Genomic DNA, 99,615 nt, shown 5'->3' with positions numbered 1-99,615 from the left:
CCAATGAACGCTAAAAACGTTACTGTAACTCTTAAAATGCCTAAAGGATTCAAATACATATCCAAAGACAAGAACATTCAGTATAACTCTAAAACAGGAGTATGGACCATCGGTAACCTCAAAAACGGAGGAAAATTAGTGTTACATATCGTAGCACAAGCTGTCGTTTCAAATGTTCGGTTAACAAGTACTGCCAGTATAAAAGGGACTGCAATCATGAAGTAGGTAAAATGAAAAAGGAGTAACTAACTGGTTTAATTTAAAGAGAATAAGGATTTATGATTAAATTCATATCCTTTTATTTTTCCTTTTTAAGCCAAATATTACACCATAAATATTAAAAGTTTATTTAAAAGTTTAATAAGTCACTGAGAATCGTGACTTAAATGATAAAATTGTTTAAAACACAAAAACATTTTTATACCTATTATTTATAGTAGGTAATAAAAGAATAAAATGGAGGTTTAAAATGAAGACATATGCAGGAATATTAGCTATCCTTTTAATCTTAGGTCTTTTAGTCATCCCAGGCGTGTCTGCAGCAGACGATGATTTAGGTACTGACCCAAATCTGGACAATAATCAGGCAAACGTAACAGTTGATCCTTATTCAGAAACACCTGAGGTAACTAATACAACAGAAAAAACCATTCCAATGCAAAAAACAGGAGTTCCTATTGCAGGAGCGCTAACAGCAACTTTAATGATCCTTGCTGGAATGGGATTATCTAAAAGGAAATAATTTAAATTTTTAATTTATTCAAATCCCCAAACGCCTTGTGTTTGTGGGTTTTTTCTATTTTTCTTATATTTTACAAAACATCTTAAATCTTCACAAATTATTATTTTAAGGCTTAATGTGTTATAAAATCCGGCCCAACATTAATAAGCAAACCTTTTTATAATTATTAATCATATCAGATAATACCAATTAGAGGGGATTTAAAATGAAGATATTAACATATATAATAACAATATTTTTGATATTTGGGCTTATTGGAGCCCCAAGTGGGGTTTTTGCTCAAGAAACAAGTTCCACCGGACCTAGCATACAAACTAGTAATCCAGTTGTTTTAGACAACACAGCTCCTTTACTTAAAGGTGGAGGAAGCAGCCGTGGAGGAAGCTCAAGCAGTTCTAAATCCAGCAGCAAAAAAATTCACGATGGCGACGACGATGATACAGATGACGGTTCAACTGACGATGGATCTGGATGGTGGATTGCAATTATCATCATAATTATCATAATTGCAATTATAGTTCTCGCAGTATGGTTCTTCTTCCTCAGGAAGTAACTTATAAATCCATAGTTTTAAGGTAATTTAAATGGTAGTGATAATAGAAATATTAAGGAAACACCTCCCTAATTTAATCAAACTACGTATGACCCGTATTCTAATATGGATATTTATAGTGATTGCCTACGGAGTAATTGGATTCCACCTGATAGAAAATCAAACATGGACTGTATCATTATACTGGACTTTTGTTACCATAGGAACTGTAGGATACGGTGATTACAGTCCTAAAACTCCTTTAGGCATGTATTTCGCTATCTCACTTATAGTACTGGGTATTGGAAGTTTTGCAATTGCAGTTGGAGAGATTTTGGAATTCCTGTTTGAAAGACAGCAGATGAAGTTAATGGGGCTGATTAAAGTGAAAAAATCACAGCATGTTGTAATATGCGGGTGGACTGAAAGTACAGCAGAATGTATCAAAGAAATTGGAAAAGATAATGCAGTTTTTGTAGTTGACGAAAATGAAGAGGTGAAGAAAAAAGCACTGAAAAATGGAGCTTCATTTGTACATGGAGACCCTACACGCGTCAAAGACCTTGAAAAAGCCAACGTAGTCGGAGCTAAGGCCATAATTGTAGATATGGAATCTGATTCTCAAACGATACACTGTATACTAAGCATTCGTAAATTAGATCAAGATGTTAGAATAATTGCAGAAGTTCAGCGTTATGAAAACATAGAGCAAATACAGCTTGCAGGGGCAAATCAAGTTATATCCCCATTTGTAATTTCAGGAAGGCTTATGCAAAAGAGTATCGACGATGGATATGAAGCCATGTTTGTCCAGGAAGTCCTGGCAGAACACAAAAACAGGGAAATGAAAGAGGTAGAAGTGGCTGAAAAAAGTTATTTCAACGGTAAAACAGTACGTGAAGCAGATATACACGAAAAAACAGGGGTTGTACTGGTTGGTGTTGGGAAAAAAGGTGATTTAACCATAGATCCACCAAGAGACTATGTAATACATGCTGGAGACGTAATACTTGGAATTGGAAAACCAGAAGAGTTTGAAAAATTGAAAAATCAGTGATAATTTTTAAAACTTATTTTAACTCTCTTCAAAGGAGTTATTTCCAAACTTTCTTTTTTTAAATTATTTTTAAATGAATAAGCAACTGCATTAACTCCATTTTTATAAGCCATTTCTAATGATGCTGAAAACTCAGGATCCATCTTAAAGTTTGGCGAAAATTCTACCGCATCTTCACACAATATAAGGAAAAGAATTGATGCATTCAAACCTTCACTCTTAGCAGATATGAGTTCTTCAACATGTTTTTTACCCCTTAAAGTCGGTGCATCAGGAAATAACGCCAGACCATCTTCAACTAGAGTACAGCCTTTAACTTCAACAAGCATTTTTTCTTCATTATTATCAGTTAAAAGAAAATCAATTCTGCTTTTACCGTAAGTATATTCCCTTTTCAAAACAGAATAGCCCTTAAATTCATCTATTATCTGAGAATCTATTAAATCAACTGCAATGTCACTGTGAAAACCAGAATTTATCAATATCCACAGATCACCTTTTAAAACTCCTATCACATCGTACTTTGTCTTTCTATTCCCCAATTTCAATGCGCGTCTTAAAAGCAAATCAGCATCAGGAGTTAAAAGTTCTTTAAGTCTTCCAGGATCCCTCAAATGAGCATTTTCTAATTTGTTTCCGAGTTGAAATGTCACAGTGAACCTATTTGGCCTTTCTACGAATTTTCCCGTGATTATGTTTTGGATTATCATTCTGTTAACCATAGATCTAATGTTTAATTATTTAACTAATTCATATCATAGATGTATTTTAAAGTTAAAAAAAGCTTTATATAAATCCACTTTGAACATGTTACTTTAATTTTATACTATCTACAGTCTTAATAAATTCATTTGCATGTGCCAGCGTAGTTCCATATGGTTCATACATATATGTTTCATATACAATTGAAGGTATTTTAGAATTAATTAAAGGAACTGTTACATATTTAGGACTTTTAGGATCTTTTCCATTTGGAGGTATATAATAAACAAGCCATGATATCTCTTTTATAATCTTAGACGCGATTGATTTAGACTTATTAGATTTTGCCGGTACTGATAAAAACCTATTTTCTTTATAACCAGTATCTTTACCCCTATTGGAATGCACATCTATTACCAGTTCAAAATGATTTTTCTTTATATCTGAAACCACATATTTATTGGCCAGCTGCTGGCCATTTATCCGTCCATTCTTATAATCATCAGTATTTTCAGTAACATCAATACTGTAAATATAATATGAGTTCTTAAGAGATTTAGAATTGTTTAAAATAGATTCTATTATAGCTCTATGTGCATTTGCTTCAAGAGGGTGTACCCCCACTATAATAGCAATTTTTCGAGTTGAATTTGGATTTCCATAGGGACCAGTTTTAGTTACCGTCCCTTTACCAGTACTGCCTAAGACTTGAGTTTCTAAAGTTTGAGGAGTTTTGATCTCTATATTCTGCTTATTATCCATAGCATATTGCTGGTTAACTATTACCGAGCATAATAGTACCGCCATCGTAACCAGCACTAATAATTTAGAGCTTATACTGACCATGCCCCCACAGCATTACATCCATCTAAATCTCAATTCAAGACTTCAATTTATTAAAATATTAATTAAACATATATAATTATTATACAGCTCCTCACCTTAAATCTTATATTTACCAGAGTTAATATAGGCTTAAAAGAAAAAACATTGTGTGAAAAATATTAGCTGATTTAATATTTTAACATAAAATAAAACAAGATTAAGCTTATTTAAATTGATAAAACTACTAAAATACATATTCAACGAAATCAGTTACTTTAGAGGTGAAAAATTGCATCCAAGACCAAGTCCAATTGCTGCATCATTATACACATTAAGAGACATGAATGCTGATGTTATTATACTTCACGGCCCTCACGGCTGCTGTTTTAGAACAGGAAGGCTCCTTGAAAATGACGGAGTGAGAGTTGTAACTACTGCAATGTCTGAAAATGACTTTATTTTTGGAGCTTCAGATAAACTGGAAGAAACGTTAAAAGAAGTGGAGTCAATGTTTTCTCCAAAACTTGTGGGGATCGTTGGAACCTGTGCAAGTATGATAATCGGAGAAGACTTGAAAGAAGCAATCCAAAGTGCAAATATAAATGCAACAGTAATTGCTGTAGAATCCCATGGTGGATTAAGTGAAGGAGACAATACCGAAGGGGCCATAGCAGTACTGGAAGCTGCAAGTAAAGACGGCATCATACCAGTTGCAGAATGTGAAAGACAGTCAAAAATGCTTAAATTAGCAACAGAAATCGAAAAAACCCGTGGAATGGCACAGGGAGGTTATATAGCTCCATCTTATGGTGATGACAAGGGTGAAATAGCAAATATACTCATAGAAAAGCTTAAAAATGGTGAAAAAACCGCTATTATCCTCAATGCCAAAAAAGAGACCTCTTACCTTTTTGCCGATATCCTGAAAATTCCATTTGATAATATAAATCCCGAAAACAAACCGATTATAATTGCAAATCTTGATGAAAATATCGGACTTCCACGGATAAGACATCATGCAGCCAATATTAAAAAAGAACTTCAAAAAATTGGATTAAGTATAGACATAATAACAGGCGGGCTCGATGAATATCCTGTAACAGGCGAAGAAGCTGCAAAAGCCCTAAAAGATAAAAATATCGATTTCGTAATTGTTGCAGGAGTGCCTCATGCAGTACCAATAGAAACCATAGATGCAGATACCCTTGCAATAACAGACGGTCCCAGATTAGTAGAGCCCTTAAAAAAGATAGGATACAAATACGTTGTTACAGAACTTGATGCACACGCCAAAACATTAGGTACTGATAAAATAGTACAATCTGACTTCGGTGAAGTTTTAAGGGAGATTTTAAGTTAAGTTTAAAGTTATAATTGATATAATCAAATTGATAAAATTTAGATAGTCAAAATTAAATTAATTTACTCTTAATAAGTGAAGATAAAGTATTAATATCTTATAAAAACAAAATATTATACTAATAAGTAAATGGTGATAAAATGAGCAAAACAGCAGGTATGATACTTTGCGGGGGCTTTGGTAAAAGATTAAGACCGCTTACAGAGAAAGTTCCAAAGCCATTAGTTGAAATTAAATACGATTATTCCATTTTAGAAGGTCACGATACCTACACAATTCTTGATAAGCAGATGTTCGACTTTAAAAACGCGGGTGTGGATCGTGTGCTCCTGTTAACTGGATTTTTAAGTGAAAAAATCGAAGAACGATATGGTAATGATTTCAACGGGATGAAAATTGAGTATGTAATTGAAGATGAACCACTCGGAACTTTAAATGCTATACGATTAGGTATGGAACATATCAATAACAAAGAGCAATGCGTAATACGGAACGGAGACGTAGTTGCTGATTTAAATCTTAAAAAAATGATTCATCAAGGTGCAAAATCTGATTATCCTCTTTCCATGTTTATAACTAAAATGGTTTCCCCATACGGAATTGTTGAAGTTAGTGGAGATAAACTGGTATCATTCAAGGAAAAACCTGTTCTCGATTATTATATCAATGGAGGAATTTATTTCTCAAATGGAGAAATTAACTTTGGGGATTTCGAAATTGGAGACATTGAAAAAACTGTATTCCCAATGATGGCCAGTGAAAACCAGCTTGGTTACTACAAGGAAGATGGTCTTTTCTGGATGGCAATTGATACCTCCAAAGAACTGGAACAAATCAGAAAAGAATATAAAAACAGGGAAGATAAACCATGGGGCTATGAAAAGGTCCTTATTTACACAGAAAAATACCTGACAAAAGAATTATTCATAAGAGAAGGGTATCAAACCTCTTTCCATTACCACGCTGAAAAAGATGAAACCATGTACATAGTAAGCGGTTCTGGTTACATAGAATTTGAAGACAGGAAAGAATACTTTGGAAAGAACGACACAGTAAGGATAGAACCAGGAAAACCTCATTCCATAGTTGCAATGGAAAACACAGTTTTACACGAGGTTTCAACACCACATCTAAACGATACTATACGTGTAAACGACTTCTATGTCAGAGCAGCGCAAGATAAATCAATATCCCCTTAAACACTTTTTAAATGATTAAAAATGGGTAAATATGATAGTCATAATTAATTATGGATCCGGAAACCTCAAAAGCATTAAAAATGGATTCACAAAGATAGGTGAAGAAACAGTAATATCTCAGGACATCCGTGAAATGGAAAAAGCTGATGCACTGGTCCTACCCGGAGTGGGTGCATTTGGAACAGCTATGGAACACCTTGAAAGCTACAAAGACATAATTCATGAACACATAAATAATGGAAAACCATTTTTGGGGGTTTGTTTGGGACTACAGGTACTATTTACAAAAAGCCAGGAAAATAAAGGAGTAAAAGGTCTCGATATATTCAAAGGCGAAGTAATGAAAATTCCGGAAGAAGGTCTCAAAATACCACATATGGGATGGAATAACCTGAAAATTGTAAATGAATGTTCAATACTCGATGGAATTGAAAATGATTATATGTACTTTGTCCATTCATATTATGCAAAACCAGATGACGAAGACATAATAGCTGCAACCACCAACTATGGAATTGACTTAACTGCAGCAGTGTGCAGAGATAATGTCTTTGCTACTCAATTTCACCCAGAAAAAAGCGGCGAAGTGGGTCTAAACATCTTAAAGAATTTTGTAAAGAGTATTCCATCAAAATAAGGAAATTTTTTTTAAATTAAAAAATTAAAGGACAATAAAACCTTTAATTACATTTTTATTTTGCCTGTATTAGTTCACCAGATATAGAAATAGTGTAATCTTTAAGAGGTATATCCTTTTGAGCTTTCTCTAATGCTCTCCTGACTATAACTTCAATTCCTGAGCAGCATGGAACTTCCATATGTACTATTGAAATCGAGTTTATGTCCTGTTTTTGGAAAATTTCAGTCAATTTATCTACATACCTATCTATTGTCTTATCCAGCTTCGGGCAAAGAATTATTAAAACTTTGTCCTTTAAGAATTCCTGATGAAAGTTAGCATATGCAAAAGGTGCACAGTCCGCTGAGATCAAAAGGTCTGCATTTTTAAAATAAGGTGCATTTGGATTTAAAAGCTGTAATTGCACCGGCCAGTTTCTAAGTTCCGGGCTAACCCTTATCTGAGGTTCATTTTCAGTTTCAGGCTTTTGACTCAAATCCACTGCCATTGAACCAGGACACGCGCATTCAAATGATGCTCCTTTTTCATAGTCAGGGATATCAATGTTCCTTTCTTTTAAAAAATCAACCGCCTGATTAAGAAGGTCTTTCTGGCCGTGATCAGAGAGATGCTTTAAATGGGCCAATATAACACTAGGTCCTCCCATTATTATATTTTTCATAACTTTATTTTCATCATAAGGCTCTGCTTCTCTCTGTTCAATTTCTATAGCTCCCTGAGGGCAGTTTCCAATACATGCCCCTAAACCATCACAGAATAAATCGCTTATCAGTCTTGCCTTCCCTTCAATTACCTGCAAAGCTCCTTCAGGACATCCAGGAATACATTCACCGCATCCTGTACATTTTTCTTCATTAATCTTGATAACATCTCTTTTCATAATTACCTCACCACCCAGTTAAATTATAAATTCAAATGTTATTCACTTCAAAGCCAGATTAAGTTATTTTGAACCGCTTCTTATCCCAAACAATAATGGTCCAAACATAATCCGCCAGTATAATCCTTAAATTAAATATGATCTTTTTGAATATTATAATTATATATTTAAATGTAATAGAGTCACAATAAAGATCAATTGAATATGGAGATCAGTTTATATAAATCATAAAATTTCATTTAAAACATTCAAGGAGATATCACGTGGACATAGAAGGCTTTGTAAGACAGTCAATAAATCATAATGATGAAAAATCCGTTGAAAATAGCTTAAGGGACAAAATATTAGAATATAAAAATATAAATCCAGAACAAGCTTCTAAAATGGCATCTGCTGTGATTGAAGAGGTTAAAAACACATTAACAATTGAATCTCATCCAGATGATTTCCTGAGGGATTTAATAAATTACAATAAAGCAGACGTTAAAATGGGAGAAATCGGTGTTGGTTCCAGGGGAGAAGGAGATTTCTTCGTTCACAGAAGAATCGCAGATATCGTGTCAAGCACCCATACAAATGCATTTATAACTCCAGAAGCCCAGGACGATGGAGGAGTAGTTAAAAAAAGCGTTGGATCTAACGATATTTATGTAACAACAGCAGTTGATGGAATACACTCCCGTTTAAGCGAATATCCTTTCTTAGGAGGATTTCACGTTGCCAGGGCATCACTTCGAGACGTGTGCGTTATGGGAGCTGACCCTGTTGCGATACTAAGCGATCTTCACCTTGCAGATGATGGAGATGTTGGAAAACTCTTTGACTTTACTGCAGGGGTTTGTGCAGTTTCAGAACTTGTAAACGTGCCGCTTGTAGCAGGAAGTACCCTCAGAGTTGGAGGGGACATGGTTTTAGGTGATAGATTAGTAAGTGCAGTGGGTGCGGTGGGAGTATCTGAATATCCTCCAACTGCAAGGAAACGTGCCAAAAAAGGAGACGTTATTTTAATGACTGAAGGTTCTGGAGGAGGAACCATAACCACAACTGCAATATACCACGGTATGTTCGACGTGGTGGACGAGACAATGGATGTAAGTTTTATAAAAGCATCTGAAGCCATTTCAAATGCAGGGTTACTTCCCGAAGTCCATGCCATGACCGATGTTACAAACGGAGGGCTTAGAGGGGACGCACATGAGATTGCAAGCACTACAGGAGTTGGACTTACAGTCTTCGATGATAAGATAAGGGAACTGATAAACCCAAAGGTACTTGAAATGCTCGAAAAGCTGGATATAGACCCACTTGGAGTTTCAGTGGATTCACTTATGATAATAGCACCAGAAGATGTTGCTGAAGAAGTTAAAAAAGCAGTTTCTGGAGCTAACGTAGATATAGCTGAAATTGGTTATGTCGACGACACTGGAAAAGCTAAACTCATAAGAGACGGCGCTGAAGAAGCATTAACACCTCTGTTTAGAGAAGCAGCTTATACCAAAATTAAAAAGGTGGTTGGAGATACCACTCCTGAAGACTTTGAAATCATGAAAGAAAAGGTCCAAAATGCTGCCTTAGCTGCCATAAAGAAAAAAGATGATGTTGTAAAAGCTGTAAGGGAAAAATAAATTCTTTACAGTTCTCTTATTTTATAATTCAATAATTGGAGAATAGAACCACATAAATAATCCATTGACAGATTAGGACATGTAACTGACTGAAAATGGATGATTTTATGGACGATAATGGATTCGTGTTTACTCTAGACGCAGTACTTGCTCTAGTAATTGTTTTTATTGCACTAGCTGCAGTGGCCAGTATAAATGAAACTCCACTATCTTCACAGATTCGCCTCTCTCATAACGCTCAAGATATCTTAGAAACCATGTCAGCTTACAAAAAATGGTCTGAAGAGCCTTCAGTCCTTCAAAATATTGCCAATATACTGTCTACCCATAATAATGACCAAAGCGGGATCAAAGAAGCAGGACAGGTAGCAGGCATCTATTTAAACCAGACACTTAACAGCACTAAATACAACCTCACAGAAGCTCAGCTTAATATTACAATTGCGGCCAATGCAGACATGGAAGAAGCAGGTGATGTTGCAGTTGGTGTTAAAAGCTGTGATGGTTATATTTTCAGGCTTTGTGTTTGGGATTGAACTTTATTATTTATCTTTTTAAATATAAACCGCTACTTTTGTTTAATCCTTTATTTTTTGAAATTTTTGATTGTTGGATTTAATTACTAAATTTTACCAGTATTAAGTCTTCAATGTCGCTAAACAATGGTAAAATATTTTTACAAGGGAAAATGTTAATTAATACCTACTTTCCATTTTATGTAAGTAACTAATTACATTAATAAGAGGTGAAGTATGAATAATTTAACAAAAATTTTAGTTTTTATAAGCCTATTTACCATGGCAATTATGTTTACAGGGGCAGTATCTGCTGCCAACTGTACAGGAAGCTCTGTAAACAACATTCAAGCAAGTATAAACGATACACCTAATGATACAATTGTAGTTAATAATACCAATAAATCATTCCATACATCCACAAAAAATTTGAATGATAACATATCTCAGAAAAACACCACTGGAATCATAATGGCAAATACAGATCATAATTGTGGGCCTGCAGCACTTGCTACAGTTGTGCAAAATTACTTTGATATTAACATTACACAAGATCAACTTGCAACTCTTGCTGGAACAGATGGAACTGGAACAACAATGTATGGACTTGCTCAAGCAGCACAAAGTGAAGGTTTATTTGCATATGGAATGAGTTTATCGGTTGATAAGCTTCAATCAGGTAATATAGTGTATTTAACCATCGGAGAAGGACACTACAGTGTTATAACAAATATAACCAATGAAACAGTTTATCTTGCAGATCCGAGCATTGGAAACATTAACATGACTATGGCCAATTTTAAAGCAGCCTACAGTGGAGACGCATTAGTTATAACAAATAATTCAAACGATAAACAACTTGCTAGTGGTACAATATTGAGTAATGAAGAAATGCAAAAAATCAAAGGGATGAGATATACTATTGACTGGCCTCGTACGGGTTTGAAAATACTTGGATGTGCAGGTATAGGTGCAGGTATAGCTACTGGTAATCCCGGCCTTATATTTGCTGGTGTTGTTACTGTCTATGAAGCACAATGGGGGTGATCATTATAGATATTGTACATTTAGGCCTATGGTTAATTATTGGCCTTTTATTATGTTGTTTAGCATATGGATTATGGACGGCTTACAGGAATAATAAGCCTTGGAATTCCATAGGAAATGTTGCTATGGCAGGTATAATCCTTTTGTCCATAGGATATGATCTCAAAATGGAAATATTTGCTATACTGGGTCTTGGAGTGTTCCTTGGTTTAGTAGCTATTTTCCTTTCCAACTTATACCACAAAAATTTAAGGATTGATGATGCATTCTTCTTCCTAATAACTGCAGCTCTGCTAATCGCCAACTCATCACAAATCCATCTAATAGTTACATATTGACCTAATTTCAAGCTTATAAAAATCAAAAGACAATTCTCATATTTTTTTAATTTTTTAGAATAATATTTTCATCTTAAAGTTTACTTATAACAAATAAAGGAAGTTTAATCATGGAAAAGAAAAATTTACTAATTGTCGGCATTTTAACAGGTATTATAATTGTTTTAATAGGTATAGGACCAATTATATTCCCTAATTCAACCAGTGCCGATGATTCAATATCTGCTGGAAATTTACATGATTTAAATTCATCGGCTAAAAATATAACAGATGGATTGAATTCAGTAAATGAATCTTCAACAAATGAAACTTTTCCAGAGGACTTTTCCAAAGATTACACCACATTTGATAATTCAACTTCCAAATTAATTGCTATATCTATAGCAAGGTTATATCAAGGATTAAGTGGTTTTTATACATCCCATACATTTAATACTTCTTTAACTCCTGATAAAAAGTACTGGATAGTTAAAATGGATGATTTAATGGTTGTTACTGTTGATGCAAAAACATTGATGAGCAAACAAAATGGAGATTTAAACCCGCCTGTGAATACATGGCAGTCATTGGATGCACTGAAAGCACAATATACTGCAGATATTCAAAGTACTGGTGACGAAACAGTTGGGGAATCTCATAAAATAACTTTAAATGGTAAAAACATCTGGAAAGTACCAATATATACTATCGTTAGTAGCTGGCAAGGAGGCTATGATGATCAATTAGTTGGATATGTTTATGTTGATCTTGCAACAGGAAAAAGTAAAAAATTATACAGCGACATTTTTTATGACATTTATTGTTACATTTTTAACGATGACCCTGGAACAGACGGCTGGTTAACACTTAAAGAGGTAGATGAGAAGAGTGGTTGGTGGCCATCACCTTTTAGAGATGCTTTAAGAGATTTATACCTGGAATAAAGAGTTATATCATGATTAGAAAAAATTTACTGATTGCATGTGGTTTAATAAGTGTTACCCTTGTTTTAGCTATTGCAGCATTTATAATCTTTTCAACTATTACAGACACTTCAATAGATGCCTCAAATTCAATCACAGGCAATAATAATTCAGATAGTGATGAATACCTTTCTTTTGACAACTCAACTCCTGAAGCAACCGCCATATCAATAGCAAGATTATGCTGCGGAGTAGGCGGTTTTTACACTTGCCATACATTTAATACTTCTCTAACCATCGATGGAAAGTACTGGATAGTTAAAATGGATGATTCAATGATTGTTACTGTTAATGCAAAAACATTGATGAGCAAACAAAATGGAGACCTGAACCAACCTGCAAATACATGGAGGTCACTGAATGAACTGAAAGCACAGTATATTGCTGATATTCATTCCGAATGCCTGTCAGAGAATGCTAGAGTTGGGAAACCTAGTAAAGTAACTATAGATGGCAAAAAAATCTGGAAAGTACCTGTATATTACTATAACGATGTAGACCATAAAATAACTGAATATGTTTATGTTGATCTTGTAACAGGAAAAAGTAAGAATACATGGAATGATTTTAATGAGCTTACATGGACAAAAGAATGGCTAACACTTAAAGAAATGGACGATAGAAGTGGTCTATGGCCATCGCCATTTAAAGATGCCCTAAGAAATTTATACCCAGAATAACACATTAAAACACTTATTTTACAAAAATTATTTTTTCTTCCACCTACCTGTTTTAAATATCAATTTATAACCAAAAATTAAAAAAAATCTATTTTTATACAATATAAATAAAAAATACTGCCTAATAAATCCCATAAAATAAAAATAACTCATTTAAAGCACGGCAAATTATAAGTATGCCAAAATTGATAAATAGGTATGATAAAATTTTGGTGAAAAATATGCAAAAAACGGATCTTGATTCAGTTAAAGAAATTATGCTTGATTTTGCAAGTTCAACTGGCCTTGAACCAGTTAGGCCAAATCCTAGACGTTATTTATGGACAGATGCATTTGCAGTCTGTAATTTCCTTGAACTTTTCCGCCAGACGGATGATAAAACTTATTTAAATCTCGCATTTCAGTTAGTTAACCAGGTGCACCATACATTAGGCAAACATCGTGCGGACGATCCCCGCTCAGGATGGATCAGCGGCTTTGACGAGGGTGAAGGGGAACTACATCCCACAAAAGGAGGCCTCAGGATTGGAAAGCCGCTGCCTGAGCGCAAACATAATGAACGGTTCGATGAGAGCATAGAATGGGACCAAGATGGACAGTACTACCATTACCTGACAAAGTGGATGCACGCTTTAAACCGAGTTAGTCAAGTTTCTGGAAACCCAAGCTATTTGCGATGGGCAATTGAGCTAGCACAAGCTGCTCATGCCAGTTTTACCTATGCCCCATCTTCAAACCACCAAAAGCAAATGCACTGGAAAATGAGCATTGACCTTACCTATCCTCTTGTTTTTGCCATGGGACAGCATGACCCACTCGACGGTTTCATAACCTACAGTGAGCTGCAGGCGGCGGCCAGAAATTTCAAACAGCTGTCTGAATTCGATCTCAGTGCCGAGATAAATGATATGGCCCATATTTGCAGGGGCCAAAGTATGGTTACAAATGATTCTTTAGGCATCGGCGGCCTATTATCCGATGCAGCAAGAACTGCACAATTGATAACAAACGGTTTTTCTTACATCGATCTGCTTAAAACAATTATAGACTCCTCATTACCTTGTCTTGGATCTTTTGTGGCGGGTAACTCCTTAGATCTTCCTGCAGGATACCGCCTTGCTTTCCGCGAACTTGGACTATCAATTGGTTTAAAAGGTGTTGAAAAGATGCACGGATTAATCAAAGAGAATCCAGACGTGTTTAATAATTCCCTGCAGCAGGGGGTTGAATCTCTCTTAAGATATAAACCCGCTGGTGAAAGTATAGATCAATTCTGGATAATTAATGAAAACAGAAAATACAGCAGCTGGACCGATCATAAAGATATAAACATGGTAATGTTAGCTACTAGTCTTGCTCCAGATGAGTTTTTGAGAATCTAACTCTTTGACACATACCTCCGATTCATGACATATTACCTAACTGTAGTAAGTAGAAACAGTTAATAATCTAAAAACTAAATATATCTAAATCTTATTATCACAAAAATTTAAATATTCACTACATTCAATGTTTGTATCATTAGGTAATTTTATGACCGGCCATTTTATCAAAGATGACTTTAAAAAACAGTTTGCAGTGTTTATTTCATATGTTGCATATGCCCCCATAATTTCAATTCCTGCATTTGCAATAATAAACTACTATTTTCTGAATTTCCATGATTTTATAGTTATAACAATCCTATGTGCCATTTTTACATGCATATTACCCGTATTATTTGTACTTAGATGGATCGAAGGTAAACGGCATCGTGGTCAGAAAATGGACATGGATATACCTGAAAGGAAAGACCGAAATTATCCCCTTATCATAGTGATTTTATCTTATTTTATAGGAACTGCAGTTTTATATACTCTAAACGCACCAGTTATGACCACTATTTTAATGTTCAGCTACTTTTTAAACACACTCATCGTGTTTTTTATAAATCTTTACTGGAAAATCAGCATCCATGCAATGGGAGTTGCAGGACCCACAGTCGTGTTAATTTATACGTTTGGTCCTGTTGGAGCCATATTTGCCGCTGTACTTCCCATAGTAATGTGGAGTAGAGTTTATCTCAAAAGACACACTGTAGGGCAGGTCATAACAGGAGCACTGCTTGGTTTTATACTCACAATTTTACAGATACATTTTTTAATTAATTAAATGACGCAAAAAAAGTATCAAAGTATTTTGCGGCATACAAAAGGTTTTGCAGCCACAAATCCGAAGTTCATTTAACATGTTTCAACAAACTTTAAATTAATACATTCTACATTTCTACAGCATCTAAACTATATCCATCTAAAAGCGAATATGTTATAAGTTTCTACTTTTATAGGAGGAACAGTTTCCCATGATCTCTGATATTCAAATGTAATTCGTGAAAATCCTTTTTTAATTGCTTTGAAAGTAAATATCTGAACTCCCCCAGATCCAACGACATTGTTTGAAGTTTTATAAGGCACATATTTTGAATTTACAAGCTGTATATACTTTGGATCGAATTTAGGAGTCCATGAATATCCAGTAGTGGGGTTACTTTTCAAAATTACCCTAAATTCTTTGTTTACCTTAACTAATTCTGTTTTTATTATAGGATGTGTTGCAGTGTTCTGATTTTGTGCTGCAGATGCTCCTGAAACCAGAAGACTTAATGTTAAGAGAGATATCAGCAATGCTAAATATTTTTTCATTTAAATTACCTCCATTTAGCTGTATATTTTAAAAATATTTCATTGGGCCAGCAAATATTATTAATATATTTATAATTAGTAATATATAGTTTTAACCATTCATAATATAAAAACAACTCATTAAATTAGATTGTTGAAACAAATAATAACTTAATCAGCCGAAAAATAAAAATGAAAATATTAATTTCAAATAAATCATTTTTAACTACATGAATATCCTGAATTTTACATTTAGAATGTTTCAACAGATGTTTTTCCAGCTTTTATGTAAAATTGACACCAAAAATTTAAACAATTTAAATAACATATTAAGTACAGTGAGTTTTATGAATCTAAAAGAAAATGTACTTGCAGTACTTAGAGATGAAGAAACCGATGTTACACCAGTAGTCAGTGTTACCCAACTTGGCATAACTGAAGCTATGGAAAAAACAGACGCATTTTGGCCAGAAGCGCACAGTGACGCGGAAAAAATGGCAGCACTCGGAAGTTCTCTCTACGAACTTGCAGGATTGGAATGCGCAAGAATTCCGTTCTGTCTTACAATTGAAGCTGAAGCCATGGGCTGTAAAGTGGACCTTGGTAACAAAGATAGAACTCCCCAGGTTGTGGAAAGCCCATTTGAAAGCAGCAGCGATATAAGTATGCCTGATGATTTTCTCAGTAAAGGGCGGATTCCAGTTGTACTAGACGCAATTAAGAAATTAAAGGACAAATATGGAGATACACTTCCAATTATCGTTGGAATTACCGGTCCTTTCACCCTCACAGGACATCTGCTAGGTGTCGAAAAACTTGTAAGGTACATGAGAACCCGGCAAAATGAAGTTGAATCAGCTTTAGATGAAGCACTTGATATATCTATTGAGTATGCAAACGCTATTGCTGATGCAGGCCCAGATATAATCTGTGTAGCTGATCCAACGTCCGCCCCCGAACTTATTGACCCTTTACAGTTTAAAACTATCGTTAAACCAAGATTAGAAGACTTATCCATGCAGATAAACACAAGTAAAGTCCTTCACATATGTGGATCCACAGAACCAATTATAAAAGACATGGCAGCCACAGGCTTTGATGGGCTAAGCATTGAAGAAAAAGTAGACATAGCAAGGGCAAAAGAAGCAATTAAAGGTGGAGGAAAAACCATACGGGTCGGCGGAAGAACTATGAGCATGGGAGGAGGAGATAAAGTCCCAAAAATCATAGGCAATATTTCTTCAAGCGAGACACTCTTTAGAGGTTCACCTGATCAGGTTAAAGAAGAAGTTAAAAAAGTTTTAGAATCAGGAGTAGATATAATAGCCCCAAGTTGTGGTTTAGCTCCAAGCACTCCTCTTGAAAACATCAAAGCCATGATTGAAGCACGTAACGAATTTACAGTATCCAATATCTAACTTAAAAAAGATTATTTTTCCTTTTTCTTAGTTTTTCTTATCTTTTACTAGAAAATCCAACCAGTATAGTGGCGATGTGGGGATCTTGAGGATATCCATATTTATCCTTGAGGTATGAATCACCCTCAGTTGAAGGGCTGCATGATACCACATCAAATATTCCTGCAATATCTTCTAATTCTGGAAAAGGTACTGGTGGTAGAAGAAAAAACTCTTTTTCTTTTTGCATGCCTCTTGTTGATTCATCGGGTTTGAAAATAACAAATTCAGGGCTTAGAAAATATGCATCTTTTCTATTTTGATATTTTTCCTTTTCATGCGGCAAAATTAACTCCTTTCCCAATATTCGGCCTTTATCAGTTACAAGAAGTACAGTAGGTATGGGAGGACTCCTAAATTCCATATTTTTGAGCACAGCTAAATAAAAATCTTTTTTCATACATTCTTCCAGTCCTGTGTTGACTACAGGTATCATATCTCCTTTCCTGTTGGATTCAATTTCAAGCAGAGCTTTTTTATCTTCCTCTGAAAGCTCTTGTACGTCAAGGACTCCTTTTAGCTTTTTTATTATTTTCATTGCATTTTCGACTACCATTTTTTCCATATCCCCATAATAAATTGACTATTCAATTAATTCTATAAATTTTAATTTTTTTATCCAATTGCAAAAATATAAACAATTTGAACGTTATATAATTATGATGATTTTATATGAATAACTAGTGGTGAAAAATGTGAAAAGATTTACTAAAATGGTGTATAAAAAACCTGAAGAAATGGTTTTCGGCCGTGCCAAATTTCCAGTGAGTCAACGTTGGAACATGCAGTTCGGTGCCGGTTACGTAGTACCCGAAGTAAAAGTCGCTCCAGTAGAAGGTTCTGAAGGGTCTAAAGAAAAAATGATAGCAGAATGCCGTAATATAGCACAAAGTGCCTGTGAAAGGGCTGTCGGTATAGGGCTGCCTGCATTCATGTTAGAGCAAGAACACGTTTCCCAACAAACCAACAATCCAGAATGGGCTGCAGAAACTACACGAGTCCAGGCTGAGATTCTAGAAAAATACTACGATGAATACGGCATCAGAGTATCTCTTAGACAGACACCAGCTGATATAAGGATAGAAGAAAGAGGTCCAGGACTTAGAGGATCTGATTACGATAACCGGATTGAAGAATCCATGGAAGCCTGTGCTGCAAACGGGGCTTCTGATCTTTGTATAGAAACTATGGGAGGAAAAGCATTATCTGATTATGGAATTGCGAGGGGAGATATAAGAGCAATACTCTTCGGGATAGGTGTTCTCGGAAGCATAGATATGGAATATATGTGGAAAAGAATCGTAAATATCTGTAAAAAATACGACTGCAGGCCGGGTGGAGATACAGATTGTTCTCAAGCCAATACCGCCATGTTTATTGCAGGAGGGCTGCTGGATAAAGATGTTTCACACACTGTTGCTGCACTTGCAAGGGGAATGGGTGGTGCAAGGAGCCTTGTAGCAGTTGAATGCGGTGCTGTTGGTCCGTTAAAAGACTGCGGCTATGAAAACCCGATCATAAAAGCGATAAGCGGAGTTCCAATAGCAATGGAAGGTAAAAATGCAGTCTGTGCACACTCTGATTTAATGGGTAACCTGGTTTGTGGAGTTACAGACGTGTGGAGTAATGAATCTGTTTACCACAGACAGGAGATGGGAGGAACAACTCCAGAAGTATGGTTACAGGCTACAGGGTATGAAGCATCTCTCATGAACACAGCTCTCCAAACAGGGCAGGAAGAAGTTTTAAGAGATCTTTACACTCTCACAGATAAATACAGAGACCCTCAGGCACTGGTACTTGCATACGATAATGCCCACAGGATAGGTGAAGCCATAGTTAAATATGGTAAGGATACTTACCTGAGGTCAAGGGCAGCTGCCATTGAAGCAGGAAAAATAATAAATGAAGCGGTTGATGCAAATAAAATGTATCTTACCAGATTTGAAAGAGATTCACTCGATAATGCTCTTAAAATACTTGAAGATTTACCTGCCGACAGGGACCAATTTATTGATGAATGTATAAGAGCATATTCAAGGAAAGTACCGGACTTTAATCCTAAAAATTATGACCTCTGAGGTGTTGAGATGAGTTATATGGAAGAATTAGAATCAAAACTAGATCAAGACTTTATAGCAGTCAGATATAATGTGGAACTTGAAGGGCCGGCCATAACACCTGAAAATGACCCTGACGTGCAGGCCATTTTGCCTAAAGATGAACCTTACAGATCAATTGCGAGGGCTGTGCTCCGTGGAGACACAGAAGAAGCAGTTAGTAAAGTTAAGGAAGGGCTAAAAAGCGGCGAATCGCCAATGGATGTAATTAACAACGGTTTAATGAAGGGAATGGATGCAGTTAACGAACTTTACACTAAAGGTTTTTATTTCCTTCCAGACCTGATGCTTTCTGGAGATTCCATGATGGAAGGTTTAAAAGAAAGTGAAGAAGCTCTGGGCCATAAAAGTGAAACTAAAGGAACCGTAGTTTCTTTTGTTGCTGAAGGAGACCCTCACGATATAGGCAAAAATCTAGTAGTAATGTTTTTAAGGGCTAATGGGTACAATGCAATAGATTTAGGTAGAGATGTGCCTAATGAAGATGTCATAAAAGCTGTAAAAGAATACAAACCAATATTTATGACTGGAACAGCTCTGATGACAACTACCATGACTGCTTTCCCAAAAGTGGTTGAAGAACTGGAAAAAAATGGTCTTGAAGTTCCTGCCATTGGATGCGGCGGAGGTTCTGTAAGAAAGGACTTTGTAGAATCTTTCCCTATGAGCGTATATGGTGTTGAAGCATATCACGCCCCAAAACTTGCCGACAGTATATTAAAAGACAAAAAAACATGGAAAGATATCAGAAAAGAGTACTCACAGATAGTCGGAGAATTTGTTCCTGAATACGACTAAAAAAAATACTTAAATTTTTATTTTTCTTTTTAGAATATTTAAAACTAATTTTTAAGGGACTTAAACATTTGAGGTACTATCAAATGAAAACCAGATATGGAATAGCATTGGATATTGGAACCAGCGGTATTAGAGCACAAGCTCTAAATATTGAAGATGGAAAAGTAGTTTCTACTGCAATTACCCTCAGGCACCCCCTACCCGGAGCCAATGTTGTAGACCACCTTCACTTCGCCATAAAGGTCGGCAGAGATACTGCCCATGAGATCCTAATTGATGCGGTAAACAAAGTACTAAACAGCTTAAATATAGATCTTGAGAATGTAGAGAGATTAGCAGTATGCGGTAATCCTATACAACTCTCCCTTTTCCATAATATAGAAATCAGAGATTTAGCTTACTGGGGCCCCCATGCACTTGAAAGGTTACATGTAACTCCCCCTTCAAGAGACGCCATTACTGTAAATGCAGCTGAAATAGGCCTTGAAATCAATCAAGAAGCCGAAGTATATATTCCTCCCGCTATAAAACATGAAATTGGGGCAGATGCTCTTGCAATGCTTTTTAAATCTCAAGTTTTAGAAAAAAAAGGGATTTATCTGGTATCTGACTTTGGAACAAATGCGGAAATAGCCTTAGTCATAGATGGTGAAGTTTATTCATGCTCTGCCGCTGCAGGCCCTGCAGTAGAGGGGCAGATGATAGAAAAAGGCAGGTTAGCTTCTCCAGGAACTATATGCGATCTGGAACTCACTGATTATGGGTGGAAAACCCGTATTCTAGATGATGATCTTATAGCCCAGGACGGGAATACAGTTGATCCTTCAGGTGGAAATGTTATTTTAAGTGAGGAAAGTGACATAAAACCAATAGGCATAACTGGAACCGGAGTAATCGCTGCTTACAGTCTTGGACTGAGCACAGGTATTATAAAACTACCTAAAATAAAGAGCAGTGATGGTAAAATCAACCTGCATGAGGACATATACCTTACAGAAAAGGACATTGAAAACATTGGTAAAGCTTTAGGGGCATTTAGAGCTGCCCATTTAACCTTAGCAGAAGAATCAGGAGTATTCCTTGATGAAATTGATGAAACCTACATGGCGGGAGCTTCAGGATTTTACGTAGACCCCCATAAATCCCTGAACGTTGGACAAATTCCCCCTTCCTCCCGTGAAATCTATCAGATGGGAAATACTTCTCTCGCAATGGCAAAAGATATAGTTCTAGATCCTGGACTCCTTGAAAAGCTGCAGAAAATAGCAGATGGAATGCGCAGTAATCATATAACACTTGCCACATCCCCAACTTTCGAAAAAATATATTCTCTAGAGCTGGCTATGTGCGAACAAGGCATGCCTTTCTGGATGTACAATGATTGGTTGACCAAATACGGTTTTCAAAAGATTCCACCAAAGGTTTCCAATCCAGAGATACATAGAATTTTTGAAAGGGATATACCTGAACTGGGTGAAAAAGGCCTGAAAATAACTAAAATAGGCGGTTTATTAAAGGCAGAATTTGAAGGGTGCACCAGCTGCATGACATGTGCCCAAAATTGCCCTGAAGATGCGCTGACCATCGAAAATGGAGTAGTTACAATAAGAACAGACCTCTGCTCAGGTATGGCATGCTTAAGGTGTGAATTAGGCTGTCCTCAAAAGGTATTTAAGTATGAGGAACTGCTTACTCCAAAAGAGAAACCAGAAACATCATAGTGAATAACCAAATGTCGGAGATTAGTAGATTTATAAAAAAATTCGTGCATATTATTCACCATAAATCATCTGATTAATTCTAATCCAATTCTTGGCACCATCCGAATTGCCTCTACAGGGCAAAAATTCCTGCATACGCCGCATCCATAGCAGCTATTGTTAATTTTTGCTTTTTTTTCAGTTATTGTAACTGCTTTAAACTGACATGCCCTTTGACAATTCCCACACCCATTACAAATTTCCTTATTTACCATGGCAACTTCATGACCTTCTCTTATGACATTTAAATCTTTGTAGCGCCGATTTAAATGCATTAAAACACAGTCTCTATTATTACAGTTGCAGATAACGCCTATATACGGTGTTTTAAACGTCCATATTGTATGAATCGTGCCCTGTTCATCGAGACCCTTAAGGAACTCCGCAGCATCTTCAGCTCCTATATCCTGTACCGGTGAAAGTTCAGGAATATTATCCACAATTTCTGCAGTGAATCCAAAAAGTATGCACTTTTTCACATCCTTACCAAAAAGATACTTACTGCAGGGACAGTCAACAAGGCTGACCCTCCCAGGAATACCACATATGGAAACTGCATCTTCAAGGGAAACTACATGGCCGGAATGGTCACTTGTAAAAAATGCATTGAACTTCATCAATGCATATTTTTTAACAAGCGGTATTTTGAGTGCAACATCCGCTATACGTACCTGTCTCCCGTACATCTTTCTATAGTCTTTAAAAACACTTTTTATAAATAATCTTCTTTCTTGTGATTGCTCCAGTTTATCCGCATGATTTTGAGCAGCCAGATACCATTTTTTACCAGCCCCATGCTGAACGCAGAATTCACACATAATTTTCACCATAAAATAATAATATAATTATATAGATATAATACAGTATAAATAAAATTAAATGAAATTTCATTTAACCCGCAGTTAAAATCATATATAAACATATGTTATATACTTACAATATATAAAAATCTTAAAAATACACTATTAATACTTAATACCTCTAATTAAAGACCGTAAATTTAATATACATGATATTTAAAATAATTAACATCAATTATGAAAGGTAAAGGATGAAATCAGTTGCTTCTAATTTTAAATTTAAACATGGGTTCGCCCAGGTAGTTTCAAACATTGTACAACCTGTAATAGTAACCATACCAGTTTTCGTTATTATAAATTATTTTGCAGCTGGTGGAAATAATTTTTTAATATCAACATTTATCTGCCTGCTTTTCGGGACTTTTTTACCACTAATAGCAGCTTTAATGTGGATAAAAAGTAAAAATTTAGATTTAGATGTAAGTGACAAAGATGAACGTACGTTCCCTCTGCTTTTCGGGGCATTATCTTATATTATTGGAATAATCATGTTTTTTATTGCTGGGGCCCCCGCTGTAGCCGCCATATTGATGCTGTGCTACCTCACAAATATAATACTGACCATATTTGTAACCTTTTTTTGGAAAATCAGCGTGCACTCCATGGGAATTGCAGGACCCGCAGCAGCAATAACTTGTATATTTGGATATCCCTGACTTTTATTTGGATTTCCCCTTATTATGGTCATGTGGAGCCGTGTCTATCTTAACCAGCACACACCCGCCCAGGTTATTGTTGGAGCGATTACCAGTTTTACTGTTACATGGATGCAGTTCAGACTATGCATGACTTATATCCCATATTTAGGTTTACGGATACCTTGAAACTAGATTAATCACTTCTACAGGGCAAAAACTTCTGCAAACCCCGCAACCATGACATTTAGAGTTAATTTCTGCCTTTCCATCTACAATTACCACTGCATCAAACTGACAAATAGTCTGGCAGTTTCCGCAGCCATTACACATCTCTTTATTTATTACAGCTGTTTCATGACCTCTATGCACGATTTCAGCAAATTGATACTTATTTTTCATATGAAATAACAAACATCCTCTCTGATTGCAGTTACATATAGCCCCAATATAAGGAGACATAAAAGTCCATACCGTGTGGACTTTGCCTTCAATTTCTGTAGATTTCAGTAATTCTGTTGCATCCTCAAAACCCATGTCTGAAATATTCGAAAATTCAGGGATATTCTCCACGATATCTGCAGTGGTTCCAAAGAGTATGCATTTTCTTTCTTCTTTACCTGAAAGGTATTTCTGACAGGGACAATCTATAACACTGACTCTTCCAGGGATACTGCATATAGAAACTGCATCTTCTAAACAAATAACTTGTCCTGCATGCTTCTGGCTAAAATAATTATTAAGCTTTTTTTCTGCATATTCCCTCACAAATGGCACTTTTCTTGCTATATCAGTCATACGAACATTTTTTCTGTAATTTCTCTCATAAGATTTAAAAAAATCATGGATAAACTTTTTTCTCTCTTCTGAAGCTGCCAGTTTATCAGCATAATTTTGAGCAACCAGGTACCATTTTTTACCAGGCCCATGCTGAACGCAGAATTCACACATAATCTTTCACCAGTATAACTAAGACAAATACATAATATAAATCTAAGGAGTTATAATAAAATAGTTCAATGATTATTTAAGCTGATGTCCAAATTAATTAAAAATTTAAATATTAAAAAAATTAAAGATGTAAAAAGAGCGTTTTTTATTAGATAATTTTTAAATCATTAAAAGTTGCCCTGATAGTGTAGCGGATATCACGTAGGATTGCGGATCCTATTACCCGGGTTCAAGTCCCGGTCAGGGCATGCTTATTTTAATATTCTTTTTTAAATCAACATTTAATCTCGCTTTTATTTAATAAAATATACCTAACTAATATTATTATGCACTTTTATTCAAATAATACTGCTTTATATAACAGTACATTCATAATATTAATGATACAATATCTAAAACAAATTATTAATGATTTTAACAAGATATACTATCCAATTATACTTAACATACTGTTAAAATCAATTTTACACCTATAAATTTAATATTACATCATTATACCCCCATATACTTTTAATTTCATATGTAAATAATTCGCATACATTAAAACTAACTTGGCGTGGAAATATGGCTTTAAGAACTAATAAATCTATAAAAGGAGAACTGGAGAATTTAGGGATCGGTTTTGATTTTGAAAGCGTAAGAAACCTTATCTCAGATATGCAGTATCTTGTAGATAACGGAATTTATGATAATTTCTTTAACGTTTTTAAAAACTGGGAAGATCCTGTTAATGTTTCAGCAAGTATGCAGAACGAACTGCAGTCCATTAGCCCATTATTAAATCAGGCAGTATCTAATGGGTTGACTCCAGAAAAAAGCAATATTTTTTCAAGTTACGTGGACTACTATTCATTTTATCATCTTTACAGGTTCATGGAATGGGTTTATTCCATGAACTTAGGAAGGAAACTGCAGGAAGAAGATGTTAAAGCTATTTTTTCCAGTAATATTATAGAAAAGATTATTTTAGGGCAGGAAAATTTTGAGCACGTCTCATCATCAAAGCTGGATGATAACTTCTTCCATGATCTTAAAGAAGTTATATGGACAGACAAACACACTGAGAAGTTTTTTGATAAATTACACGATTTATTGATTTCAAAAAGCTTTAATGAAATGGGAGACAGAGAAATTGCATTTAAACGTGAACTTAAAAGAATAGCTAAATTTCTTACAGTATGCTGTACAGTGGGTAAAGGAAGAACATATATAACTACAATAGAAGTTATATCCTCTTATAAACTTCTTTTTAAGATTATAGAAACTGATATTCGACATTTAGTTAATACAAAAGAATATAAAGGATTACTAATCTGTCCTGTATGCAACGGCTATTACTACCTTCAAGAAGATGAAATTCCTGACGATTTCATTCAGTGCAGCTGCGGGGGTAACCTTGTATACAGCATGTCTCTGGAGAACGTAAAACATTATGTAGGCACCATTAAAGAAATGGTGATGGATGAGAAGGGATTAATTGCAGGAGCCATAACCTCACTGATGTTTGGCCTTATATTCAATAATGTCATTTTAATAGCACTACTTATAGGGATTGTAACTATTCTAATGGCTAAAAACTACACAGACGGATTTAAATATGGATTTTTAACAGGGAATATCTCTGGAGCGCTTTTCTTTATGGCCGTTTTCATATCTTCAATTATACTGTCCGGAGTTAAATTTAACCAAGTTCCTTCAATTGGAGGAAGTACAATATTCATATTTATTATGGTGGTGGGAGTTTTCGCTATTTACTGCAGGAGAATCTGGACTTTCATGTGCCAAAGGTCTAAAAAGAGCACTGCAGATTAAAAATAATTTTTTAAAGATTTAAATTATAAAAATAATCGATTTAAAGTACTGAATAATGCCCAACATATATTTTAAATTATTCCCTTTAAATTTAATTTATATACAAAATTTATTTGTGCGCTTATTTCTGATATATAAAAATATCCTTTTTCACCTTTATTCAAATAATACTTATTTATATAATGATCTGGCCAAATTTTGTACTAACAATATATTAGACTAACCGTGGCTTTTAATAACAAATTTTTACGGCCATTAATGACATTTAGAGTGTACCTACAACTTTAACTTCATGTCGCACATGTAATAAAGGTTATAAATATCAATTAAACAGTCATTACTTTTTTGAATTTTCTTGTTAAAAGCCACATAACTGCCAAAAAATATTATTTCGGTGAAAAATATGGCTCTAGTGTATAATAAAGGTCATGTTAGATCAATAAGGGGCGAATTAGAAGATTTAGGTACTGGTTTTGACTTTGAAAGTGTGAGAAATGTCATTCTGGACCTGGGATACCTGAAAAACAAAGGTATCTATGAAGAATTTTTTGATATTTATAAAAACTGGGAAGATCCCATCAATGTTTTAACCAGTGCATATAACAGGTTACCATCCACCAGTTCATTACTACAGCGAGCTATGTCCAATAATTTAACCCCTGAAAAGAGCAATATTTTTTCGGGTTCTGTTGATTATTTTTCACTTCATCAGTTTTACCGGTTCCTAGAAAGGGTTTACTCCATGAACTTAGGAAGACAGCTGCAGGAAGAAGATGTTAAAGCCATTTTTTCCAGCGATATTCTTGAAAAAATCATTTTAGGACTTGAAAACTTTGATAGGGTAAACTCCACAAATAACTTTGACGATAGTTTTTTCCATGATATCAAAGAAGTCAAATGGACAGACAAACATACTGAAAGATTTTTTGATAAACTGCACGATCTGTTGATTTCAAAAAGCTTTAATGAAATTGGAAATAGGGAAATCGCATTTAAACGCGAATTTAAAAGAATAGCCAAATTTCTTGCTGTGTGCAGCACTGTTAATAAAAATAAGACATATATAACAACTATAGATGTTATAAGTGCATATAAAACTATTTTTAAAATTATTAAAACTGATATCAGCCCTATGGTAAACAAAAAAGAATATAAAGGTTTTTTAATCTGTTCAAAGTGCAACGGCTATTACAGCCTCGAAGATGATGAAATTCCTGATGATTTCACCCACTGCAGATGCGGCGGCACCATTGCATATGCTCCTTCCTTAGAAGATGCAGCATATTATGGAAAAACCTTTAAAAGAAAGATCAACAAGAAGTTGATTGCAGGGACCTTAACTTCACTTGCAGTCGCCATAATACTCATAAACTTTTAATAAACATCCCACTATAATTCCAAAACGCTCATGCCTATGATCCTGTGCATGAGTTATATTTTACGTTAATTGTAGTTTTAATTGATTATATGGGATTTATATTAAAAAATGTAATTTATTTAACCAGTAATCACATGAAAAATGAAGCGTTATTATTTTACACAACATTCTGAGCATGAGCGTCATAAAAATTAAATTTCTATATTTTAACTGGACAATTCAAACAGTTTATTTGTTGTTTTCCAATTTCTCGTTGTTGCGGTAGTATTTAATTTCCTCTCAAACACATCATTTTTTAATTTTGTCCTTGAATACCCATTAGGACAGTAAAGATACACTTCCCTACCGATTATTTCAAATTTTTCATTTTCAGCCACATTTACATCTAGATTCAAAACAGCTTTTTGATCAGGAATATCAGCTAAAAATGTCACATGCAGTTTATCAAGCTCAATATCAGGCTCTTTAATAAATGGATTGCCCTTAACAATATTTTCCAGTTCGTCTTTTGTCCGAATAATTACATCTACATAAAAAGGGAATGTCTGACTTATTTTTCTTTCAATACTTCCTGCAATTTCCATGATATCACTGGAATCATGCTCAAAAATAACATTACCGCTTTGAAGATAAGTTTTTACATTTTTAAAACCGAGTGATTCCAAGGTTTTTACCAGATCAGCCATTTTTATTCTTTTATTGCGGCCTATGTTGATTCCTCGAAGCAAAGCTATGTATTTCATAAACAGATTTCCTTTTTTTGATATTCAGGTTACATACTAACAACTTCACCAAAATAACTTCAGTATCCAATAAAAAAAATAGTTAAATTGATTATTTAACTGCTTATATTTCAGTAAACTTCAATCTCCCTCTTTAAAAAAATAGTTAAATTAATTATTTAACTGCTTATCTTTCAATAAACTTCAACCTTCCGCTTTTATTAAAAACAATGCTCTTTTTCCAGTCATCGCTCGTTTCAGGATAGTCTTCCCTGTAGTGAGATCCCCGGCTTTCACGGCGTAAAAATGCGGCCTTTGTAACAATTTCTGCCACATCAAGCATTACAAATGCTTCAAGGGCATCTTGAAGGTCTTTATTAAAGCCCATACCTCCAGGCACTTTCATGTCTGGAAGCATTTCTTTAAGCTCTTTTATCCTCTTTAAGGCTGACATTAAGCCTTCCTGATTCCTTATTATAGCCACGTCTTTCCACATGACCTCTTCAAGCTCCTTCTTAATCTCAAAGGGATATACTGTACCATCTTTAATAAGGCCAGAAACCCTTGCATCTTCAGCATCAACAAAAGCATCGTTTGACAGCAGCTCACTATCTAAAGCATTTTTAGCAGCTGCCTCACCTGCTCTTTTACCAAATACCTGCGTATCTGCTAGTGCATTTCCACCAAGCCTGTTTGCACCATGTACACCACCAGCTGCCTCACCTGCTGCAAATAAATTACCCACAGTGGTCTCGCCGTTTTCAGTTATCCTGACGCCGCCCATGAAATGGTGTGCCGTAGGCGCTACTTCCATTGGCTCTTTCCTTATATCTACGCCAACGTCCAGGAACTGTGCAAGCATTGTCTCAAGCTTCTCTTCAATGACCTCTGCTGGAAGATGTGTCACATCAAGGTAAACTCCACCTTTTGCGGTTCCTCTTCCTTCCCTTATCTCATTGTATATAGCCCTTGCCACGACGTCACGGGTTGCAAGTTCTTTTCGAGGGTCGTATTTTTCCATAAACCTTTCGCCTTCAGAGTTTAAGAGAATTCCACCTTCTCCCCTCACAGCTTCAGTTACAAGGACTCCTTTTCTAGATTCAGGGTGTATCATTCCTGTTGGATGGAACTGCACCTGCTCCATATCCAGCAGATCGGCACCTGCATTGTATGCAATAAAGTAGCCGTCCCCAGTTTTCTGTAATGTGTTTGAAGTAACAGGGTATAGCCAGCCTGCACCTCCACTTCCAAGAATTACAGATTTAGCTTTAAATACCGTAAGTTTAGAGTCTTTAAGTGATAATCCACATGCCCCTATGACGTTTCGGCCGGATTCATCCATGATAAGAGATGTAATCATTATCTCGTCCATGGTTTCGATACCGCGCTTTGTTACTTCTTCTTTTAAACCCAGCATCATTTCATGGCCAGTCCGATCTCCCTGGAAGCATGTACGCCTATAACTTTGGCCCCCGAATGGCCGCTGGTTAATCTGCCCAGAGTCCTGCCTGTCAAAAAGAGCACCATAGCTTTCAAGCTCAATTAATCTCTGCGGTGCTTCTTCTACCAGAATTCTTACCAGGTTAGAATCGTTTAGATATCCCCCACCTTTAAGGGTGTCTTCAAAATGAGCTTCAACAGTGTCCGCACAATCAACTGCCGCAAAAGCAGCGTTGTATCCTCCTTCTGCCAGAGTAGTACAGCCTGACTTAAATGTTAATCCTTTCGATACCATTATAATGTCTAAATCATATTTAGACGCTTCTATTGCTGCCCTACAGCCTGCCCCTCCAGAGCCTATAATTAGAACGTCGCATTCATATACTTCTCTTTCCATGATTCTACTATATTGCCCATTTAATTTAAATATTATTAGAAATAATATAAAAAAGCTCTAAGATATTCTTTTTTAAAAATATAATGAATTAAATCTAAATTATTGTTAAAAATCGCCCCATTTAAATTATTTTGAGGCATTTAATCCCATATAACACTATTTAACTTTGATTATGCTCAATATACATAACTAAATATAAAAGGGATCAGCACAAAATTTCTATTTAAATATTTAATCCATGATTCAATTTGATGATACTTTTTAATTATTTTAATCAGGAGGCATTTCTCTGGATAAAAAGAAACTAGTAAAGCTTGCAAAGAAAGATTTCGAGAAAGCGTGGACAATGACCTCACAGACGTTGCATAAGCCCCATCACGATGATGAATATCCTCGAATACACCTAAAAACAGGTAAAAGCCACATGCTCTATGATACGGTTGCACAGCTAAGGCAGGCGTACATGAATTTAGGGTTCGATGAAGCTGTAAACCCTGTTTTTATTGAAGAAGAACATATATACAAACAGTTCGGACCTGAGGCTCCCGCTGTTTTAGACAGGTGTTTCTATACCGCAGGGCTTCCAAGACCAGATATTGGAATTGGAATGGATAAAATTGAAAAGATCGAAAAAATGGGAGTAGATCTTGATGATGCAAGGATAGATGGTCTGAAAGAAGTGTTTAGAGGTTATAAAAAGGGAGATGTAAGTGGAGACGACCTGGTTTTAGAAGTTTCACAGGCCCTCAATGTTAAAAATAATATGGGACTCCGTATCCTGGAAAAAATATTTCCAGAGATCCGTGAATTAACACCTATAGCTCATAAAACAACTTTAAGGTCACATATGACATCAGGATGGTTTATAACACTCCAGAATATCCATAATAAAAGACAATTACCTATAAAACTTTTCTCAATCGACAGGTGTTTCAGAAGAGAACAGAGGGAAGATGCAAGTCACCTTACAACTTACCATTCAGCTTCGTGTGTTATTGTGGATGATGAAATATCTTTAGACATGGGAAAAGCAGTGTCTGAAAGTTTACTGGAATACTTTGGGTTTGAAAAGTTCAAATTCACGCCTGATGAGAAAAAATCAAAATATTACATAGCAGGTACCCAGACAGAAGTTTATGGTTACCACCCTAAACTCAAAGAATGGGTAGAAGTCGCTACATTTGGAATGTACTCACCAATTGCACTTGCAAAGTACGGAATAGATAAGGACGTCATGAATTTAGGAGTAGGTGTTGAAAGGATTGCAATGCTCCTTTATAACCAGACAGATGTCAGGGAAATGGTTTATCCTCAAACCTATGGAAAATGGAAGCTTTCAGACCGAGACCTTGCAACCATGCTCCGGATAAATTATTACCCTGCAACCCATGAAGGGCAACACTTAATGAACGATATAGTAACTGCCTTTAAAGAACACGGTGATACACCTTCCCCATGTGAATTCACTGCATTTGAAGGTGAATTCCTGGGCAAAGATATAGAAGTTAAAGTGGTGGAACCTGAGAAAGGTACAAAGCTTTTAGGACCTGCAGCATGGAATACCGTGTATATCAATCAGGGAGACATAATTGGAGTCCCTACAAAAGATGTCACTGATGAAAATGCATTAAATGCACTTGAAAATGGGATATCAACTCAAATAACTTACATGGACGGCATATGTGCCGATGCTGCCTACAAAATTGAAGAAATGGTTGTAAGCGGAGCCGGAGAAGTCACATTAAGAGTACCTATATCAAGATCCATTTCTGACATCAATTTAAGACTAGAAGATGTGGCTTTAAACTACATAACAAGTAAAAATAAAGCCATAGATGTACGAGGGCCAGTATTCTGTACTATAACATGTACACTTAAAGAATAACCCCTTTATTTTTTTATTTAATTTTAACAGTTATGTGTTCATACAACTTCCCTCAAAAGCTTGCAGATATCCAATACAGCCTATCCAAAAATATAATAGAACAGGACAGCTTTAAAAATGTCCATACAGTGGCAGGGGCCGACATATCCTTTGAAAAAGATGATTGTGCAGTTGCAGCTGCGGTTGTAGTTGATCTGGATGATCTTACTGTTATAGATTCAAAAGCCATTGAAGTTAAACTTTTATTCCCTTATATTTCTGGATTTTTAGGGTTTAGAGAAGCTAATGCTGTAATTTCTGTTTTACGGAAGCTAAATAATGAATTTGATGTTTTAATGGTGAATGGACACGGCATAATGCACCCCCGAGGTTTTGGTCTTGCTTCCCATGTTGGACTTCTGATGGATATGCCCACAATTGGAGTTGCCAAAAGGTTAATTAAAGGAAACTACAAATATAAAAGTGATAATTCATTAAAAACCGTAGAATTCATGAATAAATCTGTGGGAGCATGCAACAGGCAAAAATGCATTAGTGTTGGGCATAAAATATCTTTAAAAACCGCAGTTGACATTGTGCGCGAGACATCAATATTTAAAATGCCGGAACCATTGAGACAGGCCCATATACTAGCTACAAATACCATGAAAGATAAAATTAAATGATTAGTTTTGAATTTTGATTATATGGCCTAAAAATAAACCATATATAATTAAAGGCTACCTAAAAGCCAGTAAATGATACAAAATATCAGTAATATCAAAATAACGTAAAAACGTGATTTAAATGGATATTAAAGGAACTGTAACTTCTGGACAAGGAAAAGGAGCATATTTTATGTCCCTACCAGTATACAAAACTCAATTTGAAAAACAGCTTAATTTCAGCCCATTTCCCGGTACTTTAAATATAAAAATAAGCGAAGAGGAAATCGATACAATCCACAGGATCGATGAAGATAAACTGAAAATCATTGAAGGTAAAGAAAACTTTGGAGATGTTCTGCTTATACACGCCACCTTAAATGATGAAATAGACGGAGCCATTGTTTTTCCAAAAAAAACCACCCATAAAGAAAATATTCTAGAATTTATAACATCTAAAAAACTCAAAGAAACTATAGGCATTAAAGACGGAGATTCTGTTAAAATCAGCCTTAAATATTAATTTTTAATTTATGTTTTAGTTCACCCAAACTATTAAGTATAAGATATATGATGTATTCTATATCGACTTATTAAATTTATAAAATAATTAAAAAAGGAGTTACCACCACATGATAGAAGACGCAATTAAAGCATTTAAAGACGGAAAAATCGTCTTAATATTTGACAATGATAACAGGGAAAGGGAAACCGATATGATCATTGCCGCTGAACACATGACCACTGAACACATGACAACCATCAGGAACGATGCAGGAGGTCTTGTTTGTGTCCCTCTTTCAGCAGAAGTTTCAGATAAACTTGGAATTCCATTTATGACAGACATAATGGATGCAGCAACTGAAGAATATCCTGTACTCGGAGAATTATCACCAAATGACATACCTTACGATGAAAAATCAGCTTTTTCCATAACAGTAAACCACAGGAAAACATTCACAGGCATAACAGACAGTGACAGGGCATGTACCATAAAAGAATTAGCCCTTTTATGTAAAAATGAAGAGTTCGACAAATTTGGAAAGAATTTCAGAGCTCCAGGACACGTTACATTACTTAGAGCTACTGAAGGGCACGTGCTTAAAAGGCAGGGCCATACTGAAATGAGTATAGCTCTTGCAGAAATGGCAGGAACTACTCCTGTAGCTGTATGCTGTGAAATGATGGACGACGAAACCGGCGGTTCCATGACTACCGATAAAGTCGCAAAATATGCTGAAGAGAAAGGACTCATCTTTTTAAGCGGGGATGAAGTCATAAAAGCATACCACGAGTTTAAAGAAAACCAAAAATAAGTTGGTTAATTTTTAAAGGCATACGCCTTTAACGATTTTTCATTTTTAAAATATTAAATTCTATTTTACTAAAATCAGATGAAAATACCACATTAATATAAATATCCCTTAATTTTTAAAATTCCATTGAAAAATGGCAGATTATTATACTGCTTTTAAGTCATTATTGCCTTTTAAATCCTATTATTCAATTTATTTTAAATTTACATTATTAATCATAGTTTATTTTTGATTTGGTTCTATTTAGGGGTTTATTTGGTAAAAATTTGGGTGTAAATCGGAAATAAATATTTATTTTTAAAACGCCTTACATTAAAATGAAGTTAAATCAAAACAAGGAGGTGATAAAGGTAAGAATATTATAAAAAAAGTTGCATTAATATGTTTATTTATTCTGGTTGGTAGTTTACCAGTATTTGCTGCTAATTCAACCAGTATAAATCATGAACAGCTTCAGACAAAACATCCACAAACATCAAACCAAAATGACAATACCATTATAACTGGATTTAAAAAAATACATTCACTATTTACTCAAAATGAAGACCTCCAGAAGAGTATAGAAAAAATATATGATGACCTGAATAAAGAACACACTCCACGAAACAGAGACCCAAAAACAGAAATAGAAAATTCAATGAGAAACGAAATCAAAACACAGTATATTAACTCAGTAAATCAGATAAATAACAACAATACCCAGATAGAATCGCTGATTAACGAGAATAACAATCTAAAAGAAGAAATAAGCAACTTAGAAACAGTACACAAAACAACAAAACAGAAAATTAATTCGACTAAAAGTGAGATAAACAGCAACAGTTCAGAGATAGAATCACTGATTAACCAGAATAAAGAGTTGATGGAAAAAATACAAAATATGGATAAAAATTCAACAGAATAACCTGAAAACCTATTTTTTTATATTTTTTTTAAAATTTGGAAACTATTTCTTCATAGGGCATATAACCTCTAAAATCAGGAATTTCGGCCATTTTGAAGATTTGATCCATATTTAAATGTTCTTCAACTGTTTTCATAGCATTTAAACAGAACTCTTCCAATTTAATTTCTACTTCAGGAGTATTGCCTCTTTCTGTCATTTTTACCTTTGGAACTTCAGCTATAACACTCTTACCTGTCATTTTAGTTATATAAGACGACGCAACCTTTGAAATAGATTTATCGTAAACCCTGTTTAAAATTACGCCGCTTGTTTTAACTCCAATTTTATCCATTATGCTTATGTGGCCCACGATATCCACCGCTGCAGTTTCAATTCCGCCTTTACTGCATGATGAGACCATAATAACTGGAATATTGGCAGCCCTTGCAATTTCGACCGACGAAAATGGAGTTTTTTCATTTAGCAGTCCTGTAAATGCACTCATAACTCCTTCAATTAAAACAAGGTCATAATTTTGATTTTTTAGGTCCTTAAGAACATTTTCTAAGTCCATCCATCCAAGTCCGCCTATTTGAATAGATGAGAATTTTTCCATATTTTCTTTATTCAGGTAAAGTGAAGGCACTAAATCCCTTATATCCGGCCCTACTTTTAATACACAAACTCGATAACCTCTTTTTCGTAAAGTCCCCACGATTCCTGTTGTCAAGAATGTTTTTCCAGAATCTGAACCAGTGCCCACCATCATCAGGACCTTCGGAAGCTCCATATTAGAGGGATTTGCTGGAGAATTCAATGATTTGACAGAGATATTCGTATCTATACCTATTTCGCTTCTAATCTTCTTTGAAAGTTCAGTATTCTTTTCTTTAATCTCCAAAATATCTTTTTCAGCTGCACCTATAAATTCAAGGATATTATCTACAAGTGCAGGATTTTCATCGAGGCACCCATGAACCATCGTACCAGTAACATTCCCTTCACCATTTCTAGCCCCAGATAATATTTTGCGAGGGTTATCCTGATAATCTGTCCTTTTAACTGTGCTTAAAAAAAGAGGAGTTGCATCTCCTTCAATTAACCCGTAAGTATGGCAGTGAAAACCTGTAACGGTCTCCCCAACTATGCCCTTAGTTAAAAATGAATCTTCAAGTATTTCAGCTTCAACTCTGTCTGTTCCGATCATAGGGCGGAACGACACATCCAGAATTCCTAGGCCTTCCCTTTCAATAGGGCACGGCGAACGTCTCCCAATGTCAGTCTTATTTGCAAGCAGCTGGAACCCAGAGCACATCCCCAAAATAAATTTTCCATCATGATTCATTTTCATGATTTCCTTTTTGAGATCTTCTCCAACACTCTGTGATTCAATTATGCTCCCACCAGGTATTATAAGCCCGTCAAGCACATCACTAGCTTTTTGACCGTTAACCAAACCATTTTCTTTTACAATATGTGTTGGTAGTTCACCGAAATTCTCAAAAAGGGGCAGCGCACCTTTTACATACAGGATACCTATTTTTTTCATTGTTTCCACGCTGAAAAATAAAAATTTGGTTAAATCTGTTCAAGTCCCGCCATTACTTGAACGATTTTAGCATCATCTAATGGTTTTCCCTGAATCTGAAGTCCAACTGGTATTCCATCAACTTCTCCAGCCTTCATACTTGCTGCGGGAATTCCTGCAAGGTTTGCTATAACTGTCAGGACATCGTAAGCATACATTTCCATTGTATCCAGTGATTCACCAAGTTTGTGAGGGAGTTTTGGAACTGTTGGGCCTACTATTACATCCACACCACCGAGAAGCTTGGTTATTTCTCTTCTAATTAATGATCTTGCCTGCAGTGCTTTTTTGTAGTATTTTCCGCTGTATTCTTTCTGGCTGATGTATGAACCTATGTGAATTCTCCTTAAAACTTCATCTCCACATACATCTTCAATTCTGTAACCATATTTTCGGCCGTCGTATTTTCTTGTTGCAGAGAAAAATTCAACATAGTTTATGAGGTAGTAGGTAGGTAGACATAAATCGATATAGTCGAAGCTTAATTCCACTACTTCAGCTCCTGCTTCTGTCATTTTATCGATCCGATCTTCAATTATATTGACTATCTTGTCATCAGAAACATCAAAGAACTCTTTTACTACACCCACCCTCATTCCTTTGAGGGCATCCTGTGACTTTTCAGTTATACCTTCAAAATCAGGAGTATCTTTCAGGCTTGTGCATTCAATTGGGTCGTATCCTGCGATGGTGTCGAGCATTAAAGCGATTCCGCCAGCTTCCTGGGCAAAAGGCCCTATCTGATCAAGACTCATTGCAAGGTCAAGTAATCCCTGCCTTGAAACTACACCATAAGTTGGTTTAAATCCCATAACTCCACAGTGGGATGCAGGGTTTCTTATGGATCCTCCAGTATCAGATCCTAATGAGAGATCACACATTTCCGCTGCAACTGCAGCTGCACTTCCTCCACTTGAACCTCCTGGAATTCTTCCAGGTGCAGCAGGGTTTTCAGTGTATCCAAAATACGATGTTTCAGTGGAACTTCCAGCTGCAAACTCATCCATGTTGGTTACACCTAAAATTATACCATCCTGTTCCTTTATTCTTTTAACAACAGTGGCGTCATAGCTTCCAAAGTAGTTTTCAAGAGTTTTTGAAGCTGCTGTGATTTTAAAGTCTTCAACATTGATGTTGCTTTTTATCCCCACAGTGAGACCTGCAAGTTTTCCTACTTTACTACCTTTTTCAATTTTAGAATCGATTTTCTCTGCTGCATGGATCGCTTCATCCTCATTTATTTCTAAAAAAGCATTTATACTGTCATTTTTCTTTTTTATTGTTTTTAAAAAGCCTTCTACATTCTCTAAAGCTGTTATTTCATGATTTTTAATTGATTTGGATTTATTTAAAAGACTCATGGCCACACCTTACTGTTCAATAATAAAATGATTATTTAAATATCAATAAATCGTGCTTGTGATTAATCATTGAGATAATTTATTTATAGTTAATTACTAAATAGTTTCTCATTACATTGTATTATCGTTTTAATTGACTTAAAGAGCATAAGAGTGAATACAAATAGGCTATTCTTATAAATCATCTAAAATTATAGTTTAGCATGTTATGTTATTCACTACGATCAATATGATATGTTAGTTATCTTGGTTATAATAAATATCAGTTGCTAATATAAAAATTTAATATTGAATTGAAATTATTTTAGTAGAACTCAAATAATCTTTGATTCAATAATCTGTTTTACTAAATAGTCCAAATAATATTGAATATAATTCTGTTTTATCCTTAATATTACAGTTCAACAGATGAGAGTACTAACAAAAAATGCACCATTATCTTCGTCTTAGACCCAATATCAGTTTTAAAAAATAAAAATTAAAAAATAAAATATTGAAACAGCACATGCATGTTTCAGCACTATTTTATGTTATAGGTATGTTTGCAGATGACCAGGGTTTTACAGCAACAGATGTTGGCAAAACACCATAATTATAATAATAAGTCAATATTCTGCTGTAAAGGTAAATTAAGGATTTATAACCTACCTTCCCAAGGTTAGTCTGACCATATGATGGAACCGCACCATTTGTATCCATATAATTAATTATCCTTGCTGCTAAGTCTATGTATTCTGCCTGACTCAATGTTCCACTGTTTAATTGTTCAGTATTAGAGGAAGGTGAAGAAAAACTTCCTATGGTTAATGCAACATTGCCGTTAGAAGCTTTTGATGCTGTGGCCTGTGTAGCTAGATACAAGTACTGATATATACTTAGAGTTGAATTTCCTACTCTTACAGTGCTTGGTAACGCTTCATTAGTTTCAATATAGTTTTTAACCCTATTTGACGCATCTGCAATTTGATCTAATGTATAAACAGTGTCAATGATAGGAATATTTGCAGATGACCATGGTTTCACAGTAATATATGCAGGGTAAACACCATACGTGTCAAAGAAGCTCAATATCCTGCTGTAAAGATATATCATGGAATTGTAACCAACTTTACTTATATCTGTTTCACCGTAACGTGGTGCCTGCTGATTTGCATCCATAAAATCAGCTACTCTCTGAGCTAAATCAAGATAATCTACTGTACACAATGTTCCTGAAGCTTCTTCATAGGTACTTGAGGGAGGGGCAAAGTTACTTACTTTAACTAATTCACCTGCATCTACTGAAAGTATTACTGTAGCTCGCGCAGCCAGATATAAGAACTGTGTTATACTTAAAGTACAACCTCCTATGGTTACAGTGCTTGGTAACGCTTTATTAGTTTCAATATAACTTTTAACACTGTTTGCTGCATTAACAATTTGATCAGTTGTAAAAGTATCAACATTTACGGTGTATGTTTGAGTATAAACTGGACTCCAGTTGTTAGCAATGTCTATTGCAGCAAATTTCAAGGTCAGTGGACTACTGATACTAATTGGACCTGAATAAATATGTCTGGTACTGCTTGTCTGAGGATTACTTCCATCAGTAGTGTAATAAACCGTAGCATTCTCACTGGCATTTAAATTTACATGCTGTTCAGTATTGTAAGTTCCACCTGCAGGATTTGCGGAAACAGTAGGAGCTACAGTATCAATTGTGTAGATTACTGTATATACAGGAGATAAATTCCCAACTAGATCTACTGCCACAAATTTCAATGTTGTAGAACTGCTAATGTTAATTGGACCTGAATAAATATGTCTGGTACTGCTTGTTAAAGGATCACTCCCATTAGTAGTATAATAAACCATACCAGCTTCACTGGCAGTTAAAATCACATTCTGAACTGTATTATATACTCCACCTGCAGGATTAAACCCTACGGTTGGTGCTACAGCATCTACCGTATATATTTGAGTATAAACAGGACTCCAGTTATTAGCAGCATCTACTGCTACAAATTTCAGTGTTATTGGGCTGTTAATGTTAATTGGACCTGAATAAATATGTCTGGTACTGCTTGTTAAAGGATCACTCCCATCAGTAGTATAATAAACCATACCAGCTTCACTGGCAGTTAAAATCACATTCTGAACTGTATTGTAAGTTCCACCTACAGGATTTACTGAAACAGTCGGTAATGTATTATCTACAGTAATTGAAGTAGTAAAAACATATCCAGTTAACGTTACAATTACATTGGCTGTTCCTGAAGTGTTTCCACCAGTTATTGTAGCTCTTGCTTTACCCCTCGAAAATGACGGGTTTGATGTACTAATTGTTCCTAAAATGTAGCTGAAATCTATTGGTGTTTCATCAGGTATATTCCCCTGATTTGATGTATCCTGACCATTTGAATTGTGTGTCAAGTCTACTGTAACTGTAGAACTATTTCCCTCTTTAATTGAACTGTTTGTTGTATCTATTGACAATATGAGCCATGGATCATAATTTAAAAGCGATTCACTATTTTCATATATAATTGTTCCATTTACAGGTATGACACTGCCATTTACATATACTGGAGTATTTGTTCCCCACCAGTTATTTGTAGCATTTATCGCCACAGTCCCGTTAGTTAAGCATAATCCAAATCGAGTATTATTTGCTATTACGTTGAAGTTTACCAGTCCGCTTCCAGATTCAAAGTTTATTCCATCTCTTCCATTACTTGTAATGATGTTGCTGAGGATTTGAGGGCTTCCAAAGGTTATATAGATACCATCGTTACTATTTCCAAGGATTTTATTTCCAGTTACAACGTTACCGCCCTGAGATTGGAAATCACTATCTCCATCTAAAATATTGCTGAAATCAATTCCATTCCAGTTACCTGCAACGTTATTTCCAGATATAGTGATATTAGATGTATCATGGTTTAGGTAAATTCCTCCACCAGTTTGTTCACCTCTGTTACCATTGTTTTTAATAGTGTTTCCAGTTATCTGAATACTATTTATTACATTTTCGTCTCCATCTGCACCGCTAATTCTTATACCATACATAGAACTATTTATAATAGTGTTTCCAGTTATTTGACAGTTTTCTGAAATAAAGTAATAGTCGTTACATTCTATATCAACACCATAATAACATCCATTTATAATGTTATTGGTCACATTACACCCGTCTGCGCCTCCAAATAGGATTCCAAATGCGGCATTGGTTATATTGTTTTCAGTAACGTTACAATTTGATGCTACGATCATGATTCCTTTGACATTATCACGGTTTCCGTTGATTTTATTCCCTTTTACCTGTACATTACTGCCTTCAACTGCTATTCCCCCATCAACCGTGTAACCACTATCAACACCATCAGAATAGTCACTTTTAGGGTTTCCTATTGTTATGTTGTTTCCTGTTATCTGACAATCATCGGCATATGTTACAATACCTGATGTTCCACCTATTAAAGTAAAACCCTGAATAGTTGAACCAGCTCCATTGTAACCTATCGTTGCAACAGGTAAATTATAGTTTGAAGCATTGATAGTAACAGACCCATTAGCAATCAAATGAAGTTTACCCTTGTTTATATACAAATTTTCGCGATAAGAGCCATCACTTTTCGGATTAACAATTATAGTATCATTTTCAAGTGTGTTATTACTATCTATAGCCGCCTGGATAGATTGATAAGTACTATTAGAACCAACAGTCCAGTTTGTAGCAGATACTGCTCCAGAAGCGCTTAACATGAATAATAAAAACAATGAGAACAACACTAACTTCTTAAACATTTATTTCACCTCCAAATATATTCCTAACAAAATAATATAAACACCTAAAGTAACAACCTACATAGATACCATCTCCTCGTTAAAATTAAAAAATATAAAATGAATGTTTAAATTTCTATTAAATGAATGTTTTATTTTTAGATTTGTCCTCTTTAGCTGCTTTTTCGATATATACTGCCTGATCTTCCATATATTGTTTGAGTTGAGGATTTTTGTTGACTATTGTCTTAAGTGAGTTTTCTTGACTTTGTATCTTAGATATCAAATCTTGAGCAGTTTGATAGTGCATCCTTGCCCCATTTGTATCCCCATTTATAGCTAAACTTATACCAGTTTCCATTTCACTGTAATAATTATATTTTAAGTTGATATATTCTCCTAAAGCTTGAGCATATTCTTTTTCGTTAGTTGACATTGTATTGTTGATCATTTGGTAATTAGACGCTTGTGCTTTTTTAGTTATAATTTTCATTTCTTGATATCTTTCTTGGGCTTCTTTCAAATTTTTTATCTTCTGTTGAGTGCTGTTGACCTTTGCATTTAAAATAGAATCTGCTTCAGGTTGCATTAAATCATCAAAAGCTAAATAATAAATTTGATCTCCCAATGAATCTTTGTATTCTGCATCCATGTCAGATTGGTTAAGAGAATATCCTATAAAAACAGCTATAACAATTAAACCCATTATAAAAGGTATTATCAATTTAATGTTTTTTTCTCTTATTACATTTACAAAAGTACCTATTATTCCTCCTAAAAATCCCCAAATTGCATAACTAGGCATGAAAAGAAGAAAAATAGATCCATTTGAATCTCCAATTGAAGTCATAAAAAGAAATACGCCTGCAAAACCTATTATCAACCCTGTTAATGTCCCATTTAAAGAAGGCAAATAATCATAAGCAGCCCTTATATTTCTATTATAAGATAAAATACTTGTAACACCGCCGCCCACAAGTGATGCAGGTAAAAGACTGTAAAAGAAAATATTTTCAGGACCTGTAATAAAATAGCCAACAAAAGCTATTATCGAAGCAATTATAACTCCAACTTCTATACTAAACCAATTAGGTCCAGATATTACCCCATAAATTGCATTTTTAAAAGATAATTCTTCATAAAAAGCTTTTTTGCACTTTTTACAGTACCTTTCTCCATCTGGATTTTCTGCTCCACAGTTTTTACATTTCATATCAATATTTCCTCTCTAAAAAATATGATTGAAAAACAATGCTTTCAATCTTTTTATTTATTTTCTATAGCGTAGAAATTTTCTAATCTTGTTTTCAGTATACTATCTCCCCAGTAATCACTTGAATGGACCATCATCTTCACAGCAAAGTACTGATGATATCCAGACCCTGAGGCCCAATGAGTTACGAAGTAACTTGTGACATTAGGTTCACATGTTACATATGGATTAGAGAAACATGCATTCCATGGTCCATCTGGAGAATCTGAATAGTATTGCCATATGGCACCATATGGATAAAACACCTGGAAACCATCTGGACTATATACAGGATTAGTAGTCTCATAGACAAATGTAGGCGTTCTAATGAATACTCCAGGATCAAGCAATAAAGGATGATCCGCTTTGAAGTAATACGTAATAGAACGAGGTTGATTTGGATCATTACTAGAAGGTTCTGAAGTTGTATTAATAAGTTGCATTCTATCTATTGCCATAACATTTACAGTGCCATATGCCCCATTATTACCCTCATCTGTTTCATTAACTTCATTGCCCTCATCAACAACAACTTTCAATGAATTAGTTCCACGTACCGTAGGAGTCCAACTAAAAGGTAATGTAATATTACTTTTTCCATTTAAACCATTCACTCTTTGAGTACTTACAAGCTGATATTGCATAGGGTTCCCACCAGTTCCATCCGTACTATTAACATACAATGAAACATCAAACGATTTATTAATGTTACCCCACTTATTGGTAAATACAGTCACATTTATTGTATTAGGCTCATTCAAAAACGCCGTAATTGGTGGATTCAATTCCCCCGAAAGATCATAATACTTAAATTTATAAAAAATGCACCATTCATGATCACAACCATCTCCTACTGCATCATTTGCTGTTTTAAATGCCCCTGCAAGTACTGCTCCTGAAATTTCACTTATAAAATCTTGATAATCCAAAATCCCAAGTCCATATTCGGCTAAGATAACAGAATCCATACATTCAATAGCTATACCCCATGTAATCACGGTACCTAAAAATATTCCAGCAAAATTTAGTTCAAACATCTTATTTCTACAATCCTGACAAACAGGGCCTTCTGTTTTTTCAAGATATTCTACTTCTGCATCAGTATCTATTGAAGCCATCGCATATGAATTTATAGTTATCATAACTCCCGCAACTGCAATTACTATAAGTGGAATAAACGCATGCGCTTTAAGTGTTCCATTTACATTAGTAGATGAATTACCTTTTAGAGTATATGTTCCATTTTCTGTCAATTGGAGATCAGATGCATCTACGATTTTTACCTCCATTGAAACTCCACCTGCTTTCAATTGAGCTGTAATGTTTTTTATTTCATCAATTTTATCCTGAATTTTTGCATAATATTGGGTTGTTTGTGTAATTTGCATATCTGGATTATTTTCTACAATCCATGCATTTCCATTTTCATGTCCCGCTTTAATTTGATTAACTTTATTGGTTAAATTATCAGCATCATTAGTACTTATTACAGTCCCATTTGCAGCGGCTATTTGAGCATTAATTTGATTTAATAAGTTATATTCATATTGGAGTTCAGATTTAGCTTGTTCTTCATTTACATCATTTATAGAGTTAATTGCTGCATTATTTGTTTGTAATGCAGTATTTATATTCAAAAGAAGCTTTTTTTTAGTTGTAGAACTCATATTAGAACTATTAACACTAGATTTAAGCTCTTGGAGTTTTTGACCAGAATATTCCGCTATCGCAGTTTCGTTAGATTCATTACACATTATATTTAATTCGCCAACACTTTGACTTAGATTAGATATCAATGCATCTCTTGTCTGATTATCCATTGTTTGATTAATCGTTTGGTTATCTGTAGTCTGATTAGTACTGTTTTCCGTCTGATTTGTATCATTTGTTAGTATATCTTCATCAGTAATATTTAAAGATCGACTTTGATTAATACTTGCACTTATAACTGCTGCACTGGATATTGTACTAATTAAAAATATCAAAATTAAAATAGAAATCTTTAACCTGCTTTTAATCAATAATATCGCCTCCATTAAAGATATTAAATTCACATCCATAAAAATATTAAAAAATGAGTTTGTGAAATTAAAGTAATAAAAAAATAAGCTTAAAAAGAATTAATACAAAAAACAGCAATTTATACGTTTTTTTTACAGTAAAAAAATAATAACAATATTTTGTACTAATTTGTGAAATTAATCACATAATAAAGTATTATAGTTAGTTAATATGGTTTTAAAATTATAAAAACATGTAAAAATAAAGTATCAAACTAAAAGGATTATAATTCTTCATTTTTAGTTATATAATCAATTATATTGGGATATTATTACAATATCTACTTTTCGATGCTCTTTAAATCTTATTATATCCAAAATAAGATTTAAAATACAATTACAGACTGTAAATATAACTAATATAAAAACACGCGTCATTGACATATATAATAATCAATTAAAAGATAAATTTGTCCCAATTAAATGGTATTGAAGAAATAACTGATATCTATGAGGCCAAGAAGATACAGCAGTATAATTATTATAGGCTGGTGAATTAAATAAATAAGCAGTGAATGTTTCCCTAAAAAGCTTGATATCTTCACAATCAAATTATTGGACAAATCAGGCAGTTTAAACTGCCTTACATATTTTTCATAAAGTGTATTTCCAAGAAATAGCCCCAAAGAAACTATTCCTAACCAGGGCAGCAGTGGGAAATAGTCCACAGAGTAAAAATTACTTGGAATAAATCCAAGCCATAAAAGGCCGTAAAAATCAAATCTAAAACCCATTAAGAAAATCCCTGCTGCAATAAATAGCATCCCCACAAACAAGTTAAGATACTTACGTTTTATAAACACGTATTCTAAAATGATAGCTATTCCTATAAAGTGAAGAATTCCAAATACAATGAATCCATCCCCAATAAATATCCATGTAGCGGCGGTAATTAAAAGCCCCTAAGAAAATATTTTAAGCCCTCTATTTAAATACTTCAAAAAAAGCTCTTTTTCAGTTAGATGATACTTTGAAAGCGTTGTTCTTGTATAACTAAGACTTAAAGATACTCCCACTACAAAAATAAACATAGATGCAGTTATACGTGCAAACCACCATAAAAATCCGGAATATATGTTGAAACTGTAAATTCCAAAATAATTCAAGTCAAATATAAAATGGAACACTACCATCATTACTATTGCAAGTCCACGCAGGGAGTCCACTTCCCAGAAGCGCTTATTTAAATTGGAATTCATTTAAATACCTTTAAACATGGAAATTTATATTATGACTTAAAATTCAGTTAAATATTGATTTATTTAAAAATAAATTTAAAGTTATTTAAAAAAAATAATTTAAGCTTTAATAACGCTCAAATTTATGAATATGATTATTCATACTACTATTTCTACATATTAACCTATTTTTAATTATTATAAATCGTTAAGTGCACTAAAGTCAAAAATGTGGACATTAGGTTCATTTAACCACATATTTACTTTTTACTTCAATGTATAAAAATTAATTAAATGAAAAACAAAAATAATAGAGATTAAACAAAATATGTTACTTAAATGCATAATTTAACTTCAATTATTTTAATTAAATCCGTGGAGGACATTCATAGTGGCGGAAAAATCAAAAAGTGAATGGTTAACCCTTATAATTGTTACCCTATCTGTCTTTACCATAGTTATAGATAAAACATTTTTAAATGTAGCAATTTATACCCTAATAAGAGATTTGAATACTACTATTCAAACTATTCAAGCCATAATCGCGATTTACTCCCTGGTTATGGCCTCATTAATGCTCTTTGGAGGGAAGCTGCAGGATGTTTTTGGGAGGAAAAAAACATTCCTTATGGGTGCCTCTATCTATGGAGCAGGTACAATAGTCGCAGCTTTAAGTATAAACAGCGCCATGCTTCTGCTCGGATGGTCCATACTTGAAGGAGTAGGGGCTGCACTTATGATGCCTGCTACTACCTCCATAATCTCCGGAACTTACGGGGGAGAAAAAAGAGCCTTCGCACTGGGAATAATAAGTTCCATGGCTTCAGGAGCAGGGACTATCGGGCCAATTATAGGCGGATTTTTAACAACTTACTACTCCTGGCGTTACGCTTTTGCACTTGAACTGGTTATAATCATTGCGATACTCCTGTTTTCAAAAGAGATCGATGTATTCCCACCCGTCATAAAATGGCGTGAAATAGATGTTTTAGGGGCAATAAATTCTTCACTGGGCATATTTCTGCTGGTTATAGGCGTGCTGCTACTTAACAACCCTTCAAGTTGGAACACTGCGATTTTATCCATTATAATTGGAATAATTCTCTTGACTATATTTTATTTCACCCAGAAAAGAAGGATTGAAGGGAATAAAATGCCTTTACTTGATATTACCCTCTTTAAAGATCATTCTTTCACCTTAGGGAACATAACCCGATTAATAATGAATTTCACAATTGGAGGGGTGACTTTCGTTATTCCGGTGTTTTTACAGGGTGTTATAGGAACCAGTCCATTAATAACCGGTTTAACCCTGATACCCATGAGCATAGGCATTTTTACAATGTCATTTACAGCAGGAAAGGTTTCAACAAGAATGCAGCCGCGTTATATACTTTCTATTGGATTTTTAGCATCTTTAGCAGGAAGCATATATTTGAGCCTTATTTTCAGTCCTTCCACAACGGTTATGGACATGATTCCAGGCGTACTATTCCTTGGAATAGGAATGGGAATTGTTTTCCCCCATTCAGCAAATATAATCTTTGCAGCTGCCAGGCAAGACCAACAGCCTGACGCTTCAGGGATTTTAAACACCGGCATTAACCTTGGCTCTTCACTTGGAACCGCCGTTCTTGGAGTAATATTAATACTTGGAAGTTTTGGTACTTTAGGAGGCGGAGCTATGTATGATTTACCTGCAGGCAATTCCTATGGAAATAATAATCATGGATGGTTTGAGAAATTAAACGCTTTGAATATACCTATTATAGAAGGGACAGGAGTAACTGAAGATCATCAAAAAGCAAATGCTATGAAAGATGCATTTAATGTGGTAACCTTAGTGCTAATCATAGGCCTAATATGCTCCCTGTTAATACCAATAAAACCGACTAAACATGAGGAACACTGCGTTACCACGCATATTTGATTTTTTTATTTATTAAATTCAAAATTATGCACATTTTATATTTAGTTCACAAAACATGATCTTTTATACACAAATCGCTAAATTTAAGAAGCTATAACAACAAAAGAGTACATAATTATAAGAGGTGTACTTATGTCAGAGACAATACTTCTAAATCAAAGCCAGGTTAAAGAACTCACAACCATGAAAGAGATTATTGAAAATGTCGAAACTGCATATGAGTTTCATGCGGAGCGTAAAGTCCAGATGCCTCCCAAAGAATACATATTCTACAAAAAATTTAGGGGAGATCTCCGAATAATGCCATGTTTTGTCAGGGGACTAAATGAATCCGGAGTTAAAAATGTAAATGTGCATCCAGACAACCCGCGAAAACACAACCTGCCAACGGTCATGGCAATGATCGAGCTTGTAGACCCCAAAACAGGTTTTCCAGTTTCAGTGATGGATGGGACATGGATTACAGATATGAGAACTGGTGCCGCAGCTGGAGTTGCCACAAAATACCTCGCAAGAGACAATTCTGAAATTTTAGGACTTGTAGGTGCCGGAGTTCAGGCAGCAACGGGACTTGAAGCTATAATGGAAGTAATGGACATTAAAGAAGTAAGGGTTTCCTGCAGAACCTGCCAAACAAGGGAATCATTTGCTCAAAAAGCCTCTGAAAAATATGGAATTCCGGTTAAAGCTGTTGATACTATAAAAGAAGCGGTACAGGGTGCTGATGTGCTGTTAACTACTACGCCCGCACGAGAACCTGTCGTTAAATCAAAATGGGTAAGTCCAGGGACCCATATTAATGCAATGGGGGCTGATGCTCCAGGTAAGCAGGAACTAGACAGCCACATACTCCAAAAATCTAAAATTATAATTGACTGCTGGGATCAGGCAAGCCACAGTGGTGAAATTAACATTCCAGTCCAGGAGGGTATTGTAAGACAAAGGGACATCCACGGTAAAATTGGGGATGTAATAATAGGTTCCATTCCAGGTAGAACCTCAGACGAAGAAATTACAGTATTTGACTCAACAGGGCTTGCAGTTCAGGATATAGTTACTGCATGGAACGTGTATGAGAAGGCTCTTCAAAAAGGTATTGGACAGAAAATGAATTTTCTGGAGTAAATTTACTCTCCCTTATTTTTTTATGTTGATCTTGATTTAAGCATCTGAACCCCTAAGATACAAAGAAACCAAGATGGCCTGTACCTGCATTAACATTAACACTACGTTTAAACATAGTTACATTTATCAGCATTGAAAACAAAGTAAAACTGGTGATGAAATGTTCGAAGAGAAAATTTATATAAACGACGTAATCAATAAAATGGGACATGTATTCGAACGTTTTAGGTATTTGACACGGACCCGGCCATTAAATGAAGACCAGATGAAGGTCATTAATTATCATTTATCCGAGATAATGAAAGTTTTAAATGAAAAATAACATGTTAAATTATATGTTTTTATCTATTTTTTGGTGTTGATCTTTTATTATACTGGAGTTTTTATGTGAGTGTAAATTCAATATTAGTTAATAGTATTTAAATTACAAATGGATTTTCATAATGATTTTCAAACATGTAAAAAATTTTCAATTCGCAACGCAAAAACCTTTTGTTTTTGCATGCCCCCAACACGATATGTGTTTGATGGTTTTACAGTTGAAAATTTATAATTTTCAAAAGAACACCCATTTTAGTGATTTAATTGATTGAAATTGCTTTATTTGCATTAACTTCATTTGGAGTCGGACTATCTGGTGCATTAGTCCCAGGACCCATGTTCACTGTAACAGTTTCTGACTCTGTTAAAAAAGGGTTTAAAACAGGCCCTATAATTATCTTAGGCCACATAATGACAGAAATACTGATGATGATCGTCATTTTGGCAGGTTTAGGCCAGATTCTAGGTTCTCAAACTGCGGCTTTTATCATTGGAATATTTGGAGGTACAATTCTCATATTTATGGGATACAGTACATCCAGATCAAATACCACTTTGTCAAATATCAAAACTGAGGAAGACAGGAACCACAAATACGGATCTTTTATTAAGGGAGTTATAACAAGTATCTCCAACCCTTATTTTTTTATATGGTGGGGAACGATTGGCCTGGCGTTCATGTTTAAAGGATTAGCACTGGCAGGGATTATTGGCATTTTAGCATTTTCAATTGGCCACTGGTCAGCTGATCTTTCATGGTTCAGCGTAGTCTCGTTCGCATCAAGCAGAGGATCAAAATTCATGAACGATGAAACCTATAAGGCAGTAATGGTAATTTGCGGAGTATTCCTTATTCTACTTGGTGTTTATTTCATTGTTTCTCAGATAAATCCATTTTAAAACATATATATAAAATTTAAAAAATGTTCAGCCTGTTAAAGTAAATAGAATTATGTAAATCATGTTTATATACAAAATATAATTATTTCATCTTTTTATATTGAAAAATAAACTCACCTTTTCCTTTATCCTCAGTTACAGATTGTAAAGCGTATTTACCCCTTAAGCCGTTATTCAGCAAATTTCGAATTGTTGATGCTTTCTCATCTCCAACTTTAACTCTAATTTCCAACTATATCCTCTCCTTTCTTTATAATATAGTTGAATTTTATGATTATTATAATTTTATGTATTAAAAATAATTATTATTGATTAAATTATTGATAAAACATTTAAATATTCCCTTAAATACTACAAATAACCAGACAGAGAATTATAAATGGAATTTTCTAATTTAATCAATCTATTTTATATATAAAAATAGTAATATGTACATTTAAGTCTTGTATTAGATTGAAGGAGGTATTAGAAAGTAAAGACGATAATACCGCTATACTTTCTAATTTTATCTGATGTTTGATCTCATACTGGTGCATCAGAGTTACATTTTAGGGATGTGAAATAGATTGTTGTTGTGTAGGTATCTGGAGTTGTTCCATACGGAATTTTTAACTGTAAATCCACGCCCATTTCTGAATTACTACTTCCCTGTTTCGGTTTTTTAAGCACACATGCTTTGGTGTATTGATCCGTTAATTCTCCAGCTGAGCCCAAACCTGGAATAATATATTTCAGATTAGACAAGCTTATCGTACTTGCTGTACTTGTACCTGTAAGGTCACCACTTGCTTTAATCCAGATTTCTGTATCTACATTTGAGGGGTTTGCAAAATATACATTTTTAATGGTGATCTTATTAGTACCAGGAGATATGGGACCAATAAATATTGTTGAACTGTTTCCATAATTTGCTGAGACTGCAGTAGTCTCAGGAATAGTTACACTTACAGTTTGTGAAGATGTTAAAGAACCCTCTGCAGATGTAGGGAAGATAAATAGCATTATAGCTGCAAATAAAATAAGAAATTTAAGAATCATTTCTAATTTCATTTCTTATCATCCTCTTCTGGATAAATAAACACTATAATCACTAATGAATGAAATTTTATTACAGATTTGTGATTACAGTCACAGTACTGACATAAATTTATAAATGTTTTTATTAAGTTTTGAGGATTTAAGTTGCCAATTTATACAAAAAATGGGATTTTTATTATTAATTGGAACCGTGCCCCTATTTTGAGTTATACTCTCCCTGTTAATAGTATTATATTATTATAGATATATATTTATTTATTATTAATTTGTGATAATAGTCACATTTTGAAAATATAATATTAAAATTACTATTAACGTTTTTAATTTGTTATTAACCAACTATAACTCAAAAAATGATTTCAAAACATTTAAAATATCCAAAAAGTCTAATTTATTCCATTAATACAAATGCCCATAAAACATATAGATGTTAAAAATTGTAAATTAGATCCAATAAACAATAATGATAAATAATTTTTTTTACAATACTTACTTAGTTGAATTAAAATTCATATTAAAAAAATGATAATCTGCAAATAACAGTTGATAATATGAAAGCAATTGTATTCGATAATTCAGGAACACTTATTGAAAGATATAGAGCTGTAAAAGACATTCAAACAGGCGAAATATTTGATACTGTAAGTTCGCTGGACATTGTAGACAGCAATAGTGCAAGAGCACTTGTAGTTATACAAACAGACCCTTCAAAATGCATAATTAATGCGAAACCAGACCAGAGAATATGTCAGTTCATTAAAAGGAACGACATCCATATTGATATAAGCTATTCAACTGTTGAAATCAAAAAAAAGGAATTAATTGAAGCCGTTACCGGCGATGAATCTAAAGTAAGTGATATCCAGGATACAATAAGGGCAGTAACAGCCAAAGGTTACAATATACAGGTATGCAGTGGATCTGGATTTATAGTGGATTTGAACAAGGGAAAGATCGAATTTACAGTCACCTCCGGAGGAAGAGTATTTCCAGAAGTGCGAGATGTGGTTAAAGAGCTGCAAAAAAGAGATATTCATATATTTGTCGCCTCAGGAGATAGAAAAGGGTCTTTAAAAGCGCTTGCAAGGTACATCGGAATCCCTGAAGAAAATGTTTTTGACACCGCAGACTCCTGGAAAAAAATGGAAATTGTAAAGGGACTTAAAAGGAACTATGACGTTATGATGGTCGGAAACAGCGTAAATGACGTCCTTGCACTTAAAGAAGCAGATATTGGGGTTCTTACCGTACAGCAAAAAGAAAAGAATCCTCAGATGGTTTACGACTCTGCAGATGTCATTGTGGAGAATATTAGAGAGGTATTGGATATTGATTTTTAGATATCAACAGTCCAATAAGTCATTAATTTTCAGGAATTATTATCCCTAATTATACTGAAACTATATATAATTAATTCAATACAACATACTCCCATGGCAAAGAAATATTATCTATTTACAGCAATTTTAATGATATTAGTTTTAGGGGCAGGAGCAGTTTATGGTGCTTCTCCACAAGTAACAAATGATAATTCTATTTTCCAGGTATCAACACTTAATTCATTATCTGCAGGCAATTTTGACGGGAACTGGACTATAGGTGCGTTAAGAACGCATGGAGATACAGGAATAGGAACGTTCAATGGCCTGGACGGAGAAATGATTGAACTAAACGATAATATATACCAGATAAAATCAAATGGAACTGTTTATCTTATGAATGATTCTGCAAACACTCCATTTGCAATGACAGTGCCGTTTAAAACTGATAAAATACTTATTTTAAATTCAAGTATGAATCTAACACAGCTTGAACAGCTTTTAAATGCCACAGTGCCTTCTAAAAATATGTTCTATTCAATTAAGGTAATTGGAACATTTAACAGCGTTAAAGCGCGCAGTCCACCAAAACAAAACAAACCTTATCCTGATCTAACTACCGCCTTGGAAAATCAAACTATTTTCAATTTCAACAATATTACTGGAACTATGGTCGGGTTCTGGTGCCCACAATATGCAAGTGACGTGAACCTGAACGATTACCATTTCCACTTCATAAGTGAAGATAAAAATTCAGGAGGGCATGTTATAGACTGCCAGCTAAAGGGAGTACTAATTGAAATTGACTATATTCCAGAAGATAGTGTTTTACTTTCAAATGGCAGCGTTTTAAATGTGAATTCAAGTGCAAATTAGCCCTGTAAATTCTTTTTACATGGCTTAAACTATCATTTAAATTTTAAATGCCGTCCTTAATAAAACTGTTTAAAACCCTTTTTTAATTTTTATATTAAAATACACGACTAAGCCCTTATTATCCTTTTAATTAGAGGAATGGCCAGATAAGTAATGGTACTGAATGCAGGAATTATGAAAGAGGCCCCAATTGCAATTAATGCCGCAATGGGCAGCATCAAATTTAATTTGTTAAGTTCAATTATTTTTTCACGGCTTAATTCTTCTATAAAATCTTTTTTTGTTGCATAATACCATATTAACCCTGAAAATATCCCAATTAAAAGTAGATTAATATTAAAAAATATATTGGCAGCCTGGGTCTCACCATACCCTCCCATAAGTGAGGTTGAAAATGGAACCAGGGCAACAAATAGAAGCCATATAACAGTTATCCACAGCAGTACATTGTTAGCACGTTTAATCCTGTAAAACTGCTGGTGGTTTATCCTCCAGAAGATGGCCAGGATGACAAAACTCAAGGCATATGTAAATAAATCCGGTATCAAACCAATTAAATAGTCTTCAACAGCAATATTAGACATAGAATTTGTTAACTGAGGAATACTAAGGTTTAAAACCAGTAAAGTCAACGCAATTGCAAAAATCCCATCTACAAGAGTCTCAATACGGCCAGTTGTTTCCCATGCATCTATATCTCCATATGCCATGCTGCACCTGCTTTAAAAATTTTTTAAAATAGTTTAAATTTTTGAATCTTTTATAAAAACATGCTGACTAATTCAGTTCTATCCAACATTCAATTACATTCTAATTAACTCGTAATCTGCACTTCCAAGTCCGGTTTCTTCCCCATATTTAAGCTGAATTCTTCCATCAATGCCTTCATAAACTCCTTTAAATTTATCTTCCCCTTTATGGAAGTTGTGGTGTAAAAGCGAGTTTTCAAATCCGCACTGTTCATTTACCAGGTCAATACTTGCAGCATCTATTGCAACTGGATCAAATGATGCAAGAATTCCTATATCTGGAACAATTGGGGCATCACTCCACGGGACACAATCACAATCTGGAGTGATATTCATAAGGAAATTAATGTAGCATACCTTGTCATGTTTATTTTTAACAGCACCGTATGCATATTCTACCATTTTTTCAATAAATTCAGGTATCTTCTCAAGATCAAGGTCTATAACTGAATCAGGGCATACTTCAATACAGAAATTACATCCAATACATCTGTCGTAGTCTATAAATGACTTCCCGTCTTCAATGTATATTGCATCTTCAGGGCAGACAGACATACATTTACCGCAAGCAGTGCATGCACCTTTTACTATTGGTTTAGCGCATCCATGCTGCTCTATTTTACCAAAAGCAGAAGCACATCCCATAGCAAGGTTTTTTATCGCTCCCCCAAATGCACTCATACCATGTCCTTTAAAATGAGACATTACAATCATGCTGTCGGATTTTTCGATGTCTCCTGCAATTTTAACTTCTTTAAAATGCTTTTTGTTAATTTCAATTCTGGTCTCATTATTTCCTAAAATTCCATCTGCAATTATAATAGGAGCATCCAGAACTGCATAATTAAAGCCATGCTGTATCGCTGTTTGGAGGTGATCAACGGAGTTGTGTCTGTGTCCAAAATAAAGTGTGTTAGTATCAGTTACAAAAGGTTTGGCCCCATTTTGTTTTACTTTATCGACAATTTGCCTTACAAATACTGGATTTATATAAGAATCATTCCCTTTCTCTCCAAAATGAAGCTTAATTGCAGTTAAATCACTTTCATCTAAAACATTAGCAAACCCTGCAGCATTAAAAATCTTTTTTATTTTACTTACCTTATTTTCCCTGCTGCTTCTCGATCTAAAATCAGAAAAATAAACTTCACTTGCCATGGTATCACCTGATAAATATTATTATTTTAAAACGTTAATTATCCATATTCAACTTCTGATATATTCTTTAAAGTTTAAATTTGTTTTGAATTTACATTGGGAGGATACTGATTTGATAAAAACAAAAATCATTATTTGAAAACCTTCAATCATGATTATATTCAACTAAACTAAACTTTAATCTTTACCTAACCCATTTAGAAACGCTCTGTGCCAAACAATCACATATTTACATTAAAAAATGTTTCATTCGATATAATCTTTCCAATTAAATATTATCTTCAAATCATATTCTATCTGCAGGAATATTCCCATTCAAGCAAACATGTCTCTACTTCTAATAAACTTAACTCAAATAACATATCCCTAACTATTTAGCATTTACATCAGAAATGCTCTGGCCCAATGAAACAAGCAGATCCCTACTTTTTAGAATATTTTCGTAGTTATTTAATTCTATAATGCCGTTATTAACCCCATTAAGCAGTGACAAGTCAAAAGTCCCCTCACCAAGTGCTAAATGCTGGTCTTTTTTGCCGTCATTATCATTTAAATGATAATAAATGATTTTTTTCATTTTAAAAAAAGATGCCGGATCATCAGATGTATTTGCATGCCCCGTATCTACAGTAGCATAAGAACCACTCTCTTTAACAAAAAATTCGTGCTCTTCAGCACTGTTACAGAAATATGCATACCTATTAGGCATATTTTCAACTGAAAACTTAATGCCCCTATCTTCTGCGTAATCATTGGCTTCTTGAAGTGTTTCGATTGAATAAACCATTCCCCATTCTCTTATTCTATCTTCAAGCCTATTAATCATGCCAGGATGTGTTGTAATAGCTTTTGCCCCAATTTTTACGGCCAAATCAACCGTTTCATTAAGCTGTTTCAATGTTTCTTCCCTGATCCCCGGATTTAGACTTGCAGGATTAAGATCTATGGTAGGAGCATGTAAAAATACAGAGACATCATAAGAATTAAATATTTCAAACTCCTTTTTGTCCATGATCAGCATGTTTCTAGGCCAATAAGGGCCTTCACACAGCATTTCCATTAATTGAAAGCCGTCATTTGTAGCTGTTTCTAAAAAATGTTCCATTGAATTCATAAAAAGTGCCAGCGTTGAAAATCCAATTTTCATTTTACTAACCCCCTCATATAAAACCATACTAACTACAATTTTTGAAATTAACTTCTTTAGATCTTTAAATGTTGTAATATTCGTAATTGCTATAATCATTCACATTATATTATTTAATATTTGTATTTACAAATTAAATAATTTAATGCTTATTTAAGGTTTAGAATCATCATATTTTGCTTGTTGTATCTCATGTAATAAATTAAAACATGGCAGTTATCCCTCTTAGATAAAATAATCTGTTAACTGGTTACCTATTTTTATAATTCGATTTTTTAGGCTTACCAAAAAATTTATATCATATATCGATGTACTGTATTTTGGAATAGTTTAGGTAAGCCTAAACATATTATTTTTTTAGATATATCCAAAACTTTTATATAGAAAATAGATATATTATTTTCTTACATATCAAATTTGGATATATCATAAAATGAGGTATAGGAGGTAAATGGATGGACGATGATGGAACACCCAATGTGGATAATTCAAATGAATCTAGCCCAGAAAATAATTTAGATGAAGAAAAAAGAATTAAATGCATGAAAGCCCATAAAGAGCTATTCAATAGCATGTCTAATTACGAAAAAAAGCTTATTAGAGGGTTAATGAGAGGTTTTGGTAATACTATGATTCTGTGGCTTATCAGCAAAAAAAGACAGCATGGATACGAAATAATGACCAAATTTCATGAATCTACCGCCCCATATAATACTAAAATGCCCAGTGCCAGCAAAATATACCCCGTACTGCATGATCTAGAGAAAAATAACTTGATAAAAGGATCATGGGAGCATCATGGAAAACGAAGGGTAAAATACTATGAAATAACCACAGAAGGTGAAGAAGCTCTTTCCAGATTCAGAAAAATGGGAAAATTTGCTAAAAAAAATAAATCAAGTCTCTGGGTGGAATTTTTTAAAGATATGATAGATGTTGAAGATAATAATGAATAATAGGAGTTATATTTATGAAATACGCTATAGAAACATTCGACCTTACAAAAAGGTATAATAATGATTTTTTAGCTGTCGATGCACTGAACATGAGAGTCCGAGATAAGACTATCTTCGGATTTCTAGGTCCAAATGGTGCTGGAAAGACTACCACAATAAAAATGCTTACATGTTTAATCCTTCCAACATCTGGAACTGCAAAAGTGTCAGGTTATGACGTTCTAAAAAATCCTAATGAAGTTAGACAGAAAATTGGAATGGTTCCTCAACTGGTAAGTCTCTACGGTGACCTTACAGTTAAAGAAAACATACATCTCTGTGCTGACTTTTATGGTCTTCCAGAAGACCTGAAAATAAGCAGAGCCGATGAACTCATGGAAATGGTGGATATTAAATACGCTGAAAATAAGCTTGTAAAACAGCTTTCAGGAGGTATGAAACAAAAGGCTTCCGTAGTAGCCAGTTTAATACACCAGCCAGAAATATTATTCTTAGACGAACCTACAATCGGTTTAGATCCTACAACTAAAAGAGTTTTATGGGATTTAGTTGAAGAACTGAACTCTAACGGACATACAATCATATTATGTTCTCACGATATGTATGAAGTAGAGCTACTCTGTGATGATGTGGGAATTGTCAGCCAAGGAAAGCTTGCTGCTTTTGATACTCCTCAAGGACTTAAGGATACTATGATTAAAGAAATTAAAGAAGAAAACTCAAGAGTTGACTCAAATGTTTCCCAAGCCCTGGAAAAAATCCTTGAAGAGACCGATCCTGATGATAAAAAGGCAGTTGAATACATAAAAGGCAATATGAGTAATAATAACATTGATTTAAAAGAATTAAGTGTTATGATCAGCAATAAGAACGAAGAAATGCTTAATACCATTAATAATTTATCCATAGTCCACGATGTAGTAGAACATGCTTCTGGAAGAATAACTATGGATATAGAAGATTCAGATGAAGCTGTAAGTAAAGTCATATCTGATATAATTGAGCAGGGTGGAAATATTACTTCCATAGCCACAAAAGATCCTTCCTTAGAAGATGTTTTCATGAGAGTTACTTCTAAAAAGAAACAAGAACAAGGTGTAGATGATGGTGGAAACTAAGAAAATTATGTGGATGTTTAAAAAAGATCTACTAGTCTTATGGAGGCATCCACCACGGTTAATTTCAATACTTTTATTCCCCATAATTATGATAACCCTTTTCGGTTACGGTATGGGCGGAACACTGGAAAATATTCCAGTTGTCGTGGTAGAACAAAGTCATGGTCAGGTAACTGATGCAACCCTTAATGCAATTAAGGGGATGAGTCTGTATGATGTTAAGGATATAATAACGGATCCAGATAAAGGAAAAGAGATGGTTCAAAACGGTCAGGTTAAAGCTGCCATAATTCTGCCTGCAAATTACGACGATATGAGCAGTACGCAGCCCAAGAGCGTGGTAGTTGATGTTGATTCATCAGACCAGATGGCGTCAAGTGCAGTTATTCCAGCTACACAAGCATTGTTTAATCAAATATCCAACAAGATGGGCGTACAAAAACTAGAAGGTATGAACTTAACCCCCTCTTCAGCAATACAGGTCCAATCTAACCAGGTTGCAGCTGCTTCACAGGGAATTAATTTCCAGAACGTAATGGATTCCATCAACCTGCAGATAAATAAAATGTACGGAGATGTCAAGTACATTGATTTCCTAGTACCTGCTGTAATTGGTATGACTGTCCTGTTTGGTTGTATGTTCGGAATGGGAGATGCTTTAGCCGGTGAAAGAGAAAGAGGAGAACTTGCAAGATTATTTATGACACCAACAAGTATTGCAACTGTTGTTGGAGGTAAAATAATCTCTAAATTATCCATAGAAATTGTAAGGGCTTTAATATTAATTGCAGCGGCTATAGTCCTGTTTGGAATTGTAATAAAGGGAAGTATGATACTTACACTTCTGGTCCTAATACTTGGAGCATTGTGCTTTGTAGGTTTTGGAGTTATGATATCTGCCAGAGTTTCGACACAGGAAGATTACATGCAGATGGTAATGCCAATTACAATGCCCATGATGTTTGTATCAGGAGTATTCTATCCAATTGAGACAATGCCATGGATATTCCAGAAACTTGCTTACATCTTCCCATTAACTTACGTAAATGACGCACTACGTGCAGTAATGTTAAAAGGAGTAGGTATTGGAGCAATATGGGTAGATATAGCAGTGCTTTTAGGATTTACAGGGCTATTCTTCGCATTAGGAGTTACCAAATTTAACAGGGATATATAAATAAAAAATTAAGGTGAATTAAAATGGTCGTGAAAAAAAATATAATCATCGGACTTACCATAATGTGCCTTTTAGTAGGTCCGCTTTCAATAGCGTCCGCAGTAGGAGCAGCCGATTGGCCAATGTTCCAGTACAACCTGGATCATACCGGTTACTTAAATGAATCATCAGATTTCACCCCGGCAGCATGGCTGTTTAAAACAGGGGGATCCATATTATCTGCTCCTTCAATTGCAGACAAATTAATGTACTTCGGTTCAACAGACGGAATCTTTTATGCTCTAAACTTGAATGATGGTACTCAAGTTTGGGATTACAGTACCCAGGGAAATATAACAGGTTCTTCAGTTGTAAGAGGAGATAATGTTTACTTTGGATCCATGGATAGTTATTTCTATGCGTTGGATAAGAAAAATGGAGATTCTGTATGGAAATACAGGACAGGAAATTCCATTGAATCATCCCCAGCAGCAGATAATGAAACCGTATACTTTGGATCAGATGACCAGAGATTATACGCATTAGACCTTGATAATGGGACACTTAAATGGCAGTTCCAAACTCAAAATGCTGTAAAATCATCGCCATCAGTTTATAACGGAACTGTATTCTTTGGGTCAGATGATGGAAAAGTATATGCAGTAAATAAGAATGGTACAAAGTTATGGTCATATGATACTGGAAATGCAGTGAGATCCTCCCCAGCCATATACAACGGTACATTATACATTGGAACAGACAATGGTAATTTTTATGCACTGAACACAAATGATGGGTCAATAAAATGGTCGTACGACTTTAATGACAGTGTAAGATCATCAGCACTCCTTGATCCAAATGACAATAGCCTGTTTGTAGGATCTGACAACGGAAACATAACTTCCCTCGATATGAGAGACGGAACATTGAAATGGTCTGTCAGTGTAGGCAACGTAAAATCTACCCCTGCACTTATGAGAGACGATGTTGTAGTTGGCTCAGACAGCGGAACTGTCTATGTATTAAATAAATACAGCGGTAAAGAAGACTGGAGTTACGCACCAGGTTACTACCTCTTTAATTCCGCATTCAGCACCCCAATAATATACGGAGATGACATATTTGTAGGTGCTGCCGATGGTTCCATGTACGCCCTTAACTACGACAAAAAATCAGGCCCAACTTCAGTTTACCTGTACTACGTTAGTGCAATCGTAATTGTAGTAATAGTAGGACTTTTAGCATTTAGGTCTGTAAGAGGACGTCGTAAAAAAGAATAAATAGTTGATGGAATTAAATTTCCATCCTACTTTTTTATTATTTTTAAGATGATTAAATTTCTTATGCTTACGGCGGGTGGGAAATACAGCCTTTTAAAATTAAGAGAATCATCAATTACCGCCTCCTTATTTGATTCTCAACGGGTAAGTATAAGGACATTTTTAACTTTTTTTATATTCAATAAATTATTATAAACGCTTAAATACAAACTAAAATTAAATACTGATTTTATTAAACCTAAAATTAAGGAATACTTTAATCTTTAAAAAAATATTATACTTTAAAATAAGTTTTGATAAACAGACCTAAAATTAAAAGGAAAAATGAAACCATCTGGTTTCTTTTTTGGAGCTAACAAGAATATTATTTAGTGAGCTGTATTTCAATAGCTGAAACGTTTGTTGCTGCGCCTTCGTTGCTCATGATTTCTTCTGTGCATATATCTATAGTTCCGAGTTCTACATCCGATATGAACCTATTTCTTACGATTTCAGCGACGTCGACCACCCTGCTTATGGCCCTTCCACGTGCTTTTAAGATAACTTCTGAAGTTCCGCCGTTCATTTGAGTTACGACAGCTAAAACATAGTTCATTACGGGTTTATTTCCAATGTATACAACATTTTCCTCTGACATCACTTTACCTCCAAAGAATAACCATGTTAATTTGGTCTAATATTACTATAATTCCTTAATTAATATATATAGTTTATGTTTTGCATACTCAACTTTAAATTCCAGGATCAATAAAATAAAATGGTTACAGCCAATAATTAAATGTGATAATCATTAATAATACAATATTGGACAAAAAATCTCTTAAATCGTTTTTAAAACTAAATTAACTATTTTTATCGGGATTAATATTGCCGACCCAAGTATTACTAATTAGGAACTATATTATTCCGCCTTTTTAGTTCATTAATTAATCATAATAGGCAATCTAAAATCTATTTTAGTTTTATCCCGAGATTTAAATCCTTTAAGATACTACTAACCCATCTAAAAAACATATTTTCCAGATTATTTACAATTATCATCTATATTTAAAATAAAGCTCATGTTCACAAAATCTTCGGTTTTTTGAGAGATTTTTACATGTCCATGAACCTGTGCATGAGTTATACTTTAGGTTAAATTGTAATTTTAATTGATTATAGGAATTAACCCTAAAAAATACAATTTAATTAACCAGACACACGAAAATGAAACGATATTATTTACACAACATTCTGGGCATGAGCGTGAGAATAAAATTAATATTTAATTTAACCTGTACTTTCTAAATACCACAGCTAAACCATCAGCATTACCTTTTTCATCTTTAATAGGAGTAGTACTGCCACTTACAAGTAATTTAGTTCCATCTTTAGCTATTATTACCGTTTTATCAAAGAAATCAGTTGAAGTATTCCCTTGTTCAATGTTTGTGGATTCTTTACTCAAAATTTTTAATATTTTATCCAAATCTTCACCTATAGCTTCTTCCTGTATCCACCCTGTAAGATCCTCAGCAACAGGATTCATATACTTAATCCTACCTTTAGAATCTGTAGCTATTACAGCGTCGCTTACACTTTTAAGTATCGCAGCAAGCCATTGTTCACGATTTCTAAGTCTTTTTTCAATTTTATGGTTGTAAAGAGCTATCTCTATGGTAGTGTTCAATTCACTCTCTTCAAAAGGCTTGGTAAGAAAGCCAAACTGTTCTTTAAGAAGATATCCTGCAGGTTCCGTCATTTTAGCTCTTTGCACAATACCCGCATTTGAATATGCAGTTAAATAAATTACTGGAATATCATAACGTTCCCTGATTTGTGTTGCAGCCTCTATACCATCCATTTCACCCTCAAGCTTAATGTCCATAAGAACAAGATCCGGCTGAAGCTCCCCTGCCTTACGAACCGCATCCTCGCCAGAAAAAACTAAATCGGCAACTCCATATCCTGCACTTTCCAGTGCATTTTGTATATCCTTTGCGGTAATCCTCTCATCCTCAACAACCATAATTTGAGCGGCTGCCATATTTTACCCCCTATAACAATTATGTTAAATTACAGAAAACTAAAGTCATCCCATTTATATTTCCCTTATTATCAGTAATATGGCTTAAATTAGCTTTAACTGGAATTCTTGCCCCATTTTTATTGTTTAACATGATTCGATCCATGGAATAGTCACTAACATCAACTCTTAATTCGTTAATGTCGAATTCATCCTTTTGAACTTTAAAAACATCAACTAAATCTCTGTTAACAGCTTCTTCCCGTATCCATCCAGTAATGTCTTCTGCAATACTGTTCATAAATCTAATTTTTCCATTTTCATCTGTGGCAATTAAAGCTTCATTTACACTTTCAAGCATTGTCTCCAACCATTGATCATGATTTTTTTCCATTTTATGCCTGTAAAGAGTTAATTCAATGATAGTATGTAATTCGCTCTCTTTAAATGGTTTATGGACAAATCCCGAAGGTTCTTTAAGAACATAACCCGATGGTTCTGTCCTTCTTGCCCGTTCTAAAGTATCTTCATCTGAATATGCAGTCAAATAAATAACCGGTATATCAAAGCGCTTTTTAATTTCTCCTGCGGCCTCTATACCATCCATTTCACCCTCAAGCTTAATGTCCATAAGAACAAGATCCGGCTGAAGCTCTGTCGCTTTACAAACAGCGTCTTCACCCGAATGAACCACTGCAGGTACTTCGTATCCCAAACTTTTAAGGCCATCCTTTATGTCCTCTGCGGTAATCCTTTCATCTTCAACAACCAGAATTCTTGCGTTACTCATTGACATGCCTCTACCTTTTACAAATTAATTTATCATTTTGCATTTACGCATATTAATACTTTGATCATTTAAACACTTTAATACACTCATAAAAATTTAAATTTGTGTTATTAAATATCCTAAAATCAATGGCATTAATATTTTAAACACGAAATAATAGTTTAAAAATAAAAAAAATGTTAAAACAGTCCCGCTTACTATTTTAAAACATATATAACCTAAATATTCTTTAAATAGCGGTACTGTCTAACCAGAGTTATCTTAAGATCAGTATTTTGTTTATTGCGTCCAGGACTGCTTCAACACTTGCCATGACAATATCTTCAGTTGTAGATCGTCCAGTTGCTTTGTTACCTTCTTTATCCCCCATTATAACAAATACCTCAGCAAGAGCATTAGTTCCTCCAGTTATAGCCTCTATGTTATATTCCTGAAGTTCTATATCTGCAGTTTCACTTACAGCACGTTGAATAGCATTTATTGCGGCATCTACAGGACCTACACCCGTTTTTGCAGCGGTTTTACTTTTTCCATTAATGCTGAGCTTAACTGTAGCTGTAGGCAGTACGCTGTTTCCAGTCATTACTGAAAATCCTTCCAGTTTTACTATTTCTTCTTTTGCCCTTCCCAGAATACTTTCAGCTATAGCCCTTAAATCAGCATCGGTGACACATTTACCCTTATCCCCAAGTGCTTTAACCTGATTAAATACTTTATCAAATTGATTCTTATCTAAATCTATTCCATATTCTTCAAGTTTTGCCTTTATAGCATTTGCACCTGTATGTTTCCCTAAAACTATTCTTCTTGTGTGACCTACCATTTCAGGCGTTATTGGCTCGTATGTTTCCGCTTTTGCAAGCACTCCATGCACATGTATTCCTGCCTCATGGGCAAATGCATTTTCTCCCACAATAGCTTTATTTGGAGGCATTTTAACCCCTGTAATTCTTGAAACAAATTCTGAAAGGTTTACAAGACCTTCAGTTTTAATATTCATTTTCAGGTTGTATTGAGTGATAAGAGCCATTACAACCTCTTCCAGAGATGCGTTTCCAGCTCGTTCGCCTAATCCATTTATAGTTGCATGAACCTGATCAGCTCCTGCCTCTACAGAGGCAAGAGAGTTTGCAACTGCAAGTCCAAAGTCGTTATGGCAGTGCACGCTAATTGGAACTTTCAGTTCCGATTTAAGTTCTCTTATAAGCCATTTCATAGAAGTTGGGACCATAACACCCACAGTATCTGGAACATTGATGCAGTCCACACCTGCATCCTCAACTGCATTATAAATTTCCTTTAAATAATCAAGTTCTGTTCTTGTAGAGTCTTCTGCTGAAAATTCAGCTACAATACCATGATCTTTTATATACTCTACTGCATCTACTGATTTACTTAAAATCTCTTCTTTACTCATTTTAAGTTTGAATTCTCTGTGAAGGGGAGATGTACCAATAAACGTATGTATGTAATCCACGTCAGCATCAATTGCTGCGTCCAGATCACCTTTTAATGGTCTTGCCAAACCACAAATCTGGGCATTTAACCCAAGTTTAAGGATTTCACCAGCTGCTTCTACTTCACCACTGGATGAAGCAGGGAATCCAGCTTCTATTACATTAACACCAAGTTCATCAAGCCTTTTTGCAATTCGTATCTTTTCATCTACGGTCATTGCAACCCCTGGTGTTTGCTCACCGTCTCTTAGCGTTGTGTCAAATATTTTCACCGTTTCCGGCAGGTTCATCTCGTTTTTTACGTTTTCTATATACATATCTTATTTCTCCTTTTGGTTTGGCAATTTGTAAATTGTTCAAGCACAATCTATAACTTCTGCTTTAACAGTCCACACAATAAGTATGACAACAACCGATATTAAAAATGATCTCCCGTCCAGATTTTATGAGCATATGAAGCGTCAGGAATCAGCAGTTCGCGAATTAGGATCATGCAAAATTTGAGCAAAATTCATTGAAAATATATGAAAATTAGTGTAAATTGAAAAAAAACTTTGCAAAAGGTTAAAAACATTTGAAATAGAATCATCATAACACAATAGTCTAACAAATAACGGGGTGAATATTACGTTTAAAGAAGATATTGACTGGTTAAAAGAAATGAATGAAAAAATTAGTGATAAAGAACTTGATATAATACATGAAGTTGATAATATTGTTCTTGAAACAAGTGAAGCTCATTCTTTAGAATTAAACCATTATATAAAAATTAATCACGAGGAATCCAACATAACAATTGAATTATCTGTTTCACCACACGCGCTAATTCCTAATGAAGCCATTGATGAAATTGGAGAACAGTTAGGATCTACTGAAACTTTTATTCAATATGTTGACACCAATAAATTAAGTTTGATTTTTAAATTTGATTAATTAATTCTTTTTATTTACTTTTGAATTTTCAATTATAAATTTTCTATAATTGATCCTGACTGTCCCAAGGCAATTATGTGCCTATACTTAAGCTCAAGAAATCTCTAAGGCCTGGTGCAAGTCCTAAAATAAATATGGCCAGCTTTAACATATTTTTGATGGTATTATCTTCAACATATTCATCTACAACATAAAGAGCTGCTAATATAACTCCTATTTTTAAAGGAAACATCACTGCTGCTGTTCCTGTAATATTCATAAGTGCAGTTGGAAGAACATGCTGCTCCCCATAGCCGTAAAAATCAATTGCAATAAAAGTTGCTGATGCATCAAATAAATGGGCTGAAAGAATTCCTAAATTAAATTTATCCTTTAAAAGAGCCCATTTTCTTCCTATAAGTGCGAATATTGAAGTCATCACTGCCCATGTTCCAACAACCTCAAAAAATGTAACCCAATTTAGATGGTTAATACTTAAAATATTAGGAATACACAAAACGGTTCCCACGATCAGTATGAAGTACCTGTAATCAAATTTAGTTTTCCTTTCTACATAAACAGATAGCAGCAGCGTGGCAATTGCTGCAAAGCCCGTTAAAATATATATTCCTGGCGTAACAAGACACAGGACAAGGGGATAAATTCCATTATCTACAAGTGCCCTTGCACTTGATCCAAAGAATATGAAGGGAACTAAAGGGATGAATAGATCTTTTGGATCCTTTTTAATGTATTTAAACATCTTTATAATCAGTATAACAGCAATTCCAAGTATAATTCCAAAAACTACCGTATTTAGAATGGTATATCCCGGATGAGTGTACAGGAAATTTTGCTGTATGAACTCTGAAATATCTGAAAGCATAGATTTAATAGAAATTTGAATAATTTAAGTTTTTTTATACAGCTACTAAAAAAGTAAATTAAATTAAAATTTATAAATTTAGATTAATGCTCGATTTTCAGCTTATTAAGAGACCACATTGACAGGGATCTTCGCTTTCCTCACTACTCTGTCAGCGGTGCTTCCAATCAAGAATTTTTCTATACCGTGTTTACCAGATTTTCCAAGTACTATCTGATCTACACCTTCCTCTTCGGCAGTTTTAATTATGATATCAGCAGGTCTGCCTTCTTTAATCATGGTGATAATATTAACATTTGGACACGTACCTGCACACTGTTCTTCTTCTATCCTTTTTTTAAACTTTTCAACAGCCTCTTTTCCCTCTTTTTTTAAGTTTTCATTAAGCTGATCCCTTAAATCCTGCTGTGGTAATGCATTCAAGTAATCTGCATCAATTACATATAAAACTATGATAGTACCGCCCAAACTCGCCATTGAAATCGCTTCTCCCCCTGCTTTTTCCGCCTGTTTGGAATTATCTGTAGCTAATAACATTTTCTCGACCATAGATTTACCTCCAAATGATTAATATTCCTACTACATATTATGTATAAAAAAGGATAAATAATATACTATGGAAATTCTCATACAGTCCATTGGAACAGTAGAAAACAAGCTTCTCAAAATGCTTGAAAAACCTCTAGAAAAAATATTTGGTATTAGCTGCCATGTATCAAATGATATCTTAGAGATACCTGAAAGATCTTATAACCCCTCTAGAGACCAGTACCATTCAACAGAAATCCTTTATTCTATGATGAATATCCTAAAAAGAGATTCTAATCATATTCTGGGAGTAACAAATGTAGACTTATATGCTTCACGGCTAAATTTTGTCCTTGGAGAAGCTGAATATCCCGGAAATTTTGCAATAATATCTGTAAATAGATTAAAAAGTCCAAATAAAAAATTATTTTTAAAAAGAGTTTTAACAGAAGCTGTACACGAGTTAGGCCATACTTTTGGACTTTCCCACTGCAAAAATCACCTTTGCGTCATGCATTTCAGCAACAGCGTTGTAGAAACAGATATAAAAGGCCCGGGATTTTGCAGTGACTGTTTAAGCAAGCTTTTTTAGTTATAAAAAATTGATTTTAGTTCTCTTAAACTGTTAACCCAGTTTATCAAGATATTTACTTTTAATTTTTTGGTATTCTTCCTCAGATACCGCGCCCATATCAAGTAATTCTTTTGCTTTTTTAATTTCATCAAGAATATTGAATTCTGCAGCCTGTTCAGGAATATCTTTCATTCCGCCATTAGATTCACTATCGATTTCTGTATCTAACGCCGCTTCTTTATCATTACCATCTTTTATAGTTAACAGAACTTCTTTTTCACTGCTCATTTCCATATCAAATGAGTTTGCGTTTTCATTTGGGGCTTCTTTTAAGTTAGCTCCACAGCCAACACAAAATTTAGAACCAGAATTATTCTTAAAGCCACATTTCTGACAAATAAGAGAATTCATATCAATTTCATCCGCTTCAGATGTGTTTACGCTGTTTTCAAGTAAGTTGGTTCCACAACCGATACAGAATTTGGAACCTATTTTATTTTCAGTTCCGCAGCCTGGGCACACAATCAAGTTAGACTTAGGTTCATTTATTTTAAGAGTGTATACGGGGGGTTTACTTAGTTCATTTCCGCAACCAATACAAAATTTCGCGTTTTCAAGATTTACAGCGTGACATTTTGAGCAAATAACTTCGTCTTCTTTATCAAATTTTTCATCTGGATTTATGCCTCTCCTCCTCAATTCCAGCCTTCTCTTTATTTCTTCGTTTGAAACCATGGTTTTCCCTCTCATTCCAATGAGTATAACACTGAATATTAAATTGTCAAAGATTATTTTAAACTTTTCTAAAGTTTTCAGTACATTATCCGCACCATATATTCTTAGGCCCCTATCTAAAGTATGCTACTCCCATAACTTTTAAATCCGCTTAATCTTCTTATTGATAACTTCCTTTATTATCAAAGGCAGGGGAGTTCTATCTCCAAACACATTGGTTTTTCCAGATAAAATTGCCTCTATTATACTATCAACAGAAAAATCAGCATCAAATTCTGTAACACAGCTTCCAATTGCACCCAGAAAATGTGCATCACTTGCACCAATTTGAGGTATTCCCCTCTCCTCAGCAAGATTTTTTGCCTTCCAGTTGGAATATCCAAAGATATACCTTGAGTTTAATGTTTCCATAGCATCTATATCTAACTTTTTGATTCTATCGCATAATCCTTCCCTGTAACGCACAAATGGGTGCGGGGCAATAGCAATTCCGCCAGCTTCCCTTATTGCCTCAACTGTTTCTTCAGGAGACAAGCCTCTTTTTATCTCTTCATTTATTCCTATTGCTACTATATGGCCTTTGCTGCTGCTTACTTCCATTGCAGGCAGTACTATAAAATCTTCCATATCTTTAGATTCTTCAATTCCAACCATTGAGCCTTTAATGCTGTTATGATCAGCTATAGCAATTGCATCTAACCCTATACTTCGAGCCTTCTTAATTATATCTCTAGGACGCGCTGTTGAGTCACTAGAGTACGTACTATGTATATGTGGATCTAATATCATTTATAAATCCCCTTATTTTTCGTATTTTTCAGACACATACATCCTTAATACATAAAAATTAACCATTTTTGGATTGAATAGCCTTTATAAGTCCTGCAGGTCCTGTCATCATCACATCTCCTGCAGGAGCTGCATAATGCACATTAAAATCTGTCTTCTCTAAAACGTTTCTGCGGGGCCCTGTTGCAACTATAGCTTCAAAATCACCTATTGGTTTTAAAGACCATGCCCCATGACCGTGATCTTCATGTACTTCTTCATGAGTTATAGTTCCATCTGCAAGTTTATTAACAAATAGATCTATCTTATCTGGTGTCATATTACGAGTATGGTGTTCAAATACGCCCACTATTTTTCCCCCGTCAAATGCTGCCGCCAGAGTATGGCCGTTTCCAATATCCATAACTATGAACTTTTCAAGGGTTTTTACATACCTGTCGCATGTTGCACCGCAGACAGACGCGAATTTAGAATCCATTACAGCAGTGTTATAATTGTTAAATGACCGCAGCACTGCATTAATCCTTGTAAAATAAGATGGAGCTTCACCAAAATATGCAAACTCTTCTGGCCCTTTTGGGACGTCCAGTTTTTCCCTTATTTTCATGAATCTGAAATCTCTATCTCCAACACCTTCCATATATCCATGATCCTGGACAGCTACTCCCAAATAATCGAAACTTGGATCTACATCGAATTCAGCCAGTGCACTCTTTATAGCATATAGATCAACATCTTTAAACTCTATTTGAGTTAAATCTGAATATTTTTCTGCTTCAGAGGAGGGTACTATCTCCACCCCTAACGACTTTACATAATCCAAATTGTCTCTTATGGTCCTTGCAGCATTTTCCGTCATGAAAACCTGGTGATCTTTTAAATGTTCCTTTACAACTTTAGTTATAAATCCTCCGCCCATAGTTTCGCCTTTTATAAATAAATCTCCCTTTGATTCGGCTATTCTATCTGCGATTATCCTTGTTGGAGAGGGCATTACCAGTTTTGGAGAATTTTCAATGGACTCCTTGCTGTCATAAAACATGATATCTTGAGTACCTAAACCTACGTCAATGGTTAAAATCTTCATATTAGTATATTTGATTTTATATTATAATAAAGCATCAAATTGGATACATACTTATATTAAGTACCTGTTCAGTATTCGGGAAATAATTCGTTGAACAATTAATACACCGAGTAATATTTAATCCGCATTTTCTTTTTGTATTTTAAACTTTTTAGACATCACACTCTTTAATATCTTCAATAAATTAATCAAACAAGTTTAATTAAGTATTAAGCAGTTTAAATTCATTTATACAAAAAATTAACATGTTTAATCTAGAATTTACATAAATGTGATTAACTATGCCTTGATCATTTATTACTAAATTTTATTATATAGCAAAATTTAAATATGAATCCAAAAATAAGATTATTCCCATAATAGATTTTCAACAAATCTATAAAAATATAATAAATTTACAGTATTATATTTAAAAAATGGGTATACATGACAACCAAGTGTTGCATGAAAATAAAAGATTATTTAACTTATAATATGTAAAGGGGGCGGGAAAAATACGTAAAAGTTATTTAATGTTAATATTGTTTATTTTAGCTTTTTTTATAACTGTCAGCACCGTTTCGGCAGCAAGCGTTACGCCTAATCAGGTTGCCAATTCGTCAACTGCTGTTAAAAATTATGTAGATACAAACCACAAGCTTCCAGGGAGCGTTAATATATCTGGAAATAGTGTGAACATGTCCAATTATTTAGGAGTCTCAACATCAGCGATATTGAACATCAATAAAAGTTCAAGCGCTGCAATTACAATAAAAAATTTTGGAAGTGCGGCTTCTCCTTCAGAAACCATCACAACGCAGACCCTCAGCAAAGCAGAATACTTAGACATGGCAAACCGCGTAAGGTCCTACCTGGACAAAAATGGACGTGCGCCTAATTATGTTACTCAAACCAGTACTGGAAAAACCATCCGTTATGAATCCATGATTTACATGTTTTCACAGGTTTTGAGCTATTACAATACCAATAAAGTTCTACCAAGCAGCGTTACAGTAAAATCATGGGCAACTGTCACCTCAAATTCAAATATAATAGGCAGTACGAGTTATGGATATGTGGAAAAGAAAATTTACGGAAATAAGAGCGCTAAGCAGACCATAGTCCTTATAATCGGCATGCACCCCCAAGAAAATGGAATACACACTGCCATTTATAATGTCATAACAAGTAAATCTTCCCAGCTCACTAAAAGATACGTTCTTTACTACATTCACGTGACTAAAGATGCCAGCGATTACAGCAAAGGAAGAATGAATGGTCAGCTATTAGGCCAGAAATTTATAGTCCCCGATGTTGCTAATGAACATCCAATGTTGGTTCTGGACAACCATGAAAATCATGGTGCAGACAGCGGATACAAATATTACAGGTTTTTATATCCAATTTCAAAAACCACGACTACTACAAAATATGCCAATGAAATAATCAGTCAAATGAAATTAATCAACTCAAAAGCATCCAAATTATTGATATATACTCCTCCAAATCCAACAAGCCCTCAATATGTCACAGTACCAATTGCAAATAAAGGAATAACTACAATAATCTACGAAACTTACCTCAGCGATTCAGCAGCACAAAAAGCAGTCGATGCAAACGCTATTATCGGTGCATTAGAAAGTTTAGATAAACCAACAGATACTAAAAGCCCAACCGTAACTGTCAATCCTGCAGGAGGCACATTTAACACTCCACAAACTATTACCTTAACCACCAAAGACCTGGACAGCAGCACAACAACAACTTACTACACCACAGACGGATCTGACCCACAAACAAGCACTACTCGAACTGCATATACTGCTCCAATAACTCTTAGCAGTAATACAACTCTTAAATTCTCCGCAGTTGACCCTGCAAACCACTGGAGTCCAGTTTACACCCAAAATTACGTAATTGATTCTACAATACCACTGATAACTGCTGATATTAATGGAGGATCCTATAAAACCTCTCAAACAGTCACTTTAACTACTACATGCCCAGGCAGTACTTATACAACTTACTACACCACAGATGGAACTATACCAACTACAGCAAGTACTCCTTACACCGGATCAATCGAAATAACCAAAACAACAACACTTATATCTGCTGCAGTCAATGAATTCGGCATTTGGGGCCCAATATTTAATCAAACTTATATAATCGACAGCAGTATTCCAACAGCAAATGCCAGCCTTGATGATGGTGCATTTAATACGTCAAAAACCGTTACTTTAACTGCTAAAGATGACGACAGCGACACAACAATTTACTACACCACAGACGGATCTGACCCACAAACAAGCAGTACACGTGTGAAATATACTTCACCGATTACTATAAACTCCACAACTACTTTAAAATTCTATGCAGTTGATGCAGCAGGAAATCCATCAGATGTTTACACCAGAAGCTACACTATTGACAAAACAGCTCCTATTGCATGGGCAGATTATAAAACTGGATCTTACAATACCAGCAAGTCTATTAATTTGATGACAAACGAAGTTGCAAGCATTTATTACACTACAGACGGAAGCACACCAACTACAGCAAGTAAACTATGCACAGGGCCAATTTCAATAACATCCACAACCACATTGAAATTCATTGCAATCGATAAATTAGGGAATAAATCCCCAGTTTACACAGAAAAATACACCATTGACAAAACAGCGCCAAAAATAACCTCAACATATCCTAAAAACGGAGCTACAAGATATTCAAGAACAGCTGCTATCACCATTAAGTTCAGCGAAAACATCAAAGCAGGCATTAACTGGTCCAAAGTTTACATTAAAAATATGAAAACAGGAAAAGTAGCCGCAATAAGTAAAAGCATAAGCGGTAACACATTGACCCTTAAAATGAACTTAAGGAGATATGGTTACACATGGTACCAGGTTTACATTCCAGCGTCAGCAATTAAAGATGCTGCAGGGAATAATTTAGCTAAAGGTTATGTTTTTAAGTTTAAAACAGGGTGATAAACCCATTCTCTATTTTTTAAAATACTAAAACTAATAAAGGAATATAAAAAAATAAACTACTCCACTATCTGGATTTCATTTTTTTAATGGTTTATTGCATTATAATTGGAGATTATTATGTTTGATGCAATTTTTTATCTTAAATTAATAATATCATGTGTGGGTTTTATACTTGCAATCTTTTTTATTATACGGGAATATAAGATAAATTCTAAAAGATACAAATACGGACTTTTACCTGCCATTGGATTTTTCTTAGCAGGAATTTTACAACTTATCAGCGCTTTAACATATTAAATGCTTTCCTTAAACATAAAACTTTAAATGAAAAGAACAGGATACTGTGATTTAATGAATATAAAGAAAGAAACTGTTTCAATTATTCTGGTTTTCATCTTTTTAACTGCATGTTCTATTACACTCCACAATTACCTATTTCTCACATTTTACGTAATTATGAGTCTTATTGTGTATGATTGGTATAATTGTGTATGATTGGTATAGAAAAAATCCTACAAAACAAAACAAAAATTTATTTTACTTATATTGTATTATCTACTTTTTAGTAGGGATTGGATTTCTTTTAATGGAATACACACTCCAATAACTCATAATAGTAATAGAGTCATTCTCCCTACTTAATGAACGGTTAAAATCAAAACATATCATCTATTAGTTAAATTAAACCAATGCTAATAATTTTGAAGGCATTCGAAAACCATAGCCTACAGAACGGAGTTCTGTGGCCCGAAAAATCTCTTAAAATTCTTTGAATTTTTGAGGGATTTTCGGTGCATGCAAAAAATTTCTAAAAGTAAAAATTTTTTAGTACCAAAAAGTATGATACCTCAAACTCTAAATATTAAAATAGAGGGGCGGATCATTTTCCACTACTATTAATTTCCACGTTAATTCCAGATTTAAATAAAAATTCGCCTCTCACACCCCACTTAATGTATTTTAAATCTTATTTTAGCTGTTTAAACTTTAAATTTACTTAAATTACTATTTTAAAATTAAAGAAGTCAAATCAAAAAAGTAGTAGCTCCACATCAAAACTAATTAAAAAGTTTTAAATCTTTAAAACACGTAAATAATAGTAACTTCTTTCTAATTTATCAGATAATATTAATTATTACTTGATGGGAGAGCTATATTTTGAATAAAAAAGACTATATATTCAAAGAAATATTTGATAAGTCCCCCATCGGCATTTTTTGTTATGATAAAAAAGGGAAAATAATCAATGCTAACCCGACCGCCTTAAAAATAGCAGGTATAGACGCCATAGATAATTTTAAAAAAGTTAATTTATTTGATAACCCTGATATAGCATCAAAAAAGTCCGAATTACTTGAAAAGGGATTAATTAAGTTCCAATCTCAATTGAATTATGATGATATAAAAAATAAAGGATTTTATGTTCCCACAAGATCAGGAACTGCTTTTATTGATTGGACTGTTTCTGTTACTGGTTCTAACTTTTTAGTTCAAATTCAAGATATTACTGAGCATGAAAAAGCTGAAAAAGAATTCAAAAAAGAACAAGAGCTTTTAAATGCCATAATTGATACCATTCCAGTAATGATTTCTATTTATGACCCTGAAATCGAAGTATTGAAAATAAATAAAGAAACTGAGAAGATCACGGGCTGGACTCAAGAAGATATGAATCATATTGATCTTATGACAGAATTATATCCTGATCCAGATTATCGTAGAGAAGTAGAAGAATACATGCAGTCCCTCACTCCAGGTTGGAAAGAACTAATTATGAATACAAAGGACGGCTCCAAAGTTGATTCATTATGGGCAAATGTCAATATTAGTGATGGGAGAAATGTAGGGATCGGATTAGATATTAGGGATCGTAAAAAATCGGAAGAAGATTTAAAAAGACACGCTGCGTTATTAGATATTTCATATGAAGCTATTTTTTCATGGAGTTTTGAAGAGGGGATATTATCCTGGAACCGGGGTGCTGAAAGGCTTTATGGATACAATAAAGAAGAATCAGTTGGTAAAATCAGCCATAACTTACTTAAAACTAAATTTCCTGTTGAATTTGGTGAATTTATTAAAAAACTCGCTGATGAAAAAATGTGGACAGGAGAACTAATCCACACAACAAAAGAAGGAAATGAAATTATTGTAGAAAGCAGACAGCAGTTAATTCAAGATGCTTCAGGTAAGAAAGTTGTTATTGAAACTAACCGTGACATTACTGGGCGTAAAAAATCTGAAAATAAAAACAAATATTTAATAAACGAATTACAAAAATTTACAGAAGAATTAGAGACTTCAAACGAAGAACTGCATGCTGCAGCAAAAGAACTTCATACCGCGAACGAAGAGCTTAAACAAAGCCAAAAACTGATGCAAGACACGATCAATGGGTATCCATCCATTATCTTTGTTAAAGACCTTGAAGGGCGGTTTATAAATATTAATAATAAATTAGAAGACTTACTTGGAGTTTCAAATGAGGAATTGATAGGTAAAACCGACTATGATCTCTTTCCTACAGAAGAAGCCGAATATTACAGGGCCCACGATAGAAAAGTGCTTGAGGAAGGCAGGGTAATAACTATTGAGGAAGAAACAGACCTAACAGACGGCCACCATATTTTCCTTGCAAATAAATTCCCAATATATGATATTGATGGCAATCCTTACGGTGTAGGCTCTATTTCCACAGATATTACAGAAATTAAAAAATATGAAATGCAAATTAACAGGCAAAATAAATTGTTAAACGGCATAAACAAAGTATTTCAGCAGTCTTTAATCTGTGAAACTGTTGAAGAAGTCGTGGAGAAGTGTCTTGAAGTTGCAGAAGAATTAACAGGCAGTGATTTCAGTTTCATAGGTGAAGTTAATGAAAATAGGCGTTTAGATGACCGTGCTGTAAGTCCTCCAGGATGGGATGCATGTACTGCAGATCCCAAAAAAGCAAGAAAATTACTAAGTAACATGGAAATTGTAAGTTACTGGGGGCGGACAGTAAAAGAAGGGAAAAGTCAAATCGTAAATGACCCCGATTCCGACCCGGATAAACGCGGCATCCCTGAAGGACATCCCCCAATTAAATCTTTTTTAGGAGTTCCACTGAAACAGGGAAATAAAACAATAGGGTTGATTGCTTTAGCGAACAAAGAAGGGGGCTACACTGAAGAAGATAAAGATAATATTGAAACTCTTTCTGTCGCTTTTGTTGAAGCTTTAAAACGAAAGCAAGCTGAAGTAGAATTAAAAGATACTTTAGAACATCTCGAAGAACAGGTTGAAGAATGTGCATTAAAATTAGAGGATGCTTATGAAACTTTAAAGGAAAAAGAGATAAAGTATCGTTCTTTATATGAAAACGCACCTGTAGGTATTTTTCATTCAACATTGGATGGAAAATATATTGATGTTAATCCTGAACTTGCAAAGCTTTTAGGCTATGATTCTCCCGAAGATTTAGTTTCAACCGCCAATAAATCGTCTATTGCAGATGTTATCTATGTCAACAAAGATTTAAGGCCAGGCTTTTTAGAATCTGCTTTGAAAGCAGATACCTGGTTTAAAACCGAAAATCTTTACAGGCGCAAAGATGGAGAAGTCATAATTGGAGACCTTTCTTTTAGAGGTTTCGGGAAAGATAAAGATGAAAATCCATTACTTGAAGGTTTCATGACTGATATTACAGATCGTAAGAGATCAGAAGAAAAATTAAAAGAAATTATATCTGAATTAGAACGTTCAAATAAAGAATTACAAAGTTTCGCTTATATTACCAGCCACGACCTGCAAGAACCGCTTAGAACCATTGCTAGTTATGCTCAACTAATTGAAAGACGTTACAAAGGTAAATTAGACTCTGATGCTGATGAATTCATTGAATTTATGGTTGACGGTTCAAGGAGAATGAAGCAGATGATTCAGGGCTTGCTTGATTATTCACGTGTCGGAACACTAGGGCATGAATTTACAGAATTCGATGCTGAAGATGCTTTAAATTATGCTTTAAGTAATTTAGGATCCGCAATCAGTGAAGTTGATGCTGAGATTACAGATGATGAACTTCCAGTAATTTTTGCAGATAAAGACCAGATAGTACGAATATTCCAGAATTTAATTGGAAACGCCATTAAATTTAGTAGTGATGGAGTGCAACCCAAAATTCATATCTCCTCTCATAAAAAAGACAATGAATATGTTTTCAGTGTCAGTGATAACGGAATCGGATTAGAAAAACAATACAGTGACCAGATTTTTGAAGTTTTCAAGAGGTTACATTCTATTGGAGAATATAAGGGCGCAGGAATAGGTTTAGCAATTGTTAAAAGAATTATAGACCGCCATGGAGGAAGGGTATGGGTTGAATCAGAGCCGTGTGTAGGTTCGACATTTTACTTTACCATACCTACAGAAAAAAATTGAATTATTCACCCTATATCTCCCCCCTCACTTAGAGATACTCACATATACTGACCTATAAAATACCAAATTCACTAATTTTAATGGATCTTATTCCTGGATCATGCCCCTTAATGGTCCCTTAATGCTAATTTAGTATACTGTTTTTATAATCAAAAACCAAAACTTATTCATAATATAAAATCCATAATTATTAAAGTACAGATGTGTACAACAAAGATTTAATAATATCACGGAGTATATGGTCTTAATAAAATTAAATGGTGATTTTTAATGTATAAGGTTACACTATCCTCAAAAGACATACCAAAAAAATGGTATAATATAGCAGCAGACCTACCTGTAGAACTTCCCGCGCCTTCACAGACAGAGGAAGGACAGCAGCTAGGAAATTTGCCGAAAGTATTTTCTAAAGGCGTTTTAGAGCAGGAAATGTCAACAGAAAGATGGATTGAGATTCCAAAAGAAGTAAGAAAAGTTTATAAAATGATCGGAAGGCCAAGCCCTTTATTTAGAGCAACTGGTCTTGAAGACTACCTGGATACCCCAGCTAAAATATACTACAAAAGAGAAGATACTTCCCCAACTGGAAGCCACAAATTAAACACTGCTATTGCACAGGCATACTACGCTAAAAAAGACGGTGTTGAACGTCTTACAACAGAAACCGGTGCCGGGCAGTGGGGTACAGCGTTATCACTTGCATGTTCCATGCTGGGCATGGAATGTACTGTTTACATGGTTAGAGTTTCATTCCAGCAAAAACCATACAGAAAAACCATCATGCAGATATACGATGGAGATGTTATACCTTCCCCAAGTGATAAAACTGAATTTGGAAGAAAAATATTAAGTGAAGACCCAAATCACCCAGGAGCACTCGGAATTGCTATATCTGAAGCTATGGAAGACGCATTACAGGATGAAAAAGCTTATTATTCCCTTGGAAGTGTTTTAAACCACGTTCTCCTCCACCAGACAGTTATTGGTCTTGAAACCAAAAAACAGATGGAAATCGTTGGAGAAGACCCTGATGTAATTGTTGCATGTGTGGGCGGTGGAAGTAACTTCGGCGGAGCTGTTTTCCCATTTGTTAAAGATAAAATTGACGAGAAAATTGACTGTAAATTCATAGCAGCAGAACCTGCATCCTGCCCAACCCTTACAAAAGGAGAGTACAAATACGACTTTGGTGACACCGCAGGTTTAACACCTCTTTTAAAAATGTACACACTAGGACACGACTTCGTACCTCCATCAGTACATGCAGGCGGATTACGTTACCACGGAATGTCCTCACTGGTATCCTTACTTGTACATGAAGGACTTGTAGAAGCCCGTTCAGTAAAACAAGGAGATATCTTCAAGAGCGGAACCACATTTGCAAAATGCGAAGGTGTAGTCCCAGCTCCAGAAACCTGTCACGCCATAAAAATAGGTATGGACGAAGCACTGGAATGTAAAAAGACTGGTGAAGAGAAAAATATTATAATTAACTTCTCAGGACACGGAATGCTGGACCTTAAAGGTTACGACGACTTTATAAACGGCAACCTTGCGGATTAATTCAATTAATCCCTTTCTTTTTCTTTTATTTAGAAATATAATCTTATTTTCAGTTTTTAAAAACGGAACTTAAATTGTTAGTGCTTCCACATCACAATTTAAATTAACAGAAAACTAGAAATATATTCACACCCCCCACAATAAAAATATTAAACCAACATTTATGATTTTAAAAAACTAAAACTATATTTACACTAATTCAATACATTATTTTAGACTAATCTAGGAGGATAACAATTATGTATCATATAGGAGAAGCTTTAATAGGAAGCGGAAATGAAGTAGCTCACGTTGATCTAGTAATTGGGGACAAAAACGGCCCTGCTGGTACAGCATTTGTAAATAATTTAACACAACTATCAATAGGACACACACCCTTACTTTCAGTTATAAGGCCTAACTTACTTACAAAGCCTGCCACATTAATTATACCTAAAGTAACTGTGAAAGATTTGTGCGATGCAGAGAAAATATTCGGCCCTGCTCAGACTGCAGTAAGTAGAGCAGTAGCAGACGCAGTTCAAGAAGGATTAATCCCTGAAGACAAAGCAGAAGATTTAGTAATACTAGCTTCAGTTTTCATACACCCTGAAGCAAGCGATTATCGTAAAATTTATCAGTACAACTACGGGGCAACAAAATTGGCAATAAGAAGAGCAATGGAAGGATACCCTTCAGTTGGAAAAGTTTTAGCTGAAAAAGACCGTGGTGCACACCCTATAATGGGCTTTAAAGTAGTAAAACTATGGAACCCACCATACTTACAGGTTGCGCTCGACTTAGACAACTTTGATGATGTTGAAAGGATAATAAACAGCCTTCCAAACCGTGAAAGAATACTGCTTGAAGCTGGAACACCACTTATTAAAAAATTCGGTGTTGGAGTTATAAGCAAAATCAGAGAACTGCGAAAAGACGCATTTATAATTGCAGACCTTAAAACCCTCGATGTCGGAAGAGTAGAAGTTAAAATAGCTGCAGATGAAACTGCTGACGCTGTTGCAATTTCTGGACTTGGAACCGTCGAATCCATCGAAAAAGCAATCCATGAAGCAATGAAACAGGGAATATATTCCATACTGGACATGATGAACGTGGAAAACTTCGTTGAAAAACTCCAGTCATTAAGATTTAAACCTGACATTGTCCTGTTACACAGAAATGTTGACCTCGAAACCGCTGCAAAAGAACGTGGTGAAGCCGAAGCAGAAGTAACAGAATGGGGTAACATCAACCAGATCAAAGAGATCCTTGGTAAAAACGGACTTGTCGCTGTTGCAGGTGGAATAACACCTGACAAAGTAGATAAGGCACTTACAAGCGGTGCAAGCATCATCATCGTCGGAAGATATATCATAGGTTCCAGAGATGTAAGACGAGCAGCTGAAGACTTCTTAGCTCACATGCCTCAAGACCCTGACACCATGAGACTTGCTCTTGATGAAGACGAAGCAATTTAACTTATTTTTTAAAGCATAGTTTAACTATGCTCAACTACTTTTTTTACTAGATAAACAGTATTTTCACTATTTTTAAGCATTTAATATCCAAGGAGGAAACGCATGACATTTGCCACCTGCCTGAACTGTATAGACGGACGGGTACAACTACCTGCCATTAACTGGATTACAGAAAAATACAATGTAAAATATGTGGACATGATAACAGAAGCGGGAATAGATGGATTTTTAGCAAATAAAAATTCAAACATCGACAGCATCCTTAAAAAAATTGAAATTTCAATTTCAGGACATGGATCTGAAAATATTTTTGTAGTAGGCCATTATGACTGTGCTGGAAATCCAGTTGATGATATAACTCATAAAAAGCAGATTAATACTGCAGTAAATCGAATTAAAAATCTATTTCCTGATTTAAACGTGATAGGCCTGTGGATTAACGAAAATTTTACAGTTGAAGAAAATAATTCAAACAAAAATTGAAAAATTTTTGTGTGCCACAAAACTGTCTAAACTGTAGATCTCAATTTTGCAAATCTTTAATTTGCAACTTTTAGTTTTTTAGCATATGAATATTACAAAAATTTATAATCTTTCAATTAAAAAGAGTCTATCTATTACAAAAGATCAATTATTTAAAATGGAAATTCCCTTCTATCTGGGCATTTCCACACACAAATTTTATTTGTCGGATTAGATACACTATACTCGGAGAGTTAATAATGATAGTAGGTATATGCGGAAGTCCAAGAAAACAAGCTACAGACTATGTTTTAAATGAAGCTTTAAGCATGCTTGAAGATAAAGGATTCGAGACAAATTTTTTCAGCATTAGGGGCAAAGATATTAGTCCTTGCAGACACTGCAACTACTGTTTAAAGAAAAAGGAATGTATAATTAAAGATGATATGTATGAAGTCTATGATTTAATCCGTGAAGCCGAGGGACTTGTATTTGCTTCTCCATGTTATAACGGAGGGATCAGCGCGCAGTTAAAAGCTGTTATGGATAGAACCAGGGCCATGGGTGCAGAAAATATCAACTTTTTAAGAGGAAAGGTCGGTATGGCCATTTCAGTCGGAGGAGATAGACACGGCGGCCAGGAACTTGTAATCCAGCAAATATTTACTTTTTATATACTTAACGGGGCAGTTCCAGTAAGCGGCGGCGCATTTGGGGCCAATTTAGGGGCCACCTTCTGGTCACAAGACACCCTTGAAGGTGTTAAAAATGACACTGAAGGATTTAGAGTCCTTAAAAAAACAGTCCGGAATTTTTCAAACTTCTTAGAGAATGTAGAGCTAGATCTCTAAAGCTAAATTTCTGAAAATAGTAAAAAAAACAGGAATTTAGTATTTCCCTGTTTTAAACTTAAATGTGTACCCTGTAGATAAATTATGATTTGTGTAGTCTTTTACTGCTGCTGCGGGGATATAAACCTGATACCAGTAATAGGCATATCTCCTTGAACTCGTCTTGATATAGAGTGTATTTCCTGAAATCCATTTGCTGATTGAAACTATTTTTCCTGTTTTGAGGTTTTTAACATATATCTTAGACCAGTATGTGCTCGCTTTAATGTTCTGGCTGAATTTAATGTAAATATTTGCAGTTCTTGAGCAGCCTAAAGCGCCGTTTTTTGGATAGGTTGAAGTTACTTTTAGCGGAATTTGCACTGTTTGACTGTCCGTTTTAGCTGCAACGTTGACAATACCTCCTGTTGATCCTGCTTTTAAAGTAGACTTTGCAACTCCATTAACTGTAGATGCTTTACTGCCTATAGTCCCAAATTTAGTGGTAAAGCTTACTGCCATCCCATCAGGGGCATGACCACTTGAATAACTATGGTAACCCCCATTTGAATCATGTAAGAAATCTGCAGTTATAGTTGAGGTCCCCCTTGCTTTAATAGTAGTAGGACTTGCACTTAAAGTTAGAACTAACCAGGGCCCAGTGGTTGCATTATAAACTCTTCCTGATGATGGGCCTGCATTTGAGCCCCACCAGTTGTATTTAACATCTGCTGAACCTTTGTAATTATCTACGTCATCAAGAACGTATCCTGTGCTGGATACATATTGTGGAACTTTGAGGTGGTTTCCAATAATTCTGCAGAAATGTACAGTCAGTTTACCCTCGTTGTAAACAGCGCCACCGTCAGAAGTTGCATTATTGCTTGTTAATGTACTGCCTAACACTGTTAAATTACCCCAATTAGAAATAGCACCGCCTAAATCTCCCACATTACCTGTAAAAGCACTGTAAGTAACAGATAAATTACCATTATTGGAGATTGCACCGCCGTCAAAAGTGTAACTTGAAATTGTACTGACTGCACGGTTTCCTGTAAAAGTGCTGCCGCTGACACTCAATTTACCTATGTTAGAAATGGCACCACCAAAATCTGCAAGATTACCGGTGAATTTACTGGTTTTAACTGTTGCTTCTTTGAAATTGAAAATTGCACCGCCGCCGTATGCCAGATTCATGGCATTTGTACTGACTGCACGGTTTCCTGTGAAAGTGCTGCCGCTGACACTCAATTTACCTTCATTATAGATGGCGCCGCCATAATTTTCCACAGTGATATCTGAGCTGGTTACTTTGTTACCAGTGAAAGTACTGTTAATTACAGTTGCATTACCATCATTGCAAATAGCACCACCGTTAGTTGCGGTGTTGCTGTTGAATTTGCTGTTATTTACAGTTAAAACACCTGAATTTGAAATAGCCCCTCCAATTGAATGTCCTTTTGCACTATTTGCAGCATTAGCTGTAAAATTACTGCTGGTTATGGTTGAATTGCCGGTATTGAATATAGCGCCGCCCATTGCAGTGTTACCTGTAAAATTACTGCCTGTGACAGTTAAATTACCCCCATTGTAGACAGCACCGCCGAAATATGCAGTATTATAATTAAATTCACTTCCATTAATGGTTAAATTTCCACTATTTAAAATAGCACCTGCAGCTGAAGCGTTATTTTTACCATTTGCCGTGTTTCCTGTTAAAGCATTTAATCCAAACTTACAGTTTGTTACAGTTAAATTACCTATATTGAATATAGCGCCGCCCATTGCAGTGTTACCTGTGCTAATAACTTTGTTACCTGTAAAAGTACTATTTTTAATGGTCAAGTTTTTTTCATTACCTATTGCACCACCACCAGATGTGCCGTTGCCTGATGCATGGTTACCTGTAAACGTACTGCCATATATATTCAAAATACCCCCATTAAGGTTCAAAGTACTGTTGTATTCATTGTATATAGCACCGCCTGATGTTACGTTGTTCCCTGCTGCAGTGTTACCTGTGAAAATACTGTTAAGGACTGTTAAGACTCCTAAATTATAAATTGCACCGCCCGCAGTTGCACTGTTGCCTGTGAAGTTACTGGTATCCACGGTCAAATTTCCAATATTAAAAATAGAACCCCCCACAGTCCCATTGTTACCGATTAAATTACCTTTTGCAGCGTTATTTATAAAATCACTGCCAGTAACAGTCAAATCTCCGACATTGTATACAGCTCCGCCGGCAACAGAGTGATTCTTGGATATATATTCACTTGTTGCTGTGTTACCTCTAAAAGTACTGTTAACGATAGTTAAATTCCCAAAATTACAAATGGCACCACCTGCAGTTATATTCTTGTCTGCAAGTGTTAAATTCTGGGTCGCAGTTCCATTTACAAAGGTTAAATTTTTGATAATTACATTTATACCCTTTTGAATGGTGAATATCTGTGCGGAACCTGTACCGTTTATAATTGTGTTCCCTCTTCTTTCCCCAACAATAGTCATATTTTTGTCAATAACGACATCAGTATTATTCTCTCCGGAGTAATGCCCATTTGCAATATTTATTGTCCCACCACTAGTTACGGTTCCTGTAGCGTTTTTAATTGACTTTTTAGGGCCAGACATAGTTAAATCATCCCATATTGATGATTCACCGTTCCAGCTATCATTACCAGTCAAATCACTTACATAAATAATTGACTGATCAGCAGAAACCGTATTAACAGTAGATAATACAGTAAAAACAATACTAAATAAAAAAACTAAAGTTATCATCTTATTTACATATCTATAAGTTATTCGCGTTTTAATCCCCTTCACCTCCAAAATTTTTGATTTTGGGGTTACAAAATTCTCTGAATTTTGATAATATAAATTTATATCCCAAATATTGCTTTGTAAATTATTACAAATCAAAATTATTGTAATTAAATTATTATTTAAAAGTTCCTATTTTATTGCCCTGTTTTTAAGGAGTTTTTTGTTGCAATATTCAAACATTTGGAATATTTAAGGATAAAAATCCAATAATATATTATAATACACTCAAAAGAGCTAAAATAATTGTATTATAAAGTTAATAAGCATTAAATAAACCATTAAATACTCTTAATTCCATATTAAATAAATGAATTTATATTAAAAAAAGGCATATTCCTATTATCTGGCAAACGATGTGACAATCTTTATAAATGATACTGGGCAATTAGAAAACCTAGATGCTAATTTTTCTAAAAAATCAACACTTTTATAGGTAATTATTTTTGGTGAGTTAATGGAAGAATCAGATGTAAGTCCACGTGAAAACCCAAGTGAGAGCTCAAATGGAAGTTCAAAGATACTCAGAGGAAGTTTTTTAATGATGGTCAGCTACCTGTTCTTTAGAGTGGGCGGTTACCTTTATAGATTCATATTGAGCAGAATGCTTGGACCTGAAGGATATGGATTAGTAAGCCTTACAACACCCTTCCAGGGCATATTCCAGGTATTATCCGCAGGAGGTTTTCCTCCAGCAATTTCTAAATTTGTAGCGCAACATAATGCTGTCGATGAAAAAGACATGGCGAGACAGGTTATTTTAACTTCCCTTAAATTTATGATGGTGGCAGGGACTCTTTTTGGTATTCTCATATTCTTTTCTGCAGACTGGATAGCAAATTTCTATTTCCAGAAACCCGCCATGGTTTATCCACTTCAAGCCGTTGCACTTATAACTCCATTCAGCGTTATAGTTGGAGCTTTAAGGGGTGCATTCCAGGGTGTTTATAAGATGGAGCTTGTTGTAGCCAGTCGTGCGGTAGAACAGGTATTTATGATAGGTATGGCTGTTACATTTGTTTCCATTGGTTTTTATGCAGCAGGAGCAGTTCTTGGAACCGCTTTTGGGTTCATAGCTTCTGCTATAGTTTCCATTATACTCCTTAAGAAATATGTATGGGTACTCTTCCCAAAACCAGTCAATAAAATTAGTTTTAAAGACGAATTAGTGCTTTTAAAAACACTTTTAGTCTTTTCAATACCTGTAGCTATAACTGCGCTTTCAGAAATGGCCATATATGATGTAGGACCTCTTGTTATAGGTAGATATTTACCTGCACAGGATGCAGGGTATTATACAACTGCAGATCCTATTGCAAGGCTTCCCCTCATAATTTCTCTTTCAGTGGCAGCTGTGATACTCCCTGCAGCTTCTGAAGCTGCGAGTTTAAAGGACAAAGTGCTTCTTGAAAATTATATAACTCAATCATATCGTTATGTGGTACTGTTAGTGCTTCCGCTTTGTGTTGGAATTGCAATATTCGCACAACCTCTTCTCAGCCTGCTATTTGGATCCAATTATATTTTTGGAGCCCCTGCACTAAGCATACTGGTTGTTGGAATGACATTCTACACCCTTTTTATGGTATCATCAAGCATAATACAGGGAATGGGACACCCAAGGCTTCCTATGATTATCCTAATTATAGGAACTGTGCTGAATATCATATTGAATTTCCTTATGGTTCCAAGGTATGGAATTATAGGAGCAGCTGTTGCAACCACCATAGTTGCATTTTCAATAATGGTTGTAATACTATGGAAAACTTGTCATATAACAGAAGTGAAACTACCATATCTTGATTTTGCTAAAATTGGATTTGCATCTGCTATTATGGGGATTCCACTATTACTCTTACCTACAACAGACTATGGACTTTTGGCAGGAATCATAATTGCGCCGATTATATATACAATCATATTTGCACTAATAGGCGGATTTACAAAAAGGGATATACGAGTAGTTAGAAGATACAGTAAAAAATTCGGCCCACTCTCTGGTGCAGTTGAAAAGGTAGTTAAATTTATAGATAGGTTTGTAAAATAATATATAGAAAAAATTAGAAAGAATATACCAAAGTTCATTTCTAACTTGAATTATTATAAAATTATAGGGGCTTTTTATGGACATAGAAGAAAAACCAGAATATAAACTGGAAATGGAAATTTCAATTGGCGGAAAACAGGTATCATTAAACTACAAAAAATTCCTTCTCCTTAAACACATCGATGAACACGGATCCATAATGAAAGCATCCAAAAAAACAGGCATTCCCTACAGGACCGCACTTAAAAACATTGAGATAATGGAAGAAAAACTTGGGTCTTCAATCGTTTCCACCCAAAGAGGTGGAAAAGGAGGAGAAGGCGCAAGCAGCGTTACTGATATAGGTAAACAAATACTATGGGAATATACCAAGCTAACAAGTATCCTTAAAAAGCATTCTGAAGTAAATGAAGTAGAAGGTAAAATTACAGGAATTTACGAAAAGAATAAGGTCATGCATGTGGATATAGAAGGAAAAACCATAGTAGTTCCATTAGACCATGATTTTAATAAGGGAGATAAAGTACTTGTTTTAATAAGTCCCGATGATATTTTTGTAACGTTAGAACCCTATGAATCAAGTGTTAGAAATGTGTTTGAAGGTAAAATAATTGGAATGGAACTTAATAATGAGATGATAAGGCTCACTGTCCAGCTGAACAATGCAAAGCTTTATGTAGACGTTACAGATTATTCCAGAGAAAAACTTGGTTTAACACTTGGAATGGACATATTTATAGGTTTTAAAGCTGCTTCAGCCACTATAGTCAAAATGTAGTCTGTAAATTAAAACTAGAGAATTTTTAAATGGGCAGGATTTAAAAAATACTATTATTAAATAATGCCTGACTGTACGGCACTTCAAAAATCAAGCCTGCAAATTATATTAACTGCAAATTACAATGTAATTAACATGAGGATCGAAGTAGATAAAGAAAAATGCATAGGCTGTGGAAAGTGCAGAGAAGCGTGCCCTAAAGGACCTAAAATATGGAGCATAGGCAAAGATAAAAAGGCAAAAGCTTCGCATTTAGAATACTGTCATGTATGCATTAACTGTGCCTCAAGGTGCCCTGTAGATGCAATACGTGTAATTAGAGATGGTAAAGAAGATGAAGAAGCATTTAAAAAAAGTGAATAAATATCTGTAATAAGAAGGTTCAAAAATGACAGATCGATGCATGAAAATGAGCAGAAAAACATCTGAAACAGACATTGAAATTTCGTTAGATATCGATGGAAATGGAAAATCAGATGTAAGCACAGGAATTGACTTTTTTGATCATATGCTGGACTCTTTTGCAAGACACGGCTTTTTCGACCTTGATATTAAAGCTAAAGGTGATGTAAAAGTAGATGATCACCATACAGTTGAAGATGTGGGAATACTGCTGGGAGAAACATTTGCAGGTGCAATAGGAGATAAAAAAGGGATAAAAAGGATGTCACATGCAATAATCCCCATGGATGATGCCCTGGCAACTGTAGCCGTTGATATAAGCGGAAGAAGTTACAGTGTCTTAAACTTTGAGTTTAAAAATGCAAAAGTTGGAGACTTGAGCACAGAAAACGTTGAACACTTCTTTGAATCCTTTGCAAATTCTGCAAGAATTAATATCAATGCCAAGGTTGAGGGTGAAAACGACCACCATAAAATAGAATCACTCTTTAAGGCATTTTCAAGGGCTTTAAAAGACGCATTACGGATTGAACACGACATAATCCCCAGTACAAAGGGTGTTCTATAATCCTTTAAAAAAATTTTTTATTTTTATTGTTCGGAAAATTAGAAATTTTCCTCAACTTTAAAAATCGAAGCATGCAAAACTTTTGAAAATCATCGATTTTCAATACATCGAAAATTTACAATTTTCGATAGTTCGTAAACATTCTGTTTTCTCAATATTCCAAAAATCAGACTTATTTTCCAAATTAGGGTATAAATAGGATTCAAAGTTTTAAATCCTTCTATCTACTATTTTTTCAGTTACAGCACCTATTTCTGATTTTAATAATTTAAACCGTTTATACTCATCTTTAACGCTTAAAAGATCCTGTTCCATTCCATTTAACTCATAGGAAGAGATTTCTATATCCATCTTGTAGTAATCGGATATCATTACATCTACCTGATGAAGCATCTCATGGATTGCACCGTACTGATACAAAATTGCATCTACTTCTTCATGTAACGAGTCAAGTCTTGATTTTAGTCCTTCTATTGAATTCAGCAGTTCATCGGGAGTTTGAGGTTCGTTCACTATTTCATGGTGTGCTTCCTGTATTGCGGCCATTTCTTCATGTATGTTTTCTATTTTGTGTTTATTGGAGTTTGCAAAAAGCATCATACGAGTGTAATTATCGTATATATGCTCAAAGTCATTTTGGACCAGTTTAAAGCCCCCTTGATTTTTGTATTGATTAAATTTCATTCATTACTTTAGAGCAGTTACTCTCTATTTTTAGAATTCGCAATACAAAAATGTTTCTTTAAGCTCAAAATAACAATATTTGCCAATTAATATAACATCCCTGATAAAATTAAGAAGATGAATTTAACCGTAATTCTTTCATAGAATAAATAAAATAAATAAGAATCATATCAATAACTGTTACTTCCATAATTAAATTATCATAAATGAATAATAATGCTTAATTTTAAAAATATATTAATATTATATGTTTTAAGTACTAAAAATCAAAATTCATGAATAATCGGAGGAATAAAAATGGAATTTTTAGAATTAATTGAAAAACGGTACAGTGTAAGGGCATATAAACCCGACGACATAGAGGATGAAAAATTAAATACAGTACTTGAAGCAGCACGCCTTGCACCTACAGCCGCCAATTATCAACCTTTCCAGATTATAATTATACATACAAAAGGCCATGAAAATGAATTGAACAGGATTTATCCTGCAGGATGGTTCGTTCAGCCGCCCATTATAATAGGCATATGTGCAGTCCGTGATAAAGCCTGGACAAGGAAAGACGGCAAAAACTTTATGGATATAGATGCAACTATCGTTATGGACCATATAATCTTAGCAGCCACTAGTGTAGGCCTTGGAACATGCTGGATTGGCGCATTTGATGCAGCTGCTGCAAAAGAAACTTTAAAACTACCTGAAGGCGTTGAACCTGTTTTATTTACCTCGCTTGGATATCCTGCAGATAAACCCGGTACCAAAGAACGTAAGAATTTATCTGAACTTGTAAGATATGAACACTGGTAACTAGTTTATTTTAAATATTTATACACAATCAAATCCAAATTTTAGACATCAAATAGTAATAGTTAATGTAATGCGTAACAAGCGTGATTTAATATATTGAAGATAATAAATACATAATCTGATTAAATAAAACACAATAAAGGTATGAATGTATGAAGTACATGGAAAAGCTGCTTTGGTGGTTAATAACTGGTAAAAGAGGAGGTATAAACCGTGCCAGAATTATTAAAGCGCTCCATGGTAGGCCTTATAACGCTCATCAGCTTGCAAAGGAACTTGATTTAGATTATAAAACTGTAAGGCACCATCTTAAAATTTTAAAGGAGAATAAAGTAATTAAATCCACTGGAGATTCCTACAGTAAATTATATTTCTTAACTGAAGAAGTAGAACAAAATTATGATATTTTCCAGGAAATCTGGGAGAAAATAACCGAAAAATCATGATACAAATTTAAGGGGTAAAAATAATGGTGGAACTGGTCTTTTTAAACCATATGATAATATATACTGCTATTGCAGTGGGAATTGCAAATGTTTGCTTACTGTCTGGATTAGTTTACTTTTACCTTGAAAGTTACAAGCAATTGAAATCTAAATTCACCACAGGTCTTCTATATTTCTCAACAATTTTACTAATTGAAAATGTTCTTGCAATTCTAGCTCTGGCCATATTCTCAATTTTAGGTGTAGAAATACATGAAATAGGTGGTACCGGAGTATATTTCGTGTTACTTCTTGTCAATATAGCCCAATTAATAGCACTTGCCATTCTATTTAAAATAACATGGGATTAATTTTATTTTAAACTTTTTAGTATTCTGCATCAAATTCATTTTTTTTAGACATTTCTAATCACTATTTTTAAAATTGGATGGTAATGGGTAAAGATTGGGGTGTAACACTGGAATAACTACTTAAATTACGGCCCCATTATGTTAATTTACTGGTTCTTAAAAGTTAAGAATGTTAATAGGGAGTGAATAAGAATTGATTGAACAACTAAACATGGCATTATTCTACATGATAAATCAATATGCAGGACTAAATCCATTTGTAGATACCTTTGCCATATTATCTGCTCAATATACGCCCCTAATATTTGTTATAGCTCTTATTTGTCTTTGGATTAAAAAGGGAACAACAACTAAAAATATTGTCTTATATAGCATATATGCTGCAATTCTGGGACTTATTATAAATTACGTCATAGGACAGTTTTATTTCCACCCAAGACCTTTTATGATACCTATTGGAACCACTTTATTCCATTATCCCGCCGAAACATCTTTCCCTTCAGATCATACTACTTTCATGATTTCCATAGCGTTAATGATGAGTTATTTTAAAGAAACCCGAAAAATAAGCATGATGTTAGTGATTTTAGGGTTAATCGGAGGCTTCTTAAGAGTTTTTGCAGGTGTACATTTCCCGCTGGATATTATAGGATCCTTAGGAGTTTCAATAATAGCATCATTAACAGTTTATTATCTAAAGGACAGTTTAACCTCCTTAAATAGAAAAATTGAAGGAGTGTATTCTAAAATAGCAGGAAGATAAGACTTTTCTGATTATTTATTAAAAAACTCAATACTTATTAAATTATAAAATAAATTAGGAAGATTAAAAATGCATAATATATTATTAAATGGAATATTAAATTATAATACTGCTTTATTTTACTCAATTAATGATGGCATGGATAATTCAATTTTTAACGTTATAATGCCCCTTCTAACTAATTTCGGGAGTTTAATTGCATGGAGTCTGGTTTGTGCACTTATATTCATATTCGGAGGACAATATGGTAAAAAAGTAGCTATACTCGGATTATTAGCACTATTTTTAAGTTCTACTGCTGTACTTGTTTTAAAATATGTCATTGCAGAACCAAGACCATTTTTAGTTTTAAATCACGTGCATCTCCTAACCACTGAAAATGATTATTCATTCCCATCTGGCCATGCTGCAGCTTCATTTGCAGCGGCTGTTGCCATCGGTAAAAAGTATAGTTTTATTATTAAGAGAAAATCATATAAGTTAATCTATCCGCTACTGGCATTTGCAGCAGCAATAGGATTCTCAAGAGTGTATATCGGGGTCCACTATCCGCTGGATGTGATTTCTGGAGCGATCATTGGAACAGTATTTGCACTGGCAGTTGTACGATTTGAAAATCAAATTTCGAATTTTATTGGTTTGGAGAGAATTCTAAATATCAATATCGCTGGAAAACTCAAAGATATAATTTAAATCATTTTCAATTCATATTCAGTATTTTTAAGTTAATTTAGGGAGAAAAATTACATGACAAGTATAATTGAATTGGTAAGTAATTTTGCAATTAATATAATAAGCAGTTTAGGTTACTGGGGTGTTTTCATTGGAATGACAGTTGAAAGCGCGTGTATTCCCCTTCCAAGTGAAGTAATAATGCCCTTTGCAGGATTTGCAGTATCAGAAGGGAAAATGACGCTTCTAGGGATAACCATTGCTGGAACTCTAGGTAACCTGTTAGGCGGTTTAATCACTTACTTTATTGGGCTAAAAGAAGGAAGACCCCTCCTTGAAAAATACGGGAAATATATACTTATAAGTCACAGCAAACTTGACCGGGCCGATCACTGGTTTGAAAAATATGGTCACGAAGCCGTTCTGATTGGCCGTATGCTGCCCGTAATAAGGACATTTATATCCCTACCTGCAGGAATTGCCCGAATGGATCTTAAAAAGTTCACAATCTATACTCTTCTTGGATCATTGCCCTGGACCTTTGCTTTAGGTTATATTGGAGTTCAATTAGGCCCTCACTGGGAACTAATTAAAGGTTATTTCCATGTACTGGATATAATTGTAGCAATAGGCATAGTAGGAGTTTTAACTTACTTAATTTACAAATATAAAAAAAACAGATAAACAGATTATCAATAATTAAAAACCTATCTAAATTAAATTTTTTTAGCGGCCCACAAGATCATACGGGCTAGCATTTCTGGTTTAGTTGGAGAAAGCTCAGGATGAGGTCCGCTGAGTACAATCCTTCCTGATCCATGTGTATCAGTGGCAATTGCAGCATAGTTTTGGTAACCTGTTTCATTAGCAACATACACAGCCAGAGAATCATTAGAACCATCTGTTTTATACATTGCAGGACCATTCCAGTGGTACATTGTTACACTATCCCCGAAATTCAAAAAACTAGAGGTTTTTTGACCCCCAAAATTTTTCAAATTTTGCGAGTTCAGAATAATTCCCCCACTCGAGGTCATTGAAATCGGTAAATTGCCCACATAATCTACAGGCTTAGAATTTATATCCTGTGCAATTCCCCATCCATCATAATCCCCATCAACATGTTTAGATGCTGCATAAGCACCTGCACATATTCCAACATAGCCTTTGCCATTTTTAACAAAATTTTTCAGGTCTTCAGCATTAATTTCAGGATTGTTAATATAAGTTATTCCAAGGCCTCCAGGCATGATTAGAATGTCATAGCCGGGCAAAGTTTGCGAATTAATTTCTTCTATTGTTGAATAATTGGAATATACATTCAAATCAATATTTTCACCATTTACATAATCTAAACAATCTTTTATCCCATCCACACTGCCAGGAATTACTCCTTCCCCATCATAAATTAAAACATTTACTGTTACTGGAGTTGAAGCATATGCTTGCTCATTTAAAGAGTTACCCGTGTGTTTTCCAATATTCAATGAATTACCGTTAATTACAGTCATGGATGTTAGTCCAATCAACGTAAATGAGATCAGTGATACAACTGTTAAAATATTTCTATCACCTAAATATCTGCCTATTTTCATTAGCTTCCAGATTATGTATCTGAGCTTATAAATGTTTTGAAAATAAGGATATTTAACATGTTATTACATATTTAAAGAAATTTAAGTAGTGATTATCCGCTAAAAAGAGAATTTAAAAAGCATTTAATGTCAAACTGAATGATAGTTTTAAAAATATATAGAAACTTGAATAGAATTAAGAACCAATCCAATTGTAGCAGCAAAGTTATATGTTCTAATTAAGACTACCATTTTTTCTTATAGAAATAATTGAATATCCTGCCAAAATCTGTTCCAGAGATTACCTTATTTTTATACACACCAAAGATATTTTCTCTACCTTCTTCAAGGTATCTTGAAGTTATCCCATATTCTATAGAGAGGTTAGTCTCAATAAATGCGGCAAGCTTGTCACATGCCCTTATTAATTCCCCATCAAGTGGAGAATATTCATTTATATTGTACTTTTTATTCATTTCCTTAAATTTAATTCCTTTTTGAGGCACGCCTTCTTTTTTTATCTTATTTTCAAATTCATCTTCAGTAAAGTATTTCATTTCGTCGTGCCATGTTTTAGGAAGTAAAGGGAGTACTTCTTCTTTCATGCGCTCATTTTCGTAATCTTTGATTATATCTTCTAAACCTGCGGCGCTTTTTATTGGGGAAATGATATCCCTGGTGGATACCTCCGGCAAATCATGGAATAAACCTGCAAAGAAATTATTATAAACTCTTCTCTCACAAGGATCACTTTCCATTTTAATAGTGCATAAATAAGCGGTTATGGCCACTATCAGCATGTGCCCCAGAACTGAAGTTTCTGGTACTCGAGGGGAATGTGCCCACCTTTTCTGGAAACGCAGCTGACCGCAGAGGTCTACAAATCCATAGGATTTTTTCCCAAGCAGAATTTTTTGAACACCGATTAAATCATAGTGATCTTCAATTTGATTTTCTATATTCTCCTTTGTCTTTTCTATTCCGTAAATAAAAGGAGCTGAGTGATATATGATCTTAAATTCCCAGTTTGTAGCCAGATAATGTGCAGCACGGAGTATTCTTCTCTCAAGGGTATTTTCATCCTGCATAAAATAACTTTCAAATTTATGTTTGAATTTTTCATCATTTAAATAGTTAAAATCTTCTTTAAGCTCAGTTAAAACATGATTATTTAATTCCTGGCGTCTTTCTGCCATCATTCTATGAAAAACTGGAGGCTTGATATCTGTTAAAACTAGCCGGTAAAGGAACTCAAAAATAAAGCTTTCTATAAGGTTTAACCAGTTAACATGGCCTTTACCTTTCCTATCTTCTTCAATTTTAGCGATAACATACGCTATCACCATCTTATGGGCCTGTTTATCAAGTTCTGTTAATTCAACTGGCCGTATATGGTCATTCCATCGCTGCATGCTTGCAGCCTCAAAAAATCTTTCAATCAGCTTTTCTATCATGAATTCACCATTTATCCTATTAAAAAATGTAGTTAGATAAGATTATACATGTATTATTTATTAATTTGTTTATTTAACTGTATTTGAAATGATTAAATAATAAAATAGGCTTGATAAAATAAAAGTTAATGCCTTTTTAATCGTTGAAAAGGATAGTAATCACTATTTAACTACAGCATTAAAGGTTTAGGATAAAAAAAGGAAATTTGAATTATTGAACACACTTAATAGAATTATTTATAAAATTCTCTATTACTTCTTCTTGATTGAATATAGTACGCCCCTTATGCTTTTCAATACAAATAATGTAGGTAAATCCTGCTATTGTAAGAGCAAATGCCTCTGGATCTATGTTGCTGTTTCCAATATTTTTTTCAATATATTCTGCAGATTCCCTGAAAAATTCAGACAGAGATTGTTCAAATTCCCCCGTGCCATCGTTAATAACTAAAAAGAATACTTCAAAATTTTCTTCAACTGATTCTACATAATTTCTGATGAAAGTTTCTAAAAATTCACCATTGCTATTGAATTTTTTGTTTATAAGTATTGATTCAAGGTCTTTTTTCATTTTTTCAAGATTTTGAGATATAATCGTGTCAAAAAGATTTTTTTTAGTTTTAAATTTTCTAAATAGTGTTAATTCACTAACACCTGCTTCTTCTGCTATAACTCTGGTAGTAGCCCCAGTATAACCCTTTTCTGCAAATAAATTTAGAGCAGCCTCTAAAATTTTTTGTTCAGTTTCACCTGTCATAAATAACCACTGTAAAATCTATTCCAATTATTTGATTAAAAAAAACCATCATATTACCTATTATATCTGTTTAAATCTTTATTTAAAGATTTTGCTTGGTTAATTTTAAAATATAAAGTTGTTACCACCAGCAAATAATATATTACAATATTTGCAAGTACTAACTAATATTTAATGTGATTTAAAAGCACTAATTAAAGTGAAATAAATAATAAAATTCAACTTATATTACAACACTTTACAGAGTGATCTATAAACTCATTAATTGCTTTATCACAATCAAAAAAGTTGCGCCGGTTTTTATCAAAAACAACGAAGTATACAAATGAGAAAATGTTTAAAGCAAACACCTGAGAGTCAGTATACTTCTCTGGAGAAACTCTTTCTATGTACTGGCTTATGTGGCTTATAATCTCCATCAATATATCCCCTGCAATTTGACGTTTACTATAAACTAGAATATGGACAAATTCAAAGTTATTTTCAGTTAAGGCAGCTAAATTTTTTATTAATGTTTCTAAAAACCATTTATTGTCTTCAAATCCCTTATCAACCAGCATTGAATCCAATTCTTCCAGTATATCTTCTCTATTTTTAATTAAAACAGAGTTAAAAAGATTTTCCTTGGTTTCAAACTTTCGAAATAAAGTTAGCTCGCTGAATCCAGATTCTTGTGCTATAACTCGAGTAGTAGCACCTTTAAATCCTTCTTCCGAGAATATTTTTAAGGCAGCATCTAAAATTTTCTGCTCAGTCTTATCAGTCATGGAGTAATACCCTCTAAGATTGTTTTATTAACTGAAAGGAAGTCCTATCTTACTTATTATATTTGCATAAGTTATTATTTAATAGTTTTGTTATTTGACTGTCAAATAGTTTGAGAAATTTATCATGGACTGAAAACTTTTCAATATAACTAAAAAATAGAATTATATTGTGCTATTTTTAAACCTAGACTATAGGAAGTATAAAATATAAAATAATATTCATCACAAGTATAGATGATTTTAATGGCTTTAAAAAGATCTAAAATTAACATTACAATTCCAAAAAACCGATTAGAAACTCTTGTAGATGGAATATTTGCAATTGCAATGACACTGCTCGTTTTAAGTATTGAAATACCTTCTGTTCGCTTCCATTCAGCAGCAGACTTCCAGATTTATATTATATCCCTACTGCCCAAACTATTAATTTATTTCCTCAGTTTCGTTCTCCTCGGCATTTTCTGGATGAATCATCACATATTCTTTGTAATTAAACGTGCCAACAGTACTATTCTATGGATTAATATAATATGGCTCATGTTTATCGCATTGGTACCCTTCAGTACGTCGCTGGTAAGCAGCTTTGGGCAATATGAATTCTCACAGATTTTCTTTGATCTGAATATATTCGTTATAGGATTACTATTCTATATCAACTGGAATTATGCTGTTAAAAGAGGTTATATAGCCGAAAAAGCCATTCCATATGATAAACCCATTAAAAAAAGCAATTTGTTCACACCGTTAATCTCATTAATGGCAATTGCACTATCGTTCATAAATCCATATTTAAGCAGCGCTGTATTTTTGCTTATACCTGCTATATATCTATTTTATCTAAAAATAATATGAGTAGCTGTACAAAATGGGTTTAATATCCAAAAATAGTTCAACAGTATCGAATTTAAAACAAGTAACCTAAAAACAGAAAAAATTAAGCAGTCCGAAGACCACTTATAGACTCATTTATTCTGGTTTTTCCATTAAGCAGCATTTAGCGAGAGTTTCGCCTTTTCCACCGTGAGGAGTTCTTACGACGGTGTCGTTAGCTTTTTCAATTTCTCTTGCTTGTGTAGCTAAGTCAGCTGCGACTTTGAGCATTTCGTGAGCAGATGCAACGATTGGTATGTAGTTTTCAGCACCTTTGGTCATGAAACAACCTTCTACGTCGATGTCAGCTACTTTGGTTGCTATTTCGTAAGCAGCCATTGCTTTTGCTTTTGCGTATGGGCTAGCAAATGCAGCAGCTTCTACAGCTTTGTCCCTTGTTATAACAACTTTTGGAAGTTCTATTTCGTTTCCAGCTTCGACTGTAGCTACTGCTTCGTCGATTGTGTTCTGGACAACTCTGTATGCTCCAGTGAGAGCTAATACTTTTATAACATCAGAGTTGAATGAAGCCATTTCGGTTGGGTCGAGGAATTCTCTTCTTGCACCGATCATTGGGTCTGCTTTAACGATAATGTAACCTAATCCCTGTTCGTTCATTTCATCTTTTGCTCTGAGTCCAGGAGCGTCCCCAATTATGATTGCAGGTACGTCTGCTGCAGATAATAATTCTCTTGCTTTAGCAGGGCCTGGTGCACCAGGGTTTGGGCTTATGAATATAACGAAGTCCCTTTCCATTTCGAGCATTAATGGTACAGCTTTTTCAATTTCGTCTGGGTTCATCTTAGCTCCAGAGCCTATTACACAAACGTCTATGTTTGGTCTGTCTGCCCTCTCATCGAGTAATAAATCAAGTACTGGAGAGGTACCTATGTTACCACATTTAATGATTCCTATTTTTACAACCATTATATCACCGGCTGTAGCTATTTAAATAATATAATAAGTACTTTTTGATTTAATTTTGATGATTAAGTTTTTATAGGTGTATTTCCTAACTTAACATTAAAAGGATAATGCAACCACTGATAAATTTTAAGCTTATATCCTTTAAAAGGTCAAACTATACTATTTTCTGCGTATAACTCATTTTAAAGCGTAATTATACTATATTCCTCACTTTATATCATCAATAGGCATTTAAATTTTACCCAGTAAATAGCTATAACTTATAATCATAATATAAATTGACAATATTTGATTTACCTGTTTTTCATAACCCTAAGATAGTCTGATTTTAACTTGATACTGG

Annotated in this window: 93 protein-coding genes, 1 tRNA gene and 1 pseudogene; 59 read left to right on the top strand and 36 right to left on the bottom strand. The window is 34.5% G+C overall.

Going from position 1 to position 99,615, the window contains the following annotated elements; all coding sequences use genetic code 11:
• The 4 genes from EJ01_RS17540 to EJ01_RS10170 form a co-directional block, all read left to right on the top strand.
• The coding region (locus tag EJ01_RS17540; RefSeq protein WP_169740460.1) for a DUF11 domain-containing protein at positions 1–225 on the top strand (225 nt) is incomplete at its 5' end.
• Between the two features lie 244 nt (positions 226–469).
• On the top strand, positions 470–742 hold the full coding sequence (locus EJ01_RS10180; RefSeq protein ID WP_048081978.1) for a hypothetical protein: 273 nt from the start codon (positions 470–472) through the stop codon (positions 740–742).
• A gap of 205 nt (positions 743–947) precedes the next feature.
• Positions 948–1,295, top strand: a complete 348-nt coding sequence (locus tag EJ01_RS16565; protein ID WP_052376059.1) for a hypothetical protein — start codon at positions 948–950, stop codon at positions 1,293–1,295.
• A 31-nt stretch (positions 1,296–1,326) separates the two neighbouring features.
• Positions 1,327–2,331, top strand: coding sequence for a potassium channel family protein (locus EJ01_RS10170; protein WP_048081977.1), 1,005 nt, complete (start codon positions 1,327–1,329; stop codon positions 2,329–2,331).
• Here EJ01_RS10170 and sfsA read toward each other — a convergent pair.
• Together sfsA and EJ01_RS10160 are read right to left on the bottom strand one after the other, a co-directional pair.
• On the bottom strand, positions 2,325–3,041 hold the full coding sequence (sfsA, locus tag EJ01_RS10165; protein ID WP_048081976.1) for a DNA/RNA nuclease SfsA: 717 nt from the start codon (positions 3,039–3,041) through the stop codon (positions 2,325–2,327). The genes EJ01_RS10170 and sfsA overlap by 7 nt on opposite strands.
• A gap of 100 nt (positions 3,042–3,141) precedes the next feature.
• Positions 3,142–3,879, bottom strand: coding sequence for a hypothetical protein (locus EJ01_RS10160; protein WP_157197615.1), 738 nt, complete (start codon positions 3,877–3,879; stop codon positions 3,142–3,144).
• A gap of 268 nt (positions 3,880–4,147) precedes the next feature.
• Here EJ01_RS10160 and cfbD point away from each other — a divergent pair, with 268 nt between their 5' ends.
• From cfbD to hisH, 3 genes are all read left to right on the top strand, one after another.
• Entirely contained in the window at positions 4,148–5,218 is a 1,071-nt protein-coding gene (cfbD, locus tag EJ01_RS10155; RefSeq protein WP_048081974.1) for a Ni-sirohydrochlorin a,c-diamide reductive cyclase catalytic subunit, read from the top strand.
• Between the two features lie 140 nt (positions 5,219–5,358).
• Positions 5,359–6,417: a sugar phosphate nucleotidyltransferase gene (locus EJ01_RS10150; RefSeq protein ID WP_048081973.1), complete on the top strand. Its 1,059-nt coding sequence runs from the start codon at positions 5,359–5,361 to the stop codon at positions 6,415–6,417.
• A 31-nt stretch (positions 6,418–6,448) separates the two neighbouring features.
• Positions 6,449–7,054 (top strand): imidazole glycerol phosphate synthase subunit HisH, encoded by a 606-nt coding sequence (gene hisH, locus EJ01_RS10145; RefSeq protein ID WP_048081972.1) that lies wholly within the window; start codon positions 6,449–6,451, stop codon positions 7,052–7,054.
• A gap of 55 nt (positions 7,055–7,109) precedes the next feature.
• Here hisH and EJ01_RS10140 read toward each other — a convergent pair whose 3' ends face one another.
• Entirely contained in the window at positions 7,110–7,937 is an 828-nt protein-coding gene (locus tag EJ01_RS10140) for an ATP-binding protein (RefSeq protein WP_048081971.1), read from the bottom strand.
• A gap of 263 nt (positions 7,938–8,200) precedes the next feature.
• On the opposite strand from EJ01_RS10140, the gene EJ01_RS10135 reads away from it, so the two are divergent.
• The 8 genes from EJ01_RS10135 to EJ01_RS10100 all read left to right on the top strand — a co-directional run bounded on the left by EJ01_RS10135 (position 8,201) and on the right by EJ01_RS10100 (position 15,255).
• On the top strand, positions 8,201–9,562 hold the full coding sequence (locus EJ01_RS10135; RefSeq protein ID WP_048081970.1) for an AIR synthase-related protein: 1,362 nt from the start codon (positions 8,201–8,203) through the stop codon (positions 9,560–9,562).
• Positions 9,563–9,669: 107 nt separating this feature from the next.
• Positions 9,670–10,098, top strand: a complete 429-nt coding sequence (locus tag EJ01_RS10130; protein WP_048081969.1) for a hypothetical protein — start codon at positions 9,670–9,672, stop codon at positions 10,096–10,098.
• 216 nt (positions 10,099–10,314) lie between these two features.
• The gene (locus EJ01_RS16560) at positions 10,315–11,124 is read left to right on the top strand and encodes a cysteine peptidase family C39 domain-containing protein (protein ID WP_052376057.1); all 810 of its coding nucleotides are present in this window, start codon (positions 10,315–10,317) and stop codon (positions 11,122–11,124) included.
• Complete coding sequence (locus tag EJ01_RS10120) at positions 11,115–11,462, top strand: hypothetical protein (protein ID WP_048081968.1); 348 nt, start codon at positions 11,115–11,117, stop codon at positions 11,460–11,462. The genes EJ01_RS16560 and EJ01_RS10120 overlap by 10 nt, the downstream gene beginning before the upstream one ends.
• A gap of 110 nt (positions 11,463–11,572) precedes the next feature.
• A complete protein-coding gene (locus tag EJ01_RS10115; RefSeq protein WP_048081967.1) occupies positions 11,573–12,385 on the top strand; it encodes a hypothetical protein in 813 nt (270 codons plus the stop codon).
• An 11-nt stretch (positions 12,386–12,396) separates the two neighbouring features.
• Complete coding sequence (locus tag EJ01_RS10110; protein ID WP_048081966.1) at positions 12,397–13,104, top strand: hypothetical protein; 708 nt, start codon at positions 12,397–12,399, stop codon at positions 13,102–13,104.
• 221 nt (positions 13,105–13,325) lie between these two features.
• Positions 13,326–14,486, top strand: coding sequence for a glycoside hydrolase family protein (locus tag EJ01_RS10105; RefSeq protein WP_048081965.1), 1,161 nt, complete (start codon positions 13,326–13,328; stop codon positions 14,484–14,486).
• A gap of 151 nt (positions 14,487–14,637) precedes the next feature.
• Positions 14,638–15,255, top strand: a complete 618-nt coding sequence (locus EJ01_RS10100; protein WP_048081964.1) for a phosphatase PAP2 family protein — start codon at positions 14,638–14,640, stop codon at positions 15,253–15,255.
• Positions 15,256–15,383: 128 nt separating this feature from the next.
• On the opposite strand, the gene EJ01_RS10095 is transcribed toward EJ01_RS10100, so the two are convergent.
• Positions 15,384–15,785 carry a protease inhibitor I42 family protein gene (locus EJ01_RS10095; protein WP_048081963.1) on the bottom strand — a complete coding sequence of 134 codons (402 nt, stop codon included), beginning with the start codon at positions 15,783–15,785 and terminating at the stop codon, positions 15,384–15,386.
• Between the two features lie 326 nt (positions 15,786–16,111).
• Here EJ01_RS10095 and mtaA point away from each other — a divergent pair, with 326 nt between their 5' ends.
• Positions 16,112–17,182, top strand: coding sequence for a methylcobamide:CoM methyltransferase MtaA (gene mtaA, locus EJ01_RS10090; protein WP_048081962.1), 1,071 nt, complete (start codon positions 16,112–16,114; stop codon positions 17,180–17,182).
• A 37-nt stretch (positions 17,183–17,219) separates the two neighbouring features.
• Here the strand turns inward: mtaA and EJ01_RS10085 are convergent, their stop codons facing one another.
• A complete protein-coding gene (locus EJ01_RS10085; protein ID WP_245611196.1) occupies positions 17,220–17,786 on the bottom strand; it encodes a hypothetical protein in 567 nt (188 codons plus the stop codon).
• A 130-nt stretch (positions 17,787–17,916) separates the two neighbouring features.
• Here EJ01_RS10085 and mtaB point away from each other — a divergent pair, with 130 nt between their 5' ends.
• The 3 genes from mtaB to EJ01_RS10070 all read left to right on the top strand — a co-directional run bounded on the left by mtaB (position 17,917) and on the right by EJ01_RS10070 (position 21,860).
• Positions 17,917–19,302: a methanol--corrinoid protein co-methyltransferase MtaB gene (mtaB, locus tag EJ01_RS17295; protein WP_048081960.1), complete on the top strand. Its 1,386-nt coding sequence runs from the start codon at positions 17,917–17,919 to the stop codon at positions 19,300–19,302.
• A gap of 9 nt (positions 19,303–19,311) precedes the next feature.
• On the top strand, positions 19,312–20,139 hold the full coding sequence (mtaC, locus tag EJ01_RS17290; protein WP_048081959.1) for a methanol--corrinoid protein MtaC: 828 nt from the start codon (positions 19,312–19,314) through the stop codon (positions 20,137–20,139).
• An 83-nt stretch (positions 20,140–20,222) separates the two neighbouring features.
• Positions 20,223–21,860: a methylamine methyltransferase corrinoid protein reductive activase gene (locus EJ01_RS10070; protein WP_048081958.1), complete on the top strand. Its 1,638-nt coding sequence runs from the start codon at positions 20,223–20,225 to the stop codon at positions 21,858–21,860.
• A 65-nt stretch (positions 21,861–21,925) separates the two neighbouring features.
• Here EJ01_RS10070 and EJ01_RS10065 read toward each other — a convergent pair whose 3' ends face one another.
• Positions 21,926–22,717, bottom strand: a complete 792-nt coding sequence (locus tag EJ01_RS10065) for a 4Fe-4S binding protein (protein WP_048081957.1) — start codon at positions 22,715–22,717, stop codon at positions 21,926–21,928.
• Between the two features lie 233 nt (positions 22,718–22,950).
• Here EJ01_RS10065 and EJ01_RS10060 point away from each other — a divergent pair, with 233 nt between their 5' ends.
• Together EJ01_RS10060 and EJ01_RS18095 are read left to right on the top strand one after the other, a co-directional pair.
• The gene (locus tag EJ01_RS10060; RefSeq protein WP_052376055.1) at positions 22,951–23,415 is read left to right on the top strand and encodes a hypothetical protein; all 465 of its coding nucleotides are present in this window, start codon (positions 22,951–22,953) and stop codon (positions 23,413–23,415) included.
• A 24-nt stretch (positions 23,416–23,439) separates the two neighbouring features.
• Positions 23,440–23,583, top strand: coding sequence for a phosphatase PAP2 family protein (locus tag EJ01_RS18095; RefSeq protein ID WP_084689198.1), 144 nt, complete (start codon positions 23,440–23,442; stop codon positions 23,581–23,583).
• On the opposite strand, the gene EJ01_RS10055 is transcribed toward EJ01_RS18095, so the two are convergent.
• Complete coding sequence (locus EJ01_RS10055) at positions 23,569–24,345, bottom strand: 4Fe-4S binding protein (RefSeq protein ID WP_048081956.1); 777 nt, start codon at positions 24,343–24,345, stop codon at positions 23,569–23,571. The two genes, EJ01_RS18095 and EJ01_RS10055, sit on opposite strands and share 15 nt — an antisense overlap.
• 176 nt (positions 24,346–24,521) lie before the next feature.
• Between EJ01_RS10055 and EJ01_RS10050 the strand changes: the two genes are divergently transcribed.
• The 3 genes from EJ01_RS10050 (at position 24,522) to EJ01_RS16555 (ending at position 27,535) form a co-directional block, all read left to right on the top strand.
• Positions 24,522–24,593: transfer RNA gene (locus EJ01_RS10050), tRNA-Arg, on the top strand.
• 316 nt (positions 24,594–24,909) lie between these two features.
• Positions 24,910–26,157, top strand: a complete 1,248-nt coding sequence (locus EJ01_RS10045; protein WP_048081955.1) for a hypothetical protein — start codon at positions 24,910–24,912, stop codon at positions 26,155–26,157.
• Positions 26,158–26,560: 403 nt separating this feature from the next.
• Complete coding sequence (locus EJ01_RS16555; RefSeq protein ID WP_052376053.1) at positions 26,561–27,535, top strand: hypothetical protein; 975 nt, start codon at positions 26,561–26,563, stop codon at positions 27,533–27,535.
• 206 nt (positions 27,536–27,741) lie between these two features.
• Here EJ01_RS16555 and EJ01_RS10035 read toward each other — a convergent pair whose 3' ends face one another.
• Positions 27,742–28,278: a DUF1697 domain-containing protein gene (locus EJ01_RS10035; protein WP_048081954.1), complete on the bottom strand. Its 537-nt coding sequence runs from the start codon at positions 28,276–28,278 to the stop codon at positions 27,742–27,744.
• A 166-nt stretch (positions 28,279–28,444) separates the two neighbouring features.
• Positions 28,445–30,094, bottom strand: coding sequence for a fumarate reductase (CoM/CoB) subunit TfrA (gene tfrA, locus EJ01_RS10030; RefSeq protein WP_048081953.1), 1,650 nt, complete (start codon positions 30,092–30,094; stop codon positions 28,445–28,447).
• A 289-nt stretch (positions 30,095–30,383) separates the two neighbouring features.
• On the opposite strand from tfrA, the gene sepS reads away from it, so the two are divergent.
• The 5 genes from sepS to EJ01_RS10005 all read left to right on the top strand — a co-directional run bounded on the left by sepS (position 30,384) and on the right by EJ01_RS10005 (position 34,843).
• Complete coding sequence (gene sepS / locus EJ01_RS10025) at positions 30,384–31,979, top strand: O-phosphoserine--tRNA ligase (protein ID WP_048081952.1); 1,596 nt, start codon at positions 30,384–30,386, stop codon at positions 31,977–31,979.
• Positions 31,980–32,011: 32 nt separating this feature from the next.
• Complete coding sequence (locus EJ01_RS10020; protein ID WP_048081951.1) at positions 32,012–32,644, top strand: endonuclease V; 633 nt, start codon at positions 32,012–32,014, stop codon at positions 32,642–32,644.
• A 121-nt stretch (positions 32,645–32,765) separates the two neighbouring features.
• Complete coding sequence (locus EJ01_RS10015) at positions 32,766–33,146, top strand: DUF120 domain-containing protein (protein WP_048081950.1); 381 nt, start codon at positions 32,766–32,768, stop codon at positions 33,144–33,146.
• A gap of 109 nt (positions 33,147–33,255) precedes the next feature.
• Complete coding sequence (gene ribB / locus EJ01_RS10010; protein ID WP_048081949.1) at positions 33,256–33,939, top strand: 3,4-dihydroxy-2-butanone-4-phosphate synthase; 684 nt, start codon at positions 33,256–33,258, stop codon at positions 33,937–33,939.
• A 637-nt stretch (positions 33,940–34,576) separates the two neighbouring features.
• On the top strand, positions 34,577–34,843 hold the full coding sequence (locus EJ01_RS10005; protein ID WP_048081948.1) for a hypothetical protein: 267 nt from the start codon (positions 34,577–34,579) through the stop codon (positions 34,841–34,843).
• A 28-nt stretch (positions 34,844–34,871) separates the two neighbouring features.
• On the opposite strand, the gene EJ01_RS10000 is transcribed toward EJ01_RS10005, so the two are convergent.
• From EJ01_RS10000 to EJ01_RS09975, 6 genes and pseudogenes are all read right to left on the bottom strand, one after another.
• On the bottom strand, positions 34,872–36,374 hold the full coding sequence (locus tag EJ01_RS10000) for an AAA family ATPase (protein ID WP_048081947.1): 1,503 nt from the start codon (positions 36,372–36,374) through the stop codon (positions 34,872–34,874).
• Positions 36,375–36,403: 29 nt separating this feature from the next.
• The gene (gene gatA, locus EJ01_RS09995) at positions 36,404–37,774 is read right to left on the bottom strand and encodes an Asp-tRNA(Asn)/Glu-tRNA(Gln) amidotransferase subunit GatA (protein WP_048192875.1); all 1,371 of its coding nucleotides are present in this window, start codon (positions 37,772–37,774) and stop codon (positions 36,404–36,406) included.
• Between the two features lie 525 nt (positions 37,775–38,299).
• The gene (locus tag EJ01_RS16550; RefSeq protein ID WP_052376051.1) at positions 38,300–41,560 is read right to left on the bottom strand and encodes a chitobiase/beta-hexosaminidase C-terminal domain-containing protein; all 3,261 of its coding nucleotides are present in this window, start codon (positions 41,558–41,560) and stop codon (positions 38,300–38,302) included.
• 118 nt (positions 41,561–41,678) lie between these two features.
• Complete coding sequence (locus EJ01_RS09985) at positions 41,679–42,752, bottom strand: hypothetical protein (RefSeq protein WP_048081945.1); 1,074 nt, start codon at positions 42,750–42,752, stop codon at positions 41,679–41,681.
• Positions 42,753–42,805: 53 nt separating this feature from the next.
• Positions 42,806–44,812 carry a CARDB domain-containing protein gene (locus EJ01_RS09980; protein ID WP_048081944.1) on the bottom strand — a complete coding sequence of 669 codons (2,007 nt, stop codon included), beginning with the start codon at positions 44,810–44,812 and terminating at the stop codon, positions 42,806–42,808.
• A gap of 458 nt (positions 44,813–45,270) precedes the next feature.
• Positions 45,271–46,050, bottom strand: a pseudogene (locus tag EJ01_RS09975) (heparan-alpha-glucosaminide N-acetyltransferase).
• Between the two features lie 370 nt (positions 46,051–46,420).
• On the opposite strand from EJ01_RS09975, the gene EJ01_RS09970 reads away from it, so the two are divergent.
• The 4 genes from EJ01_RS09970 to EJ01_RS09960 all read left to right on the top strand — a co-directional run bounded on the left by EJ01_RS09970 (position 46,421) and on the right by EJ01_RS09960 (position 50,305).
• Positions 46,421–47,959 carry an MFS transporter gene (locus EJ01_RS09970; RefSeq protein WP_048081942.1) on the top strand — a complete coding sequence of 513 codons (1,539 nt, stop codon included), beginning with the start codon at positions 46,421–46,423 and terminating at the stop codon, positions 47,957–47,959.
• A gap of 132 nt (positions 47,960–48,091) precedes the next feature.
• Complete coding sequence (gene ala / locus EJ01_RS09965; RefSeq protein WP_048081941.1) at positions 48,092–49,084, top strand: alanine dehydrogenase; 993 nt, start codon at positions 48,092–48,094, stop codon at positions 49,082–49,084.
• 160 nt (positions 49,085–49,244) lie between these two features.
• Positions 49,245–49,406, top strand: coding sequence for a hypothetical protein (locus tag EJ01_RS17535; RefSeq protein ID WP_169740459.1), 162 nt, complete (start codon positions 49,245–49,247; stop codon positions 49,404–49,406).
• A gap of 263 nt (positions 49,407–49,669) precedes the next feature.
• Positions 49,670–50,305, top strand: a complete 636-nt coding sequence (locus EJ01_RS09960) for a LysE family translocator (protein WP_048081940.1) — start codon at positions 49,670–49,672, stop codon at positions 50,303–50,305.
• An 82-nt stretch (positions 50,306–50,387) separates the two neighbouring features.
• Here EJ01_RS09960 and EJ01_RS17285 read toward each other — a convergent pair whose 3' ends face one another.
• A complete protein-coding gene (locus EJ01_RS17285) occupies positions 50,388–50,537 on the bottom strand; it encodes a hypothetical protein (protein WP_157197611.1) in 150 nt (49 codons plus the stop codon).
• Between the two features lie 290 nt (positions 50,538–50,827).
• Positions 50,828–51,355, bottom strand: coding sequence for a hypothetical protein (locus EJ01_RS09955; RefSeq protein WP_048081939.1), 528 nt, complete (start codon positions 51,353–51,355; stop codon positions 50,828–50,830).
• A 539-nt stretch (positions 51,356–51,894) separates the two neighbouring features.
• On the opposite strand from EJ01_RS09955, the gene EJ01_RS09950 reads away from it, so the two are divergent.
• Both EJ01_RS09950 and budA read left to right on the top strand, forming a co-directional pair.
• Positions 51,895–52,683 carry an HAD family hydrolase gene (locus EJ01_RS09950; protein ID WP_048081938.1) on the top strand — a complete coding sequence of 263 codons (789 nt, stop codon included), beginning with the start codon at positions 51,895–51,897 and terminating at the stop codon, positions 52,681–52,683.
• Positions 52,684–52,776: 93 nt separating this feature from the next.
• Positions 52,777–53,538 (top strand): acetolactate decarboxylase, encoded by a 762-nt coding sequence (gene budA / locus EJ01_RS09945; protein ID WP_048081937.1) that lies wholly within the window; start codon positions 52,777–52,779, stop codon positions 53,536–53,538.
• Between the two features lie 107 nt (positions 53,539–53,645).
• On the opposite strand, the gene EJ01_RS09940 is transcribed toward budA, so the two are convergent.
• From EJ01_RS09940 to EJ01_RS09930, 3 genes are all read right to left on the bottom strand, one after another.
• On the bottom strand, positions 53,646–54,248 hold the full coding sequence (locus EJ01_RS09940; RefSeq protein ID WP_048081936.1) for a TMEM175 family protein: 603 nt from the start codon (positions 54,246–54,248) through the stop codon (positions 53,646–53,648).
• Between the two features lie 93 nt (positions 54,249–54,341).
• Positions 54,342–55,445 (bottom strand): DUF362 domain-containing protein, encoded by a 1,104-nt coding sequence (locus EJ01_RS09935; protein WP_048081935.1) that lies wholly within the window; start codon positions 55,443–55,445, stop codon positions 54,342–54,344.
• 370 nt (positions 55,446–55,815) lie between these two features.
• Entirely contained in the window at positions 55,816–56,592 is a 777-nt protein-coding gene (locus EJ01_RS09930) for a sugar phosphate isomerase/epimerase family protein (protein WP_048081934.1), read from the bottom strand.
• A gap of 455 nt (positions 56,593–57,047) precedes the next feature.
• Between EJ01_RS09930 and EJ01_RS09925 the strand changes: the two genes are divergently transcribed.
• The 4 genes from EJ01_RS09925 to EJ01_RS09910 are packed head-to-tail and all read left to right on the top strand — an operon-like array spanning position 57,048 to position 61,102.
• Positions 57,048–57,548, top strand: a complete 501-nt coding sequence (locus tag EJ01_RS09925) for a PadR family transcriptional regulator (RefSeq protein ID WP_245611194.1) — start codon at positions 57,048–57,050, stop codon at positions 57,546–57,548.
• A gap of 14 nt (positions 57,549–57,562) precedes the next feature.
• Complete coding sequence (locus EJ01_RS09920) at positions 57,563–58,666, top strand: ATP-binding cassette domain-containing protein (RefSeq protein ID WP_048081933.1); 1,104 nt, start codon at positions 57,563–57,565, stop codon at positions 58,664–58,666.
• A complete protein-coding gene (locus EJ01_RS09915) occupies positions 58,653–59,843 on the top strand; it encodes an ABC transporter permease (RefSeq protein WP_048081932.1) in 1,191 nt (396 codons plus the stop codon). The genes EJ01_RS09920 and EJ01_RS09915 overlap by 14 nt, the downstream gene beginning before the upstream one ends.
• A gap of 23 nt (positions 59,844–59,866) precedes the next feature.
• The gene (locus EJ01_RS09910; RefSeq protein WP_048081931.1) at positions 59,867–61,102 is read left to right on the top strand and encodes an outer membrane protein assembly factor BamB family protein; all 1,236 of its coding nucleotides are present in this window, start codon (positions 59,867–59,869) and stop codon (positions 61,100–61,102) included.
• Positions 61,103–61,466: 364 nt separating this feature from the next.
• Here the strand turns inward: EJ01_RS09910 and albA are convergent, their stop codons facing one another.
• From albA to EJ01_RS09890, 4 genes are all read right to left on the bottom strand, one after another.
• Positions 61,467–61,739, bottom strand: coding sequence for a DNA-binding protein Alba (albA, locus tag EJ01_RS09905; RefSeq protein WP_048081930.1), 273 nt, complete (start codon positions 61,737–61,739; stop codon positions 61,467–61,469).
• A 627-nt stretch (positions 61,740–62,366) separates the two neighbouring features.
• Positions 62,367–63,128, bottom strand: coding sequence for an ATP-binding response regulator (locus EJ01_RS09900; RefSeq protein WP_048081929.1), 762 nt, complete (start codon positions 63,126–63,128; stop codon positions 62,367–62,369).
• A gap of 19 nt (positions 63,129–63,147) precedes the next feature.
• Positions 63,148–63,903, bottom strand: a complete 756-nt coding sequence (locus EJ01_RS09895) for an ATP-binding response regulator (RefSeq protein WP_245611193.1) — start codon at positions 63,901–63,903, stop codon at positions 63,148–63,150.
• A gap of 250 nt (positions 63,904–64,153) precedes the next feature.
• A complete protein-coding gene (locus EJ01_RS09890; RefSeq protein WP_048081927.1) occupies positions 64,154–65,671 on the bottom strand; it encodes a 2-isopropylmalate synthase in 1,518 nt (505 codons plus the stop codon).
• Between the two features lie 343 nt (positions 65,672–66,014).
• Between EJ01_RS09890 and EJ01_RS09885 the strand changes: the two genes are divergently transcribed.
• Entirely contained in the window at positions 66,015–66,287 is a 273-nt protein-coding gene (locus EJ01_RS09885) for a hypothetical protein (RefSeq protein ID WP_048081926.1), read from the top strand.
• Between the two features lie 73 nt (positions 66,288–66,360).
• On the opposite strand, the gene EJ01_RS09880 is transcribed toward EJ01_RS09885, so the two are convergent.
• On the bottom strand, positions 66,361–67,152 hold the full coding sequence (locus EJ01_RS09880; RefSeq protein ID WP_048081925.1) for a DUF63 family protein: 792 nt from the start codon (positions 67,150–67,152) through the stop codon (positions 66,361–66,363).
• A gap of 105 nt (positions 67,153–67,257) precedes the next feature.
• Entirely contained in the window at positions 67,258–67,701 is a 444-nt protein-coding gene (locus EJ01_RS09875; RefSeq protein ID WP_048081924.1) for a universal stress protein, read from the bottom strand.
• Positions 67,702–67,768: 67 nt separating this feature from the next.
• On the opposite strand from EJ01_RS09875, the gene EJ01_RS09870 reads away from it, so the two are divergent.
• On the top strand, positions 67,769–68,272 hold the full coding sequence (locus EJ01_RS09870) for an archaemetzincin family Zn-dependent metalloprotease (protein ID WP_048081923.1): 504 nt from the start codon (positions 67,769–67,771) through the stop codon (positions 68,270–68,272).
• Positions 68,273–68,305: 33 nt separating this feature from the next.
• Here EJ01_RS09870 and EJ01_RS09865 read toward each other — a convergent pair whose 3' ends face one another.
• The 3 genes from EJ01_RS09865 to EJ01_RS09855 form a co-directional block, all read right to left on the bottom strand.
• On the bottom strand, positions 68,306–68,989 hold the full coding sequence (locus EJ01_RS09865) for a zinc-ribbon domain-containing protein (protein WP_048081922.1): 684 nt from the start codon (positions 68,987–68,989) through the stop codon (positions 68,306–68,308).
• Between the two features lie 141 nt (positions 68,990–69,130).
• A complete protein-coding gene (locus EJ01_RS09860) occupies positions 69,131–69,778 on the bottom strand; it encodes a PHP domain-containing protein (RefSeq protein WP_048081921.1) in 648 nt (215 codons plus the stop codon).
• Between the two features lie 58 nt (positions 69,779–69,836).
• Positions 69,837–70,865 carry a DUF1786 domain-containing protein gene (locus EJ01_RS09855; protein WP_048081920.1) on the bottom strand — a complete coding sequence of 343 codons (1,029 nt, stop codon included), beginning with the start codon at positions 70,863–70,865 and terminating at the stop codon, positions 69,837–69,839.
• 512 nt (positions 70,866–71,377) lie between these two features.
• Between EJ01_RS09855 and EJ01_RS16545 the strand changes: the two genes are divergently transcribed.
• The 7 genes from EJ01_RS16545 to EJ01_RS09820 all read left to right on the top strand — a co-directional run bounded on the left by EJ01_RS16545 (position 71,378) and on the right by EJ01_RS09820 (position 82,601).
• Entirely contained in the window at positions 71,378–73,837 is a 2,460-nt protein-coding gene (locus EJ01_RS16545; RefSeq protein ID WP_052376045.1) for a chitobiase/beta-hexosaminidase C-terminal domain-containing protein, read from the top strand.
• Positions 73,838–73,957: 120 nt separating this feature from the next.
• Positions 73,958–74,137 (top strand): hypothetical protein, encoded by a 180-nt coding sequence (locus tag EJ01_RS09845; protein WP_048081919.1) that lies wholly within the window; start codon positions 73,958–73,960, stop codon positions 74,135–74,137.
• A gap of 861 nt (positions 74,138–74,998) precedes the next feature.
• The gene (locus EJ01_RS16540; RefSeq protein ID WP_052376043.1) at positions 74,999–78,265 is read left to right on the top strand and encodes a PAS domain S-box protein; all 3,267 of its coding nucleotides are present in this window, start codon (positions 74,999–75,001) and stop codon (positions 78,263–78,265) included.
• Between the two features lie 270 nt (positions 78,266–78,535).
• The gene (locus tag EJ01_RS09835) at positions 78,536–79,828 is read left to right on the top strand and encodes a TrpB-like pyridoxal phosphate-dependent enzyme (protein ID WP_048081918.1); all 1,293 of its coding nucleotides are present in this window, start codon (positions 78,536–78,538) and stop codon (positions 79,826–79,828) included.
• A gap of 239 nt (positions 79,829–80,067) precedes the next feature.
• Positions 80,068–81,288 carry a bifunctional 5,6,7,8-tetrahydromethanopterin hydro-lyase/3-hexulose-6-phosphate synthase gene (locus tag EJ01_RS09830; RefSeq protein WP_048081917.1) on the top strand — a complete coding sequence of 407 codons (1,221 nt, stop codon included), beginning with the start codon at positions 80,068–80,070 and terminating at the stop codon, positions 81,286–81,288.
• A 102-nt stretch (positions 81,289–81,390) separates the two neighbouring features.
• Positions 81,391–81,771 carry a carbonic anhydrase gene (locus EJ01_RS09825; RefSeq protein ID WP_048081916.1) on the top strand — a complete coding sequence of 127 codons (381 nt, stop codon included), beginning with the start codon at positions 81,391–81,393 and terminating at the stop codon, positions 81,769–81,771.
• Positions 81,772–82,010: 239 nt separating this feature from the next.
• Positions 82,011–82,601 (top strand): flavodoxin family protein, encoded by a 591-nt coding sequence (locus tag EJ01_RS09820; protein WP_048081915.1) that lies wholly within the window; start codon positions 82,011–82,013, stop codon positions 82,599–82,601.
• Positions 82,602–82,637: 36 nt separating this feature from the next.
• Here the strand turns inward: EJ01_RS09820 and EJ01_RS09815 are convergent, their stop codons facing one another.
• Positions 82,638–85,268, bottom strand: coding sequence for an Ig-like domain-containing protein (locus tag EJ01_RS09815; protein ID WP_169740458.1), 2,631 nt, complete (start codon positions 85,266–85,268; stop codon positions 82,638–82,640).
• 595 nt (positions 85,269–85,863) lie between these two features.
• On the opposite strand from EJ01_RS09815, the gene EJ01_RS09810 reads away from it, so the two are divergent.
• The 4 genes from EJ01_RS09810 to hisB all read left to right on the top strand — a co-directional run bounded on the left by EJ01_RS09810 (position 85,864) and on the right by hisB (position 89,201).
• Positions 85,864–87,453, top strand: coding sequence for a flippase (locus tag EJ01_RS09810; RefSeq protein WP_048081913.1), 1,590 nt, complete (start codon positions 85,864–85,866; stop codon positions 87,451–87,453).
• A gap of 76 nt (positions 87,454–87,529) precedes the next feature.
• The gene (locus EJ01_RS09805) at positions 87,530–88,231 is read left to right on the top strand and encodes a TOBE domain-containing protein (protein ID WP_048081912.1); all 702 of its coding nucleotides are present in this window, start codon (positions 87,530–87,532) and stop codon (positions 88,229–88,231) included.
• Between the two features lie 63 nt (positions 88,232–88,294).
• The gene (locus EJ01_RS09800; protein WP_245611192.1) at positions 88,295–88,594 is read left to right on the top strand and encodes a 4Fe-4S dicluster domain-containing protein; all 300 of its coding nucleotides are present in this window, start codon (positions 88,295–88,297) and stop codon (positions 88,592–88,594) included.
• A 25-nt stretch (positions 88,595–88,619) separates the two neighbouring features.
• Entirely contained in the window at positions 88,620–89,201 is a 582-nt protein-coding gene (gene hisB, locus EJ01_RS09795) for an imidazoleglycerol-phosphate dehydratase HisB (protein ID WP_048081911.1), read from the top strand.
• Between the two features lie 210 nt (positions 89,202–89,411).
• On the opposite strand, the gene EJ01_RS09790 is transcribed toward hisB, so the two are convergent.
• Positions 89,412–89,885 carry a hypothetical protein gene (locus EJ01_RS09790; protein ID WP_048081910.1) on the bottom strand — a complete coding sequence of 158 codons (474 nt, stop codon included), beginning with the start codon at positions 89,883–89,885 and terminating at the stop codon, positions 89,412–89,414.
• Positions 89,886–90,182: 297 nt separating this feature from the next.
• Here EJ01_RS09790 and EJ01_RS09785 point away from each other — a divergent pair, with 297 nt between their 5' ends.
• The 6 genes from EJ01_RS09785 to EJ01_RS09760 all read left to right on the top strand — a co-directional run bounded on the left by EJ01_RS09785 (position 90,183) and on the right by EJ01_RS09760 (position 93,607).
• The gene (locus EJ01_RS09785; protein ID WP_048081909.1) at positions 90,183–90,692 is read left to right on the top strand and encodes a nitroreductase family protein; all 510 of its coding nucleotides are present in this window, start codon (positions 90,183–90,185) and stop codon (positions 90,690–90,692) included.
• 152 nt (positions 90,693–90,844) lie between these two features.
• Positions 90,845–91,138 (top strand): ArsR/SmtB family transcription factor, encoded by a 294-nt coding sequence (locus tag EJ01_RS09780; protein ID WP_048081908.1) that lies wholly within the window; start codon positions 90,845–90,847, stop codon positions 91,136–91,138.
• Positions 91,139–91,161: 23 nt separating this feature from the next.
• On the top strand, positions 91,162–91,488 hold the full coding sequence (locus EJ01_RS09775; RefSeq protein WP_048081907.1) for a hypothetical protein: 327 nt from the start codon (positions 91,162–91,164) through the stop codon (positions 91,486–91,488).
• 193 nt (positions 91,489–91,681) lie between these two features.
• Positions 91,682–92,251, top strand: a complete 570-nt coding sequence (locus EJ01_RS09770) for an undecaprenyl-diphosphatase (protein WP_048081906.1) — start codon at positions 91,682–91,684, stop codon at positions 92,249–92,251.
• 138 nt (positions 92,252–92,389) lie between these two features.
• Positions 92,390–92,944 (top strand): phosphatase PAP2 family protein, encoded by a 555-nt coding sequence (locus EJ01_RS09765; protein WP_245611191.1) that lies wholly within the window; start codon positions 92,390–92,392, stop codon positions 92,942–92,944.
• Positions 92,945–92,998: 54 nt separating this feature from the next.
• On the top strand, positions 92,999–93,607 hold the full coding sequence (locus EJ01_RS09760; RefSeq protein ID WP_048081904.1) for a DedA family protein: 609 nt from the start codon (positions 92,999–93,001) through the stop codon (positions 93,605–93,607).
• Positions 93,608–93,639: 32 nt separating this feature from the next.
• Here EJ01_RS09760 and EJ01_RS09755 read toward each other — a convergent pair whose 3' ends face one another.
• From EJ01_RS09755 to EJ01_RS09740, 4 genes are all read right to left on the bottom strand, one after another.
• Entirely contained in the window at positions 93,640–94,518 is an 879-nt protein-coding gene (locus EJ01_RS09755) for a BPL-N domain-containing protein (RefSeq protein ID WP_052376041.1), read from the bottom strand.
• Positions 94,519–94,742: 224 nt separating this feature from the next.
• Positions 94,743–95,951 (bottom strand): HD domain-containing protein, encoded by a 1,209-nt coding sequence (locus tag EJ01_RS09750; RefSeq protein WP_048081903.1) that lies wholly within the window; start codon positions 95,949–95,951, stop codon positions 94,743–94,745.
• 211 nt (positions 95,952–96,162) lie between these two features.
• Positions 96,163–96,708 (bottom strand): TetR/AcrR family transcriptional regulator, encoded by a 546-nt coding sequence (locus tag EJ01_RS16535; protein ID WP_052376039.1) that lies wholly within the window; start codon positions 96,706–96,708, stop codon positions 96,163–96,165.
• 218 nt (positions 96,709–96,926) lie between these two features.
• Complete coding sequence (locus tag EJ01_RS09740) at positions 96,927–97,475, bottom strand: TetR/AcrR family transcriptional regulator (RefSeq protein WP_048081902.1); 549 nt, start codon at positions 97,473–97,475, stop codon at positions 96,927–96,929.
• Between the two features lie 243 nt (positions 97,476–97,718).
• On the opposite strand from EJ01_RS09740, the gene EJ01_RS09735 reads away from it, so the two are divergent.
• Positions 97,719–98,327 (top strand): TMEM175 family protein, encoded by a 609-nt coding sequence (locus tag EJ01_RS09735; protein WP_048081901.1) that lies wholly within the window; start codon positions 97,719–97,721, stop codon positions 98,325–98,327.
• A gap of 114 nt (positions 98,328–98,441) precedes the next feature.
• On the opposite strand, the gene EJ01_RS09730 is transcribed toward EJ01_RS09735, so the two are convergent.
• Positions 98,442–99,272: a F420-dependent methylenetetrahydromethanopterin dehydrogenase gene (locus tag EJ01_RS09730; RefSeq protein ID WP_048081900.1), complete on the bottom strand. Its 831-nt coding sequence runs from the start codon at positions 99,270–99,272 to the stop codon at positions 98,442–98,444.
• Positions 99,273–99,615 lie beyond the last annotated feature (343 nt).

The organism is Methanobacterium veterum (assembly GCF_000745485.1).
Lineage (GTDB): Archaea > Methanobacteriota > Methanobacteria > Methanobacteriales > Methanobacteriaceae > Methanobacterium_D > Methanobacterium_D veterum.
Note: the sequence above shows the minus strand (reverse complement) of the source record. Positions and strands in the feature narration are given on the sequence as shown.

What these genes read in the sequence shown, in the direction of transcription:
- EJ01_RS10180 (WP_048081978.1), top strand. Translation starts at nt 470, where the DNA reads ATGAAGACATATGCAGGAATATTAGCTATCCTTTTAATCTTAGGTCTT.
- EJ01_RS16565 (WP_052376059.1), top strand. Translation starts at nt 948, where the DNA reads ATGAAGATATTAACATATATAATAACAATATTTTTGATATTTGGGCTT.
- EJ01_RS10170 (WP_048081977.1), top strand. Translation starts at nt 1,327, where the DNA reads ATGGTAGTGATAATAGAAATATTAAGGAAACACCTCCCTAATTTAATC.
- sfsA (WP_048081976.1), bottom strand. Translation starts at nt 3,041, where the DNA reads ATGATAATCCAAAACATAATCACGGGAAAATTCGTAGAAAGGCCAAAT.
- EJ01_RS10160 (WP_157197615.1), bottom strand. Translation starts at nt 3,879, where the DNA reads ATGGTCAGTATAAGCTCTAAATTATTAGTGCTGGTTACGATGGCGGTA.
- EJ01_RS10150 (WP_048081973.1), top strand. Translation starts at nt 5,359, where the DNA reads ATGAGCAAAACAGCAGGTATGATACTTTGCGGGGGCTTTGGTAAAAGA.
- hisH (WP_048081972.1), top strand. Translation starts at nt 6,449, where the DNA reads ATGATAGTCATAATTAATTATGGATCCGGAAACCTCAAAAGCATTAAA.
- EJ01_RS10140 (WP_048081971.1), bottom strand. Translation starts at nt 7,937, where the DNA reads ATGAAAAGAGATGTTATCAAGATTAATGAAGAAAAATGTACAGGATGC.
- EJ01_RS10130 (WP_048081969.1), top strand. Translation starts at nt 9,670, where the DNA reads ATGGACGATAATGGATTCGTGTTTACTCTAGACGCAGTACTTGCTCTA.
- EJ01_RS16560 (WP_052376057.1), top strand. Translation starts at nt 10,315, where the DNA reads ATGAATAATTTAACAAAAATTTTAGTTTTTATAAGCCTATTTACCATG.
- EJ01_RS10120 (WP_048081968.1), top strand. Translation starts at nt 11,115, where the DNA reads ATGGGGGTGATCATTATAGATATTGTACATTTAGGCCTATGGTTAATT.
- EJ01_RS10115 (WP_048081967.1), top strand. Translation starts at nt 11,573, where the DNA reads ATGGAAAAGAAAAATTTACTAATTGTCGGCATTTTAACAGGTATTATA.
- EJ01_RS10110 (WP_048081966.1), top strand. Translation starts at nt 12,397, where the DNA reads ATGATTAGAAAAAATTTACTGATTGCATGTGGTTTAATAAGTGTTACC.
- EJ01_RS10105 (WP_048081965.1), top strand. Translation starts at nt 13,326, where the DNA reads ATGCAAAAAACGGATCTTGATTCAGTTAAAGAAATTATGCTTGATTTT.
- EJ01_RS10100 (WP_048081964.1), top strand. Translation starts at nt 14,638, where the DNA reads ATGACCGGCCATTTTATCAAAGATGACTTTAAAAAACAGTTTGCAGTG.
- EJ01_RS10095 (WP_048081963.1), bottom strand. Translation starts at nt 15,785, where the DNA reads ATGAAAAAATATTTAGCATTGCTGATATCTCTCTTAACATTAAGTCTT.
- mtaA (WP_048081962.1), top strand. Translation starts at nt 16,112, where the DNA reads ATGAATCTAAAAGAAAATGTACTTGCAGTACTTAGAGATGAAGAAACC.
- EJ01_RS10085 (WP_245611196.1), bottom strand. Translation starts at nt 17,786, where the DNA reads ATGGAAAAAATGGTAGTCGAAAATGCAATGAAAATAATAAAAAAGCTA.
- mtaC (WP_048081959.1), top strand. Translation starts at nt 19,312, where the DNA reads ATGAGTTATATGGAAGAATTAGAATCAAAACTAGATCAAGACTTTATA.
- EJ01_RS10070 (WP_048081958.1), top strand. Translation starts at nt 20,223, where the DNA reads ATGAAAACCAGATATGGAATAGCATTGGATATTGGAACCAGCGGTATT.
- EJ01_RS10065 (WP_048081957.1), bottom strand. Translation starts at nt 22,717, where the DNA reads ATGTGTGAATTCTGCGTTCAGCATGGGGCTGGTAAAAAATGGTATCTG.
- EJ01_RS10060 (WP_052376055.1), top strand. Translation starts at nt 22,951, where the DNA reads ATGAAATCAGTTGCTTCTAATTTTAAATTTAAACATGGGTTCGCCCAG.
- EJ01_RS18095 (WP_084689198.1), top strand. Translation starts at nt 23,440, where the DNA reads ATGGTCATGTGGAGCCGTGTCTATCTTAACCAGCACACACCCGCCCAG.
- EJ01_RS10055 (WP_048081956.1), bottom strand. Translation starts at nt 24,345, where the DNA reads ATGTGTGAATTCTGCGTTCAGCATGGGCCTGGTAAAAAATGGTACCTG.
- EJ01_RS10045 (WP_048081955.1), top strand. Translation starts at nt 24,910, where the DNA reads ATGGCTTTAAGAACTAATAAATCTATAAAAGGAGAACTGGAGAATTTA.
- EJ01_RS16555 (WP_052376053.1), top strand. Translation starts at nt 26,561, where the DNA reads ATGGCTCTAGTGTATAATAAAGGTCATGTTAGATCAATAAGGGGCGAA.
- EJ01_RS10035 (WP_048081954.1), bottom strand. Translation starts at nt 28,278, where the DNA reads ATGAAATACATAGCTTTGCTTCGAGGAATCAACATAGGCCGCAATAAA.
- tfrA (WP_048081953.1), bottom strand. Translation starts at nt 30,094, where the DNA reads ATGGAAAGAGAAGTATATGAATGCGACGTTCTAATTATAGGCTCTGGA.
- EJ01_RS10020 (WP_048081951.1), top strand. Translation starts at nt 32,012, where the DNA reads ATGTGTTCATACAACTTCCCTCAAAAGCTTGCAGATATCCAATACAGC.
- EJ01_RS10015 (WP_048081950.1), top strand. Translation starts at nt 32,766, where the DNA reads ATGGATATTAAAGGAACTGTAACTTCTGGACAAGGAAAAGGAGCATAT.
- ribB (WP_048081949.1), top strand. Translation starts at nt 33,256, where the DNA reads ATGATAGAAGACGCAATTAAAGCATTTAAAGACGGAAAAATCGTCTTA.
- EJ01_RS10005 (WP_048081948.1), top strand. Translation starts at nt 34,577, where the DNA reads ATGAGAAACGAAATCAAAACACAGTATATTAACTCAGTAAATCAGATA.
- EJ01_RS10000 (WP_048081947.1), bottom strand. Translation starts at nt 36,374, where the DNA reads ATGAAAAAAATAGGTATCCTGTATGTAAAAGGTGCGCTGCCCCTTTTT.
- gatA (WP_048192875.1), bottom strand. Translation starts at nt 37,774, where the DNA reads ATGAGTCTTTTAAATAAATCCAAATCAATTAAAAATCATGAAATAACA.
- EJ01_RS16550 (WP_052376051.1), bottom strand. Translation starts at nt 41,560, where the DNA reads ATGTTTAAGAAGTTAGTGTTGTTCTCATTGTTTTTATTATTCATGTTA.
- EJ01_RS09985 (WP_048081945.1), bottom strand. Translation starts at nt 42,752, where the DNA reads ATGAAATGTAAAAACTGTGGAGCAGAAAATCCAGATGGAGAAAGGTAC.
- ala (WP_048081941.1), top strand. Translation starts at nt 48,092, where the DNA reads ATGTCAGAGACAATACTTCTAAATCAAAGCCAGGTTAAAGAACTCACA.
- EJ01_RS17535 (WP_169740459.1), top strand. Translation starts at nt 49,245, where the DNA reads ATGTTCGAAGAGAAAATTTATATAAACGACGTAATCAATAAAATGGGA.
- EJ01_RS09955 (WP_048081939.1), bottom strand. Translation starts at nt 51,355, where the DNA reads ATGAAATTAGAAATGATTCTTAAATTTCTTATTTTATTTGCAGCTATA.
- EJ01_RS09950 (WP_048081938.1), top strand. Translation starts at nt 51,895, where the DNA reads ATGAAAGCAATTGTATTCGATAATTCAGGAACACTTATTGAAAGATAT.
- budA (WP_048081937.1), top strand. Translation starts at nt 52,777, where the DNA reads ATGGCAAAGAAATATTATCTATTTACAGCAATTTTAATGATATTAGTT.
- EJ01_RS09940 (WP_048081936.1), bottom strand. Translation starts at nt 54,248, where the DNA reads ATGGCATATGGAGATATAGATGCATGGGAAACAACTGGCCGTATTGAG.
- EJ01_RS09935 (WP_048081935.1), bottom strand. Translation starts at nt 55,445, where the DNA reads ATGGCAAGTGAAGTTTATTTTTCTGATTTTAGATCGAGAAGCAGCAGG.
- EJ01_RS09930 (WP_048081934.1), bottom strand. Translation starts at nt 56,592, where the DNA reads ATGAAAATTGGATTTTCAACGCTGGCACTTTTTATGAATTCAATGGAA.
- EJ01_RS09925 (WP_245611194.1), top strand. Translation starts at nt 57,048, where the DNA reads ATGGACGATGATGGAACACCCAATGTGGATAATTCAAATGAATCTAGC.
- EJ01_RS09920 (WP_048081933.1), top strand. Translation starts at nt 57,563, where the DNA reads ATGAAATACGCTATAGAAACATTCGACCTTACAAAAAGGTATAATAAT.
- EJ01_RS09915 (WP_048081932.1), top strand. Translation starts at nt 58,653, where the DNA reads ATGGTGGAAACTAAGAAAATTATGTGGATGTTTAAAAAAGATCTACTA.
- EJ01_RS09910 (WP_048081931.1), top strand. Translation starts at nt 59,867, where the DNA reads ATGGTCGTGAAAAAAAATATAATCATCGGACTTACCATAATGTGCCTT.
- albA (WP_048081930.1), bottom strand. Translation starts at nt 61,739, where the DNA reads ATGTCAGAGGAAAATGTTGTATACATTGGAAATAAACCCGTAATGAAC.
- EJ01_RS09900 (WP_048081929.1), bottom strand. Translation starts at nt 63,128, where the DNA reads ATGGCAGCCGCTCAAATTATGGTTGTTGAGGATGAGAGGATTACCGCA.
- EJ01_RS09895 (WP_245611193.1), bottom strand. Translation starts at nt 63,903, where the DNA reads ATGTCAATGAGTAACGCAAGAATTCTGGTTGTTGAAGATGAAAGGATT.
- EJ01_RS09890 (WP_048081927.1), bottom strand. Translation starts at nt 65,671, where the DNA reads ATGTATATAGAAAACGTAAAAAACGAGATGAACCTGCCGGAAACGGTG.
- EJ01_RS09885 (WP_048081926.1), top strand. Translation starts at nt 66,015, where the DNA reads ATGAATGAAAAAATTAGTGATAAAGAACTTGATATAATACATGAAGTT.
- EJ01_RS09880 (WP_048081925.1), bottom strand. Translation starts at nt 67,152, where the DNA reads ATGCTTTCAGATATTTCAGAGTTCATACAGCAAAATTTCCTGTACACT.
- EJ01_RS09875 (WP_048081924.1), bottom strand. Translation starts at nt 67,701, where the DNA reads ATGGTCGAGAAAATGTTATTAGCTACAGATAATTCCAAACAGGCGGAA.
- EJ01_RS09870 (WP_048081923.1), top strand. Translation starts at nt 67,769, where the DNA reads ATGGAAATTCTCATACAGTCCATTGGAACAGTAGAAAACAAGCTTCTC.
- EJ01_RS09865 (WP_048081922.1), bottom strand. Translation starts at nt 68,989, where the DNA reads ATGGTTTCAAACGAAGAAATAAAGAGAAGGCTGGAATTGAGGAGGAGA.
- EJ01_RS09860 (WP_048081921.1), bottom strand. Translation starts at nt 69,778, where the DNA reads ATGATATTAGATCCACATATACATAGTACGTACTCTAGTGACTCAACA.
- EJ01_RS09855 (WP_048081920.1), bottom strand. Translation starts at nt 70,865, where the DNA reads ATGAAGATTTTAACCATTGACGTAGGTTTAGGTACTCAAGATATCATG.
- EJ01_RS16545 (WP_052376045.1), top strand. Translation starts at nt 71,378, where the DNA reads ATGTTAATATTGTTTATTTTAGCTTTTTTTATAACTGTCAGCACCGTT.
- EJ01_RS09845 (WP_048081919.1), top strand. Translation starts at nt 73,958, where the DNA reads ATGTTTGATGCAATTTTTTATCTTAAATTAATAATATCATGTGTGGGT.
- EJ01_RS09835 (WP_048081918.1), top strand. Translation starts at nt 78,536, where the DNA reads ATGTATAAGGTTACACTATCCTCAAAAGACATACCAAAAAAATGGTAT.
- EJ01_RS09830 (WP_048081917.1), top strand. Translation starts at nt 80,068, where the DNA reads ATGTATCATATAGGAGAAGCTTTAATAGGAAGCGGAAATGAAGTAGCT.
- EJ01_RS09825 (WP_048081916.1), top strand. Translation starts at nt 81,391, where the DNA reads ATGACATTTGCCACCTGCCTGAACTGTATAGACGGACGGGTACAACTA.
- EJ01_RS09820 (WP_048081915.1), top strand. Translation starts at nt 82,011, where the DNA reads ATGATAGTAGGTATATGCGGAAGTCCAAGAAAACAAGCTACAGACTAT.
- EJ01_RS09810 (WP_048081913.1), top strand. Translation starts at nt 85,864, where the DNA reads ATGGAAGAATCAGATGTAAGTCCACGTGAAAACCCAAGTGAGAGCTCA.
- EJ01_RS09805 (WP_048081912.1), top strand. Translation starts at nt 87,530, where the DNA reads ATGGACATAGAAGAAAAACCAGAATATAAACTGGAAATGGAAATTTCA.
- EJ01_RS09800 (WP_245611192.1), top strand. Translation starts at nt 88,295, where the DNA reads ATGCCTGACTGTACGGCACTTCAAAAATCAAGCCTGCAAATTATATTA.
- hisB (WP_048081911.1), top strand. Translation starts at nt 88,620, where the DNA reads ATGACAGATCGATGCATGAAAATGAGCAGAAAAACATCTGAAACAGAC.
- EJ01_RS09790 (WP_048081910.1), bottom strand. Translation starts at nt 89,885, where the DNA reads ATGAAATTTAATCAATACAAAAATCAAGGGGGCTTTAAACTGGTCCAA.
- EJ01_RS09785 (WP_048081909.1), top strand. Translation starts at nt 90,183, where the DNA reads ATGGAATTTTTAGAATTAATTGAAAAACGGTACAGTGTAAGGGCATAT.
- EJ01_RS09780 (WP_048081908.1), top strand. Translation starts at nt 90,845, where the DNA reads ATGAAGTACATGGAAAAGCTGCTTTGGTGGTTAATAACTGGTAAAAGA.
- EJ01_RS09775 (WP_048081907.1), top strand. Translation starts at nt 91,162, where the DNA reads ATGGTGGAACTGGTCTTTTTAAACCATATGATAATATATACTGCTATT.
- EJ01_RS09765 (WP_245611191.1), top strand. Translation starts at nt 92,390, where the DNA reads ATGGATAATTCAATTTTTAACGTTATAATGCCCCTTCTAACTAATTTC.
- EJ01_RS09760 (WP_048081904.1), top strand. Translation starts at nt 92,999, where the DNA reads ATGACAAGTATAATTGAATTGGTAAGTAATTTTGCAATTAATATAATA.
- EJ01_RS09755 (WP_052376041.1), bottom strand. Translation starts at nt 94,518, where the DNA reads ATGAAAATAGGCAGATATTTAGGTGATAGAAATATTTTAACAGTTGTA.
- EJ01_RS09750 (WP_048081903.1), bottom strand. Translation starts at nt 95,951, where the DNA reads ATGATAGAAAAGCTGATTGAAAGATTTTTTGAGGCTGCAAGCATGCAG.
- EJ01_RS16535 (WP_052376039.1), bottom strand. Translation starts at nt 96,708, where the DNA reads ATGACAGGTGAAACTGAACAAAAAATTTTAGAGGCTGCTCTAAATTTA.
- EJ01_RS09740 (WP_048081902.1), bottom strand. Translation starts at nt 97,475, where the DNA reads ATGACTGATAAGACTGAGCAGAAAATTTTAGATGCTGCCTTAAAAATA.
- EJ01_RS09735 (WP_048081901.1), top strand. Translation starts at nt 97,719, where the DNA reads ATGGCTTTAAAAAGATCTAAAATTAACATTACAATTCCAAAAAACCGA.
- EJ01_RS09730 (WP_048081900.1), bottom strand. Translation starts at nt 99,272, where the DNA reads ATGGTTGTAAAAATAGGAATCATTAAATGTGGTAACATAGGTACCTCT.